Source organism: Pandoraea horticolens, assembly GCF_902459555.1.
Taxonomy (GTDB): domain Bacteria; phylum Pseudomonadota; class Gammaproteobacteria; order Burkholderiales; family Burkholderiaceae; genus Pandoraea; species Pandoraea horticolens.
In genome coordinates, this window is record NZ_CABPSM010000012.1 from 1 (window position 1) to 115,343 (window position 115,343).

Annotated in this window: 87 protein-coding genes and 1 pseudogene (1 of these 88 running past the window's edge); 44 read left to right on the forward strand and 44 right to left on the reverse strand. The window is 61.9% G+C overall.

All coding sequences use genetic code 11. From position 1 onward, the window contains the following. Positions 1–233: 233 nt before the first annotated feature. From PHO31112_RS18580 to PHO31112_RS18595, 4 genes are all read left to right on the forward strand, one after another. Positions 234–926: a tyrosine-type recombinase/integrase gene (locus PHO31112_RS18580; RefSeq protein ID WP_150621848.1), complete on the forward strand. Its 693-nt coding sequence runs from the start codon at positions 234–236 to the stop codon at positions 924–926. 98 nt (positions 927–1,024) lie between these two features. Continuing rightward, complete coding sequence (locus PHO31112_RS18585; RefSeq protein WP_047909273.1) at positions 1,025–1,270, forward strand: AbrB/MazE/SpoVT family DNA-binding domain-containing protein; 246 nt, start codon at positions 1,025–1,027, stop codon at positions 1,268–1,270. Further along, positions 1,267–1,665 (forward strand): type II toxin-antitoxin system VapC family toxin, encoded by a 399-nt coding sequence (locus PHO31112_RS18590; protein WP_150621849.1) that lies wholly within the window; start codon positions 1,267–1,269, stop codon positions 1,663–1,665. Before PHO31112_RS18585 ends, PHO31112_RS18590 begins: the two co-directional genes overlap by 4 nt. A gap of 24 nt (positions 1,666–1,689) precedes the next feature. Next, positions 1,690–2,310, forward strand: a complete 621-nt coding sequence (locus PHO31112_RS18595) for a DUF6988 family protein (RefSeq protein WP_150621850.1) — start codon at positions 1,690–1,692, stop codon at positions 2,308–2,310. A gap of 364 nt (positions 2,311–2,674) precedes the next feature. On the opposite strand, the gene PHO31112_RS18600 is transcribed toward PHO31112_RS18595, so the two are convergent. Beyond that, positions 2,675–3,418 carry a 2'-5' RNA ligase family protein gene (locus tag PHO31112_RS18600; protein ID WP_150621851.1) on the reverse strand — a complete coding sequence of 248 codons (744 nt, stop codon included), beginning with the start codon at positions 3,416–3,418 and terminating at the stop codon, positions 2,675–2,677. A 468-nt stretch (positions 3,419–3,886) separates the two neighbouring features. Here PHO31112_RS18600 and PHO31112_RS18605 point away from each other — a divergent pair, with 468 nt between their 5' ends. Beyond that, entirely contained in the window at positions 3,887–5,014 is a 1,128-nt protein-coding gene (locus PHO31112_RS18605; protein WP_150622082.1) for an aminotransferase class V-fold PLP-dependent enzyme, read from the forward strand. Between the two features lie 398 nt (positions 5,015–5,412). Next, positions 5,413–6,255, forward strand: a complete 843-nt coding sequence (locus PHO31112_RS18615) for a class I SAM-dependent methyltransferase (RefSeq protein ID WP_150621852.1) — start codon at positions 5,413–5,415, stop codon at positions 6,253–6,255. A 63-nt stretch (positions 6,256–6,318) separates the two neighbouring features. Here the strand turns inward: PHO31112_RS18615 and PHO31112_RS18620 are convergent, their stop codons facing one another. The 7 genes from PHO31112_RS18620 to PHO31112_RS18650 all read right to left on the reverse strand — a co-directional run bounded on the left by PHO31112_RS18620 (position 6,319) and on the right by PHO31112_RS18650 (position 20,994). Further along, positions 6,319–7,104, reverse strand: coding sequence for a GntR family transcriptional regulator (locus PHO31112_RS18620; RefSeq protein ID WP_246178365.1), 786 nt, complete (start codon positions 7,102–7,104; stop codon positions 6,319–6,321). Beyond that, entirely contained in the window at positions 7,101–10,721 is a 3,621-nt protein-coding gene (gene uca / locus PHO31112_RS18625) for an urea carboxylase (protein WP_150621853.1), read from the reverse strand. Before uca ends, PHO31112_RS18620 begins: the two co-directional genes overlap by 4 nt. Before the next feature lie 13 nt (positions 10,722–10,734). Beyond that, positions 10,735–12,561 (reverse strand): allophanate hydrolase, encoded by a 1,827-nt coding sequence (atzF, locus tag PHO31112_RS18630; protein WP_150621854.1) that lies wholly within the window; start codon positions 12,559–12,561, stop codon positions 10,735–10,737. Between the two features lie 235 nt (positions 12,562–12,796). Next, positions 12,797–12,949: an integrase core domain-containing protein gene (locus PHO31112_RS18635; protein WP_150621855.1), complete on the reverse strand. Its 153-nt coding sequence runs from the start codon at positions 12,947–12,949 to the stop codon at positions 12,797–12,799. Between the two features lie 237 nt (positions 12,950–13,186). After that, positions 13,187–14,197 carry a lectin MOA-related protein gene (locus PHO31112_RS18640; protein ID WP_150621856.1) on the reverse strand — a complete coding sequence of 337 codons (1,011 nt, stop codon included), beginning with the start codon at positions 14,195–14,197 and terminating at the stop codon, positions 13,187–13,189. 322 nt (positions 14,198–14,519) lie between these two features. Further along, on the reverse strand, positions 14,520–19,616 hold the full coding sequence (locus PHO31112_RS18645) for an RHS repeat-associated core domain-containing protein (protein WP_174995783.1): 5,097 nt from the start codon (positions 19,614–19,616) through the stop codon (positions 14,520–14,522). A gap of 139 nt (positions 19,617–19,755) precedes the next feature. Next, the gene (locus PHO31112_RS18650) at positions 19,756–20,994 is read right to left on the reverse strand and encodes a hypothetical protein (protein ID WP_150621858.1); all 1,239 of its coding nucleotides are present in this window, start codon (positions 20,992–20,994) and stop codon (positions 19,756–19,758) included. Positions 20,995–21,133: 139 nt separating this feature from the next. Between PHO31112_RS18650 and PHO31112_RS18655 the strand changes: the two are divergent. Both PHO31112_RS18655 and arsH read left to right on the forward strand, forming a co-directional pair. After that, positions 21,134–21,680 (forward strand): annotated as a pseudogene (locus PHO31112_RS18655) (transposase family protein); the annotation flags it as partial. Positions 21,681–21,880: 200 nt separating this feature from the next. Further along, positions 21,881–22,669: an arsenical resistance protein ArsH gene (gene arsH / locus PHO31112_RS18660; protein WP_281355108.1), complete on the forward strand. Its 789-nt coding sequence runs from the start codon at positions 21,881–21,883 to the stop codon at positions 22,667–22,669. On the opposite strand, the gene PHO31112_RS18665 is transcribed toward arsH, so the two are convergent. Continuing rightward, the gene (locus tag PHO31112_RS18665; protein WP_150621860.1) at positions 22,621–22,956 is read right to left on the reverse strand and encodes an ArsR/SmtB family transcription factor; all 336 of its coding nucleotides are present in this window, start codon (positions 22,954–22,956) and stop codon (positions 22,621–22,623) included. The genes arsH and PHO31112_RS18665 overlap by 49 nt on opposite strands. 63 nt (positions 22,957–23,019) lie before the next feature. On the opposite strand from PHO31112_RS18665, the gene PHO31112_RS18670 reads away from it, so the two are divergent. From PHO31112_RS18670 to PHO31112_RS18680, 3 genes are all read left to right on the forward strand, one after another. After that, entirely contained in the window at positions 23,020–23,541 is a 522-nt protein-coding gene (locus tag PHO31112_RS18670; RefSeq protein WP_150622086.1) for an arsenate reductase ArsC, read from the forward strand. Positions 23,542–23,600: 59 nt separating this feature from the next. Beyond that, positions 23,601–24,629 carry an ACR3 family arsenite efflux transporter gene (gene arsB, locus PHO31112_RS18675; RefSeq protein WP_246178367.1) on the forward strand — a complete coding sequence of 343 codons (1,029 nt, stop codon included), beginning with the start codon at positions 23,601–23,603 and terminating at the stop codon, positions 24,627–24,629. Positions 24,630–24,738: 109 nt separating this feature from the next. Beyond that, positions 24,739–25,665, forward strand: a complete 927-nt coding sequence (locus PHO31112_RS18680; protein WP_150621861.1) for a hypothetical protein — start codon at positions 24,739–24,741, stop codon at positions 25,663–25,665. Between the two features lie 52 nt (positions 25,666–25,717). Here PHO31112_RS18680 and PHO31112_RS18685 read toward each other — a convergent pair whose 3' ends face one another. Both PHO31112_RS18685 and PHO31112_RS18690 read right to left on the reverse strand, forming a co-directional pair. Continuing rightward, a complete protein-coding gene (locus PHO31112_RS18685) occupies positions 25,718–26,740 on the reverse strand; it encodes an alpha/beta fold hydrolase (protein WP_150621862.1) in 1,023 nt (340 codons plus the stop codon). 230 nt (positions 26,741–26,970) lie between these two features. After that, complete coding sequence (locus tag PHO31112_RS18690) at positions 26,971–27,744, reverse strand: alpha/beta fold hydrolase (RefSeq protein WP_150621863.1); 774 nt, start codon at positions 27,742–27,744, stop codon at positions 26,971–26,973. Between the two features lie 174 nt (positions 27,745–27,918). Between PHO31112_RS18690 and PHO31112_RS18695 the strand changes: the two genes are divergently transcribed. The 3 genes from PHO31112_RS18695 to PHO31112_RS18705 all read left to right on the forward strand — a co-directional run bounded on the left by PHO31112_RS18695 (position 27,919) and on the right by PHO31112_RS18705 (position 31,707). After that, a complete protein-coding gene (locus PHO31112_RS18695) occupies positions 27,919–29,373 on the forward strand; it encodes an HD domain-containing phosphohydrolase (RefSeq protein WP_150621864.1) in 1,455 nt (484 codons plus the stop codon). A 166-nt stretch (positions 29,374–29,539) separates the two neighbouring features. Then, a complete protein-coding gene (locus tag PHO31112_RS18700; protein WP_150621865.1) occupies positions 29,540–29,968 on the forward strand; it encodes a DUF2946 domain-containing protein in 429 nt (142 codons plus the stop codon). Positions 29,969–30,126: 158 nt separating this feature from the next. Next, positions 30,127–31,707, forward strand: a complete 1,581-nt coding sequence (locus PHO31112_RS18705; RefSeq protein WP_150621866.1) for a PepSY-associated TM helix domain-containing protein — start codon at positions 30,127–30,129, stop codon at positions 31,705–31,707. Between the two features lie 14 nt (positions 31,708–31,721). Here the strand turns inward: PHO31112_RS18705 and PHO31112_RS18710 are convergent, their stop codons facing one another. Beyond that, complete coding sequence (locus tag PHO31112_RS18710; RefSeq protein WP_150621867.1) at positions 31,722–32,933, reverse strand: citrate synthase family protein; 1,212 nt, start codon at positions 32,931–32,933, stop codon at positions 31,722–31,724. A gap of 231 nt (positions 32,934–33,164) precedes the next feature. Here PHO31112_RS18710 and PHO31112_RS18715 point away from each other — a divergent pair, with 231 nt between their 5' ends. Then, entirely contained in the window at positions 33,165–34,565 is a 1,401-nt protein-coding gene (locus PHO31112_RS18715) for a CoA transferase (RefSeq protein WP_150622091.1), read from the forward strand. A 7-nt stretch (positions 34,566–34,572) separates the two neighbouring features. On the opposite strand, the gene PHO31112_RS18720 is transcribed toward PHO31112_RS18715, so the two are convergent. Next, entirely contained in the window at positions 34,573–36,348 is a 1,776-nt protein-coding gene (locus PHO31112_RS18720; RefSeq protein ID WP_150621868.1) for a GGDEF domain-containing protein, read from the reverse strand. Between the two features lie 213 nt (positions 36,349–36,561). Continuing rightward, positions 36,562–38,583 (reverse strand): NADPH-dependent 2,4-dienoyl-CoA reductase, encoded by a 2,022-nt coding sequence (locus tag PHO31112_RS18725; protein WP_150621870.1) that lies wholly within the window; start codon positions 38,581–38,583, stop codon positions 36,562–36,564. Between the two features lie 188 nt (positions 38,584–38,771). On the opposite strand from PHO31112_RS18725, the gene PHO31112_RS18730 reads away from it, so the two are divergent. The 6 genes from PHO31112_RS18730 (at position 38,772) to PHO31112_RS18755 (ending at position 46,236) form a co-directional block, all read left to right on the forward strand. Further along, positions 38,772–39,341 (forward strand): PadR family transcriptional regulator, encoded by a 570-nt coding sequence (locus PHO31112_RS18730; RefSeq protein WP_150621872.1) that lies wholly within the window; start codon positions 38,772–38,774, stop codon positions 39,339–39,341. 135 nt (positions 39,342–39,476) lie between these two features. Further along, positions 39,477–40,508, forward strand: a complete 1,032-nt coding sequence (locus PHO31112_RS18735) for a YVTN family beta-propeller repeat protein (protein ID WP_150621874.1) — start codon at positions 39,477–39,479, stop codon at positions 40,506–40,508. A 12-nt stretch (positions 40,509–40,520) separates the two neighbouring features. Further along, complete coding sequence (locus PHO31112_RS18740) at positions 40,521–41,513, forward strand: sterol desaturase family protein (protein ID WP_150621876.1); 993 nt, start codon at positions 40,521–40,523, stop codon at positions 41,511–41,513. A gap of 409 nt (positions 41,514–41,922) precedes the next feature. Next, the gene (locus tag PHO31112_RS18745; RefSeq protein WP_150621878.1) at positions 41,923–42,996 is read left to right on the forward strand and encodes an Lnb N-terminal periplasmic domain-containing protein; all 1,074 of its coding nucleotides are present in this window, start codon (positions 41,923–41,925) and stop codon (positions 42,994–42,996) included. Continuing rightward, positions 42,993–45,188, forward strand: coding sequence for a lipase family alpha/beta hydrolase (locus tag PHO31112_RS18750; protein WP_246178371.1), 2,196 nt, complete (start codon positions 42,993–42,995; stop codon positions 45,186–45,188). Before PHO31112_RS18745 ends, PHO31112_RS18750 begins: the two co-directional genes overlap by 4 nt. A 178-nt stretch (positions 45,189–45,366) precedes the next feature. Continuing rightward, positions 45,367–46,236 carry a GNAT family N-acetyltransferase gene (locus PHO31112_RS18755; RefSeq protein WP_150621880.1) on the forward strand — a complete coding sequence of 290 codons (870 nt, stop codon included), beginning with the start codon at positions 45,367–45,369 and terminating at the stop codon, positions 46,234–46,236. A 40-nt stretch (positions 46,237–46,276) separates the two neighbouring features. On the opposite strand, the gene PHO31112_RS18760 is transcribed toward PHO31112_RS18755, so the two are convergent. Beyond that, on the reverse strand, positions 46,277–46,870 hold the full coding sequence (locus PHO31112_RS18760; protein WP_150621882.1) for a molybdopterin-dependent oxidoreductase: 594 nt from the start codon (positions 46,868–46,870) through the stop codon (positions 46,277–46,279). A 219-nt stretch (positions 46,871–47,089) separates the two neighbouring features. Between PHO31112_RS18760 and metE the strand changes: the two genes are divergently transcribed. The 4 genes from metE to PHO31112_RS18780 all read left to right on the forward strand — a co-directional run bounded on the left by metE (position 47,090) and on the right by PHO31112_RS18780 (position 53,546). Beyond that, a complete protein-coding gene (metE, locus tag PHO31112_RS18765) occupies positions 47,090–49,378 on the forward strand; it encodes a 5-methyltetrahydropteroyltriglutamate--homocysteine S-methyltransferase (RefSeq protein ID WP_150621886.1) in 2,289 nt (762 codons plus the stop codon). 368 nt (positions 49,379–49,746) lie between these two features. After that, positions 49,747–50,406, forward strand: coding sequence for a response regulator transcription factor (locus PHO31112_RS18770; RefSeq protein WP_010807889.1), 660 nt, complete (start codon positions 49,747–49,749; stop codon positions 50,404–50,406). Then, positions 50,403–51,764 (forward strand): sensor histidine kinase, encoded by a 1,362-nt coding sequence (locus tag PHO31112_RS18775; protein WP_150621889.1) that lies wholly within the window; start codon positions 50,403–50,405, stop codon positions 51,762–51,764. The genes PHO31112_RS18770 and PHO31112_RS18775 overlap by 4 nt, the downstream gene beginning before the upstream one ends. Before the next feature lie 66 nt (positions 51,765–51,830). Next, complete coding sequence (locus PHO31112_RS18780; protein ID WP_150621891.1) at positions 51,831–53,546, forward strand: glycosyltransferase family 39 protein; 1,716 nt, start codon at positions 51,831–51,833, stop codon at positions 53,544–53,546. An 83-nt stretch (positions 53,547–53,629) separates the two neighbouring features. Here the strand turns inward: PHO31112_RS18780 and PHO31112_RS18785 are convergent, their stop codons facing one another. Next, positions 53,630–54,460, reverse strand: coding sequence for a family 1 encapsulin nanocompartment shell protein (locus tag PHO31112_RS18785; RefSeq protein WP_150621893.1), 831 nt, complete (start codon positions 54,458–54,460; stop codon positions 53,630–53,632). After that, positions 54,457–55,575, reverse strand: coding sequence for a Dyp-type peroxidase (locus PHO31112_RS18790; protein ID WP_150621896.1), 1,119 nt, complete (start codon positions 55,573–55,575; stop codon positions 54,457–54,459). Before PHO31112_RS18790 ends, PHO31112_RS18785 begins: the two co-directional genes overlap by 4 nt. A 347-nt stretch (positions 55,576–55,922) precedes the next feature. Between PHO31112_RS18790 and PHO31112_RS18795 the strand changes: the two genes are divergently transcribed. From PHO31112_RS18795 to PHO31112_RS18820, 6 genes are all read left to right on the forward strand, one after another. Further along, positions 55,923–59,174 carry an efflux RND transporter permease subunit gene (locus tag PHO31112_RS18795; protein ID WP_246178373.1) on the forward strand — a complete coding sequence of 1,084 codons (3,252 nt, stop codon included), beginning with the start codon at positions 55,923–55,925 and terminating at the stop codon, positions 59,172–59,174. A 56-nt stretch (positions 59,175–59,230) separates the two neighbouring features. Continuing rightward, positions 59,231–60,478: an efflux RND transporter periplasmic adaptor subunit gene (locus PHO31112_RS18800; protein ID WP_150621900.1), complete on the forward strand. Its 1,248-nt coding sequence runs from the start codon at positions 59,231–59,233 to the stop codon at positions 60,476–60,478. Further along, positions 60,475–61,944: an efflux transporter outer membrane subunit gene (locus tag PHO31112_RS18805; RefSeq protein ID WP_174995784.1), complete on the forward strand. Its 1,470-nt coding sequence runs from the start codon at positions 60,475–60,477 to the stop codon at positions 61,942–61,944. Before PHO31112_RS18800 ends, PHO31112_RS18805 begins: the two co-directional genes overlap by 4 nt. A gap of 9 nt (positions 61,945–61,953) precedes the next feature. Next, a complete protein-coding gene (locus PHO31112_RS18810; RefSeq protein WP_039375692.1) occupies positions 61,954–62,628 on the forward strand; it encodes a heavy metal response regulator transcription factor in 675 nt (224 codons plus the stop codon). A gap of 21 nt (positions 62,629–62,649) precedes the next feature. Beyond that, the gene (locus PHO31112_RS18815; protein ID WP_150621902.1) at positions 62,650–64,113 is read left to right on the forward strand and encodes a heavy metal sensor histidine kinase; all 1,464 of its coding nucleotides are present in this window, start codon (positions 62,650–62,652) and stop codon (positions 64,111–64,113) included. 61 nt (positions 64,114–64,174) lie between these two features. Next, a complete protein-coding gene (locus tag PHO31112_RS18820) occupies positions 64,175–64,387 on the forward strand; it encodes a hypothetical protein (protein WP_150621904.1) in 213 nt (70 codons plus the stop codon). A 417-nt stretch (positions 64,388–64,804) separates the two neighbouring features. On the opposite strand, the gene PHO31112_RS18825 is transcribed toward PHO31112_RS18820, so the two are convergent. Next, positions 64,805–65,416, reverse strand: a complete 612-nt coding sequence (locus PHO31112_RS18825; protein ID WP_150621906.1) for a hypothetical protein — start codon at positions 65,414–65,416, stop codon at positions 64,805–64,807. Between the two features lie 530 nt (positions 65,417–65,946). Between PHO31112_RS18825 and arfB the strand changes: the two genes are divergently transcribed. From arfB to PHO31112_RS18850, 5 genes are all read left to right on the forward strand, one after another. Further along, complete coding sequence (arfB, locus tag PHO31112_RS18830) at positions 65,947–66,363, forward strand: alternative ribosome rescue aminoacyl-tRNA hydrolase ArfB (protein WP_150621908.1); 417 nt, start codon at positions 65,947–65,949, stop codon at positions 66,361–66,363. 113 nt (positions 66,364–66,476) lie between these two features. Then, positions 66,477–66,773 carry a helix-turn-helix transcriptional regulator gene (locus PHO31112_RS18835; RefSeq protein WP_150621910.1) on the forward strand — a complete coding sequence of 99 codons (297 nt, stop codon included), beginning with the start codon at positions 66,477–66,479 and terminating at the stop codon, positions 66,771–66,773. Positions 66,774–66,799: 26 nt separating this feature from the next. Continuing rightward, positions 66,800–68,095 carry a type II toxin-antitoxin system HipA family toxin gene (locus tag PHO31112_RS18840; RefSeq protein WP_425495217.1) on the forward strand — a complete coding sequence of 432 codons (1,296 nt, stop codon included), beginning with the start codon at positions 66,800–66,802 and terminating at the stop codon, positions 68,093–68,095. A 124-nt stretch (positions 68,096–68,219) separates the two neighbouring features. Next, positions 68,220–68,822: a DUF2239 family protein gene (locus PHO31112_RS18845; protein ID WP_150621914.1), complete on the forward strand. Its 603-nt coding sequence runs from the start codon at positions 68,220–68,222 to the stop codon at positions 68,820–68,822. 176 nt (positions 68,823–68,998) lie between these two features. After that, on the forward strand, positions 68,999–70,429 hold the full coding sequence (locus tag PHO31112_RS18850) for an MATE family efflux transporter (protein WP_217427047.1): 1,431 nt from the start codon (positions 68,999–69,001) through the stop codon (positions 70,427–70,429). On the opposite strand, the gene PHO31112_RS18855 is transcribed toward PHO31112_RS18850, so the two are convergent. The 10 genes from PHO31112_RS18855 to PHO31112_RS18905 form a co-directional block, all read right to left on the reverse strand. After that, positions 70,327–71,541, reverse strand: a complete 1,215-nt coding sequence (locus tag PHO31112_RS18855; protein ID WP_150621916.1) for an MFS transporter — start codon at positions 71,539–71,541, stop codon at positions 70,327–70,329. The two genes, PHO31112_RS18850 and PHO31112_RS18855, sit on opposite strands and share 103 nt — an antisense overlap. A 307-nt stretch (positions 71,542–71,848) precedes the next feature. Continuing rightward, positions 71,849–72,823 (reverse strand): DMT family transporter, encoded by a 975-nt coding sequence (locus PHO31112_RS18860; RefSeq protein WP_150621918.1) that lies wholly within the window; start codon positions 72,821–72,823, stop codon positions 71,849–71,851. A gap of 85 nt (positions 72,824–72,908) precedes the next feature. Continuing rightward, a complete protein-coding gene (locus PHO31112_RS18865) occupies positions 72,909–73,538 on the reverse strand; it encodes a TetR/AcrR family transcriptional regulator (RefSeq protein WP_150622097.1) in 630 nt (209 codons plus the stop codon). 88 nt (positions 73,539–73,626) lie between these two features. Further along, positions 73,627–73,869 carry a ChaB family protein gene (locus tag PHO31112_RS18870; RefSeq protein WP_150621920.1) on the reverse strand — a complete coding sequence of 81 codons (243 nt, stop codon included), beginning with the start codon at positions 73,867–73,869 and terminating at the stop codon, positions 73,627–73,629. Between the two features lie 101 nt (positions 73,870–73,970). After that, positions 73,971–74,126: a DUF3309 family protein gene (locus tag PHO31112_RS18875; protein ID WP_010807870.1), complete on the reverse strand. Its 156-nt coding sequence runs from the start codon at positions 74,124–74,126 to the stop codon at positions 73,971–73,973. A 300-nt stretch (positions 74,127–74,426) separates the two neighbouring features. Continuing rightward, the gene (locus PHO31112_RS18885; RefSeq protein WP_150621924.1) at positions 74,427–74,858 is read right to left on the reverse strand and encodes a PRC-barrel domain-containing protein; all 432 of its coding nucleotides are present in this window, start codon (positions 74,856–74,858) and stop codon (positions 74,427–74,429) included. 67 nt (positions 74,859–74,925) lie between these two features. Further along, complete coding sequence (locus tag PHO31112_RS18890; protein ID WP_150621926.1) at positions 74,926–75,285, reverse strand: BON domain-containing protein; 360 nt, start codon at positions 75,283–75,285, stop codon at positions 74,926–74,928. Positions 75,286–75,508: 223 nt separating this feature from the next. Beyond that, positions 75,509–76,249 carry a BON domain-containing protein gene (locus tag PHO31112_RS18895; RefSeq protein ID WP_174995785.1) on the reverse strand — a complete coding sequence of 247 codons (741 nt, stop codon included), beginning with the start codon at positions 76,247–76,249 and terminating at the stop codon, positions 75,509–75,511. Positions 76,250–76,651: 402 nt separating this feature from the next. Beyond that, a complete protein-coding gene (locus PHO31112_RS18900; protein ID WP_150621931.1) occupies positions 76,652–78,166 on the reverse strand; it encodes a DUF2252 domain-containing protein in 1,515 nt (504 codons plus the stop codon). Continuing rightward, positions 78,156–79,925, reverse strand: a complete 1,770-nt coding sequence (locus PHO31112_RS18905) for a mechanosensitive ion channel family protein (protein WP_150621933.1) — start codon at positions 79,923–79,925, stop codon at positions 78,156–78,158. Before PHO31112_RS18905 ends, PHO31112_RS18900 begins: the two co-directional genes overlap by 11 nt. 399 nt (positions 79,926–80,324) lie before the next feature. Between PHO31112_RS18905 and PHO31112_RS18910 the strand changes: the two genes are divergently transcribed. After that, positions 80,325–82,445, forward strand: coding sequence for a putative bifunctional diguanylate cyclase/phosphodiesterase (locus PHO31112_RS18910; protein WP_150621935.1), 2,121 nt, complete (start codon positions 80,325–80,327; stop codon positions 82,443–82,445). A gap of 22 nt (positions 82,446–82,467) precedes the next feature. Here PHO31112_RS18910 and PHO31112_RS18915 read toward each other — a convergent pair whose 3' ends face one another. Beyond that, positions 82,468–83,028 (reverse strand): winged helix-turn-helix transcriptional regulator, encoded by a 561-nt coding sequence (locus PHO31112_RS18915; protein ID WP_150621937.1) that lies wholly within the window; start codon positions 83,026–83,028, stop codon positions 82,468–82,470. 332 nt (positions 83,029–83,360) lie between these two features. Then, entirely contained in the window at positions 83,361–84,149 is a 789-nt protein-coding gene (locus PHO31112_RS18920) for an SDR family NAD(P)-dependent oxidoreductase (protein ID WP_217427048.1), read from the reverse strand. Between the two features lie 117 nt (positions 84,150–84,266). On the opposite strand from PHO31112_RS18920, the gene PHO31112_RS18925 reads away from it, so the two are divergent. Continuing rightward, positions 84,267–84,620, forward strand: coding sequence for an ArsR/SmtB family transcription factor (locus PHO31112_RS18925; RefSeq protein ID WP_150621939.1), 354 nt, complete (start codon positions 84,267–84,269; stop codon positions 84,618–84,620). 11 nt (positions 84,621–84,631) lie between these two features. On the opposite strand, the gene PHO31112_RS18930 is transcribed toward PHO31112_RS18925, so the two are convergent. After that, the gene (locus PHO31112_RS18930) at positions 84,632–85,681 is read right to left on the reverse strand and encodes a DNA-binding protein (RefSeq protein ID WP_246178376.1); all 1,050 of its coding nucleotides are present in this window, start codon (positions 85,679–85,681) and stop codon (positions 84,632–84,634) included. Positions 85,682–85,855: 174 nt separating this feature from the next. Between PHO31112_RS18930 and PHO31112_RS18935 the strand changes: the two genes are divergently transcribed. The 3 genes from PHO31112_RS18935 to PHO31112_RS18945 all read left to right on the forward strand — a co-directional run bounded on the left by PHO31112_RS18935 (position 85,856) and on the right by PHO31112_RS18945 (position 89,396). Then, entirely contained in the window at positions 85,856–86,968 is a 1,113-nt protein-coding gene (locus tag PHO31112_RS18935) for a site-specific integrase (RefSeq protein ID WP_246178378.1), read from the forward strand. Positions 86,969–87,141: 173 nt separating this feature from the next. Beyond that, entirely contained in the window at positions 87,142–88,275 is a 1,134-nt protein-coding gene (locus PHO31112_RS18940; protein ID WP_150621941.1) for an NAD(P)H-dependent flavin oxidoreductase, read from the forward strand. A gap of 14 nt (positions 88,276–88,289) precedes the next feature. Then, complete coding sequence (locus tag PHO31112_RS18945; RefSeq protein WP_150621943.1) at positions 88,290–89,396, forward strand: NAD(P)H-dependent flavin oxidoreductase; 1,107 nt, start codon at positions 88,290–88,292, stop codon at positions 89,394–89,396. A 128-nt stretch (positions 89,397–89,524) separates the two neighbouring features. On the opposite strand, the gene PHO31112_RS18950 is transcribed toward PHO31112_RS18945, so the two are convergent. The 8 genes from PHO31112_RS18950 to PHO31112_RS18985 all read right to left on the reverse strand — a co-directional run bounded on the left by PHO31112_RS18950 (position 89,525) and on the right by PHO31112_RS18985 (position 104,424). After that, positions 89,525–90,247 carry an ABC transporter ATP-binding protein gene (locus tag PHO31112_RS18950; protein WP_150621944.1) on the reverse strand — a complete coding sequence of 241 codons (723 nt, stop codon included), beginning with the start codon at positions 90,245–90,247 and terminating at the stop codon, positions 89,525–89,527. Between the two features lie 78 nt (positions 90,248–90,325). Beyond that, on the reverse strand, positions 90,326–92,206 hold the full coding sequence (locus PHO31112_RS18955) for a branched-chain amino acid ABC transporter ATP-binding protein/permease (protein ID WP_150622105.1): 1,881 nt from the start codon (positions 92,204–92,206) through the stop codon (positions 90,326–90,328). 110 nt (positions 92,207–92,316) lie between these two features. After that, complete coding sequence (locus tag PHO31112_RS18960; protein ID WP_042115865.1) at positions 92,317–93,195, reverse strand: branched-chain amino acid ABC transporter permease; 879 nt, start codon at positions 93,193–93,195, stop codon at positions 92,317–92,319. 231 nt (positions 93,196–93,426) lie between these two features. Beyond that, entirely contained in the window at positions 93,427–94,644 is a 1,218-nt protein-coding gene (locus PHO31112_RS18965; protein ID WP_150621946.1) for an ABC transporter substrate-binding protein, read from the reverse strand. Between the two features lie 391 nt (positions 94,645–95,035). Further along, positions 95,036–98,713 (reverse strand): DNA translocase FtsK, encoded by a 3,678-nt coding sequence (locus tag PHO31112_RS18970; protein WP_150621948.1) that lies wholly within the window; start codon positions 98,711–98,713, stop codon positions 95,036–95,038. 110 nt (positions 98,714–98,823) lie between these two features. Beyond that, positions 98,824–99,846 (reverse strand): hypothetical protein, encoded by a 1,023-nt coding sequence (locus tag PHO31112_RS18975; protein WP_150621949.1) that lies wholly within the window; start codon positions 99,844–99,846, stop codon positions 98,824–98,826. Positions 99,847–100,315: 469 nt separating this feature from the next. Continuing rightward, positions 100,316–103,333, reverse strand: coding sequence for a putative bifunctional diguanylate cyclase/phosphodiesterase (locus PHO31112_RS18980; protein ID WP_150621951.1), 3,018 nt, complete (start codon positions 103,331–103,333; stop codon positions 100,316–100,318). A 218-nt stretch (positions 103,334–103,551) separates the two neighbouring features. Beyond that, positions 103,552–104,424, reverse strand: coding sequence for an N-acyl amino acid synthase FeeM domain-containing protein (locus PHO31112_RS18985; protein WP_150621954.1), 873 nt, complete (start codon positions 104,422–104,424; stop codon positions 103,552–103,554). Between the two features lie 367 nt (positions 104,425–104,791). Here PHO31112_RS18985 and PHO31112_RS18990 point away from each other — a divergent pair, with 367 nt between their 5' ends. Beyond that, entirely contained in the window at positions 104,792–105,280 is a 489-nt protein-coding gene (locus PHO31112_RS18990; RefSeq protein ID WP_150621955.1) for a MarR family winged helix-turn-helix transcriptional regulator, read from the forward strand. Positions 105,281–105,362: 82 nt separating this feature from the next. Then, positions 105,363–106,907, forward strand: a complete 1,545-nt coding sequence (locus PHO31112_RS18995; RefSeq protein ID WP_150621957.1) for a DHA2 family efflux MFS transporter permease subunit — start codon at positions 105,363–105,365, stop codon at positions 106,905–106,907. Between the two features lie 13 nt (positions 106,908–106,920). Here the strand turns inward: PHO31112_RS18995 and PHO31112_RS19000 are convergent, their stop codons facing one another. Next, entirely contained in the window at positions 106,921–107,331 is a 411-nt protein-coding gene (locus PHO31112_RS19000) for a hypothetical protein (protein WP_150621959.1), read from the reverse strand. 1,196 nt (positions 107,332–108,527) lie between these two features. Here PHO31112_RS19000 and PHO31112_RS19005 point away from each other — a divergent pair. Continuing rightward, positions 108,528–109,316 carry a hypothetical protein gene (locus PHO31112_RS19005; RefSeq protein ID WP_150621961.1) on the forward strand — a complete coding sequence of 263 codons (789 nt, stop codon included), beginning with the start codon at positions 108,528–108,530 and terminating at the stop codon, positions 109,314–109,316. Between the two features lie 55 nt (positions 109,317–109,371). Here PHO31112_RS19005 and PHO31112_RS19010 read toward each other — a convergent pair whose 3' ends face one another. The 4 genes from PHO31112_RS19010 to PHO31112_RS19025 all read right to left on the reverse strand — a co-directional run. After that, positions 109,372–110,613: a GGDEF domain-containing protein gene (locus tag PHO31112_RS19010; protein ID WP_174995786.1), complete on the reverse strand. Its 1,242-nt coding sequence runs from the start codon at positions 110,611–110,613 to the stop codon at positions 109,372–109,374. 385 nt (positions 110,614–110,998) lie between these two features. Beyond that, complete coding sequence (locus PHO31112_RS19015) at positions 110,999–111,784, reverse strand: IclR family transcriptional regulator (protein WP_246178380.1); 786 nt, start codon at positions 111,782–111,784, stop codon at positions 110,999–111,001. 192 nt (positions 111,785–111,976) lie between these two features. Next, positions 111,977–113,620: an AMP-binding protein gene (locus PHO31112_RS19020; RefSeq protein WP_150621968.1), complete on the reverse strand. Its 1,644-nt coding sequence runs from the start codon at positions 113,618–113,620 to the stop codon at positions 111,977–111,979. 17 nt (positions 113,621–113,637) lie between these two features. After that, positions 113,638–115,343: the 3' portion of an ABC transporter permease subunit gene (locus tag PHO31112_RS19025; RefSeq protein WP_150621970.1), read on the reverse strand. It continues 40 nt past the right edge of the window; only the last 1,706 of its 1,746 coding nucleotides appear in the window; its start codon lies off the right edge, out of view; its stop codon occupies positions 113,638–113,640.

Below are 115,343 nucleotides of genomic sequence, written 5' to 3' on the forward strand. Positions count from 1 at the left end.
CTGGTGTTAGTCAAAAACACAGTCTTATGCCTACCCGTTATTGTAAGTGGGTGACTGTGTCCGGCGTTTCAGGGGGCCGCTCCAGTCTCCTTGACTCAGAGCTTTCGTGATTAGCCTGGCGCAGATTTTCCGAGGACGGCAGGAACCACGGGCGTTTATCATGAAAAGGAGCGCCCAGCGTTTCTCTCTCGTAACAGGCTCAATTTCGAGCGCATTACGAGGACCGAGAAACCATGCACGTCAAACGCGCCAAGACACTCAAACCCGCCCAGATCCGACACCTGCTCCGCGTAACCGAGGCCACAAGTCGGCACCCTGAGCGTGACGCACTCGTTCTGCTGCTGGGCTTTACCTGCGGGATGAGGATCTCCGAGATCGCCCGCATCGAAGTGGCCGACGTGCTCCAGCCGTCCGGACTGATTCGAGAAGAAGTGAGCCTGCGAGCGGCAATCACGAAAGGCTGCCGCCAGCGCTGCGTGTACCTAAGCCATCCGAAGGCGCTTGCCGCGCTCGAACACTACATCGAATGGAGGTGGGAGCAGGGCAAGGGCACTGCAATGGATCGCCAGAAGTGGAGGGGCTTAATGCCCCAGACGTCGCTGGTTCTTACGCATAAGGGGAGCCGTTACGAGTTGAGCGTCAAGCGCCGAACGAATGACACCGGAGAGCAGGTCGAATACCTGGCAGCGGACAGCTTGCAGAGCTATGTCACCGGCCTGTACCGCGCGGCAGGGCTTGGGAACGGTTACAGCAGCCACTCTGGCCGCCGCACCTTTGCCAGTCGCCTTTTGGCACAAGGTCATTCGATCGAAACCGTTCAGATACTGCTTGGCCACGCTCATCTTGACCACGTATCGCCGTATCTGGAAGTGACACCACGCGAGGCGAGTGAGGCCGTGGCAGCTTTGGGAGAAGGTTGGGACTGACAAGCGCACGATGACCAAGATCACGCGTGTCATCGTGCAGTTGGACCTTGCATTTTGATATTCCTTACATTAAAGTAAGGAATATCGGAGGTGCCACAATGACAGCAGCAACAATCACGTCGAAGGGCCAGGTCACGATCCCAGTGGACGTGCGGAACCAGTTGGGCCTGGAGTCCGGTGACCGGATCGAATTCAGCTTCAACGAAGCAACGGGTCGGTACGAGGTTTATCCGGCCACGCGTTCGCTCACCTCGCTGAAAGGCGTCGTCAAGAAGCCGACCAAACCTGTCTCGGTCGAAGACATGAATCTTGCCATCGCCCAGCAGGGGGCGTCCGCACGATGATCGGATTGGATACGAACGTTCTGGTCCGGTACTTCGCGCAGGACGACGTCGCACAGTCCAAGAAGGCGACGGCTTTGATGGAATCTCTCACGGCGGAACAACCGGGATATGTTTCTCAGGTGGCGTTGATCGAGGTCGTCTGGGTGCTCGGGCGCTGCTACGGTGTTGAACGGGAGCAGATGAAGGACATCATCGATTCGATGATAGCCACAAAGGAGTTGGTCGTCGAAAGTGCAGACACTGTGCGCAAAGCGTTGCGCGTTTTCGCGGCGTCTGCGAAGGCGGATTTCGCAGATTGCTTGATCGAACGTTCCGGTCACGCTGCCGAGTGTGAATACACCGTTACTTTTGACGGGACAGCGGCGAAAGTAGCCGGGATGCGTTTGCTTAAGTGAGCGAAAGAGCTACTGGAGTAGACGATGCCCAACGGCGACCTGAACGACGCGACACAACGCTCCCACGATTGGATGGTTTCGTGCGCGGAATTGCTGGAAGGGGTGACGTTCAACACGACGTCACGGGCACGCGTATCCGTTGCGCTCCAGCATCTATGCATCGAGCATCATCAGGGTGCGCACGTATTGGTCGACAACGGCGTGCGAGGTTCTGCCTTTGCTCTATACCGTCCGCAATTCGAAGCGTATACGCGCGCTCATTGGTATTTCTACTGCGCAACGGACGCTCAGTTGGGCGATTTTGTTCAGGGTAGGGAGCCGCCACGGATGAGTCAACTAGTAGGCGATCTCGAACAAGTAATGGGGCGACCTGGTGAAGTCATCCGACGAGTCAAAGACCAGACTTGGCGCGAAATGTGCGCTTTTACTCATGGTGGTGCGATTCAAGTCAAAGCGCGAGCTTTGCGGGACGAAATTCGACAGAGCTATACAGACGCTCACACGGGGCAACTGATCGACGCGATGGCGTGTCTTTCCTATCTTGGCGCTCTGGGAATTGCCGCAGTGGCAGATGATGAAGCGTTGGCTAACCGACTGTACTCGCGACATCAAGCTATCTACTCGGGGGTCTACAACCGCGTCTAAGTGAACGGAAAAACGCATTTCGGGAGCGCAGATGATTATCGCCAGTGCGAGAGTTCGAGCGATAACGGTTGCACATTTCTACCGAGGCATTTGGTGTTCCGTCATAATTTAACATAATGTACATTATGCGAATCAATGGTGCCTAACACGCGAGCTCAAGTTCCAGCAGATCTACGCCCGATGGCCCGAGTCCGAACGATTTCGATCAAGCCGCCGTCGAGGCGTCCACGCTTTTCCTCATACGGCCTTCGATAACTGCCATGCGCAGCGGCATCGCCAGATCATCCGCCGGTTCCTTGACCTCCAACGTCTGTCTGGCGGCTACCTTGTGCGCCCGTGCGAATTGACGCGAAGCGCTCCTTCGTTACTTGGTCAAGGTAAGCTGTTTGAGCTTTTTGGAAGCCGTTCCGAACTGACCCAGTTGGTAGACAGCCGCGCCGGCAGGTGCGAACGAAAACACATTGAAGGGTTCAGCCAACATCTTGTCAAGGTCCGCTTTGGGGGCAACACCGGTCGTAACGTGCGGAGTGAACTTCTCACCGGATGAGTTCGGCGCGAAGGTCGAAACATACGTAATCAAGACTGGATCAATGACAGGATCATCAGGTGTCGTGACGAACGCCGCCGAATCCCCAGTCTCAACCGTGTAAGGAGCCACAGCGGCAAGCAGGTTCGCTTGCAGTTTAAGCAGCGCCGGCGTCGGTTTGGCGAGAATGCCGGCCAAGCCGACCTCCCCAGTCGGAATGTAAAAATACTTGAACGCTTCAAGCCGCATAGCCTTCACGTCGGATTGAGCAAGCACCTTGTTGGCGGCCGCATACACTTTGTCGAGATCGGTAGTGCGGACGAAACGCTGGATGACCGTGATATGCGCCCTATGTGTTTCGTCGAGCGCAAAACCTGTTGGAAAAATCTTGCGCAAACGCGCGTTGGTCGCTTCCGCCTTTTTGAGCATTGTTGCATCCGGCTCAAGAAGAATATCAATCGCCGTTACGCTGTCAGAGCCAGCGGTCTCCCGACTGAACCCGATGCCCGACCACATAACCGTTGTCAGTCCAGCGGCGCACACTAAACTGAACAATCGGCGACGACGAAGCATGTTGCTCATCTTGAAACTCCTTGGCTGTTGAATTCTTCTATGAATTGACCCTGCATCGCCCTGCTCTCTCCGGAGACTGATTTGCTTGAGTCACGCGACGAAGCATGCTCCAGCGCATTGCCGGAGATAATAGGCTTCTGACTCGGTCAGCGAGATGTTGCCGATGGGGCACAGCAGGCGGTGATGGTGAAACAGTCTACCCGCTTGAACGTGGCATTCTCGACGGACGGCAGGCTCGGCCAGGAACCCCGGTGAATTACCTCGCTCTTGCAATGACCATTGATCATCTCGGCGAGCGCGTTATCGGTTTCGTGGAAGCGAAGTCGGATGCTCTCTCCTTCCCCCACACTACCGCAACTGGGTGAGCGCATGTTAGCAGACTCGCCGTGCAGCAATGGTGCGCTGCATCCATCGCAGAACTTACCACCGAGTAGAATCTGTTCTAGATATTTCACTCTTCCATTATCGGAGGCGGATGTGCCCGGACTACTTCCCGATGTCGACCACGAGGGACTCCTCGAATACTCGGTCGTGTACACCGATCGATCCATCAATCACATGTCGCAACGCTTTCAAGGCGTCATGCGCGATATTTCCGATGTCCTGAAAAAGGTCTACAGCGCAAAGTCGGTGGCCATCGTTCCGGGTAGCGGGACTTTCGGCATGGAAGCCGTTGCCCGGCAGTTCGCGACGAACAAGAAATGTCTGGTCATTCGTAATGGCTGGTTCAGCTTCCGCTGGTCGCAGATTTTCGACATGGGCAGCATTCCGTCCGAGTCGATCGTACTGAAAGCGCGTCCGGTCGAACCCGGAAGACAAGCGGCCTATGCACCGGCGCCGATCGAAGAGGTCGTCGCCGCGATCAGGGAACACAAGCCGGATCTGGTCTTTGCCCCGCACGTCGAAACCGCTTCCGGAATGATGTTGCCCGACGCCTATTTGCGCGCGGTGGCCGACGCGGTTCATAACGTCGGCGGCATGTTTGTCCTCGATTGCATCGCCTCCGGTACGGTCTGGGTCGACATGCAGGCCTGCGGCATCGATGTCCTGATTAGCGCACCGCAAAAAGGATGGAGTGCGTCACCCTGCTGTGCAATGGTCATGCTCAGCCCGTTCGCATGCGAGAGAATCGAGTCGACGACGAGTACCAGTTTCGCTTGCGATCTCCGTCAATGGCTTCAGATCATGGAGGCCTACGAGAAGGGAGGGTTCGCGTATCACGCCACGATGCCGACGGACAGTCTCACGACATTGCGCGACGTCATGAAGGAAACCGAGGCGTACGGCTTCGACAAAGTGCGGATGGAACAACTTGAACTCGGACAGCGCGTTCGCTCGCTGCTGGCTGGCAAGGGCTTCAAAGGCCTGGCGGCCGAAGGGTTCGAGGCCGCCGGTGTTGTGGTCTGCTACACCGATGACGACGGCATTCGCTCCGGAAAGAAATTCGCCGATGTGGGCTTGCAGATCGCGGCCGGCGTTCCGCTTCGCGTCGATGAGCCCGCCGATTTCAAAACCTTCCGCATTGGGTTGTTCGGCCTGGACAAACTGCATGACATCGAAGGCGCAGTGAACCGGCTCTCTAAGGCGCTGAACAGCATTTCATAATGCGCTTTCCCGGCAAATTGGGGGCACGGCGCGCCCCGGCGGAGCGTGGCGAAGGCATATTGCAGTCACCCTCACCACGCCCTCCCCCTTGAAAACCATGCGACTCGAGATAGGTGAAGCCAAGGCACTCGTTCGGCAAGCGGCTCTGGCTGCCGGCGCGAACGAGCAGACAGCCACGCCGCTGGCAAATGCCACCGTTCCTGCAGGCCAATAGTTTCACAGTAGGCGAGTTGGGCTATTACACGCGACGGTTGGCTGAGGCGGGTCTCGTCTGTCTGGCCATGTATCGAATGGCAAGGCAGACAGGGTTACCGGCAAATTTCAGGCCGGACCGGACCCTTTTCGGTAAACTGCCGGTATTCGGGACACATTGCCTCCCGCCGCTTACTTAGTCTCACATGTCGAATACCCACGAAATCCGTCCTGGCCAGTCCGTCGAACTGCTCAAGGAACTGCATATCCTGACGCGCGATGGCAAGATGAATCAGGACAGCCGCCGCAAGCTCAAGCAGGTCTATCACCTGTTCCAGTTCATTGAGCCCCTGCTGCAGGAAGTCAAGACCGAGAGCGGTCGCGTGACGCTGGCGGACCATGGTGCCGGCAAGTCGTATCTCGGCTTCATCCTCTACGATCTGTTCTTCAAGGCACTGGCCGACGACTCGCACATCTTCGGCATCGAAACCCGCGAAGAACTGGTCACGTCGTCTCAAGCGCTGGCCGCACGGTTGGGCTTTCCCGGCATGTCGTTCCTCAACCTGTCTGTCGCGGAATCGATCACGTCACCTGCGCTGCCCGAGACGATCGATGTCGTCACGGCACTGCATGCCTGCAATACCGCCACCGACGACGCCATCCGCTTCGCATTGGCCAAGAAGGCACGCCATATCGTGCTGGTGCCTTGCTGTCAGGCCGAAGTGGCGGGCGTACTGCGCAAGCACAAAGGCAAGCTGCTGGCAGGCAATCCGCTGACGGAAATCTGGCGCCATCCCCTGCATACCCGCGAGTTCGGCAGTCAGGTCACCAACGTGCTGCGCTGCCTGCAACTGGAAGCCCACGGCTACCACGTCACCGTCACCGAGCTGGTGGGCTGGGAGCACTCGATGAAGAACGAGCTGATTATCGCGCAGTACAAGAACCTGCCGCGCCGTCGCCCCGCCGAACGACTCGAAACGGTGATCGAATCCCTCGGACTGGAAGAGTTGCGCGAGCGCTTTTCCACCGCGCTGGCGCCGCCGGCGTAAGGCCGCGCGATGCTCCTGCATCGCCAGCACAGCACAAGAACCCGCCCGCTCGGGCGGCTTCTTTCATTTCAACGGTCCTGGAAAGTCGCCAGACACGAGATCGCGTCTGGCCAACGAGTCGAATCGCTCTCGTGCCGAGTGAAGCATATGCAACGTGATCTGCTTGACTTCGGCCTGACTCTGCTTGATATGCGCCTCGATTCTCGCTTGCGCCAGACCCACGTCGCGGGAGTGAATGGCGTCAAGAATCGCTGCGTGCTCTTCGTACGTCGCCACCACGCGAGGCGCCTTGGTGAAGTCCAGCCGCCGGATGATACGGATTCGCTCGGTGACATCGAAATGCATCCTGACCATCTCCAGATTCCCGATCGCCGCGATCAACCCCGCGTGAAATGCTTCGTCCAATGCCGCGACCTTCGCGGGCTCGGGCTCACGCTGCGCCGGGGCCACGCACCATATCTCGCGTAGCGGCATCAGCGCATCGACGGCCCCCTCCCTGACCAGACGAGCGATGGCCGCCGACTCCATCATGATGCGGATTTCATAAAGGTCTTCGAAGTACTTGAAGTCGAATTCCCGCACCTGCCAGCCGCTCTTGAAGTGGACTTCGACGTAGCCCTCGCGTTGCAGCCAGAACAACGCCTGTCGAACGGGCGTGCGGCTAACCTGCATTCGGGTCGCCACGTCGCCCTCGCTAAAGCGGTCTCCCGGCAGCAGACGAAAGTCAAAGATGTCGGCCTTGAGTCTGGCGTAAATCTGGGCAGCCAGCGAACCGGCGCTACTCGCCGGGCCAAGTTCCGGCGAATGCATGTCGGCCGGTTCGACAACGTCGATGGTGACAGTCTTCATACCAGCGACACCAGCGGATCTCCCGCACTGATCATCATGCCCGGACGGCAATGGAACGATCCGACCACGCCGTCATGAGGTGCTGCAATCTGAAACTCCATCTTCATCGCTTCCAGTATTAACAATGGATCCCCCGCACTGACCTTCTCGCCCTGTTGCGCAAGCAACTTCCAGACGCTCCCCGTGATATCCGCCGCTACGACGGTGCCCTGAATCTCGATCGGCGCGGTGGCCTCGCGGCCTTCGTGCGCCCCCTCCCCCGCCAACGCCTCGGCAGCCCAACGCTCGACCTCGGCATTGAAAGCCTGCTTCTGCGCCGCTTTGAACGTTGCCATCTCGCCCGAAATGCGGTCGAGAAACGCGTTGTACTCCCCCAGATCGAAGGTCTCCTCCTCGATCCGTATCGTCTGCCGCCCTTCTCGGAAGTCCAGCCGAAGGGTGTCGAGTTCCGCCTCGGTCACCGGATAGAACCGCACCTGATCGAAGAAGCGCAGCAACCACGGCTTGCCGTCTACGAACACTTCGTTCTTGAGGAATTTGTTCCAGATAGGCAACGTCCGGCCAATCAACTGATACCCGCCGGGCGAATCCATACCGTAGATGCACATGTACACACCACCGATCCCTACGGTGCCTTCTGCGGTATAGGTGCGCGCCGGGTTGTACTTCGACGTGAGCAACCGGTGTCGCGGATCGACCGGCACGGCACATGGCGCCCCGAGATACACATCACCCAGCCCCAGCACCATATAGCTCGCAGCGAAGACCGTGTCCTGCACCCTCTGCGCCGAATCCAGCCCGTTGATCCGCCGAATGAACTCCGTATTGCTCGGCAGCCACGGCGCCTTATCCCGCACCGACTGGCGATACCTTGCGACAGCGTCGAGCGTGGCCGAATCCTCATACGCCATTGGCAAATAGACCACCCGGCTCGGCACCCGCATTGTGAGAACGTCGCGCAATCCATCGTCCGTAGTCGCAATACGGTCGACCAGTGCGCGCTGCGATATGACGCGGCTATCAAAGCGCACCTGCAACGAACGAACGCCCGGCGAAAGCTCCAGGACACCGTCGATCGCCTGCGCATGCAACGCTCCCATTAGCGCGTGAATGCGGAAGCGCAAATTCAGATCCAGTACGTTCTCGCCGTACTCGACGAGCACATGCTTATCCCCTGCCTGCCGTACCACCGCCTTCGGTCGTTCGCCTTGCGCGCTCACCTGGTGAAGGATCGGCGTGGCGTCTGGCCACACATGAAGCCTATCGTCCGGACTATCCGGCACTTGTGCCAACGGCGCAGCATCCCAAGTCGCGAGGAAGGCATCCTGAGCACGTTCGAGTGCGAGGGCATCGTCAAACGATATCGGCCGGAAACGTATCCGGTCGCCGGGCTTGACCTGCCCGACCTTCCACAACTCCGCCTTCGCAATCGTGACCGGGCAGACGAACCCGCCAAGACTCGGGCCGTCGCGTGTGAGGATCACTGGCATGTCGCCCGTGAAATTGATACTACCGAGCGCGTATTCGCAATCGTGAATATTCGACGGATGCAGCCCGGCCTCGCCACCGTCGACACGGGTCCACTCGGGCTTAGGCCCGTTCAGCCGGACACCCAACCGGTTCGAGTTGTAATGCACTTCCCACTCGGCAGCAAAGAACTTGTCTATGGAGGCTTGCGTAAAGAAATCCGGTGCGCCGTGCGGCCCGTAAAGCACGCCGATGTCCCACGTCTTGCCGTATCTGGGCACCAGAATGGCGGGCAGTGCCTCGGGAGCATGCACCGGCGCGAGATCCCGCGTAGCGGGCAATGCCGCGTCGGCGATGGGCAGGATGTCCGACGCGCGCAACGTGCGGCCAGCGTGTCCCCCGAACGCTCCCAGCACAAACGTGGCACGGCTACCGAGATAGAGAGGGACATCGAACCCGTTGCGCACGGCGAGATAGGTCCGGCAACCCGCGTTGGCCTTGCCCATGCGAAGCGTCTGGCCGGCCTTGACATGAATCGGGGCCCAGAACGGCACCGGCGTCGCATCGAGTTCGGCGTCTGCGGGGGCGCCCGCCAACGCAATCACGGCGTCGGACCAGAAGCGCAACGTCGGCCCCATGACCGTCGCCTCGATACCCGCCGCATGCTGCGCGTTGCCGACGATGCGATTGGCCAGACGAAACGCCCAGTCGTCCATCGGGCCCGACGGCGGCACACCGACGTTCCAATAACCCACGCGGCCCGGATAATCCTGAATCGTCGTGTAAGTGCCAGGTTCGAGCACCTCGATAGACGCCGGCGCATACCGGAACGAATCCAGCGCCCGCGTCGAAACCTCCCCGGCAGCAAATGCCTGGTCGCCGGCAATGGCGCGCAGGTAGTCCAGATTGGTCGCAATGCCGCCAAGCCGCACTTGCGCCAACGCCCCCTGAAGTCTGGCAATGGCTTCCTTCCGATCGTCGCCGAAGACAATGATCTTGGCGATCATCGGGTCGTAATGTGCTGACACTTCTGTCCCCGTTTCCACCCACGTGTCGACGCGCACGTCATCCGGAAACGCGACCTGCGTGAGTACGCCCGGGCTGGGCGCGAAGTTGCGCAACGGATTCTCGGCGTAGACACGAACTTCGATGCTGGCGCCTCGGCCGCTCACGTCCTGATCGAGCACTGGTGGCTCGCCCGCAGCCGTGCGAATCATCCACTCGACGAGATCCACCCCCGTTACGGCTTCGGTGATCGCGTGCTCCACTTGCAAACGCGTATTGACTTCGAGGAAGTAGAACGCCTCCTTGGCCGCGTCGTAAATGAACTCGACCGTTCCTGCGGAACGGTAGCCGACCGACTGCCCGAGCCGCCGGGCGGCCGCAAGCAATCGTTTCCGCACTTGCGTCGGCAGGTTCGGCGCAGGTGTCTCCTCTACCACTTTCTGATTGCGGCGTTGCAGCGAGCAGTCGCGCTCACCCAAGGTAACGACGTTGCCCCGCCCGTCGCCAAAAATCTGGACTTCGACGTGCCGCGCATGATCGACGAAGCGCTCGACAAAGACACCCGCATTCGCGAAAAACGACTTGCCCAGCCTTTGTACCGACTCGAAAGCCGCGACGAGTTCAGTTTCATCGTTACAACGCGTCAGGCCGATGCCGCCGCCCCCCGCCGTGCTCTTGAGCATGACGGGATATCCGATGACGGCGGCCGCCGAGCGCGCGGCATCGACGTCGGCAAGCAAACCCGAGCCGGGCGTCAACGGCACTCCGGCGAGTTCGGCAAGCTCGCGTGCCGCGTGCTTGAGCCCGAACTGTTCCATCTGTTCGGGCGTCGGGCCCACGAAGACGATACCTTGGGCTTCGCATTCCGCCGCGAATCCGGCGTTCTCCGACAGGAAACCGTATCCAGGGACAATGGCTTGCGCACCGGTCGCTTTCGCGGCGGCGATGATGAGATCCGTACGCAGATAACTTTCAGCGGGCGCGTTGCCGCCCAGCGCCACCGCGACATCTGCCGCACCGACATGCAGGCTATTGCGGTCGGCGTCGGAATAGACCGCAACGCTGCGAATGTTCATGCGTCGCAATGTGCGCGCAATGCGACAGGCGATCTCGCCTCGGTTGGCGATCAGAACGGTATCGAACATGGAGGCTCCGGCGTTAGCGAACGATTGGGGGGCTTGCGCGCAGCGATTGCTGATAGGCGGCCCAACCGCCGAATTCCGTGACATCCCTGGCGTCGCGAATGGCGAACGGCTCGCAGATGAAGCCCTTTACCCATCGACCATCCGCCAGTTCGAGCGTGCCAATGCCAAGCGGCGCAGGTACGCCGGCCACGAAAGTGCCGAACGCACCGGCAGGAACGTCCCATAACTCCACATGGATAGCGGCGCCCTCGTCGCCGCGCACGAGTCCGGGCTTCGGAGGCGTGGTGTTCGCCAGCGCGTAGAGCCGGTACGTCGAGCGTGTAGTCGTTGCCTCGACGAAGCGCGCATGACGCGAGGTCAGCTCGTGATTCAGCGGCATGCCGCGCAGATGCGCGCCCACGACCGCCACGCGAATAACGTCGTCCTGTCGTCCCAGCACGCACTCGACAGACGGGGCGCTCTCGGGCAATGGCAAGCCAGTCGCGCCTCGCGGCAGCCCGGTGGCCTCGTGCCACTTCGCCGCGTAGACGGACAATGCCCGTTCACGCCACGCGTCGGCGATCAAGGTGATACCGAAAGGCAATCCGTCGCTTCTCAGGCTAGCCGGCACCGCTACTGCGCTCCAGTCCAGCAGGTTCACGAAATTGGTGTATTTGCCTTGATGACTGTTAAGCCGCACGGGGTCGTTCAGCAACGCGTCGATCCGGTAATGCGTGGGGGCCGTCGGTACAAGCAATGCGTCGAATCCGGCGAGCAGTGCATCGGCTTTGCGCTTGAGATCGGCAAGCCGGTAGGTGCCTTCGAACACGTCGGCGGCCGAGAATTGCTTTGCTTTGAACACGATATCGCGCACCACGGGGTGAATGTCCGCCTCATTCGTCTGTGCGAAGCCGCGAATGGCAGCATAGCGTTCAGCGACCCACGCACCGTCGTAGAGCAATGCCGTCACTTCGTCGAAAAAAGAGAAGTCGACCGGCACGCAGACGGCACCCCGTGCCGTTATCTTTGCGACGGCATCCGTAAACGCCTGCTCGGCGAGTTTGTCGCCGTAGAACTCAGGCGCCGCGGGAATCGCCAGACGGGGCGTATCGGGCATTCGCCATGCCAACGCGGATTCAGGCGCCTCGCGCGAGAGTCCGTCCTTCAGATCCAGCGCAGCAGCCACGTCGTAGACGCGTGTCGCGTCAGGCACCGTGGTGGCGAAAACGGAAACACAATCGAGCGTGCGGCATGCGGGAACCACACCGGTGTTGCTGAGCGCACCACGCGTGGGTTTGATCCCGACAATATTGTTCAAACCGGCAGGCACGCGGCCCGACCCGGCCGTATCGGTGCCAAGCGAGAACGGCACGAGACCTCGCGCGACGACGGATGCCGAGCCCGAACTCGAGCCACCGCTGATGTAGGCCGGATCGAACGCATTGGTAGGGATGCCATACGGTGAGCGTACGCCGACAAGGCCCGTGGCGAACTGATCCAGGTTGGTCTTGCCCATGACGATGGCTCCTGCCGCAACGAGGCGGGCAACGACAGTCGCGCTCTTGTCAGGGGCGTAAGCAAATGCGGGACAGCCTGCTGTCGTCTCGAAGCCTGCGACATCGATGTTGTCTTTCACCGCGAATGGCACACCGTACAGCGGGAACAGACCCAGGTCGCTCCCGGCCGCGGCCAGACGGTCGGCCAACCCGCTCAGTTGCGCCGCCAGCACTGCTTCGGAGACCACCGAAATCCAGGCGGCATCCGGTTCGTCTAGCGTCCGACGCCATTCGTCGAGCAGCGTGTGCGGTGTCGCGCCGTCTCTATAGGCTGTCAGCCAGTCGTCGATGGTCCATCCGCGCATTTGGTACTCCTTCTTGTGTACAAGCGTGCGTGGATTGATTCAAGTTTCGTGCCAACGCCCGTAGCCAAAGGCGTTACCTCCATATTGCGTCGAAAGCGTGCACGATTGGGCATCGAGCATGCCATCCCAATGGGGCACGTTTCGCACCAATGCAAGGCGTACGCACCATTCACAGGCACGGGCAGATGAAGGGGTTGACCTGACGGACTTTTTCGTACCACTGGTGTCTAGAGATTCACGGCCCCAGTGGTTGAACTACGTTCGCGAACTCGACGAAATTCTGCGGGTGTAGGTATTGCGAACTCGAATGCGGGCGCACCTCGTTGTAGTGTGTTCGCCAGTCTTCGATCACGATCTTCGCTTCGATTCGATTCCGAAACCACTCCATCGCCTAACGTTCATCACGGGATTTCGCGTTGAAGCTCTCGTTGGTGACGTTTGCGCCCGGACTCGCGCAAAAGACCTGCAACTCGGTCGGCGACGCGCGCCCTCATACCGAATCTGGCATCGAAGTCGCCCCCAAATGGCTCACCGTATAAACGCCCCTGGAAACCCGGCATTGCTGACTTCGTTCTGTAACAACATCCCCAATAACGCGCGACGCCAGCTTGGGGGGACGTCGGCGCTACAAGACCATGTATACCGGACTATATTTCCAATCAGAAGGATCGAGGATGCTCCCTGTCGTCGGGTCGAATATTTTTATATTTCCGGTGATATCCACGAAGAAGTTCATAGCGCTTCCTGGTCCGTTGGTTTGCCCGATTAATACGCCGATCGCGGGTCTGCCAATGCCGACGTTGGAGCTCTGGTCCTTGTAAAAAGCCAAAGATGCGTATGCTTTGTAAGCATACGAAAAATCATCACAAGCAAAAACACCGTTTGTGGCTTGCATGCCAGCCAAAGGAGAATTTTTATATATACCATTAATGGAATCATCATCCATCAGGCTATAAGTGTCATCCACTAGATTCGCGTGAGCATTTAATATTATTAGATTTGGCCACGTGGACAGCACCAGGGAGTATATGTCGTTTCCGGTAATGTTGTAGCTCAGAACTGAAAATTGAATTGGCGTGTTGTCTTTTGTGTTTCCCCAACCTACGTAGCCATCTCCATCTTCGCATAGGGAAAATGTCCCATCTGTAAACGTGGAATCATCTTTGGAAAAAAATCCCTTAAAAAAATTTGCAGATCCGACTTGGTCATTTTCCACGAACCAATCAAGCCAATTCCAATCCGGTAGTGAGGAGGGGACTGAGCCATAGATCGCCAGTCCGGTGACTTGCGCATCATTCGTATTCGTAATAGGGTAAAACCAGATACTTGAGGGTGTACTGGCGGTCGGTTGCTGGTCGAAGGCGATTGGAATTGCCATGTGATAATAATTAGATGGCAGCATTACCGCGCGCCCATTTACCCCACCATTGTCTGACCCGAGAACTCTGCCTTGTGAGTCAAACATAAAATACGGACCTCCCCGAACGATATCCTTCGGATCAATGGCCGCACTCAGTGTTGGTTTGATTCCGAGTCTTTGCACTAGCGAGGGCTCATCCGCTGCCGATGGATTCGAAAATTTTCGAGCTTTGGTTTGCTGCTCATTTTCCGGTTGCTCCGGCGGCGAGTTTTTCATGTGCGCTCTCCTTGGATATCCTGGCGTTGAACGACAATTCAGCCTGCGATTTCGCTTGACACTGTCCGAAGAAGGTCGCCCTGCATCGCACGACTCCCTCGGCAAGACGGGTTGTCTTACATTAGTCGTCTATGCGTTGCTCATGAACTATCAACCTCGATAGGTCAACGCCAATGGGATGTTCACGGGCGAGACGTACCTGCAAACCGAGCCAGCGATCGGTCACATGAAGGCCGATGACAAGCTCGATCGGAATTGACTCAAAGGATCTCTGGGCGATGCGATGCACGCTGTGCTGTACGTCGCTGGCTCACTTTTTATCTCACAAATGCCCGCCAATTTGCTTCACCACAACCAGTTTCTCCTTCTTGTGGATCTGCATGAATACTCGCTGACCTTGAGCTATATCCATCTCATGCGTCCAGCCTTTGGCCCTGAGTTTTTTATTTTCTCGAAGAGATCTAACTTCGTATTGTCGCCCAATAGACTTTCCCGCTGAAATCGGGTGTTCACCTGTTTGGTTAATGTGATCTCTCCACTCCTCATATTCGCGCCGCGCATCCGGCTGAATCTCTTGCTCACGGACCCCATTGTCTATCACACGCCACCCCCCGTGCTTTGGCACTTGTGAGGGCCCCGGCTTTTCAGTGTCCCTAGGAATCGAATCATTCGGACTATTTCTTCTCTTCTTGCCCAGTTGTGCCAGGTTCGCTTGGATTTGATCCCGGGACGTACCACCTTGCCTCACCGGGTCATTTCTGTCGAAGGGCGACGTGCCGGGCCAGTCTGATGAGCCGCCCGAGACGCGGCTGAGATCGGATCGTGATAAGGAAGCCGGGACAGTATCTGTTTCAGATGAAACGTCCGTCACCGAGATGCGCGGTATATTCGTACCCGCGTCGCTGGGCGCACTTCCACCCGCAGCCGCGAAAGTACGACCCGCAGCTAATCCTCTCCCGGTCGCCGAGGCTTCCGCAGCGCCTTCTCCCCAAATCAGTATCTCTGCGATGTCGGTCAATGCCATGAGACCGAAGACCGCGCCCGCAACTCCGGGGACAACCAGGGAGCCAATCATGAAGAATAATGTGCTCCAAAGAGAATGCCCGGTCGGGTCGGCGTAGTTGATAGGGTCGCCGGCGCAGTACGCATAGGAATTGAGCCCACCGGCACCGAACGGGCTATAGCCGTAGGCGTCCGGCGCGGCAAAACGACCAAGATCCGGTAGAAACAGGCGGTAGCCATTGCCAAGCACATAGCCGCCGAGAACGGGATCGCGCCACTCGTTGTTATACCCAAGGACCGATACGGGATCGCGGCCGCTGACCGCTTCTTGTCCATAGGGGCCGTAACGGCGCTCATCTCCCGCCTGGCCGCTGCTCGCACTCAAAACGGAACCCGTGCTGTCGGTTGCCAATAACCAAACCCCATCACCGTCACCGGGCGTCATGGAACTGGTCAATTGCGCGTGCACGCCAGCCACAGCGGGAAAGAGTCGCGTCCGACGCTGGCTCTGCTCCAGATTCACCAATTGACTACCGTCATAATAGGCTCTTGTCGTTTCCTGCTCGTTATCCGGCGTTCGCCTCACGGATAGCCGATCGAAGGCATCGTAACCGTAGGTGGTGCGGCGTCCCGTGTTCACATCAAGCGCGTGCCCAAGCCTGCCGAGCCAGTCATAATCGAGCTGAAGTCCCATGCCGTCGTCAACGATCCGCCCGCCCTGGTCGTATTTGATGTCCGCCACGGCGGGATAGCTGGAATGAGTGTTCGTGATCCGGGTGAGTTTGCAGGGATCAAGCGAATCGTCATAGGTGAAAGCCGCGCTATTCTGTGTACCGTCGGTAAACACGGTAACCGCGGAAGTTATATTGTTGAAGGGATCGAAGCCGAAGGACTGTGAGGCCATGACGTTGCCATAGCGATCGCAGGCGGCGCCATCGCCTGAGCAGGACCATAGCGTGAGCCGGTTGCGTACGTCGTAGCCAAAGGTTTCGTTCCGATAGAGGCTACCGTTGCGCAGGGTTTTGCGTGCTGTGATCTGGTCGAGCGCGTTCCATTGCTGCTGAATCTGCCAGGTCAGACCATCACGGCTGTCCTTGATCGTACGCTGCGTTTCCCGCATAAAATCATCGATCATATCGATGCTGGTCTGAACCGTATGCGTTCCCGTCAGGTCATACACCGTCCAGCCGCGCAAGCGGTCGAGACCGTCGTAGATCAAGTCATCGACTTTGACGGTTTCGTCCGCGACGGTTTTGATTCGACCGTTCGTATCTCGAATTATGTTGCGCCTGGCGCCGTCCACATGCACATAGGTTTGCAACGCGCCCGCGATGGAATAGGCGGCATAGCTCATTTTTCTGCTGGTGCCGTCAATGTCAAGCGCCTGTTCTTTTAATCGGCCCGAGGGATAAGGTGTGTAGTCTATTCGGGTGGCCTCGGTCATAGCAGCGGTCATCAAACCACTAGGCGGATCGTAGGCGAATCGCTGGAAAGGGACAGTATCCAGCGCACTTGTTTCGGCAGCCGGTGTTACCGACGAAAGAGCATCGTCGAGTTCGGCAACATAAGAGTAGAAGCGCTGAGAACCATCAGGCGCAGTCGTTTGAGACGGGTCGTCATCTGCATCAGTGGCATAGATATGCCGCCATTGACGTCCGCCGACCGTCGCTTCGGTCAAACGCCCCAACCCGTCGAACTGCCGTGTTCCGAGCAGCTTGTCATTGGCACGAACTTCAACGGCCCGGGTATCGGCAGATTCCTGACGATAGCGATATGAGACGGTCGTATTGTCGGGTAGCGTCACGTTGTTGAGCCGGTCCCAATCGTCATAGGCATATGTGGTGGTGCGCCCCAACTCGTCTGTGAGGCTGCGCAACCGGTTGAGCCCATCGTAAGCCATGGACCGAGCGCTGTATGGGCTAGTGGAATCCGCTGCGGCATAGCGCTCCTGTTTGACTGGCGCGCGTCCGAAGTTAAGACTCCGGGTTCCAGAGCCGGTCGTGGTGGCCCCTCCCATGAAATACGTCCTGCCCGTCAGGGTAATCGGATCAAAGCGCGTAACTTCGTGGGCGGGAACATCTCCATAAGTTTGCGTGGTATTCGACAGTTGCAGCCAGTTGTCATATTGGAAGGCTGACCTCAGCGAAGCGGCTTGCGTGCCATTGGTGTAGTCGAACTCGGCTGCCGAGACCACGCCGCCAAGTTCATTGTACGTTTGCGTGAGAGTGCGGAACCACGCGCCATCCCCAGTTTGATTATCAATATCGCTGACGTCGGTATAGAGAAGCCGGCCAAGGCCGTCGCGTCCCTGCCGTGCCTTGTTATTGCGGGCGTCTGTCGTCGTAATGAGAAAGGATTCGTCAAATCCGTCACGCAATTCATATTGGTAGGTAGTGATATTTTCATACTGACTACCTGGATTTTGGGTGACTGCGGTCACGCGACCCAACCCGTCATAATCATAGGTCGTCACCCGCCCCTTCGCGTCGATGTCTTTCCAAACACGGCCCGTGAAATACGACGAGTAGGAACAAGTCACGCGGTTGTGATTGTCATAGGTGGTGAACGTAACGGTCTTGATCAGATTGCCCGGATGATCGGGATCGTCACCGGTGTCGAATCTTTCCGTCTGGCTATAAGCGCCGGCGGCATCTTTATCGGAGTGATGAGTCAGGGTGCGGGAGGTCAAGCGGCCTGCGTCGCTTGCGCTTGAAGCGTAGGTAAAAGTTTGCTCCGCCAGAAGGCGGGTGTCGCCCGCGCTCGATGCGGATGCGGATGCGGATGCGGAGGGGCCGTAAATGTTGGAACTGGACGCCCATATCTTGCGGACAAACAGATGGATCCCATTCCCTGCCGGCGTGATCGGACCGTACCGATACAAGCGCTGCCGGGTCGGACTATCGGCGTAGTCCGATGAGGCGGGCGTCGTCGTGACAGATTTGACGAAACACTGCATCCCGGAAGGGGAAGCAGGACACCCGTCCTCGCCATTTTCGTCGTAATAGACCCACTCGCTGGCGCATCCTTCCTGGATGGTGCCGCCATCCATGATCATCCGGGTATCTTGATGAAGAAGATTACCCCAGTCATCCCACCGATAGCCGGTCTCTTGCTTCGTGATACGAAAATCATTACCCCAGCTAAGGCCATCACTCCAGGATGCCGTCGTTTTGATCGGCAACTGGAAATACGCCGGTTGCTTTTCAAAGGGTTGCCCGTCGATTACGCCGTATGCCGTCTGCGTGCCGGTTACAGTACGGTCGCATACGGTGCTTTGATCGGTCATCAAATGAAAAGAATTATAGGTTCGCCTCGTCTGGATGATTTTCCCGCCGCATCTATACGTTTCCATTGAACTATAGGAATAGTCAGCCAGAACACCGTAGAGATTGTCCTGATCGCTGCGCCAATCGAGCCCGGACCCATACCCCAGAAAATTATTGTCGGAATAATCGTAACGAAACTGCGTGGCCGGCGTTTCCCGCATCGGCCCCGCATTGCGCAGAAACTGATAGACGGAGGGAAGCACGGGTAGTTTCGCCGAATCCGGAAAATGGCTTCCCCGACCATCCTTGTAATAAAACGCCTCTTCCAGCATGCCCCCGGGAGACGTGATCTTCGTCAACCAGGAACCCCACAGGCTGGACACTTCGTCGTACTCCAGATCCCAGTCCAGAGGCGCGTCCTGGCCCAGGGCGAGATTCCTCACCTTCGTCAGTTGCACACCGGTAAACCATAGCTCAACATCGTAGGCTTCCTTGGACGCGTCCGGGAAGAAGTGAATAACGGCTTTTGTGTCCGAATAATCAATCTTAAGCAACGTATTGATATCGTCCTTGACGGCTTTAAGCTTGGGTGGATCAAATGAAAAATCCCAATCAAGGATCAATCCATGCCCGGCGGGCGTCAAGAGATTTGTGGGCACCTTTACCTTGGACGATTTCTGCGGTCCTGAGAGTATTTCTATTCTTCCGGATTTATGAATGACTTTATAACAATCACCATAGACCGGATCCGGGTTGGTTTGATCGTCGTATTTCTCGAAACGAAAATTCTTCAGCTTGTACTGATTGAGCTGCTGTACAACGGTTTCGGCCTTCCCTATCTTGATTTGCTCACCAGTTGACAGCGACAGCAAGCTGTTGCTGCCGTCGTCATAGGAAGTTAGACCGATATTCACACCTTTTCCAAATCCCTTATTCGCCACGTTGTCCGGCACCAGTAACCCGAGAAGCGGGCTGTAGCTCAATTGGATCGGCAGAGCCGGGCCCAAGTCCCTGTTGCCATTGAGCGTCCCGAGAGCGAGGTTGAAATTAAACAGCCCCGTGCGGGGATCAACCCCACCAGCCGCCGCGCTGACGAAGTTGTTCGCCTGAGTGAAAAAACTCGGTGCACTTTCCGATAGCGTGTTATCCATGGCTGTCTTCCTCATCGGCCCGGTTCGAACCGGCAGGTATCCATATTTACACCGGACAAGTTCTCTGCCCAGTGGCCACTGACTCGTGGTTTTCGCAATGACACTCTACTTTCAGGAAAATCCCCAGTGTATCGGGGCGCTATTTCGGCCATCCACCGGACCCACCGTCGTTGTATGCAGGATGATCTCCCGGCAAAATATCTATCGTATAGTCCTTGCCATTTCGCACCAAACTAAACAGCCCTTTGTTACCATACTGATCATATATGGTGAAATTCGACTTCGGCCAGTGAACAACAGGATCTCTCTCCAGCACGTGCAATGTTTCAACATAAAGGCAGGTTATATAAACCGTGTTTGATTCAAAATTCCCATTTAATGTAACTTTCTCAAATTGACTTCCGTCGGACCATGGAACACGCACCCCACTATATTCTTTAGGATAATCCAGCTTCCATAGATACGAGGTAAATGCACTTGGCCCGGAAAGCTCAAGCCAGCCAAATTGATATGTCCATGGAGATCTTTCCATGGCATAGTCCGTATCCATCTTGAATATGTAATTTTGCTCGCTCTTTATCTGGACTGTAATCGCGTATTGATCAATCCATCCCTCGTAATCAGGGGGATGCACGTCGCTGAGCCGTTGTGAGCGGATGAGGATTTGAGCGGCAGCGGACGGGCCGTCATAATGTATCGCCGGGATAGCGGTCATCTGTATCGGCATCGCGCCATGCGGTGCCTGGCGAGTATCGCTGGCCGTCTCCCCATTTGCCATGGTCAACTGCACGCCAGCCGAGAACGAGGCGATTGCCGCCGCGTCGGAACATGACAAATAGAGCGTGATGATGGCTGTATCATCATTCGCATTTCCCGTATCGGATGAGGCGTCCCCGACCTGTGGTGGAAGCTTGAAATCGTTCGACCGGGTACGAGTGAAACTCCACCCCTGAGGAAGTGCGCCTCCCGTTGTATAGTCGATCAATGCAGCGGTTTTCCCCGCCTTTCCAATCACCTCTGCGCTAAGCGGCACCGTGCCGCCAGCCGCATCTTTTCCCGTTGGATAAATTCGGATGCCTATCTGGTTGAGGGCGTTTCCATAAATTTTTCCCTCGCTGAGGTTGGCCTCCGTAACGGCCTTAAAACTGGTCTCTACCCAAGCGTGCTTCCAGCTATCGCCATCCCTCCCGAAATCAGGAAAGAGATGATCATTTGAAGATCCGTTGAATCCGGCTATGTAAAAATCCCCGATGGCAAGCGCCTCGCTGAGGTGCGGATAGTTTTTGTCCAACTGAAAAATATCACCCACCTTAGCCTCATCACCCCACGTTTTCGGATTTTGGTACGACGTTCCAGAACCAGAAGAAGATGTTTTCATGGCCGCCCTCATCTCATTGACAATTGTCGCTAATTCTTGCCTGAAACAGCCCACTTAACACCTATCCCATCATATAGGGCGGATGAGTGTGGGCGGCCTCTGGGGCCGACATCTCTGCCAATTTGAGTAGCGCGGCGATTTGGAGTCCAATCATGTAATCGGGAGATTGGACATGAAGAAGCGTTTCACCGAAGGCAAATTCGGGGGCATGAGCGTGCCCGACCCAAAGCGCCTAAAAGAGCTGAAAACTGCGAAGAACCGGCTCAAGAAACTGTTGGCCGAGTCGACGCTGGAGAACGAGGTCACGCGCGAGGCACTGTGAAAAAAACGGTGAGCGCACTATCACGCCGAGAATTGGTGCGCCATATGACCCAAGGTGGCTTGAGCGAGCGGCGAGCGCGCTTCAGGCAATCGGCATGAGCGCCAGCGCTTATCGGTATAGACCCGCACCTGATCGAAATCAGGCCCAGCGACATCGTCTCTATGACTCGGGGATGATCTACCTGAAACTGCGGCAGTCGGGCGTGCCGGTCAATCACATGCTGTAATTGCATCTCCAGCTAAGGACGGAGGCTGCCATGGATTTCGTATTCGACCGAACAGCCGAAGGTCGTGCGATCAAGAATCTGACGATAGTCGATGATGGCACGCATGAGGCAGTGGCCATCGTGCCAGAGCGAGCGATTCGCAACGGCAACGGCAACGAATTTTGCAATCGTGCAATGCTGAGCTGTGCGCACGGGTGGGGGGGGGGTGAAGTTGTTCCTGAAAACGGGGAGACACCGTGACTTGCGCATTATTCTAATATTCCATATTATTGGAAATATCAAAACCAATGCTTGGAACCCTCGTGCCTGCCGTCTCGCCGCACCCCGCCCTTCCGGCCGTGAAGCCCCGGTATTTCGACACCTGCATTGCGTCCCGGCTCGGCATGGCCGACGCGGCGCCCGCTCGCATCCTGCTTCTGTACGGCTCGCTGCGCGAGCGCTCTTACTCGCGTTTGCTGACTGAGGAAGCAGCCCGATTGTTGAAGCAGATGGGCGCCGAAGTGCGCATCTTCGACCCTCGTGGCCTGCCGATGCCTGATGAAATCGATGGCGACGCGCACCCAAAGGTCAAGGCGCTGCGCGAGTTGTCACTGTGGTCCGAGGGGCAGGTCTGGTGCAGTCCCGAGCGGCACGGAACGATTTCTGCCGTCATGAAGACGCAGATCGATCATCTTCCTCTCTCGATGGGCGGTATCCGGCCGACGCAAGGCCGCACGCTTGCCGTCATGCAAGTCAGCGGCGGCTCTCAATCCTTCAATTCGGTGAATCAGTTACGCCAGCTTGGCCGGTGGATGCGGATGTTCACGATACCGAACCAGTCATCGGTCGCGAAGGCCTTTCAGGAGTTCGACGAGGCCGGCCGGATGAAGCCGTCCGCCTATTACGACCGCGTCGTGGATGTGATGGAAGAGTTGGTCAAGTTCACATTATTGCTGCGCGCAAAGAGCGACTATCTGGTCGACCGCTACAGCGAACGCGCCGAGGCCGATACGCCGCTCGACGCTGCGACCGACGACTTGTCCGCCATTGCTATCGGCGCCGCGTCAGACGCGAAATCGCAGCAGACAAACCCGGCGACTCAGCACTTCCGAGACGACGCCGGCTTGCACAGTCCCGGCACGCCCTGACAGCAGTTTTCAGTGAGAAAGCCGATCAGCGCATTCATCTTGTCGATGGCCGCCGCGTAGTAGATGTACCGCCCTTCCTGTCTGGACGAGATCAAGCCCGCGTTGGCGAGTTCCTTCAGATGGAAAGACAGGGTGGCGTTAGCAAGCCCGAGCGTCTCGGCGATGTTGCCGACGCTAAGCCCTTCGGGGCCGGCGACAACCAGCAGCCGGAACACGGCGAGTCGATTGCCTTGTGCCAATGCGGCAAGGGCCTTGACGGCGTCGGTATCGTTCAGGGTGGTTTGCATGTCGTCGATTGCCCCGTGATCAACACGGGTTCTTTATTTCGATATTTCCGGAATCTTTGCGTCATGATACAAGCAGATATCGCCAAACGCCATGTGCTGTTCCTCTGCACGCACAACTCGGCCCGCTCTCTCCTCGCCGAAGCCATTCTCAACGACCTGGGCGCAAACCGGTTCGTCGCTTTCAGCGCCGGCAGCCAGCCGTCCGGTCTCCCCAACCCTTATGCACTCGAATTGCTGGCCTCGCGTGGAACGGACACGTCGGCGCTTCGCAGCAAGTCGTGGGACGAATTCGCGCAGCCTGGTGCGCCGCGTATCGATTTCATCTTCACCGTTTGCGACAATGCGGCCGGCGAGACCTGCCCCATCTGGCCCGGCCATCCGGCCAAAGCCCATTGGGGCGTGCCCGACCCATCGCAAACGCAGGGGACGCCCGACGACATTCGCAAAGCGTTTGTCCAGACCTATCTGCAACTTCGCGCGCGCATCGAATGGTTTCTGGATCTTCCCTTGGAAAAGCTCGACCCGGTTGCGGCACAGCAGCAACTTCAGGAGATCGGCAACCGGCTTCGCGCCAAGGAGGCATGATGACCGGCTCGCTTCCCGACGCCGATCCATCAACGGCGAGGTCCGAAAAGGCAGCGATCATGGGCACTTTCGAGCGATACCTATCGATCTGGGTGCTGCTCTGTATGGTCGCCGGGGTGCTCGTCGGGCACGTCGCGCCGGCCTACATCGGGCTTGTCTCACGGTTCGAAGTCGCCCGCGTCAATATCGTCGTCGCCATGTTGATATGGGCCATGATCGTCCCAATGCTCGTGAAGATCGATTTCGGCGCCCTGGGTCGTGTCGCCGAACATTGGCGAGGTGTTGGCGTGACCCTTGCGGTGAACTGGCTGGTCAAGCCATTCTCGATGGCATTGCTGGCATGGCTGTTCGTGCGCCATTGGTTTGCCGGATGGCTGCCCGCAGAGCAATTGGACAGCTACATTGCAGGCCTGATTCTGCTCGCCGCTGCACCGTGTACGGCGATGGTGTTCGTGTGGTCCCAATTGTGCAAAGGCGACGCATATTTCACGCTCTCGCAAGTCGCACTGAACGACGCCATCATGGTGGTCGCCTTCGCCCCCATCGTGGCGCTTTTGCTCGGCGTTTCTGCCATCAGCGTGCCGTGGGAAACGCTGCTTGTCTCGGTCGTCGTCTACATCCTCATTCCCGTCGCGATTGCACAAGGCCTGCGCCGCGGACTACTCGGGCGCGGCCGGAATGCGCTTGCCAAGGCGGCCGCAGTCGCTTCACCCTACTCCATGGGCGCCTTGCTTGCCACGCTGGTGTTGCTTTTCGCCTTTCAGGCAGACGTGATGATCGAACAGCCTCTCGTCATCGGACTGCTCGCCATTCCTATCGTCGTACAGGTGACGATCAACGCCGGGCTCGCGTATGCGTTGAATCGAAGACTCGGCGTTGCGCATTGTGTGGCCGGACCGTCGAGCCTGATTGCCGCGAGCAACTTCTTCGAGTTGGCGGTCGCCACGGCCATCAGCGTCTTCGGCCTGCGCTCGGGCGCCGCGCTCGCCACCGTTGTGGGGGTGCTGGTCGAAGTCCCATTAATGCTGGTCGTTGTTCGTGTCGTCAATCAAACGAAAGGATGGTACGAGTCCAGGGACGTTTCGTAATGACAGAGTCCACTTGTTACGCCAGAATTTCCCGGCCCACCCGATTTGGCCCGAAGGTTCGGCGGGCGGACACCCGATGGCACCGTCAACTCAGTTGAAGGCTCAAGAAATGTCACATCCCGTCTTCCTCGAGAGTCCACCTTGGCCACGCATGCCGGAGGGCCGTAAAGGCGAATTGAAGACGTACTTTTCCGCCGGTGGCCCCTCGTTGGAGGCGAACGCCCATATCCCGCTCTTCTGGCGCGCATTATTTGCTGCGGACGATATTCATTTCGCCTACGTCATCGACGATCTCGATCCCGACGACGCGGCGCTGGAGCGCGAAGCGTTTCCGGAAAACGCCGCACAAGCCGAAAAGGACGCGAAATATCCCTATCTGGTGACGACAAAAGCGCTCGCGCTCACGCGCACGACCCGGCGGCGCGATCACCTAATCGAACTCGTCGGCGAACGTTTCCGCCCGATCTATGACGCGTTCGTCGATTACATTGCGACAGCCTACGGCCCCTTCATTCTCGTTCGTACCAGCGGACTGCCCGATGTCACAGACGCCACCGAGTGGCTGGTGACGGAACTCGAGCAGATCACCGCACTGGATCACGGCACACGCGTGCATGCCGACCTGTCGGACGAAATCGAGAATCTGAAGCGAGCGGCCGACACCGATACCGTCTGGCGGACTACCGGCATGGGCGCCCCCCGTGCCGAAGTCAATCCGTGGCCCAGCCAATCCCTGGTGGACGCATTTCCCGCCTGTGCGCCACGTGCGCCACGTGCTCCACGTGCTCCACGGACTCCACGCAATCGATACGCTGCGGCCACGTCGCCCGACTCGCAACACCCAGCCGAGGCCCATCGCTCTCGCGTTTCGAACCGGCTCGACAAGGTGCTCGAATGGGTCGCGATTCTCGTGTTTGCGGGCACATTCGTCGGGACATGGGCCGCCACACGCTCCATCTGGCAGTCAATTCTCGCGACGGCCATTGCCACGGCGGCAATGGCCTGGCTGCTGGTTCGCGTGCGCCGCCTCGAGTAGCGTTCGAAGCGGCGAGCGTCGCATTGCATTCGAGCCGGCTGTTCAGCACCTATCAGAGCGTCGCGACTTCCAGAATGGCATCGGCGAACGCCTTCGGCGCCTCCTGCGGCAGGTTGTGACCGATGCCACCGCCGATGTCGCGATGCAGATACTTCCCGGTGAACTTCTTCGCGTATGCGGCCGGCGTGGGATGCGGCGCGCCATTCGCGTCACCTTCCATCGTGATCGTCGGTACGGAGATGGCCGGCGCGGTAGCCAGACGCTGCTCGAGTGCATCGAAGCGCGACTCGCCTTGCGCCAGCCCCAGACGCCAACGGTAGTTGTGAACCACGATAGCCACGTGATCAGGGTTGTGGAACGCCGCTGCCGAACGCGCATAAGTCGCATCGTCGAAATGCCATTGCGGCGAGGCGAGTTGCCAGATGAGCTTGTTGAACGCATCGGTGTTGGCCGCGTAGCCTTTCGCGCCACGCTCCGTCGCAAAGTAGTACTGATACCACCATTGCAACTCTGCCTGCGGCGGCAACGGTTGACGGTTCGCTTCCTGACTGCCGATGAGATAGCCGCTCACGGACACCAACGCCTTCACACGCTCCGGCCAGATCGCGGCCAGGATGTTCGCCGTGCGCGCCCCCCAGTCGTAGCCACCCAGAATTGCCTGATCGATCTTCAGTGCGTCCATGAGCGCGATGACGTCGGCGGCCACCACGGCCTGCTGACCGTTACGCGGCGTCGCGGCCGAGAGCAACCGGGTCGTGCCGTAACCGCGCAGATACGGAACGATCACGCGATAGCCGGCCGCAGCTAGTTGCGGCGCTACGTCAACATAGCTGTAGATGTCGTATGGCCAGCCGTGCAGCAGAATGACCACCTTGCCGTCCTTCGGCCCAGCTTCCGCATACCCGACGTTCAGGTCGCCCGCCTCGATCTGACGAAGGGTGTCGAACGACGTATGCCCGCCAACGGACGACGGTGCCGCATGCGCCAGTTGCGACAGTCCAAGTTCCGCGAGCGTGACGCCCGCGAGCGTAGTGCCAAGAAGGCGACGACGGCGAAGATTGACTGGTTCCGACATGACTGTTGTCCTCTGTGAGTGACGTACCGGCGGATGTGCCGGGACGTTGTGCCAACACGCCAGGGGCCAATTCAATGCCGGCCGGGCGCTTGCTCACCGTTATATCCGCACGAGCGCCGTCATTGATGTCCGAATGTATCTGTCCCGGGAAGTGACACATACGGATTCAAAAAAGCCTCCTCCCGAAGGACGGGCAGCCGCCTGCCCGCCCGTCCCCCCGCCAACACCCGTTACTTGACGCTGGCGACCGCGTCCAGAATGACCTTGGCGACGTCGGCCGGGCGAGATTGCTGCGGCACATGGCTCGTCGGCAACTCCGTCACCTTCGCGCCGATCTGCCGAGCCATGAAGCGCTGGGCGTCCGGCGCGATCATGCGGTCGTGCTGACTGATCACGAACCACGACGGCTTCTGGTGCCAGGCGGCAACGCTCACCGTCTCGCCGAATGCCGTCGCCTTGATGGGGCCTTGTGTCGCGGCCATCACACGGGCCTGTTTGGCGGGCACATCCTGGGCAAAATACTGGGCAACGTCCGCCGGTGGCAGGCTCAACCACCCGCTGGCGTCGGCCACGAGATGGTCGGTGCCCGGCGCCTTGGGCAGGTCTTTCGATAGCGTTTCGACCGACTGGCCGGCGTCCGGCGCGAAAGCTGCCACGTAGACGAGACTGGCCACCTTGTCGTCCTTGCCCGCTTCGGTGATGACCGCACCGCCCCACGAATGGCCGACGAGCACAACCTTGCCCGGCTGATTGTCGATGGCCCGCGTGGCGGCGGCGACGTCGCCGGCAAGCGAGTCGAGCGGGTTCTGCACCGCAGTGACCTTGACACCCTTTTCCTGAAGCAGCGCGACGACTTTGGCCCAGTCCGAGCCGTCGGCGAAAGCGCCGTGCACAATCACGACAGACGGCGCGGCGTCGGCCGAAGCGGCTGCGTGCGCCGTAGCGGCAGCACCGCCGAGAAGACCGGCGCTCAACATGAGGGCTGCGATAGAATGGCGTTTCATCGAAATCTCCTTTGATCTGGGAAAACGAGCCACGAAGTTGGCTCGAGTGGTTGCCAGTGTCGTCGTCCGTCCAGCGTCGCGGTATCGGACGATCGACCGATAAGCCACCGATAGCGGATGGGCGATCGATGCCTCCGCGCTCCCCCAACCCGTTCCCTTTCACCACGCGCCAACATGCCCCCGAGCACCGCCGGACTCACCGACGCGATTCTTGCGCTCGCCTTCATCGGCGACCTGAGCATGGGCCGCTCGACGGATCACTCTCGCCGCGCCGCCTGTCTGGCCGGGTGGCTCGCGCGCGAATGCGGGGCGGATCTCGCCGCGCAAAACCATGCACGGGCCACTGCGTTGCTTCGGTGGTCGGGCTGTACGGCCAATGCTAGCGGCTTTGCGGAACTGCTCGGCGACGACGTCGCGGCGCGCGAGGCCATGATGGCGCAGACGCTGCCACCGTTGTCCACGCAAACGCAATCGCTCATCGTCCCTTTGGCGCTGATTCACTGCGAGGTGTCCGGCGACATCGCGGCGACGATGGGGATGCCCGCACGCGTCGTCGACGCGTTGCGCAATGTCTTCGAACGCTTCGATGGGAAAGGCATGCCGGGCGGACACGAGGGCGATGCCATTCCCGAAACGGTCTTCTTCGTGAACGTGGCCAGCGATCTCGAAATCCTCTCGCACGCCCATGGCCGGGACACCGCTCGCGCGTTTGTGCGCAGTCAGTCCGACGCCAAATACCCGGCACGTCTTGTCGAGACCGCCTTGCGTCACGCGGATCACTGGTTCGACGAACTCGCATCCGGCGATCTCGATACACCCACTTGGCAACTCGCAGGGCACCATCGCCACGCCGATGTCCCGCTGTCCTTGCTGGCGGATGTCACCGAACTGAAGCTGCCCTGGTTGGCTGGCTTCTCGCGCCGCACAGCGGATCTCGCGTCGCGCACCGCGCAGTGTCTGGCGCTCGACACCGATACGCAGGCGCAGTTGCATGCGGCAGCCCTGCTGCATGGCATCGGCCGCGCCGCGCTACCGAACCGGCTGTGGGAAACGGACGGGAAGCTGTCCGCCGATCAATGGGAAAAGGTGCGACTTGTGCCCTATTGGAGCGCGCGTGCCGCCAAGCAGATCGACGGGCTGCGGCTTACGGCGGAACTCGCCTCTTACGCCTATGAGCGGCTCGACGGCAGCGGGTATTTCCGTGGCGTCGCTGGCCCAGCGTTGAGCACGCCGCAACGCATTCTTGCGGCCGCCGTGGCCTTCGAGGCGTTGCTGGCCGACCGGCCATGGCGACGCGCGCATTCGTTCGACGAAGCCGCCGGCGTGCTTTCGCGAGAAGCCGGCGATGGGAAATTCGACGCGGAGGTCGTGGCCGCCATCGTCGCCACCGCCCAAGGACAAACGCTGCGCCCACGCGCGGCCGCACCGGGCACAGGCTCGCTCCTGTCGCCGCGCGAGATCGACGTGCTGCGTCAGATCAGCACCGGTCTGAGTAACAAGGAGGCAGCGCGAGCGCTCGCGCTGAGTCCGAGCACCGTGCGCACGCACGTCGAGAGTATTTTCCGTAAGCTGGACTGCTCCACCCGCGCAGCGGCCACGCTCAAGGCGTTGACAGCCGGGTTGCTCTGAACACCGGCGGCAGCAGCCTGTCGCAGGTCGCGGCGATACCGGCATCGTGCAGATCCCATCGGCCCTACGCATCGCAGCAGCTTTCGTTATCCGAAATTCGTGATCTTCACCGCCGGGTCGCGTGATAGCATTCCGGCTTCTCTCGCGCGACAACCGCTCCCGACGCATGCCTTTCACCGCACGCAAACGCCTATTCGCATGGCTCGGCCTCGCCGCCATGTGGCTCGCGATTTGCATGCCCGCCGTCAGCCAGATGCTGGCCGCGCATCGCGCGGAACAAGCGCGAATGCTGAACGCCGCGTTCTGCACGGTCGATGGGATGGCGCCCGCGATGGCAATGGCCCCGACGGCACACGCGCACGACAGCGAAGGGATGCATGGCGCGTCCATGTCTCACGCGTCGCACGACAATCAGGGCGACGTGTGCGGCTACTGTTCGCTGCTCGCCAATCACCCGCCGCTCGCCGTGCCCGCGCTCACCGGCGCGGTGTCGTTCACATGGATTGCCCGAGCGGGAACGGCCGCCGACGCGCGCCCGACCAACGCTCAACTCGCCTTCACGCCGCCTGCGCGCGCGCCACCTGCCGTTTCCTGATCTCGCGTTCAGTCCGATGCCTCGCCGCTACCGGTGACAGCGTCGTTCATTACTCACGCCGCATGTCAGCCGCACGTCACGATGTCGGCCGGCGCGCGCCGCCGCTGCCGCGAGCCAACGCGCCCTGCAGCGGCGACACGAGACGGAATCGTTCCCCTATGCAGATCCCCTATTCCCAAACGCCCCAGACGCCCCAGACGCGCGAAGCGCAATCGGCGACCACCGCCGGGCAGTACCGAACCCTCTGGCGCTGGCATTTCTACGCGGGGTTGTTCGTCATGCCCTGGCTCATGGTGCTTGCAATCACCGGAACCCTCTACGTCTTTCAGCCCCAAATCGAGCCGTGGCTGTATCACGACCGGATGGTCGTGGCAGCATCCCCGTCCCCCCGGCTGAGCGAACAGGCATTGATGGATCGCGCGGCGGCATCGCTGCCCGCCGGATCGCAAGTCAGTTCCGTCGAAATCGATCGTGACCCGAAGCGCAGTGCCGAATTCATCTTTCGCCTGCCCAATGGCGAGCGGGAAAGTGTTTATGTGAACCCGTACACGGGCACGGTGCTTGGCACGCTGAGCGTCGAGCATCGGCTGATGAAGCAGGCTCGCGCGCTCCACCGCTCGCTCATGCTGGGCAAGCCGGGTGAATGGCTTATGGAACTGGCGGGTTGCTGGACGCTCGTCATGCTCGCGACCGGGCTCGCATTGTGGTGGCCACGCGCCGGCGCGACATGGGCGGCCGCACTGCGCCCGCGTCTGCAATTGCGTGGACGCGCGCTGCTGCGCAATCTGCACGGTGTGGCCGGCCTCTGGCTGGCGGCCGGCGGACTGGCTTTCGTGCTGACCGGGCTGCCGTGGTCCGGTTCGTGGGGCGCACAGTTCAAGGCGCTGGCGACGAAGGCCGGCATGGGTTCTCCGGCAGGCGCGTGGGGCGAAGCGCCGGTGCGCTCGCAACTCCCGGCCAAGCCGATGAAGATGGATGACCTGCCCATCGCGCAAATTCCGTGGGCGGTCGGCAATACGACGGTCCCCGTTTCCGCGCCACCGCCTGCGTCGAAAACCTCGTCGACGCCGGGGACGAACGACATGACGTCGATCACCGGAATGACGCACGGCGGCATATCGCGCACGATGCCCGCGATGCACGGCGATGCCAACGAGCACGCACGGCATGAAGGCCACGAAGGCATGGGCAGCATGGGCATGTCGCCCGCCAGCCTGTGTGCCCACGGGGCGCTGCCGGTCGACGACATCATGGCCATTGCGGCACGTCATGGCGTTCAGAGCCGCTACAGCCTTGTCGTGCCGTCGCGCCCGGACGGCGTCTACACCGTGTCCTACTTCCCGGCAGACCCGCGCGACGAACGGACGTTGCACATCGATCAGTACAGCGGCAAGGTCTTGCGGGACATCGACTACAACGTCTACGGCGCCGTTGCGCAAGCGATCTCGTATGGAACCTCGCTGCATATGGGCAAGTACTTCGGCGTCGCCAATCAATGGCTGTGTGCGTTGATTTCGATGGGATTGTTCGCGATGGCGGCCTCCGGCGCCGTCATGTGGTGGATGCGCCGCCCCGCCCGTTCGCTCGGCGCACCGTCTCGCCCGCAAGCACGACCGCCCATGCGCGGATGGACGATCGGCATGTTCGCGCTCGGCGGCCTCTTCCCGCTGATGGGGGCGACGATGGCGCTCGTCTGGGCCGGCGACCGCCTTGTCTTCGGACGCCGCGCTCGCGGATAACCTGTGCCGCGTCTTCAGACGTTCATGCCGGCGAATGCCGCCGGCCGCGGCCCGACATACGCCGCACGCGGTCGAATCAGTTGCGTACTCTCGCGCTGCTCCATCGCATGCGCGATCCAGCCGACGGTGCGGCCCAGTGCAAACAAACCGAACGCCGCACCTGCCGGCAGATTGAGGTGGCGTCGCACCGCCACGAGCGCAAAGTCGAGTGACGGACGTTGCCCGATGAGCGCATCGGCAGCGTCGATCATCGTCTGCCAGGCGGGATGCGCGGGCAACACTCGATCAAGCATCGCACTCGCGCGAACATCGCCCGCCGGATACAGGTGGTGCCCGAAGCCCGGCAGCTTTTCGCCGCGAGCGAGCCGCTCGCGCATGCGTGCGGCCACGTCCGTTTCACCGACTTCGTCCCACATCGCTTCATTGCGAGCAGTCGTGCCGCCATGACGGCCACCCGTCAGCGCCGACAACCCCGCGATGACCGCCGCACGCAAACTCGCGCCGGTCGACGCGACGCAACGTGCCGTGAAACTCGAAGCGTTCAACTCATGGTCGGCACACAGCACCAGCGCCATGCGAATGAGGTCGGCCCCCTCGGCATCTCGCACCTCCCACACCTGGGCACATTGTTCGTGAATGGGGGCATCGCTGGGCAACGTGCCCAGCAGACAGGCGGTCATCAGACGCAACAGGGCGGCATTTCCCTGTGCGACACGTACCGGATCACGCTGCCAGACGGCGGTCGACGCGTCATCGCTCGCCACCGTAAACGCGGGCAACAACGCCTCCTCCGCGCGCCGGGCGCGATAGCGCTCCAGTAACAGCACCGGCCAATCGCCGAATTGACGTCGGCGATCGTCGTCCGCCACGAAGGCCGACGTCTCGTCGCATTGCCACAGCCACGCCGCCGTCGCCTCGACCGACGCCGTTTCGGCCATCGTCAGGGCGTCGCGCCCCCGATAGTAGCAGCGGCCGTCTTCGATCAGCGTGATCGAAGACTCCAATACCGGCATCCCCCAATCCAGTGCCGCCTTGGCCACCTCTTTCGGTTTGCGTCCTCGCGTGCGCTGCGCGGCCAGCCGCTCGACGTCGGCGACCCGATAACGGCGCTCGCGATGCGTATTCCCCCGTTCCGCGTGCAGCAATCCGCGGCTCACATATGCGTAGAGCGTTTGCAGCGACACGCCGAGACGCTCGGCGGCCTGCGTGGCAGTGAAGTAATTCATGGCGTTCGGCACGTGTGTCCAAGGGGAATGAACCAACAGCTTGATTAAGTTAATCAATATTGACAATAAAATCCATCGGCATAAGCTTCAACGCGCCGGCAGTCTCGCATCGCGACTCAGTGCGATGTCACGTATCGAATCGTTCAAGGACTTCCTATGCACGCCACTGTTTCCGGGCGCACCGTGTCGCTCGCCGACGCCTCCCATTTCGTTACGTCCTATCTGGACGCCATGCGTCTGGCGATCGCCGCACACGCCGCCACGCCCCCCACCGCCCCCGACAACCTGACGATCAGCGGCAGTGGCGCGTTACCGTGCGCCTTTCCGTATACCGATTTCGCCACGGCAGCCATCGCCAGTGCGACGCTCACCGTCGCCGGCCTCACGACCGGTGCGGCGGGCGATTACGGACTCGCGGCTCACGCGGCGAAGCCGGCGGTCAACGTCGACCGGCGGCTGGCGTCGTTCTGGTTTCAAACGTCGCTGCGCGCGCAGGGATGGTCGTCGCCACCGATGTGGGACCCGATTGCGGGCGACTACCGCACGTCCGATGGCTGGATTCGTCTGCATACCAATGCACCTCATCACCGCGCCGCCGCCCTCGCGGCGCTTGGGGTAGCCGCAGATCGCGACACGGTGGCACGCGAAGTGGCCGGCTGGCAGGCCGATGCCCTGGAGACCGCCGTTGTGGCGCAAGGAGGATGTGCCGCTGCCATGCGTACGATCGCGCAGTGGGACGCCCATCCCCAAGGCGAAGCCGTGGCCCGTGAACCCTTGTTGCATTGGCAGACGTTCGACGCTGGATTGGCGGCTGGCGCGCAACGCGACATCGCCGGATGGAAGCCGATGGCTGAGCGTCCGCTCAGCGGAATTCGCGTACTCGATCTCACGCGCATTCTCGCGGGGCCGACGGCAACGCGCTTTCTCGCCGGGTTCGGCGCGCAAGTATTGCGCATCGATCCGCCCGGCTGGGATGAGCCCGGCACGGTGCCGGAAGTGGTACTCGGTAAGCGCTGCGCGCGTCTCGACCTGAAACAGACCGACGGCCGCGCGGTGCTCGAAACCCTGCTACGTGAGGCGGACATCGTCGTTCACGGCTATCGCCCCGATGCGCTCGACTCTCTCGGCCTCAGCGCCGCGCGGCGGCGCGAACTCAATCCGATGCTGATCGATGTCTCGCTCGATGCCTATGGTTGGCAAGGCCCCTGGCAGGCGAGGCGCGGTTTCGACAGTCTGGTGCAGATGAGCGCCGGGATTGCCGACGCAGGGATGCGGGCCACAGGCGTGCCGCAGCCGGTACCGTTGCCGGGGCAAGGCATCGACTACGCCACGGGATATCTCATGGCGGCAGCGGCAGTTCATGCATTGGCGCTTCGCCAGACGCAACTCGTCGGCAGCACCGTGCGTGCCTCGCTGGCCCGGACCGCGCGTTTGCTCGTGACGCATCGAACGCCCGACCCCATGCCCTCGCCGCTCGCTGCGGAAACGCCGGACGATCTGTCCGCCCGGATCGAAGATACGTCATGGGGACCCGTGCGGCGCGTGGCCACGCCAATGTCGATCGCGGGCACGCCCGTCGATTGGGCCCTACCGGCGATGGCGCTGGGCACGGCCACGCCGCGGTGGCCTTGATCGCGGATTACTCGATGACGTGACGCCGCGCTTGCCGCGCGGCGTCGAGCTGACGCTCCGCCTGACTCAGGAGGGCCGAGACGTTGACTGGCTCGCCGGTCGGCACGCCATTCGCATCGAATGTCATCGCATTGTCTATTGCAATACCGAAGCTCGCCGTCAACGGCAGGACTTCGCCATTCGGCAAGGTCAATGCCGTGGCTTCGATGCGCCCGCGCAGCAGTTCGGCGAATTGCTGCGCGCGCGAGCCGTCGAGCACACGGGCGAGGATCACGAATGCATCTGCGCCCAATCGCCCGACTACGTCACCGGGCTGGGAGGTATTCAGGCAGATAGCGCCGACGCGGCACAGCACTTCGTCGCCCACGGCATGCCCCCAGGTCGCGTTGATCTGCGAAAAGTTGTCGACATCGAACTTGATCAACGCCACCCGCCCCGGCGACGGCAACGCACACAGTGCCCGTGCCTGACGTTCGAACGCCCGCCAGTTCATCAGCCGCGTCAGCGGATCGGTGTCGGTGCACATCTCCAGTTCGCCCGCCAGGCGCGTATGCTCGCGACGCAACTGCACCAACTCGATGGTGTTCTGCTTCAAGACGCGCAACGCATCGAACACGGCGCGCACCTGCGGGTGGCGCATCGGCATGCCTTCGCCAGGCAAAGACGCCTTGAGATCGCCTTGGGCAAGTGCATCGACAAAGCGTGTCGCCGCCTCGAACGGTTGCACCACGCCGCGACGGAAATCGCGTAACGCAAAGTAAATCAGAAGCACCAGCGTGACCTCGGCCAGCGCAATGAAGATGAGCCACCTGAGCGCACTTGAGCGGCGCGCCTCGACTTGCTGCGCGGCTAACTTCAGCATGCTGTCGCGAAAATCGGTGATCGCATGCATCGTCGGCACATAGTTGTGCGCAAACTCGGCCGTCGTAATCGAGGGCGGCCGAGGCTGACTGGTCAGCGTGCGCACGAGCGCCACATAATGCAACCCCGCCGCAAAATACTGCGCGTTCAGCCCTTTGAGCGTCTCGGGGCCGAGTTCCGGGGGCGTGACCATCCGCGAGACGATCATTTCGCGCAGTTGGTCGATGCGACCGAGCGTTCTCTCGATGGTGCGCTGATCCGCTTCGGTGAGGCTCTCGCCGGTGGTCAGCGTAGCGGTGAAGTCCGAGCCCAGTTGGCCGGCATATTCACGCAAATCCGCTGCCAGACGAGCAAGGATGATGTAGTTCAGTGCACCGGGCGCGCCTCGCGAAATCACGTCGATACGCGACGATGCCACGGGGCTGAAGTCCGCGATGACTCGCATCATGCGGTCGACGGCGTCGCGCACGGCCGCGTCGCTGCGCATTTCGCGCGGGCGCTGTACCAACAGATCGACGTTGGCACTGGCTGCGGCGAGATCAAGGCGGGCGCGCTCGACGGCGTGCAAACCGCCGGCACATCGATCGCACGCGTCAACGGAGAGCGCGGAAAGCAACTCTTGCAGACGCGCGTTGGTCGCCTCGCGCGCATTGCGCAGCGCGATGACGGATTCGTTCGGCAACGGAAGATCGGCGCCCAGCACGGCATTGGCCGGGCCGCGCTCGGCAGACGCTTTCTCCATCGCCTGCAACGTGGCACGCAGCGCATCAAGCGCGACTGAGGCATCAGCGGCGCTCCGGTAACTTCCCCAGGCCCAGATGAGCAGGCTACTGCATAGAATGACGACGACCGAGACGACGGAGAGGTTCTGCAACTGCAGGCGGCCGTTGAGCGAGATGGCCAAAAGTAACTTGTGCTTCATTGACAATGGCACCGTCGGCCACACGGTACAGGCTCCTACTGCGACCGCGACGGATGCCACCGTAATGGCAGCACACCGCAGCGCACCACGGACACGTTGTGCCTGGCACAAGGCACACACGCTTTGGCTTCGCTTTGGCACGGACAGACCGTCCGGGCCAAAGCGAAGCCATTGTCGCACACCGGCTTCCCCTCCCGGACGTCGCCCACGGGCTCACAGGTCGATCGCCAATTCCGTGCCCTGCTTGATCGCGCGTTTGGCGTCGAGTTCGGCTGCCACATCTGCCCCGCCGATGACATGCACGCGTGCCCCCGCCGCCTGAAGCCCCTCTGCCAATTCCCGCAACGGCTCCTGCCCGGTGCACAAAACAATGTTGTCAACCGGCAACACCCGCGGCTTATCGTCGAGGGTGACATGCAGGCCGTCGTCGTCGATCCGGCGATACGTCACGCCGGGAATCATTTCCACGCCGCGATGCTTGAGCGATGTCCGGTGAATCCAGCCTGTGGTTTTGCCCAGCCCGTCGCCGACCTTGGAGGTCTTGCGCTGCATCAGGTACACCTTGCGCGGCGAAATTTCGGACACCGGTGCGCGCAGGCCACCCGCATGGGCGTACGCCTGATCGATACCCCATTCGGCGTAGAACTTCTCGGGCACCAGCGTGGCGCTCTCGCCCGCTTGCGTGAGGAATTCGGCTACATCGAAGCCGATCCCGCCCGCACCGATCACGGCCACGTTTTTTCCCACTGACACACCACCGCGCAACACATCGATATAGCTGAGCACCTTCGGGTGATCGATGCCGTCGATGGCCGGCGTGCGCGGCACCACACCGGTGGCCAGCACGATATCGTCGTACGCGCCCTCGATCAGCGATGCCACCGAGGCACGCGTATTCAGTCGCACCTTCACCCCCGTCGCTTCCAGTTCATGACGGAAGTAGCGCAGGGTCTCGACGAACTCTTCCTTGCCCGGAACGCGTTTGGCCATGTTGAACTGACCACCGATCTCGGTATCGGCCTCGATGAGCGTGACGTCATGCCCCCGGCGCGCCGCCACGGTTGCCGCCGCAAGACCGGCCGGGCCCGCGCCGACAACGGCCACGCGACGCACGCGTCCCGCCGCCTCGATACGCAGTTCCGTCTCATGACACGCACGCGGATTGACCAGACAGGACGTGATCTTGCCGCTGAACGTATGGTCGAGGCACGCCTGATTGCAGCCGATGCACGTGTTGATGGCCTCGGCGTGCCCGGCGGCGGCCTTGTTCACGAATTCAGGGTCGGCAAGCAGCGGACGGGCCATCGACACCATGTCGGCCTCGCCGCCGGCAAGAATTCGTTCGGCGACGTCAGGCATGTTGATGCGGTTCGTCGTGATGAGCGGGATGCCGACATGCCCTTTGAGCTTGCCGGTGACCCAGGCGAATGCCGCGCGCGGCACGCTGGTCGCAATCGTCGGAATGCGGGCTTCGTGCCAGCCGATGCCGGTATTGATGAGCGTTGCGCCAGCGGCCTCGATGGCGCGAGCCAGTTGCGCCACTTCGTCGAAGGTGGAGCCGCCCTCGACCAGATCGAGCATCGAGAGCCGGTAGATGATGATGAACTCGCGCCCCACGCGCTGACGCACACGGCGCACGATCTCCACCGGGAAACGCATGCGGTTCTCGTAGCTGCCGCCCCAGGCGTCGGTACGATGGTTGGTTCGGGCCGCGACGAACTCGTTGATGAGATAGCCCTCGGAGCCCATGATCTCGACGCCGTCATAACCGGCATGCTGCGCCAGCACGGCACAGTTCACGAAGTCGTCGATGGTTGCCTCGACCTCGTCGCTCGTCAACTCGCGCGGCTTGGCAGGCGTAATGGGCGCCTGCAATGCGCTTGGGGCCACCAGATCGGGATGGTAGGCGTAGCGTCCGAAGTGCAGGATCTGCATGGCGATCTTGCCGCCGGCGGCATGCACGGCCTGCGTCACCACGCGGTGCTTGTCAGCCTCCTCCTCGGTGCTGAGCTTCGCCCCTCCGGCATAAGGCCGGCCAGCGTCGTTCGGCGCAATGCCGCCTGTCACCATCAGCGCTACACCGCCGCGCGCACGCTCCGCATAAAACGCCGCCATGCGGGCAAAGCCATTGCGCGCCTCTTCAAGCCCAACGTGCATCGAGCCCATCAGCACACGGTTGCGCAACGTCGTAAAGCCCAGATTCAGGGGCTGCATCAGGTGGGGATAGCCGCTCATCGTTGTCTCTCTCATCGTTCGGCGCAGGCCGTAGGGTTTCGGGGGACGTTCCGGCAAAGCACAGGACACATCGTATGTATGTCTTCGGGTTATGCAACCGGTTGCATAGTTTTTTGGCGATTCTATGCGGGCACTACGAACTATGCAACGGGTTGCATAGTGGAATTAGAGTCCCTAGACTACCGGTCATGCCGCTCGCCCATGCTTTGATGACCTCGCTGCTGGAGAAAGCCTCCTCGGGGTATGACCTTGCCCGCCGCTTCGACAAATCGATCGGCTTCTTCTGGCACGCCACGCATCAACAGATCTACCGTGAGCTGGCGCGTATGGAGGCGGCCGGCTGGATCGACTCCATGGCTGCCCCCGATGGAGGTCGCACCCGCAAACGTGTTTATCGCGTGCTCGATGCCGGCCGCGACGAACTGCTCGCCTGGGCGGCCACCCCAACGGCCCCCTCCGATCTTCGCGACGACCTCATGGTCCGGCTGCGCGCAGACGCCGCCATTGGGCCACTCGGCCTGCAACCCGAATTGCGGCGCCGGGTAGCGCTTCACGCGCAAAAGCTCGCGGCCTACCGGGCCATCGAGGCCCGCGACTTTCCGCAGAGCGAAACGCCCACGCGCGACGCTGCGCTGCAACGGCACATCCTCCTGCTGGGTGTGCGCTATGAACAGGGGTGGCTGGACTGGACAAGAGACGCACTGGCCCTGCTGGAACACTGGGACGGCACAGCTGCCGGAGACAGCATCCCGGCCTGAAACGCCGTCTGACGGCCCGACGATCATTTCGTCCCATTTTTTGTCAACGGACGAGGCATGTGGCGCGTTTAACGAAAGAATCGGCGTACGGCTTACCGGCATGCGTCACCGTTTTTCGCCCCACCCTAGGCATTCATGGTGTTTTCTTCCAAGCTCTCCCGGCTTTCCTGGCTGACCGGCCGTGTTCGCACCCTTGCAACGCTGTCCGCTCTGGTCGCCGGTGTCCTGCCGTTTTCCACCGCCCATGCGAGCACTGTGATCGTGCTCGATTCCGGCGCCGCCCAGCTTTCGCTCATCGACCAGGCAACGCATAAGGTCGTTGGCACGATGCCGACGGGCAAAGAGCCGCATCACCTGATGATTACGCCCGACAAGCGCTCGCTGATCGTGGCGAATTCGGTGTCGAACAGTCTGATGCTCCTCGATCCGAACACCGGCAAGCTGCAACGCCAGATCGCCGACATTGAGGACCCCTACCAACTCGGCTTCTCGCCCGATCGCAAATGGTTCGTGACGGCGGCGCTGCGTCTGGACCGGGTCGACGTCTATCGTTACGATGGTGAAAACGTTGTGGTCGCCAAGCGTATTCCGCTGGCCAAAACACCCAGCCACATGACGTTCTCGTCCGACAGCAAGACAGTATTCGTCACGCTTCAGGATTCAGGCGAACTGGCGGCCATCGACCTCGCAACGCAAACGATCAAATGGCGCATGCCGGTCGGCAAAACCCCCGCAGGTCTGTGGATGACGCCGGGCGACAAGTACCTGCTGGTTGGCATGACCGGCGAAGACGACGTTGCCGTGGTCGACTGGCGCGCGCAGAAGGTCATCAAGCGTATCCAGACGGGCCGCGGCGCACACAATTTCCGTTCGCTCTCCGATGGCCGTCACATTGCGGTGAGCAACCGTGTCGAGAGCACGATCAGCATTCTGGATTACGAGTCGCTCACGAAGGTTGCCGACATCACTGGTCTGATGCCGGGGCCGGATGACATGGAATTGTCTGCCGACAAGCGCTATCTTTGGGTGACGTTCCGGTTTGCACGCCACGTTGGCGTGATCGACCTGACGACGCGTCAACTGGTCGACCGCATCGCCGTCAACCGGTCGCCGCACGGCATCTTCTTTGCCGACCGTGCCCCCGTACTCTCGCCGAATCCGGACTGACAAGGCAGCCAGATGATTCAGGAAGCCCTCAACTTCGTCGACAGCGGTATCTCCGCCGTACAAACGCTCATCTACGTGGATGTGGTGCAGCCGCTGCTGTTCCATTTCAATCTGATGGGTTATGACGACGACATCTATGACGCCCTGTACTGGGTGCTCATCGGTGTCGTGCAGATTAGCGTGACGTACGCGCTGCTGCGCCCGCTCGAGGCGCTGCGCCCAATCGAACGGTGGCAGGACCGCCGTCAGGTTCGCGCCGACGTGATCTACACCTGGATCGCCAAGCTTGGCATCCTGAATCTGCTGTTCTTCGTGGTATTGCAACCGGTCTTCAATACGTTGCAGAGTCAGATGGTGATTCACGGTCTGCCGAGCATCGATCTCGACGGGCTGTACCCGGGCGTGACGGATCAGCCGCTGGTGTCGTTCCTGATGTATTTGATCGTGCTCGACTTCGCCGGCTACTGGTATCACCGCTGGCAGCACCGCTTCGGCGTGTGGTGGGAATTGCACGCGGTGCATCACAGCCAGCAGCAGATGTCGCTGTGGTGCGATGACCGCAACCACTTCCTCGACAACATCATGCAGGCCGGGTTCTTCGCCGCAATTGCGCTCTTCATCGGCGTACAGCCCGCGCAGTATGTCGTGCTCGTGGCAGTGAGCAACTTCCTGCAAAGCGTGCAGCACGTCAACGCCCGCTTGCCGTTCGGCCCGGTGCTCGAACGCCTGATCGTGAGCCCGAACTTCCACCGTCGCCATCACGCGATCGGCTACGGACACGAAGGCACCCGTTACGGCTGCAACTTCGGTGTGCTGGTCCCATGGTGGGACATCCTGTTCCGCACTGCGTCGTGGGAACGTGCCGTGGAGCCGACCGGCATTCGCGACCAGCTCCCAGCGCCGCAAGGCAGTTCGCGCCGGTATGGCCAGGGCATCGTCGCACAACAGGTGCGCGCATTCGGGCGCATCGCCCGCCGTCTCGCGCCTCGACGTCCGGCGATTTGACCCCGGCCGAACCGTGCCGCTCGGCCCTATCCTGCACGCTCGGGCCACACAATGTAACAGGGGGGACGTCCGTCGCCCCCTCTACCCGCCTAGCCCCTTCCAGTCAGTACCTTCTCCTTCGGTTTTCCGTGTCGCGGCAAGCCTCTACGTGCGTCTGCTCCACGTCTACACGCCCAAAAACAGGCAGCACGCCATAGCTTCCCGCCCCGCCTATACAACGCACGTTTGGCTACGCACCATTGAACTCGCCCGAGTGGCGAGAATGATTCGAAGTCCTGGGGGCCGGTCTGCTGGTATTCTTCGGCGCTGAACTTGAAAAAAATCGGGGGTCGGCCGAGGCAGCATGGACGATGCCCCTTCGCCCTTCGCCCTGCGCATGGCAACGCACGGCGTCTGAATTCTGCGGATCATGGAGCAACTGCAATCTCACGCCGGCGACGCGCTCGCCGGCCCTCACTTCGCGTGGTACGTCTATGCGCTGCGCGCGCTTCTCGCCGTCGTCGTGCTGGGAGCGTGCGCCTGGGGGGCCATGGCCCTCGCCTACCGCTGCCCTGGCCCGGCGCTTGTCCGGTATCTCGTCATCGCCCTGTGGGCCGTACTCGGCGTCGCGGCGATCGTCGCCTTGCTGCGTGTGCATGCGGGCGTCCCGCTCAGGGGGTGGCCGCTTGGTTTTCTTATCGCGATGATCCTGCTGCTCGGCTGGTGGCAGTCGATCAAGCCGTCCAACGAACGCGACTGGGCGGCCGACGTCGCCCAACTACTCGACGCACAGCAGGACGGCTCGCGCATCACGCTGCACAACGTGCGCAATTTCGAATGGCGCACCGAGACCGACTTCACCCCCCGCTGGGAGGCGCGCGAATACGATCTCGACAAGCTCGTGAGTGCCGATCTCGTGTTGTCCTACTGGATGGGCCCCGCGATCGCCCACACGCTGGTGTCGTTCGGTTTTTCGGACGGCAAGCGCGTTGTGTTCTCCATCGAGATTCGCAAGAAGCGAGGCCAGAAGTTCTCGGCGGTTGGCGGCTTCTTCAAGGATTTCGAGGCCACACTGGTCGCCGCCGACGAGCGCGACATTCTGCGTGTGCGTAGCAACGTGCGCGGCGAAACGGTCTATCTGTATCGCCTGAATATCCCGGCCAAACAGTTGCGCGAGGTATTTCTCGGTTATCTGAAACGGGCGCGCGAGCTGCGCCGCGAACCGGCCTGGTACAACACGCTCACGAGCAATTGCACGACCATCGTGTTCGAACTGGCACGCATCATCTCGCCGGGGCTGCCCCTCGACTACCGCCTGCTGCTGTCCGGCTATTTCGCCGAATACGCCTACGATCAGGGCGGCCTCACGCCGGGCTTCACCTATGCGCAACTGTATGAACGTGGCAATTTCGTCGCCCGTGCGCTGGCCGCCGGCGACTCGCCCGACTTCTCGACATTGATCCGCCAAGGCGTGCCCGGCGACGATCCGAAGGTGACGCCATGACCCGCCCGGCAATGTGTGTGTTTGCGCAAGGCTCGTGGCAACGCCGAATCCGGCAAGCGGTAATGCTCGCCGCCGCCGCATGCCTGACGGGCCTGTCGGGCTGTGCGATGGTCGAAGTCCGTTCGCTTGGCCCGGAACAGTACATCGCCATGAAGCGCGGCGATATTCTGTCCACGGGCAAGCTCAGCACATCGACCGACGATGTGATTCGTGTCGCGGGCCTCGATGAAACGATCTGCGCCAAACCGTCGCTCGACTGTATCGACGCGCTGGGCCATGCCAAGGAAATCGACGTCGACCGGCGTCTGGCAGCCATGGCCGAGATGTCGATGCAACTCGCCATTGCGCAAACGCCCACCGGCGAAAAACAGTGGAACGACGCCCAGTTCGATCTCTGGCTGCGCACGGCCCGCTACGCGTATGCCTACCTCTTTTATGGGGACCAGCCGTCGAGCGAGCGAGCCTTCGAGGACCGTCAGACGCAGGTACGCGACTACTACAACTACGCGGTACAGACGTTCTCCGTCGCCCTCTTCCGCCGCGTGCAGCAAACGGGCAGGGATCAAGTCGCCGGATGGACACTGCCGGTCGACGTCAGCAGCGTGCGCTTCGCCAACGAGCGAATCCGGCCTCGCGAGGTCTTGCCTGCATCCACCCTTTCGTTCGCGGGCCTGCGTAGCCCGTATCGGCGTGACGGCTTCGGTGCAGAACTGGTCGCGGTGCTCGACGACAAATCGGCCGCGGACGCCCTGTCTTCCGTCGGCCGCACCCCGGCACCGCGTGGCGACGCGTCGACCGGCCACGATAACGACAACGTCTATTCGCCTTCCGACGAGCAAAGCAGCGGCGCCCGCAACCAGCGCGAAAGCCGCGCATCGCATAACTTTCGCCGTGCCATCGATCCCAATGCGGGGCCGGTGTTCAGTGAAATGCCCTCGCCGTCGCTCACGCTGCTGCTGCGCTTCGACGGCACCTCGCTCGACGAAGTCCTGACCACGCATATCGCCACGCTCGTCGTCTATGACCCATACCGGCAGTCGTCTGTCGAGTTGAACGCTCAGACGGTGCCACTCGCGGGCAACTTCACCGCTGGGTATGGGCTGTGGCTGGCGCGCTCCGGATTTGCAAAGCAATCGTTACTCACGTTGTTCGGCCGCGAGCGGGGGATTGTGCGTCCGCATATCTACCTGATGCAGCCGTTCGATCCGGGACGCCGTGTCATTCTGATGCTGCACGGGCTTGCAAGCAGTCCGGAGGCCTGGGTGAATCTGGCTAACGAGATTCAGGGTGATGCCACGCTGCGCGAGCACTTTCAGATCTGGCAGGTGTACTACCCGACGAACTCGCCGATTCTCGTGAATGCGATGGCAATCCGTAACGCCTTCCAAGCCACGCTGAAGCACTTCGACCCGGACGGCCAGTCTGCCGCGTCGCACGATGCCGTGGTCATTGGTCACAGCATGGGCGGCGTGATCGCCCGGTTGATGGTGTCGAGCGCCGACGACGAGCTGTGGTCGACCTTCCAGAGCGATTACCACCTCGACGAAGATCAGATCGAACGCGCCCGAAACCGGCTCGATCCGCTGTTCCAGTTCAAACCCGTGCCGCAATTCGAGCGCGCCATTTTCATCGCCGCGCCGCATCGTGGCACGCCCTTCGCGCGCAACCGGCTGGGCCGCTGGATTTCCAACCTCATCAAGCTGCCTGTCACGCTGCTCTCGGGCCTCGACGACGTGCTGCACTTCGCGACCGGTTCCGAGGACAGCCCGTCCGAGGGCAAAACACGTTATGTGCCGAATAGCGTCGATCAGTTGCGGGATAACGATCCGTATGTGGTCGCGGCTGCCGGGCTGAAGATATCGCCGTCAGTGCAATATCACTCGATCATTGCGCGACGTAACCCCAAAGGGCCGCTGGACGAATCGAGCGACGGCGTGGTGCCCTATACGAGCGCCCATCTGGCCGGCGCGCAATCGGAACGCGTGATCGTCTCGGGCCATAGCGTGCAGGAAACGCCGCAAGCGATTCTCGAGATCCGGCGCATCCTGCATGAGGACATCGACGAACTTTATCCGATCAAACTGCCTGGCCGTGCGGGACCGTTTCAGGCCATTGCCCCGTCACCCCTGGCTATTCCGGCCAAACCGGGGACACCGCAAAAGCCCACGGCCGGGCGCTCGACACCGCGCTGACTGCTCTCTCCTCGCTCAGTGCTCAGCCGAAAAAAGCAACCGACGAACGAGCATTGCGAGACTGAGCGTTAACGCGCAAGCTGCTGCGGACGATTGACTACCGTACCGTGCCCCGTGACCGCGACGGCTCCATTAATGATAGATTTCAAGACTTCGAAATATCTCCGATGTAGCTCCCATGATGCTGACCGGCCCCGAATTCGCGCTCGTGCTGGAAAGTGCCGAGGCCCGGCATTTGGCACGGCAAGTGGCAACTTACCGAAGCCTCACGAACCATGAAGATGTTCGTTCGTTCGAGATTTGCGGGGGTATTGCCGCGTTCACTGAGAACGTCTTTGGAAGAAAGCTCAATCACGTCACAGGGCTCGGAATGGGTGCCGCCGTGAGCGCAGAGGCCATTGAACAGCTTGAGGCGGCTTACACCGCGCGAGCACTGGACGTCGAGATCGATCTTTGCCCGCACGCAGATGCCACCGCCCTCGCCGTTTTGTCGGAGCGGGGATATGCAGTCAATGCGTTCAGCAACACCTACGCGCGGACGCTCCTGGATGAAGACCTGGAAACACCTCCCCCTGATGGCATTGAAATCGTGACCGATCGATGCACCGTCGAAGACCTGTTCGTATCACATTCCATGGCAGGGTTCGAAGTGCAGGCAGTACGTCGAGCACCAGTTCTGCTCGAAGCGCTGGCGAAAATCGCCGTTGCGCGAGCCGACACGATGCTCTTCGCAGCAAAGCTGGGTGGGCGTGTCGCGGGTACGGCGGGCATGAGCCTCATTGAAAGTCCTGCGGGGAAAATCGCGCACCTCTACATTGCCAGCACGCACCCATCCTCTCGCGGTCGGGGTGTTCAGCTCGCACTGATCCGCTCGAGATTGGCTGCGGCACAAAAGGCGGGCTGCACCATCGCGAGCATCACCGCTCGGCCTCGGAACGTTAGCGGCCGTAACACCGAGCGGGCCGGGTTTAGCCTTGCATATACAAAGGCAACGTTTGTCAAACGGTGCCCCCCGCCGTCCGCGATACGTAACGCCGATGCAAGATGATTCGTTACGCTGGGCATGACGTTCAACGACGACCGCCGGTTCAGGACACGGCGTTGATCTGAATGTGATAGACGCCCCACGGGCAAAGGGTGAACTGCTCCTTGAGCGCCTTGCCCGCGAGCGCCGGAATCTGCCCCGGATCATAGACCGCCCACAGTGGCCCAAGGCCGCCGAGCGGGAGCGGCTTGTCGTCAAGGTGCGTCGCAAGCAAGAACCGGTACTCTCGAACCTGCCCGAGTGTCGTGGCGACGACATACCCATCGATGGCGCGCAACAGCACCTGCGTCAGCGGATTGCCGGGCGCTCCCGCCTGTGTGAGCACATCGATCAGACGCGGTCCGCGCAGCGTGTGCGGCCGTGCATCGTATTCCAGCGTGGGACGAATCGTCTGTGCAGGCATGCGCGTCAGCATGCCGTAATCGAACGCATACGCGGCGTCGAACTGCACCAATTGCTTATGGAAAAGCTGATCGAGCGCCGGATCGACGGGACCGCGATTGTGCTGCTGGATAGCACCACTGATCGTGACGAGCGGCGTGGTGGCGAGCGATCCCGCAGCGCTTGCTGTCTTGGCGAGCACCGGCACCGACGCGCCGAGTGCAGCCGCACCGGCAAGGAATTCTCTTTTCTTCATGGATATTGACGAGAGTGATTGGGCTGGCGGACACATGCACCGCAGCGTCGCACGAGCGTATCACGAAGGTCGCGTGGTCCATTACCTGTCCGCCGGCTACGCATTTGCATGAATTAAATTAACGTCAATCACAAATAAGACCATTTTCATTCATGAATCGAAGTCTCTATGATCGTTGTCACGGTTTCATTCATCTGGCGGCGAGCGTCATTAGAGAACATGGCAAAGACACATAACCTGGGATTCCCGCGCGTCGGCGCGAAGCGTGAGTTGAAGTTCGGTCAGGAAGCGTACTGGAAGGGACAAACGTCGCGTGACGTGTTGAAGGCGCTCGGCGCCTCGCTGCGTCTGCGTCACTGGCAGGATCAGGCAGCACTGGATCTGGTCCCGGCCGGCGATTTCGCCTACTACGATCAAGTCCTCGACATGAGCTTCACGCTGGGCAACCTGCCCGAGCGCGTGCAGGGTTTCCATGGCGACGTGCTGGACAACTACTTCCGCGTGGCCCGTGGCCGTTCGGCGCAAGACACTGAAGCGCACGCCGACTGCTGCGGCGGTGTGGCCGCCGGTGAGATGACCAAGTGGTTCGATACCAACTACCACTACATCGTCCCGGAGTTCTCGGCGGCAACGACCTTTTCGCTCGACGCTTCGCGTCTGGTCGAGCAACTCGCCGAAGCCCGCGCTGCCGGCGTGAAAGCCAAACCGGTCATCATCGGCCCACTCACATATCTGTGGCTCGGCAAGGCCAAGGACGACAGCGACAAGCTCGCCCTCCTGCCGCGTCTGCTGCCGGTCTACGTGAAGCTGCTTGAAACCCTCGCCGCACAGGGCGTGGAATGGGTACAGCTCGACGAGCCGATCCTCGTCACCGAACTCAGCGCTGAATGGCAAGAAGCCTTCGAGACGGCCTACGCCGCCCTCGCCACCGTGCCGGTCAAGCGTCTGCTCGCCACGTACTTCGGCGAACTGCAAGACAACCTGCCGCTGGCCTGCCGTCTGCCGGTCGACGGTCTGCATCTGGATGCCGTGAACGCCCAGGGCGAAGTCGCGAAGGCCATCGCCGCGCTGCCGGCCGGCCGCGTTCTGTCGCTGGGCGTGGTCAACGGCCGCAACATCTGGAAGGCGGATCTGGCCGCTGTGCTCGACTGGCTCGAACCGATCGCCAGGACGCTGGGCGATCGCCTGTGGATCGCGCCGTCGTGCTCGCTGCTGCACGTACCGGTCGATCTGGACAGCGAGCAAAAGCTCGACGCCGAAATCAAGTCTTGGCTGGCCTTCGCCAAGCAAAAGCTGGCAGAGGTGAACGTGGTGGCCCGTGCCATCAACGAAGGACGTGAGGCGGTCGGCACCGAGTTGGCGGCCAACGCCGCCGCCATCGCCAGCCGCCGTGCGTCGCCGCGCGTGCACAACCCGGCCATCAAGGCTGCGGTGGCGAAAATCGAAGCCTCGCTGGGCCGCCGCCAGGCCCCGTACGCCGCGCGCGCCGAGAAGCAAGCCGCTGCGCTGAACCTGCCGCTCTACCCGACCACGACCATCGGCTCGTTCCCGCAAACCTCCGAAATCCGCACCGCCCGCAGCCAGTTCAAGGCCGGCGAGCTGGATCAGGCCGGTTACGTCGCCGCCATGCAGGCCGAAATCGCTCGCAGCGTGCGCGAACAGGAAGCGTTGGGGCTGGACGTGCTCGTGCACGGCGAAGCCGAGCGCAACGACATGGTCGAATACTTCGGCGAGCAGTTCGAAGGCTACGCCTTCAGCCAGTTCGGCTGGGTGCAGTCGTATGGTTCGCGTTGCGTGAAGCCGCCGATCATGTTCGGCGACATCAGCCGCCCGAAGGCCATGACCGTCGAGTGGATCAAGTACGCGCAGTCGCTGACTCACAAACCGATGAAAGGCATGCTGACCGGCCCGGTCACGATCCTGAACTGGTCGTTCGTGCGCGACGATCAACCCCGCTCGGTGTCGTGCTTCCAACTGGCGTTGGCGATTCGCGAAGAAGTGCTGGATCTGGAACGTGCCGGTGTGCGTGTCATTCAGATCGACGAAGCGGCCTTGCGCGAAGGGCTGCCGCTGCGCCGCGCCCAATGGCAGACGTATCTGGACTGGGCTGTCGAGTCGTTTCGTATCACCGCGAACGGTGTGCAGGACGACACGCAGATCCACACGCACATGTGCTATTCGGAGTTCAACGACATCATCGCGGCCATCGCCGACATGGATGCCGACGTGATCACCATCGAGACCTCGCGCTCGGATATGGAACTGCTCGATGCGTTCGACTCGTTCCAGTACCCGAACGAGATCGGACCGGGTGTGTATGACATTCACTCGCCGAACATTCCGACGCAAGCGCACATCGTGTCGCTCATGCAGAAGGCCGCCGAACGCATTCCGGCCAAGCGTCTGTGGGTCAACCCGGACTGCGGCCTGAAGACGCGTCAGTGGGCCGAAGTCATCCCGGCGCTGCAGAATATGGTCGCCGCCGCGAAAACGCTGCGCGCCCAATAAGTCTGCGCCCGGTGCGCGGTTCCGACAGGTCCGCCGCCACGTAATCGTGCAAGTCGATGGGCCGGCAATTGCCGGCCCATTTGCATTGCGTCGCCTCATTGGCGCCACATCCCACGCTCAGGCACCGCCACTGGTGTCAGCCAGCGCCCAAATGGCATCAGGCAGCCCTTTTCAGCGTCACATGAAAAAACACTGCTAAGTCATTGATTCACATTTGCTTTTCATGGCATAGTCGCGCGGACACACATCGTCGCAAACTAAGTTTCTCCTAAGTTTCGCGCGCTATCGTGCGCCCGTGCCATCCTCTGTGACTGGCAGGGTATTGGGCTGGCGCCTTTGCGGCCACGCCGGAGAACGTTTGGAAAACCATGCGGATATTGCTCGTAGAAGACGACACCATGATTGGCGAGGCCATGATGCAGGCGCTCAAGGACGCCTCGTATGCAGCCGACTGGTGCCGTGACGGCGACGCCGCACTGGCGGCACTCGCCGCTCACGCCTACGATCTCATGCTGCTCGACCTCGGCCTGCCGGGACGTGACGGCTGGGAGGTGCTGCGTGCCCACCGCGGTGCTGGCGGGCGCACGCCGATCATCGTCGTGACGGCCCGCGACGGGGCCGAAGACATTATTCAGGGTCTCGATCTCGGGGCCGACGACTTCGTCGTCAAGCCTTTTGAAGTCGGTGAACTGCTTGCACGCATGCGCGCGGTGATCCGCAGACAGGCGGGCGTGGCGGTACCGGTGCTGACCAATGGCGCGCTCTCGCTCGACCCCGCCACCCATCAGGCGACCTACGGTGAGAACAGTTGCGTGCTCTCGGCGCGCGAATACGCCCTGCTGCACGCGCTGATGCTGCGTCCCGGCACGATCCTCTCGCGCGATGCGCTGGAACATCGTCTGTACGGCTGGGGCGAAGAGATCGAGAGCAATATGATCGATTTCCTGATCCACTCGATTCGCAAGAAGCTCGGCGCGGACGTCATCCGCAATATCCGTGGCGCAGGCTGGCTGGTGCCCAAGGCATGATGCGCTCCCTGCAGTCCCGGCTGGTGGTCACGCTCTCGGCCTGCGCGCTGGGATTGGCCATCGTCGCGGGCTTCGTTTCCTATTGGGCGGCCTTTCGCGAGGCCTACCGCTTTCAGGACGACCAACTGCTACAACTCGCGGCACTCGTGGATACGCGCAATCTGGCCGCCGCCGACAGCGCTATGCACGGCCTGCCGATTCAGGATCACGACTACCGCCTCACGGTTCAGCGCCTGGGTGGCACCTTTCCGGTCACACTGGCCGACGGCTTTCACACACTCAGCACCGGCGAGCACACATGGCGCGCGTTCGTGCGCACCATCGCTCCGGAACTTCGCATCGTCGTTGCCCAGCCGACGGAAGGCCGCAACGAGATCGCCCGTAACAGCGGCCTGCGCACCGCACTGCCCTTCGTCGGCTTCGTGCCGCTGTTGATCGGCGCCATCGTCGTGACAGTGCGTCGGGCGTGGCGGCCGGTGCAGCGGCTTGCCGACGAGATCGACACCCGGCGCGATACCGATTTGCATGCCCTAGATACCCAAGGAGCGCCCACGGAAATCGAACCGTTCATCATATCGATCAACCGCTTGCTGGCCCGGCTGGCCAAGGCGCTCGACGAGCAGCGCCGGTTCGTCGCCGATGCCGCCCACGAATTGCGCTCGCCCGTGACAGCATTGGTGATTCAGTCCGAGAACCTCGATCGGGCGCTCGCTCCGGCAGACCTGGATACCGAAACACGGAATCGCTTTACCAAGCTCAAGAGCGGCTTGCAACGCACGCGCACGCTGATCGAGCAATTGCTGACCCTCGCCAGAGCGCAGAGCGCGCCGACAGTGGCAGCGACGCCGCTCGCACTGCTGCCCGCGGTGCATGAAGCCCTCGAAGATGTGTTCGTACTGGCCGATCGCAAACAGATCGTGCTCGATCTGGTCGATGCGTCCTCGAGCGTGCCCGGTCGCTCCGGCTTGCGCGTGACAGGGTCGAAACGCGATATCGTCACGCTGTTGAGTAACCTTGTCGGCAACGCCGTGCGTTATACGCCTGCGGGCGGCGCCGTGTCGGTACGCGTGTCGGCCACCGGCACCGATGTGGCTATCGATGTGATCGACTCAGGCCCGGGGATCGACGCCGACAAGCGCGAGCGAGTCTTCGACGCGTTTTACCGGGCGAGCGAGCAACGCGAATCCCGGGAGCATGGCGGCGAAGGCACCGGACTAGGACTGGCCATCGTCCGGGCAATCGTCGACCGTCTCGGCGGCCAGGTGACCCTGAAGGATGCTAGCCTGACACCACCACGCGGCCTTCACGTCCGCGTCACGCTGCCCAACCCCGACGCCAAACCTGGCACAAGCGTCTGATCGTCATTCGCCAGATTCAGCACTCTTACTCTTACCCTATTCATCAAGACCGGAAGCCTCGCATTCATGTCCACACGCCCTCAACGTGACGCCGAGTTGGAACCCTGGCCGATCTCTCCCGCCGCCCTGCTGTGGCTGCTTGCCGCGTTCGCCCTGGTTTGGTTTGGCGTATTGAACCTGCGCCATCTGATCCCAAGCGACGAAGGCCGCTACGCCGAGATGGCGCGCGAAATGCTGGCCACCGGCGACTGGGTCACGCCGCGCTATAACGGCTATTTGTACTTCGAGAAACCCCCGCTCCAGACGTGGATGAACGCGTTGACGTTCATGATCTTCGGTCTCGGCGACTGGCAGGCACGCCTGTGGACAGCGCTGACTGGTTTCGGCGGCGTGCTGCTCATCGGCTACACCGGGCGGCGCGTGTTCGGCGCGCGCGTGGGCTTCTTCGCCGCGTTGACGCTGGCAAGCGCCCCGCTGTGGAGCTTGCTCGGTCATTTCAACGTGCTCGACATGGGCCTGTCGTTCATGATGACGCTCGTGCTGTGCTCGCTGCTGCTCGCGCAGCGCCCCGGCCTGACCGACACGCAAACCCGCAACTGGATGTGGCTGTGCTGGGCAGCAATGGGCCTGTCGATTCTGAGCAAAGGGCTGATCGGCGTGGTGTTGCCCGGTGCGGTGCTCGTGATCTACACGCTGATCTCGCGCGACTGGGCGTTGTGGAAGCGCCTGCACATCGTGAGCGGGCTGATCGTGCTGCTCGCCGTGACGGTGCCATGGTTCGCTGCCGTGATGGCACGTAACCCGTCGTTCTTCGACTTCTTCTTCATCAACGAACACTTCAACCGCTTCCTGAAGCCGGATCACCATCGCCCCGGCGCACTCTGGTATTTCGTGCCCGTGTTGATTGTCGGTTTCCTGCCGTGGCTGTCGATGATCCCGCGCGCCTTTTCTGCCGTGCGTGCCGTTCCCCGTCAGGCCAACGGCTTCCGGCCGGTGCTGATGACCACGGTCTGGGCCGTCTTCATCTTCTGCTTCTTCTCCCTGTCGCACTCGAAGCTCATTTCGTACGTGCTGCCGATCGTGCCTGCCATCGCGCTGCTCATCGGGCTGGGCATCGCGGGCATCTCGCGCGAGTCGCTGCGCAAGCATCTGATCGTGTCCGCCGTATTGTTCGCCGCGACGATCGTTACCTGTCTGGTCTTCCTGTCGCATCACTCGGATAGCCGTAATCCGGTAGAAGCCTACCGCGCATTCTCGTACTACCTGTACGCGGCGAGCTTCGTCGGGCTGATCGGCATCGGTATCACCCGCTGGCTGAGCAAGCGCAGTACGAAGCAGGCGCTCGTCGCGTTTGCGGGCACGTGGCTGGCCTTCACGATGATCGGCGGCACGGGACACGAAGCCTTCGGACGCGCGAGTTCAGGGATCGATCTGGTGCCGGCGGTACGTGCGGAAATGGATCGCCTCGGACCGGACACGCCGTTCTACTCGGTCGGCACGCTCGATCACACGATGCCCTACTATCTGCGTCAGCCCATGACGATGGTGGCGGTGCAGGACGAACTGGAGTTCGGCATCTCGCAAGCGCCCGATAGCTGGATCCCGACGCTAGATAAGTTCGCCGAAGTCTGGGTTGCCGCACCCAAGGCGCTCGCGCTGGTCGATCCGGAAAAGTTCACGGTGCTCGAAACGCTCGGCCTGCCGATGAAGGTCGTCGCCCGCGACAACCGTCGCGTCATCATCGAGAAGCCGACGGCCGAACCGTCTCCCGCTGCCAACTGACGCGGCAGCACTCATGAAAAAACGGCTGGGGGCAATGTCTTGCCCTCAGCCGTTTTTCTTTTCCCGTCAGGGACTTGAGCGACTTACTTCGACTTCTTCTTGCCGTCTGCCGGCTTGGCCGGGCCGACCGAAACACCCGCTTCGGCAGTCAGCATCAGGAAGGTGAAGGTCTCTTCAAGGTAGAGACGAACCGTGCTCGCCGTGTGGTCGAGGTAGCCGATCGAGACGTCCTGACCGATGTGCATCTCGTAGTCGCCGCCGCGTGTGGAGAGGATGCAGCCACCGTCGATGGCGGGCGCCCAGATGATCTCGCCGCTCACGATGTGCCCGATGTGCTCGAGAATCGGATAGCCCTGGTCGTTCGCCTCGGTTACCGCCGTGTAGGCGTCGGCGCCCAGCAGCACGCTGTACGGACCGTCGACCCCCTCAAGACGCAATTGCTCCAGCGCCTTGGCAATGACGGTCGGGTAGTCGGCGATGTTGGCGGGCAGCGGCAGCACCGGATTCGAGGTGCCTTCGCGCACGCCCGTGATGTGCGCCGCCTTGTAGCCATCGAAAATCGCGCGATCTTCTGCGTAGGCCAGCTTGATGGCGGCATCCTTGGCGGGTTGCCAGTCGGAGTCGTTGGCGCCGCGCTCGACATCGTCGATCGCCTCACGCGACAGCTCGAACGGCACGCGCAGCGCCACGAGCGGCATCACTTCACGCTGGCGAGCCCCCACGCCGTCGAACGGCGCGTCGATTGCCTTCTGATGACCGGTGCCAACACCGGCGAGCGCCAGACCGCCCGGCCCCTTGACGTCGACCACACGCCGGCCGGCGACCGTACGCTTGAACGTGCGGGCCACCTCTTCTTCGATTTGCGCCCAGGCGGCGCTCGAAATGGGGGCCAGTTCGCGATGCAGGTTATTCATGCCTGAGAAACTCCTTTAAGCGATCCGATTTGCAGCGAGCCCTCTGCGGGGGCCACGCTGGGTGAGGTGAGAGACGATACCGTGGCATCGACAACCGGCGTGGCCGTCGACGTCGCATCGATCAGAGTCTTGATCGCCGCCGACCCGGCGGCGGCCACCGGCGCCTCGCGCTCCGCGAGCGCTTCGAGCAGCGGTGCCGACGGCACGAAGAACAGTCCGCCGGTCACGGCGTTGCTGAAGTCGAGCAAACGATCGTAGTTACCGGGCGGCCGACCCACGAACATGTTCTCGAGCATTTGCTCGATCGGTGCCGGGGAGCGGGCATAGCCGATGAAGTAGGTGCCGAACTCGGCCGAACCGGGGCGGCCGAACGGCATGTTGTCACGCAGAATCTTGATTTCCTTGCCGTCTTCCTCGAGCGTGGTCAGCGCGCTGTGTGACCAACTGGGCTTCACGCCCTCGTCGAGTTCGACGTCTGAGAGCTTGGTGCGACCGATGATGCGCTCCTGCGCCTCGACCGGCAGCGCGTTCCAGCCTGTCATGTCATGCAGATACTTCTGCACGAGCACGTAGCTGCCGCCTGCGAATTCGGGGTCTTCGTCGCCCATCACGGTGAACTCGAGCGCCTCGTCGCCCTCCGGGTTCTCAGTGCCGTCGACGAAGCCCACCATGCTGCGCATGTCGAAATAGCGGAAGCCATGGACCTCGTCGACGACGCTTACGGCGTCGCCCAGCTTACCCAGCATGAGCGTCGCGAGATCGAAGCACAGGTCCATCTGCTCGGCGCGGATGTGCAACAGCAGATCGCCGGGCGTGGCCGGGGCATGTCGCTTGCCAGAGCCGAACTCACGGAACGGATGCAGTTCGGCCGGACGCGGGTCGCCGAACAGGCGATCCCAGGCGTTGTCGCTGATGCCAACCACACACGACAAATTGCCGGATGGCACGCGCTTGCCGACCGAGCGGACATAGGCGGCAGCGTCGGCACACCAGGCGCGCACGCGCGCGTGAGCTGCTTCGTCATCCCGCACGGTAGCAACGAGAAAAATGGCGCTTCGGGTAACGATGCCCGAGACGGGCTGAGGTTCTGGAGGAGACGTCGGACGTTCGGTCATTGCTTTCCTGCGTAGGACTGGAGTTCTCGACGCCAATGACCTCAACCTCGGCGGGAACGGGAGGCCATAGGCTATCGGGCGGCGACTTTTGGTGTGTCAACTTTATAACGCAACACGCCGTAATATGCCACTCCCGTCGTCGGGCGGACGAGCAATGCCTTATACGGCGTGGCTTTGCGGCGTGTTTTGCCAATTATGTCAATTCCGCCATTTTGGCGTCATTTTGGCGTTGGGGGCGCGCCCCTACCATGGCGGCGTTCCTTCCGGTACCGGCACGGCGCGGTGGTGCGCGTACCGGACGGCCCCTTCTCCGTACGCCTGCGACTGCGCCCGAGCGCGTCTGAACCATGTGGATTGTCAACGTTGCGCTCAAGCGGCCATACACGTTCATCGTGATGGCCATTCTGATCCTGCTCGCCACGCCGCTCGCGCTCATGCGCACTCCGGTCGACGTGCTGCCCGAAATCAATATCCCGGTGATCAGCGTCATCTGGACTTATAACGGTCTGTCCGCACAGGACATCGCCGACCGGATGATCTCCGGTAACGAACGCGGGCTGACGACGACCGTCAACAACATCGAACACATCGAGTCGCAATCGTTGCCAGGCATCGGCATCATCAAGATCTTCCTGCAGCCCACGGCCAACATCCAGACCGCCATCGCTCAGGTCGTCGCGGTCGAGCAGGCGCAGGTCAAGCAGATGCCGCCGGGGGCGACGCCGCCGCTCGTCATCAGCTACTCGGCCTCGTCGATCCCGGTGATGCAGCTCGGTCTGTCGAGCCCCAGCCTGTCGGAGCCGGCACTCAACGATACGGCGCTCAACTTCCTGCGCCCGCAACTGGTCACGATCCCCGGTGCTGCCGTGCCCTATCCGTATGGCGGCAAGACGCGGCTGATTTCGGTGGATATCGACACGCGCGCCCTGCTCGCCAAGGGGTTGACGGCGCAGGACGTAGTCGCCGCCGTCAACGCCCAGAACCTGATTCTGCCGACCGGTACGGCGAAGATCGGCCCGCGCGAGTACACGGTCGACATGAACGGCTCGCCCCCGACGGTCGAGGGGCTGAACAATATCCCGGTGCGCACTGTCGGCGGCGCCACCACCTATTTGCGTGAAGTCGCACACGTGCGCACAGGCTTCTCGCCGCAGACCAACATCGTGCGTCAGAACGGCCAGCGCGGCGTGCTGATGTCGATCATGAAGACGGGCGACGCCTCCACGCTGTCTGTGGTCGACTCGCTCAAAGCGCTGCTGCCCGAGGCACGTGCCGCGCTGCCACCGGATCTGCATATCTCGGCGCTGTTCGATCAGTCGGTCTTCGTGAAGGCCGCCGTGCAAGGCGTGATTCACGAGGCGCTGATCGCCGCCGCGCTCACGGCGGCCATGATTCTGCTGTTCCTGGGCAACTGGCGCAGCACCTGCATCATCGCCATCTCGATTCCGCTCTCGATCCTCTCGTCGCTGCTCGCGCTGCACGCGCTGGGCCAGACGATCAACATCATGACGCTCGGCGGGCTGGCGCTCGCGGTGGGTATTCTGGTCGACGACGCGACCGTGACCATCGAGAACATCGAGCGCCATCTGCACATGGGAACCCCGTTGCACGAGGCGATTCTCGATGGCGCAGGCGAAATCGCCGTCCCCGCGCTCGTCTCGACGCTGTGTATCTGTATCGTGTTCGTGCCGATGTTCTTCCTGACGGGCGTGGCGCGTTACCTGTTCGTGCCGCTCGCCGAGGCAGTGGTGTTCGCAATGCTGGCGTCGTATATCCTTTCGCGCACGCTGGTGCCCACGCTCGCCATGCTGCTCATGGGCCGTGCCCATCAGGCCGACCCGAATGCGAAGCCCGGTGCGTTGCGTCGCATCTACCTGCGCTTCGACGCCGGCTTCGAGCGCATGCGCGCCGCCTACATCGTCGTGCTCTCGATGTTGCTCGTGCGCCGGCGCGTCTTCGCCACCGGCTTCCTGGCCTTCTGCATGCTGTCGATGGGGCTGGTGTTCGCACTGGGCGCAGACTTCTTCCCGACGGTGGACGCAGGCGACATCCGCATGCACATGCGCGCGCCCACCGGAACGCGCATTGAGGAAACGGCGCGTCTGGCCGATGAAGTTGAGAAGGTCGTGCGCGAGGTCGTGCCCGCCCACGAACTCGAGACGATACTCGACAACCTCGGCCTGCCTTACAGCGGCATCAACCTGTCGTACAGCAACGCCGGCACCATCGGCACACTCGACGGCGAGATTCAGATCGCGCTGAGCCCGGATCATCATCCCAGCGCGAGTTACGTCGACAAGCTGCGCGCCCTGCTGCCGCAGCGCTTCCCCGGCGTGGAGTTCTTCTTCCAGCCCGCAGACATCGTCACGCAGATTCTCAACTTCGGCCTGCCTGCCGCCATCGACATCCAGATCAGCGGCAACCAGCAACTGGCGAACTTCGACGTCGCCACGAAGCTGCTCAAACAGGTGCGGCAGGTGCCAGGCACCGTCGACACGCACATCCAGCAACGGGTCAACGCCCCGACGCTGCGCCTGAACATGGATCGCACGCGTTTGCAGCAATTGAATCTGAACGCCAATGCGGTCGCCCAGAACGTGCTGATCTCGCTTTCGGGCAGTTCGCAGACGTCGCCGGGCTTCTGGTTCAACAACCAGAACGGCGTGGAGTACAGCCTGTCGGTGCAATCGCCGCAGTACCGCATCAGTTCCATCGACGACCTGCTGCGCCTGCCCGTGGCAGGCACCGCCAACAACGGTCAACCGCAACTGCTCGCCAACTTCGTGAAGGTCGAGCCGAAGCAACAGTTCGCCGTGGTCAGTCACTACAACATCCGCCCGGTGATCGACATCTTCGTGAGCGTGGAAGGCCGGGATCTGGGCAGCGTGGCAGGCGACATCGACAAGCTCGTCGCGCAAGCCCGCAACGATTTGCCGCGTGGCAGCCAGATCACCGTGCGCGGTCAGGTCAGCACGATGCAAAGCTCCTACCTCGGGCTGGGCGTGGGCGTGGCGATGGCCATCGTGCTGGTCTATCTGCTGATCGTCGTGAACTTCCAATCGTGGGTCGACCCGCTCATCATCGTGAGCGCCCTGCCCGCCGCACTCGCGGGCATCGTCTGGATGCTCTTCCTCTCCGGCACACGGCTCTCGGTGCCTGCGCTCACGGGGGCCATCATGACGATGGGCGTGGCAACGGCCAACAGCATTCTCGTGGTGGCGTTTGCACGGCAACGCATGGAAGCCGGCATGGCGCCGCTCAAGGCCGCGCTCGAAGCGGGCGCGAGCCGGATTCGTCCGGTGTTGATGACCGCGCTCGCGATGATTATCGGCATGGTGCCGATGGCACTCGGATTGGGCGAAGGCGCCGAGCAGAATGCGCCGCTGGGCCGTGCGGTCATCGGTGGACTGCTGTTCGCCACGGTCTCGACGCTGTTCTTCGTGCCCCTGGTTTTCGCCGGCATCCACACGCGGCTCGTGCAGAGACAGGCGCACAGGGCCGAACAGGACGCCACCCGGCGTGAGCGCTCGGCAGGCCATTCGCCGACACCCCCCATTCCGAAGGGCAACGATGGCGACGGCGGCAATGGCAACGCATGACACGCCGCAACCGGCTTCCCCCACACCAGATACCAAGTCTTGACGGGTTGAACGACATGACCGAGAAACATCACGCCGAACTGGCCATTCCAGAGCACGATCCCGCCAGCGGCCGGCAGTTACCGCCGCGCCGCGGTGAATTCCGGCGCGCAAAGCTCATGCTGATCGTGGTGGCCGTACTGCTGGTCGCGGGTGCGGCGCGTACGACCCTTTCCAACGCGCTCCAACGCCGTGAAGTCGCTAGTGCTACGGCCGAGAACGCCCGGCAGTACGTGAGTGTTGTCACGCCGCAAGCCACCGAGGCGAGTGAAACGCTGTTACCCGCCACGTTGCGCGGCGCGGTCGAGTCGCCCATCTACGCACGGGCGACCGGCTATCTGCTGCACCGCTATGTGGACATCGGTGCCCGCGTGAAGCAAGGTCAGTTACTGGCCGATCTCGATACGCCGGAAATCGATCAGGAACTCGCACAGGCCGTTGCGCAGCGCAATCAGATCAGCGCAAGTCTGGGGCTCGCCAAATCGTCGCTCGAACGTTGGCAGCAACTACGTCAGCGCGACGCCGTCTCTCAGCAAGAACTCGACGAGCGTCAGAGCACCTACACGCAGGGCGTCGCCAATCTGGCGGCGGCCGACGCCAACGTCAAACGGCTTCAGCAACTCGAGTCGTTCAAGCGGATCGTCGCGCCCTTCGACGGCGTGATCACGCAGCGCAATGTCGACGTCGGCGATCTGATCGATGCGGGCAGCGGCAACAGCCGTGCGCTGTTCTCGCTGGCGCAGACGGACCCGCTGCGCGTATACGTTCAGGTGCCGCAGGCTTACGCACAAGGCGTGAGCGTGGGGCAGTCCGTCGTGGTGACACAGGCCGAACTGCCTGGGGAGCACTTCCGGGGCAAGATCACGCACGTATCCGGCGCAATCGACGTGGCAACCCGCTCGCTGCAAATCGAGGCCGCCCTGCCAAATGCCGACGGCAAGCTGCGCCCGGGCGCCTACGTGCAACTGGCGCTGCCCAGCGCCGTACAGGCGCATCTGAGCGTGCCGTCCAACGCACTGCTGTTCCGCGCAGAAGGCCCGCGCGTGGCGGTCGTGGACGATCAGGGCGTCGTTCATCTTCACAAGATCGTCATCGCGCAGGACCTCGGACAGGCGCTGGAACTCGCCGATGGGGTGTCGGCGACCGACCGCGTCATCGTCAACCCGAGCGATTCCATCGACGATGGCGACCATGTGCAGGCCAAGGCGCTCGAAAGCAAGGGCGGCGCCAAGGCGGGTGGCAAGCCACAAGGAGCCCAATCGTGAACGCGCCTGCGCGCAACGCGCGTCTCGGCGCAACGCTGCTCGCCGTCACGGCACTGCTCGGAGCCTGCGCCGTCGGCCCGGACTATCACCGCCCCGAAGTCTCGACCCCGCCCGACTGGAAGACCGACGGATACTGGCGGCTCGCGCAACCATCGCACGCGCCGTTGCAGCCCGATTGGTGGAAAGGGTTCCGGGAGCCCGCGCTCGACGCGCTCGAGACGCAGGCGCTTGCACAGAACCAGACACTTGCCGCTGCCGTCGCGCACTACGATCAAGCGCAGGCGACGCTGTCCGGCATTTCAGCCCAACGGCTTCCGGAAGTCGATGCGTCGTTCGGTCTGGCCCGCCAGCGCATCTCGTCAAACCGGCCGGTCACGAGCTACTCGTCGTCCAGCATGTCCACCGTGCAAAACAACGTGCAGGCCGGCCTCGGCGTGAGCTACGACACCGACCTGTTCGGCCGCATCCGCCGTCAGGTCGAAGGCGCGCGCGCCTCTGCCGAACAGGCTGCCGACGATCTGACCAACGCTCGTCTGGTGCTCACAACTCAACTCGCCACCGCCTATTTCCAGTTGCGCGCCCTCGACGCCGAAATCCAGGTGCTCGATGAATCCGTCACGCTGCAACAGAAGGCGCTCGACTACGTGAGCGCACAGCACGATCTCGGCGCCGTTTCGGGTCTGAATGTTCTCCAGCAACAATCGGAACTCGACACCACCCGAGTACAGGCGCGCCTGCTGCATCAACAACGCGACCAATACGAGCATGCGATTGCCGCGCTCGTCGGGGTGCCCGCCCCCGCGTTCTCGGTGCCGGCCGGCACATTACCGGGCACCCTACCGCCGATTCCGCTCGGCGTGCCGAGCGATATCCTGCAACGCCGTCCGGATGTGGCGTCGGCCGAGCGCGGCATGGCGGCCGCGAATGCGCAGATCGGAGTGGCCAAGGCCGCATTCTTCCCGAGCCTGACGCTCAACCCCGGCATTGGCTGGCAAAGCACGGAATTCGCTAACTTGCTGTCTGCCCCGAGTCTGCTGTGGACCGTGGGCACGCTCGCAACGCAGGCGATCTTCGATGGCGGACGGCGTCAGGCCGGGGTCGACTTCGCGAGTGCGGGATACCGTGCCGTGGAAGCGAACTACCGGCAGACGGTGCTCACCGCGTTCCAGCAGGTGCAAGACGGCGTGGCCGGTTTGTCGGTGCTCGACGCCGCCGCGCGCGAATCGCATGCGGCCGTCGTCGACGCCCAGCGGCTCCTGAGTCTGGCCAACGACCGCTATTCGGGGGGACTCACGGCATATCTGACTGTCATCACGGCGCAGCAAGGGCTGCTGGCGAGCGAGCGGCAGGACGTTCAGATTCGCGGCCAGCAACTCGTCTTGTCGGTCGCGCTGGTGAAGGCACTGGGCGGCGGCTGGCTACCGCCATCGGACACATCCTCTGACTCGTATAATGCGCAAAGATGAGGTGGCGACATGAAAGTACTGATCGTTGAAGACGAACACAAGGTAGTGGACTATCTGCGCTCCGGGCTGACCGAGCAAGGCTGGGTGGTCGACGTAGCGCTCGACGGCGAGGAAGGCACGCATCTGGCGCTGGAGTTCGACTACGATGTGATCGTGCTCGACGTCATGCTGCCCAAGCGTGACGGTTTCGCCGTGCTCGGCTCGCTACGCGAGCGTAAGTCGACGCCGGTCATCATGCTCACGGCCCGCGATCATGTGAACGATCGCGTGCGCGGCCTGCGCGAAGGCGCAGACGACTATCTGACCAAGCCCTTTTCGTTCATTGAACTGGTGGAGCGTCTGCACGCCCTCGCCCGCCGCACGCGCGTGCAGGAATCGACGCTGATTTCGGTCGGCGACCTGTACGTCGACCTGATCGGCCGCCGGGCCACGCGCGACGGCCAACGGCTCGACCTCACCGCCAAGGAGTTCCAGTTGCTCTCGGTGCTTGCTCGCCGACAGGGCGACATCCTGTCCAAGACCGCCATCACCGAACTGGTCTGGGACGTCAATTTCGACAGCCACACGAACGTTGTGGAGACCGCCATCAAGCGGCTGCGCGCCAAGCTCGACGGGCCGTTCCACACCAAGCTGCTGCACACGGTACGCGGCATGGGCTATGTGCTTGAGGTGCGCGAGGCCTGAGCGCCGCGCGTGAGCGTCGTCATGAAACACTCGATCTCCCGCCGCCTCGCCGCCATGTTCGCCGTTGTGGCGCTGTCGGTGTTCGCGCTGGTGGGCACCGCCCTTTACCTGATGCTGCGCGTGCAACTGGAGCGGCACCTGCGCGAATCGCTCGACGACCGCGCACAGATCGCCCACATCATCGTCTATCACGGCGGCACACCGGGAAAGTGGCAGATCGCTCGCGAAAAACTCAGCGACATGACACCGCGCGACGGCACCACGACCTACGCCGTGACGAGCGACGACCCGAACTACACGTTCGGCACGCCGGTGAGCGGCATGTTCGTCAAACGCCTGTCCAACGGCTACGTGCGGTTAAAGCCCGACAACGGCGGCGACGACATGCTGACCACACGCGAAATCCTGCCGCCCTATGGCTCGCGACCAGCCGTCGCCCTGCAGGTTGCCGCCAGCTATTCGCCGAACGAGCGCACGCTGCGCGCCTTCGGCCTCGGCCTCGCGGCACTCTCCGCCCTTGGCAGTCTTGGCGTGCTGCTGCTCAGCTATTCCGTGACACGTCTGGGCCTGGCGCCACTCACGCGGCTCACACGAGAAGCCTCCGAAATCAGCCCCGACAACCGCTCGCAGCGGCTCGATACGCGGTCGTTGCCCGTCGAACTCGACGATCTGACGCACTCGTTCAATGGTGCGCTGGCCCGGCTCGACAGCGCGTATGAGCGGCTGGAGTCGTTCAATGCCGACGTGGCGCACGAGTTGCGCACACCGGTAACCATCCTGATCGGGCAAACGGAGGTGGCGCTCACGCGCGAGCGACCCGTTGAGGATTTGCGCGCGTTACTGCAATCGAATCTGGAAGAGTTGGGCCGCATGCGCACGATCATCAACGACATGCTGTTCCTCTCGCGCGCCGATCAGGGTGAGCGCGCGACAGGGCTCACGGCCGTGTCGCTCTCTAGTGAAGCGGTGCACACGCTGGAGTTTCTGGAGATTCCACTGGAAGAAGCCCATGCGACGGCCCGTCTGCATGGCAGCGCCATTGCGCACGTGAACAAAGCACTGTTCGGGCGCGCACTGGCCAATCTGGTGATGAACGCCGTCGAGCATTGTGCGTCAGGCGCCAATATCGACGTCCGGATCTCGTCCAAAGTGGATGACGCCCGTCAGGTGAGCATCGAAGTCACCAACCCCGGCGAGCCAATTCCGCCCGACGTGCTGCGGCACTTGTTCGATCGCTTCTACCGGGCAGAGCCGTCGCGCACGAACAGCCGAGAGAATCACGGGTTGGGGCTGGCCATCGTCAAGGCGATTGCCGAAATGCACGGCGGCACCGTCTGGGCCCGCAGCAAAGGCGGACTCAACACATTCGGCTTCTCGGTGTCCACCGGCCGGAAAACCGGCACACCACCCCTCGATGACGAACCGTCTCAAAGCCACGACGGCGCAACAGCGCCGTCGTCTTCCCTCGCGCATCAGACGCCCTGACGCGCCTGAACACCGACGACTTACTGAAAATGGCCTGGGGCGCGAAAATCGTCAGGGCCTCGTGCGCATACGCCGCCGCGACCGTCATCTGCACAAGACGTGCACGCAGCTCGAGATTCTCACGCTCAAGATCCCGCACTCGCCGCTGGGCGTCTGCCGCATCGATCGCGGCATCGGTAGCCGGGTTGTGAGCCCCCGGTATCGTGTGGAACAACGTCAAGGCATTCGCCTGATTCTGTTCGAGCTTCTGCGCCCAGGCGGACTGGCCGCCTGACAGCGGTGATCCCGGTGGTGGGACGGCCGGCACTTCGTACACCGCACGGGCACGTGCGATGGCTTTCTGCACCGTACCGGCACTAGGGCGACGTGTCACACCGGCCTGCGCAATGAAGCGCAGGTACGTCTGCGCGCCATAAATGCGGTGCGTGACTTTCCATGCCTTCAGGAAAAATGCATCGAGAAAGGCGGGATTATCGTGAGGATGAGCCGCGTCGGCATCGCGTGCAGCCGCGAGCAAGGCAGCATAGGTTGCATCGTCGAACTTCAAGGCGGAACGTGCCATCGCGGTCTCTGGTTGCTTGCCGTATCCGGCGGGCGGTGCGCGCCGACGCGCCATGACTGGCGACGTCGGCAACGCTGCGGTCAAGGCGACAACGGACGCGTCGTGCGTCAGACAATCCCTTTATTCAACTCAGGGCTTCGGCGCCGGCGCAGGAACCGGCGGCACCCACTTGCGCTTGGCGGACGGGTCCTGCGTGACGGCGATCGCAACTGCCTCGGTGTAGTTCACCGTGACGGAATCGCCGACCTTCACGCCTTCGAGCAACTTCGGATCGCCGACAGCAATGTCGACCGTGCGCGACGGTCCACGCAGTGTCACGACATTCGAATTACGGTCGATACGCTGGACGGTAGCGACGACTTTCAGATTTCGTGCGGCGTCGGCCGCCGGACGCTGTCCCGGTGCGGCACGATCGGCCGCTTCCGTGACTACCCGGCTGCGAATGCCATCGCCCGGTGCGACGGAAATGGCCACGGAACGCTCATACGCCACAACCACCTTGTCGCCCTTGCGCATCTGATCAAAGTTCCGCACCTCCGGCCCGACCACCAAAGTCACGGGCTTACCGTGGTCGTCGGCCACTTGAATGGTACGGTCCTTGGCATTGACGCCGAGCAGCGTCGTACCGAATTCGACTATGCCCCCCTTTACGATCGGCGCCGGTCGCGTCGCATCCTGCGCATGCGCCACCGTACCAAGCGACAACAGTCCGGCAAGAATCATGGCTTGCGTAAGCTTCATGGTGAATCCCTTTGTTATCGACGAATGCGATTCCCGCATCAGGATCGCAATTAGTTAATTATCCGAAGAAACATGGCGGGTTCGGCCTGACTTGGTAAAAACCCGAATGTTTCGGGTGGATAGTAACAAAATATTTCAAGGCGCAATGTAATTCTGAGTTACATGGCAGATATCGGCGTCGTCATATGATATTCAAATGTCCCTGAGAATTCCCTCGCGACACCTCCGATTGCCCTATCCATGGGGAAGAAAAGTATCGCATCTTGAGGTAGATCAACCATTTTTCCAGCCCGACGCGGAAATAGAATCACCTTCGTCATCAAAATACACCACAAATTGTTATGAAATTACTCAGGACATTCAAGTAATTCATAATCCTTTCGGATGAAGCGTATACCCCTTGACGATTTGCATTCCGAATCACTATTCGGCTATCGATGGGACGCGAATCTGATGGCGTCTGACGCGCCTTCCGGCCCTTAGGTCGGGCGCGCTTGTAGGCCGGACGGCGAGAACGTTATCCTTGTCGCATGAACCGTCGCATTCTTATCGCTCCCGAAGACGTCGAACTCACCGCCATGCGCGCTCAGGGCGCCGGTGGGCAGAACGTCAACAAAGTCTCCAGCGCCATCCATCTCCGCTTCGATGTGATGCGCTCGTCGCTGCCTGACGATGTCAAATTCCGCCTGCTCTCCCGGCTGGATCACCGCATCACTCAGGACGGCATCGTCGTCATCAAGGCACAGCAACATCGGTCGCAGGAACTTAACCGGGCCGATGCGCTTGCGCGCCTGCAAGCGCTGGTCGATGCTGCCGCCGTCCCGCCCCGCCGCCGCGTTCCGACCCGCCCCACCCTCGGCAGCCAAGTGCGCCGCCGGGATGCCAAGCAGGGCCGCTCTCGCGTCAAGGCGTCACGAGGCAAGGTCTTCTCCAGCCATGACGATTAATGATAATTAAAATTATCTTTTTCCATAAAAAGATAATTTATGTTATCTTTTCTGGAAAAATGCTTGGCAAAATGCTAAGATAAAGCATCATTCCACAATAAAAGCACATCATTATGAGCTTCATGGAATCGCTGGTGGCGGCACGCAAGGATGCCGCCATGACGCAAGCGGAGCTGGCCGATCGCGCCGGGCTGTCTCGCATGACCGTACAAAAGATGGAGTCCGGCGCACTCGACCCGCGCATGTCGACCGTGCTGGAAACGGCGCGCGCCCTCGGACTCGAACCGATGCTCGTGCCGGCCAGTTTGCGGCAGGAAGTCGAGTCTTTTCTTCGCTCCGGCGGTAAATACCTCGCACAACCCAGCGGTGTTTCCGCCCCGCCTTCCATCGTCGAGACGCTCGCCCGCTAACCCGTCCAGGCCCCGGATCTCTGCCCATGAACATCAAATATCTGCGCGCCTATCTGCACATGCCCGACGGGACGCGTCGCGCCATCGGCTATCTCTCGCAATACGGTGACATTCTGCGCATGTCGTTCGACGAGGATTACATCGCCGATGCCCGGCGCCCGGTGCTCTCGCTGGCCTATCGCGGTGCCAACGAGGCCGCGACACGGGAGATTCTCGCGTCGCCGCAAGATGCTCGTCTGGTGCGCACCGACGGTCGCTGGCCGGTCTATTTCGAGAATCTGCTGCCGGAAGGCCATAACCGCGAACGCCTCGCCGCCGAGCGACGTTGCAGCCCGGACGACGAGTTCGAGCTGCTCGCCGCAGCCGGTCACGATTTGATGGGCGCGCTCGAAGTCGAACCCGTGCCGGCACGGGAAGGCGTTCCAGACGTTGTCCACCGCTGGCACACGGCCCTTGGTCTCGAAATGGTGGAGCCGGGTTTCGTCGACACGCCGGTGGAAGACGCGGCCTCGCTGCCCGGCGTGGTCACCAAGTTCTCCGCCATTCGCGATGGCCGGCGCTATATCGTCAAACGTCAGGGACGCGCTGGCTCCGTCATCCTCAAGCTGCCGACCACGCGGCACCCGGATCTGGTCGAAAACGAATTCACGGGCTATCGGTTGTGCGAAGCCCTCGATCTGGATTGCGCGAAGGCAGAGATCGTCTCGCGACGCGATGCCGACTTGCCTGAGCAGGTGCCGTTCGAACATATCCTCGCCGTACCCCGCTTCGACCGTCTGCCCGACGGACGCCGCGTGCACATGGAGGAATTCGCGCAAGTGCTGCAATACCCACCGCGCAGCAAGTACGGGCGCGGGCTCGATACCGACTACACGACGATGCTGCGAGTGCTCGACCAACTGTCCGGCGAGCCGGTGCGCGACGTGCGCGAGTTCCTGCGCCGCCTGATCGCCTTCATCCTGCTCGGCAATACCGACGCCCACCTCAAGAATTGGGCGTTGACCTACCCCGATGCCCATACGCCGCAATTGGCGCCGGTGTACGACCCGGTGTGCGTCGCCGCCTTCTTCCTCGATGTCCCCGAATCGCACTACGGTGTGAACCGGGCCATCGACAGAACATTGCGAGCCTTCGACTGGAACGCCCTGGAAGGTTTGCTCCGGAGCGCCGGGCTCCTTCGTGTCAGCCGGTTGACGACCATCGCACGGGAGACCGTCCGCGAGGCACAGGCCAAGTGGCCTGCGCTGCTCGGCGAAGCACCGAAAGCCGTGCGCGCCACCGTGCTTGAGCGCCTGAATGGCGGCGTCGCCCTCACAGCTTGAATGCTGTCTGCATCTGACGTGCCTCCCCGCAGGAAAAATATTATCCGGGTAATATTGAAATTCAAATAACACCCGGGTAATATTCGCCGGTACCCATATATTCCTATTGCTACCGGAGTCTGCTGTGCCTGCCAATTCCCTTGGATATACCGTCTTTCGCGACATGCGTCGTATCGCGTCGGGCTCGCTCGCCGACGCGGCCATCGCCTATCAGCAGGCAATGATTGCCGATCCGCACGCCTCGGTGCTGATTTTCGACAACCTGACCGGAAATACGCGCGACGTCGACGTGCGCGGCTCGGCCGCCGACATACGGGCGCGATACCCCGCATCGGCCACAATCGTCGCTGCATCCGATGCGCCCGCCGTCAAAGGACGAGGCCGCCCCAAGCTCGGCGTCGTGGCGCGTGAAGTCACCTTGTTGCCGCGTCATTGGGATTGGCTGGCCGAGCAGCCAGGCGGTGCATCCGTTGTCTTGCGCAAGCTGGTGGACGAAGCACGCCGCAAGCATGCCGGACGAGACCTGCTGCGCCGCGCGCAGGAGCGGGCCTATCACTTCATGTCGACTATCGCGGGTGATCTGCCCGACTTCGAAGAAGCGTCGCGTGCCCTCTTTGCGCAGGATCTCGACGCGCTTGGCGCACGAATTGCCGGTTGGCCCGAAGATGTACGCACGCATTTGCTGCGACTCGCATCCACGGACGATCTGGCCGACGACGCCGCATAAGGCAGCGACGAGACCGCTTAAGGCCTTCTAAGCAAGGGGCGCGCGTAGCGCCCCCGACTCCCAGATTTCAATCCTCACCGGGCGGACCGCCGCACCGGACGGGCACCGCTTTGCCTATTGCTTTTGCCACCGCTTCGCATATGCCCCGTTCACGACCCGGCCAAGAACTTCACACCATGACGCAACCCACTTCCGTTCTCCCTGCGCCGCCCCGCCCGCTCTGGCGCACGTGGCTCATGATTGCCGTACCGATGATGCTGACCAACGCGCTTCAGTCTATTGCGGGCACGGTCGACGGCATTTATCTCGGTCATCTGATCGGCACCGACGCTATCGCTGCGGTCTCGGCATTCTTTCCTGTTTTCTTCTTTCTGCTCGCCATCGTGATCGGGCTGTCTGCTGGCGCGACGGTAATGATCGGGCAGGCATGGGGCGCGCGGGATCTGATCCGGGCACGAAACATCGCAGGCACGGCCCTCATGATGATGTTCGTGGCAGGTGTCGTCATCAGCGTGCTCGGCGGTCTGTTCGCCGCGCCGCTCATGCGCGGACTCGGTACACCCGCGAGCGTGTTCAACGCCGCGACCCTTTACGCGCGCTGGATGCTCGTCGGCATGCCGATCGTGTTTCTGCTTTGGCTGACGACATCCATGAGCCGTGGCACGGGCGACGCCGTCTCACCGCTCTTCACCTTGCTGATTGCCACGTTGCTTTCGCTCGGTTTCACTCCGGCGTTCATCTTCGGCTGGGGACCATTTCCCCGGCTCGGCGTAGCCAGCGCCGCCGCCTCGACACTGCTCTCATTCAGCATTGCGCTGTTGTGGATGGCGGCCTGCTGGCGTCATAAAGGACACCCGCTCGCGCCCGATCAAGCGTTGTGGCGCGCCGTTCGCTGGAACCCGGCGCTGGGGCGTGGCATTCTGCGCATCGGTGTCCCGGCTGCCCTGCAGATGCTCACGATGGCCATCGCCGAGATGGCATTGCTCGGCATGGTCAACCGTCACGGCGCGAATGCCACGGCAGCCTACGGGGCTGTCACGCAAGTGATGAGCTGGTTGCAGCTTCCCGTGATGACGCTTGGCGTCACCGCATCGATTCTATGTGCGCACGCCATCGGCGCGGGCCGCAGCGAACGCATCGGCGCCATCGTGCGTACCGGCTTTCTCTGCAATCTGGGATTGACGGGGAGTCTGATCGTCCTGGTGTGTCTGGCAGCCCCGACGATCATGCGCGGGTTTCTGACCGACCCGGACGTGCTGGCACTTGCCACCCATCTGCTCTATATCGTGGCCTGGAGCGTACTGCTCATGGGGATGACAGCAATCATGGTCGGCGCCATGCGCGCGAGCGGAAAAGTGTGGATACCCATGCTTCTGGGCGTTGCCGGACTACTGGGCATCGAAGTGCCCGCCGCATGGGGCTTCGAGCGAATCGCCGGGCTCACTGGAATCTGGTGGGCATATCCGCTCGCGTTCGTCGTCATGTGGGCAATGCAGGGTCTGTGTTACCGGGCCTTCCGGCGGGCGTCGTACCGCGCCCAGAGGAACATCGCCATACCCGCGCAGGACAGCAAAACACCGACCCAACCAGTCGACGTCCAGCCGTAGCCTGCGGAAATCGCCACGCCGCCAAGCCAAGCGCCGGCGGCGTTGGCCATATTGAACGCCGAATGGTTGAGCGCCGCCGCCAGTGTCTGTGCGTCCCCTGCGACGTCCATCAGTCGAATCTGCAAAGCCGGGCCGATGATGATGATGGTGCCGATGGCAAGCACGTTAATGCCGGCCAGCCACGGATTCGACGATGTGAACGTGAACGCTCCGAGCAGGAACGCCGACCAGATCAGCGTGCCGCCGATGGCCCGCATGAGCGAGGCAGCAGCCACCAGACGCGGCCCCACGATGGTGCCCGCCACCATACCGACGCCAAACAGCGCGAGGTAGAACGGCACCCAGGTTTCGGGAACACCGGCGACTTGCATGAGCGTCGGCTTGATGTAGCTGAACACCGCGAACATGCCGCCGAAGCCGATCGCACCGATACCTAGCGTGAGCCACACCTGCGCGTTGCGTAGCGCATTCAATTCGCGCAACGGGCTCGCACCATGAGGTGCCGGGGCATTCGGCACCCAGCGCCAGACCATCACGGCCGTGATCGCACCAATGATGCCGACGAGCACAAACGCCGCACGCCAGCCAAGCCACTGACCAAGACCTGCGGCCAACGGCACGCCGAAGAGCGTGGCGAGCGTCAGACCCAGCATGACCTGCCCCACGGCATGCACACGCCGATGTGGCGGTACGAGCGACGCCCCGACCAGCGCGGCGACACCGAAATAGGTGCCGTGCGGCAAACCGCTCAGGAAACGCAGCACGATCAGCGCGATGTAGCTCGGGGCAAGCGCGCTCGCCAGATTGCCGATAGCAAACATCGCCATGAGCGCAATCAGAAAGGCGCGACGTGGCAGACGCACGCCGAGCACGGCGAGCAACGGCGCACCGATCACGACACCCAGCGCATAGGTGCTGATCGCATGGCCAGCTTGCGGAATCGTGATGTTCAGACCATGGGCAACATCGGGCAGCAAACCCATAATGACGAACTCGCCCGTTCCGATACCGAAGCCGCCCATGGCAAGCGCCACGAACGAGAGCCAGACGGGAATGGACGACTGAGGCAGTGCTTCGGCAGCCTCAGCGAGCAGGACTTGGGGGGCACTCATCGGAATTCGGAATGACAGCCGATGCGGGGACTGAAGGTGTTCGCAACGACCAACGAAAAAGGAAAACGGCATCGGGCGCTGCATAGTCTGGCGATGTCGATCCGCCGACGCAGCCCCGTTCAAGGAGGGCGATTTTACGCCAACCCGGTAACTTCTGCAGCGCGCGTGGGATCAATACCGTGGTATCGACCACCTCGCCGTAAGTCTGCACATGCAGCGCGGCATTCGGATGTACCGACGCCAGCCATCGGCGCGAGTGCGTTGGGACAGGTCATGCCAGATTGATTCATGGTGAGTTCCGCCGAAATCATGCCGTAGTGGATGTCGTCGCCCGAACAGCTCTTTGACGTAAATACACGTTATTCAAAAGCAGTGCCGCCGCTGTTAGCGATGCACCCACTACCTGAGCGCTATTGGGAACGACACCGATCAATGCGGAGGCAACAAACGCAGTGATCGGAACAACATCCATGAACAGCACACCATTCATCGGCCCCAGGATTCGATTGCCAGAAATCCAGAAGAGAATGGCCAGAAAACCTGCTATCGGCCCCATATAGGCCAGGTGCGGCACAATTTCCCGCAGCGTTGAAATAGTTGGCGCGGGAATGGCGTGTGCGGCAATAAGCATCACGTTCACACCGAAAATCGTGGTTAATCCGAGCCACGTTGTCATCGTCGTGTACTTGAGTGCGGACCAACGAGTGAAGTATGCGGAGCTAAAAGTATAGATGACCCAGCACAATGCCCCGATCACGATAAGAGCACTTGCTGCGTAGTGCTGAGGCTCGTGTAACGCTGTCAATATGTCTCCGCGTGTAATAACCAGCGACACTCCTAAGAACGAAATTACGACGAAAACAAGTGAAAATAACGGCGGAGCCGTCCGTCGCACCAGAGCATTGACAAGTAATCCCATCATCGGCTGAGTCGCCATCATGATGGACGCATTGAGCGCACCCTCCGGGCCTGCCAGTTGCTGTCCCAGAAATACAAACGAGCCGAAACCACAGAAGCCGATTGACCCCATGAGCCACGCAAGCCACAGCGACTGGCCATCCGCTCGAAACGCGCTGGCGCCTTCCCGATGTCGCAACAACATGGCGAATGCAATGCCGGCAATCAGGTAGCGCAGTGAGGTGAAGGTGAACGGATCAACATGGGTCAATGCATCGGTCATGACGGGAAACATCACCCCCATCAGCATGGTTGCGACAAAACATAACACGACGCCATTCCAATAGCTGGTTGACAGTGAGGACGAAGCCGATTTTAAATTCATGACCAATCATTCTCAAAATAGACAAAAAATCGGCAACTGCCGACGCCAACAGAATCAAGTCCACCCGATGGAGGATTTCCCAGTTTCAGACTAACGTACGCATGGTCATATCCACGATTGATATAAGCGCCGCCTCATCCATATCAACCTTGCCGAGTACGCGCATTCCCTGCACCATGCAGAGCAGATAGCGCCCGACTTCTTCCGCATCCAGGCTCCGATCGAATTGGTCGACTTGCTGACCGCGTGCGACCGCTAAGCTAAACTGCATGGCGATGCGCTGTAGCGTCGATTCGATATGCGGCCGCAAGATTTCGTCACTAGGCAAGAGTTCGATCACGGTATTTGTAATGAAGCAGCCGTGTCGGTCGAGCAGATTTACACTCACTCTCGTATAGTGCAAAAGGGCTTCTCGCAACGCCTGCCGTGGAGGTAGGTCGCTCGACAGCCGTTCTTTCAAGCGCGCAATCGCACCTTCCGCATACTGATCGAACGCGGCGGTCAGCAAACCATGCTTGTCACCGAATGTTCGATATAAGCTTCCCTTAAAAACACCTGTTGCCTCGCACAGCGCATCCACCGGCGTGGCGTGATAACCCTGCTCCCAGAAGACACGGGCAACGGCCTGGATTGCCTGGTCGGCATCGAATTCCCGTGGCCGCCCCCTTTCGGAAGTCCCCCGAATACGAGGGCGAGATGATGAGGATCTGTTCATGGCGTGGATAATAGAACTGATTGGTCTCAAAATCAACACCCTCACACCGAGGTATGACGCTAAAGCGTGCGGTTCCCCGAATTGTCGATCAGTGGTGCGACTTCTTCGCGTGCCATTGACCGGACTTTTCATCCTTTTCGTAGGTCTTCTTCACGGCGGCCCAGGCAACTTTGTGTGCGGTCTCTTCGCGCGATTCATGACCACGACGTTCGCCGGGATCGCGGTACTCATCCCAGGCGGAATTGAACGCCTCGAGGTAAATCTCCTGTGCATGCGCCGGCAAGTGATCCTTGACGCTTGCCGGCAGATCGTGAGTCTGACGATAAGGCATGGTGATGTCTCCTTGCACACGGCCCGCCCGATGTCAGGTGGGGACCGTTGGTAAAACTTCGGTTATACCGGCGGATTGCACCAGGCACAGCGCCGCCGGCGTCAGATACGCCCCAAGAGCAAAAGTACCAGCACGATTATCACCACCAGTCCGATGCCACCGGACGGATAGTAGCCCCATCCGCGACTATGCGGCCACGCGGGTATCGCGCCGATCAACAACAGAATCAAAACAATCAACAAGATGGTGCCAAGCATGACTCTCCTCCCTTGCCGATCCGGCCGCTAATCGTGCGAGCACGGCTGAACGGTCATGATCCGCACATTGCCACTTACAGCGGTAACGTAAGCGGCAGTTCTTCCACTGGAGGATCCAGTGGTTCGTCAGGCGGGGGGACCGGCGTCGGTTCGTCCTCATCGGGAGGCGGCGACTTCGGCGGCGGTATCCCAGGCGGCTTGCCTGGGTCGTAAGGCTCAGGCAGGTGCGCATACAGGCGAGGAGCCTGCGTCAGCCGGCGGATTTCAATTGGGCTCAGCATGAACGAGGTCTCTCGCGGCTCAAAGCCAGTACGGGTCGACGGTGTAATACGCATGTACCTGCTCGGCCCAATGCAGGTCGGCCATACTCGGCCAGCAATCTTTGTCGAAGCCCGGCGCCTTCCTGAGCGCTTCCTTGTCAATGCCCAAAATGAAGCGCTTGTTTCCAACGTCGAGCTGCAGCGCATGCCACGGAATGGCGAACAGTTTGTCACCCATGCCCAGAAAACCGCCGAACGACAATACGGCGTACGCGATGGTGCCGTGCTGCACATCGAGCATGATGTGCTTGATCTTGCCAAGGTTTTCGCCAGCAGGGTTCACCACATCTTCGGCATCGAGCGTGTCGGCAGCCATTACCGACGGCCCAGGGCCATCATGCAGCTTTCGGGGAGCACCCACGATGCGTGCGCCTGGTTGGGCCGTCGGATCCCGACCGGTTTGCATGGTCATGATTTTCTCCTTCGTCCAGTGGTGTCGAGGCGCGAGAACACTCGCCCTCGACATGACGAAATCTGAGTTACTTCATTACCTTGATGTCGTCCTTGACGTCGACCACACCGTCAACGCCCTTGACCGTATCCACAACGAGGGTCCGTTGCGCCGGCTGTGGTACCGAGCCGGTCAGATGCACCACGCCATGACGCGTGGTCACGTGGATCTTGGTCGACGGCACGTCCTTCTTGGCGAATAGCTCGGCCTTGATCTTGGCGGTAAGCGCCGAATCGTCGATCTTGCGGCCGGCATCGCTCATGACGCCGCTGGCGCTTGCGTTATCGGCAATCTTGATGATCCCGCCCTGATCGAGGGCGTGTGCGGCAAGGCCCGTCGTTGCGAGTGCACCGGCCATGACAAGTTTGAGCAGATTCGATTGTTTCATTGTTGATCTCCCGAGAATTAGCCGTCACATCGGCAACATTGTTGCTTTGGGCATCACTTCCTGCACGCCTCACGTGCGGCGCCCCTGCGACGACCGGGTCATTGGCGATACATCTCCTCGCTGGGAGATGCCCGATCCTGCCTTTTTGCCAGCCCCCCCGAAGCATGCGTCTTTCGACAACATGGGCCGGGTGGCCGGATGTCCTGTACTGCGGTGTTCCCTCTCAGATCTTGTGACCTTCCTGACTTTCGCCCGGACGGCTCATCGCCTTATCGCGACGCTCGTGCAACCGGTTGTCCACGCCGCTCACGCCGGGGACTTTCGAGACGACCGTCTGCACCACATGCTTCATCCAGCGTTCTGGGACATAGCCCGTAAGCAACACCAGTCCCGAAGCCACCGTGACGTCGACATGCGATACCTCGAGGTCGCGTGCTTCGGACAACGCCTTGCGGACGTCGTCACGTATCGTGACGTCGGCGGACGACGGGCCACGCGAGTTGGCATGGACGGTGGCGTTTGCCGTCTCTTGCGGCCCGCCCCGCATACCCGCATTCATGTGACCTTGCCCATCTCCATCACGGCCCTGACTCCCTGTGGCCCACTCGGCCTCGCCTAACATCGTTTTGCCTTCGGTGTCACGGGGGGGCGGTGTCACCTCAACCCCTTTCGTGCCTTCCGGCCAATCGACCCGCAGCGACTGAGACAGACGCACCGGGTCAGAGGCACCAAGCCATGCTGGGTCGCTCTGCTTCTGCGCATGCACCGTCTGTGCTCCACGGGCGGCCGGCTGCCCGGTCGCATGTGTTTGTGTATCCGCATCGCTTTCCAACGCGGACGGCTGCGCGCCAATCGTCTCGGCATCACCGTCCTCGTGCGTCAGTGCGTGCTGCTCGTATTGCGTCCCTTCGTCCGTCCCCCTGTCCTGAGACGACTTCCGTGTTGGGGGGATGCGTTTCGCCATGACAACCTCCTTGACTGCCATCCGTGCTGTTGCAACTGGCAGCAGACTTGTTGAAATCGATTGTAGATAGCCGGTTTCATCCGGCGAATCGGCGAAATCTGAAAGATGTGTAGGCGGACGCTGGCAAACGGCACAACGTCGATTTGATGTCGATTTTCACGTTAAAAATTCAAATGAAAATCAATGGTTTAACGCGAATTATGAAAGTAATTCGGGATGATGGAACGTGGCATCTGCACGAGGATTACGTATATATGCCACCTGCAACATCGGACAATTCCTATGAATTACCCGTTTGGCACCGTGACGTCCGCCAGTGCGGCGCGCACTCGCCACGAGGAATCGGCATACGCCAAAGCGCTCCCCTCAGCCCTCCGGAATGCATTGGCGGGATTCCCCCCCTCATGCCATGAAGTCGGCGGCCATGTCGGCATCGGTGCGGGCTTCGAGCCGTCCGTCGCGGCACGCCTTGCGAAACACCTCGTAATCGCGCTCGACCTGATCGGCATAATCTGTCGCGTAATGGCTCAACGCCTCACCCAGACGGACGCCCTTGCCCACGTAACCGACCAGTTCTGCGGCGCATCCGCCGGCTTTGGCGTGGGCACGCGCCAGCACCCACCCGCAAAGGCTCGCATATTCCCTGAAGCCGTCGGCCCTGAACAGCTCGAACTGCGCTGAGATCTTCATGTCGCGCAGCTGGCGTCCGTAGATGCATCGGCCGAACGGGCCGGAACCCCAGCCGAGAAAGGCGTCGGACGCCGCCTGCATGAGACGTTGACCTTCGACCACGCGGCGTCCGTCGTGCTTGGGCGTGACGTTCCTGAAGAAACGCGAGACGACCGACCTGGACGCCTCCTTGAATTGCAGAAAGAGCGGTTGCTCGTGGGTATCCATCATGAGCAACACCAAACACCGCGTGCCGACGCTGCCAACGCCCACGACCTTGAACGCCAGATCCTCCTGCGTATAGTTCGCCAGCATGCGGGCGCGATCGGGTGACAGCGAACTCACATAGCTCTTGTACACGGGAGCGAACAGCTTGCGCCAGTCGCCCAGCCCGAGCCAGTCGTCCTCCGGGCCGAACAGCGTCGTCGCCCCGTGGACGTGGAAGACCGTGGGCGGCGAGTCGCGAATCTGCCAGTGATCGCCGACATGCTGGGCGAACTTGGGCAGCACGTTTTCATGCGTGCGTCCGGTCGCTCGTGCAATGCCGCGTTTGACACCCTCGCGCACACGCTCGGTCTGGGCGAGGCCGAGCATGCGCTCGAACGTGACTTGCTCATGCCATAGCGCGATGGTCGGCATGTGAGCGTACTCGTCCAGACGCCGCGCATAGGCGTCCACGGCAGCACGCACCATCTCGACACCCAGGGTATCGCCAAAGCCGAACTGCCGGGCGGCGAGCATCAGGCTCGCGCACAGACGCTTCAGGTCCCACTCCCAGGGGCCGGGTGCGGTTTCGTCGAAATCGTTCAGATCGAAGATCAACGTGCGCTCCGGCGTGGCGAACCCGCCGAAGTTGGCCAGATGGCAGTCTCCGCAAATCTGCATGGTCAGACCGGTATTCGGGGTGCCAGCAAGATCGTGCGCCTGCACGATGGCGCTGCCCCGGTAGAATGCGAAGGGTGAGGCCAGCATGCGCCCATAGCGCAATGGAACAAGCGCGCCAACGCGCCCATCGCTGCTCGTGCGCAGCAGTTCGATGATGTCCCGGTCGGTATTCCCGAGGTGGGCATGACTGCCGCGAGGCGTTTTCTCTCGCAGCTTTCGCCCAACGGCGACACGGGTTTCGAACGGCACTACCGGCGCTACCGGCACGGGTGGTGTATCGGTATCGACAGGCGGCGTGGGAGCAGAGGACGCGGTGGCCCTCGCTTTGGACGACGCAGACGCAGGCAACGATTTAGCGGGCACGACCAGCTCCTTGTTCTTGCGATGCAGCAGGCGACACAGACGCCGGCGGACGCTCGCCCGCCGGAGCGCTAGCAGGCGCCGGATACCAGTGTTCCGGAGGGATGACGAGTGACGAATCCGGTTGCCTTTGGAAGTGCGGCGACATGATCTGAACGCCGTAACGATTGAAGACGTCCTGAATGTTCTCGTGCAACGCCGAGAGCGCGGCAAAGTGTGTTGACGGGTCTCGCAACGTGGCGAAGATTTCATACTCGGCGTAGAAGTCCGACAAGGCGCGTTGCAGGACATACGGCGCCGGCCGGGCGGCGACCTGGGGCGTTTGTCCTGCGGCTTCGATCAGCATGGCATGAACCTGCCGCCACGGGGTGTCGTAGCCGATGGTGAGCGTCGTGCTGATGGCGACACCTCGCTCGCGGTCCTGCGTCGACAAATTACGCACCGTCGACGCGACAACCACCGCGTTCGGAATGGTCAGCGACTGCTGCGCCAGATTGACGATCTTCACCGAGAGCGCATTGACGCTTACGACCACACCCGTCGCATCGCCGATCGAAACAAGATCACCTTTTTTCAGCGCACGGCTGTATATCACGACCATCCCGCTCATCAACTGGTTGACGATACCGCTCGAGCCCAATGTCACCATCAGGCCCAGCAACACGGACAGTCCCTTGAATACGTCGCTCTGCGCACCCGGCATGTAGGGATAGGCAAAGGTGATCGCCAATCCCCACAACACCACGGAGACCACACGCCGCGTGGCCCCGGCCGTCTCGGGATGCATGCCGGGAATGATCAGACGCCCGCTCTGCACCGCATCGAACACGTTGTTGATGAGGCTTTGCAGCGCCCGTGTCAGCAGAAAGATGACGATGACCGTCATGACTCCCGGGATGGAAGCGGCAACCCCGATCCCGAAACGGTCGACCAGCGTCCACAGAAAGGCCGATAACCGCTCTGCCATCGGCTGACTGACCGGGAACTGCATGAGCACGAAAATCAGGTACAGATAACCGAAGGTCAGTGCCAGACACACGGCGCCGATCTGCACGATCTGATGGACGAGGTGGACCGCCGAGCCGGCCCAGTCGAAGGTGCGCGCGGTGCGCTGCAAAATGCGCTTCTCGAAGGCGCTTTGCAGGCGCGCCTCCAGTCGTGTACGCATACGGCCGACGCTGATCAGGAGCATCGCAAGCACGACCAGGGCGAGCGCGCTGAGGGCAACACCGCGCAGAATGGTCGGCCAATGCAGTTGTTCGCGGCGGGCAGCGAAGGCCACTTGCAGACGTGTTTTAGCGTCCTCGGCGGCAGCGTCGAGCGTGCGCGGGTCGCCCGGCGCGAGGTCGTCGGCCGTCAGCGCAAAAAGAATCCGGTCCTGAACGCGAAAGGCGACGCCTGAGACGCTGCCCAACGAGGCCCGCAGCACATCGACCGGAGCATTGAAGGCGCTGGTCGGCAGGCTCTCGAGCACCGACTGCGCCCGCGCCGCACGCACGGCCGGCGTGGCGCCGCCGATTACGCCGCGAAACGTCACGACGGGACGGTCCATGAAGCGCAGCTCAACGCCATCCTGACTATCGGTGGCCGCTTCTGCCTCGTCCTGGGAGACAGCCCCGGACGCGCCGCTGCTCCTGCTTACCGTGTCTGCCCCCCCGGACAAGGCAGAAGCGGCAGACGTTGCCGCCATCGCCGGAAGCCCCGGCGCCATCGTCATTCCACATACCACCAACACTTGCAACAGCCACATGCGAATGCGCATAGCATAGCTCCAGCAGGCAAATTGGCTACCAAGATTGAAGCAGTACGAGGAATTCTGACGGAAATCAGGCAAAATCGAGGGCTGCCGTACTCTGCCCTCGCCTGCTCCCTGGTTCGTGCCCTCGATTTCGTGGTCCGAAGGGTCGCCACCGACCGTTGCACGCGAAACGCCACGAGGGCGCTCATCGCCGAGAACGTACGCCGGAGCGGGTAATGGATGGATTATTCACCATGGCATCGGCACTGTCGAGTATTGGCGCGATGCGCGCGGACATCGGCCGATTCCCTGCTCCCGTCGCGTTGGACGCAGTGCGATGTCGGAAAAATTCCGACACAACCCTCAACTATTGGCCACCCATGCCGATAACCAGTTAAGCGGGACTTTTCGGTTGGTTTTCATATGTCCAGTTCGTACAGTGGTTGGCTTGTTGCGTTATCGCTTGCCGTTGCAGTGCTCGCGTCGTTCACGGCGCTCGACCTTTCGGGTCGCATCTACCTCCTGACTCACCGTGGCATGCGTCACGCGTGGCTTGCCGTGGGCGCTGCCGCCATGGGCATCGGCATTTGGTCCATGCACTTCATCGGCATGCTCGCCCTGTCGCTGTCGCCCTCGTGGTCGCCCCTGACATCGACAACCACCATCCCGCTGGGCTATGACCCCGGCATCACGGCAGGCTCGCTCGGCATTGCCATCGCCATTTCCTGGGCGGCGCTCTGGCTAATTGCCGATGAACGCTTTTCGAAATGGCGGCTGGGCTGTGCCGGCATCACGCTCGGTCTCGGCATCGCTGCCATGCACTACAGCGGCATGGCGGCGATGAAGATGAATCCGGAGATCGAATATGATCCGGGACTCTTCGCGATGTCGATTCTGATCGCGATTGCCGCAGCCACTGCCGCTCTGTGGATCGCCCGGACGCTGCGCGACGGCAGCCTGCGCTATGTCATGGCCAAGCGGGTCGGTGCCGCCGTCGTCATGGGGGCGGCCATCACGGCGATGCACTTCACTGGCATGGCGGCCGCCAACTTTGCGCCGAGCGCCATTTGCGGCGCAGCCGGTGGCGTCAGTTCGCCATGGCTGGTGACGACCATCAGCCTGTTCACCTTCCTGATTCTCGTCACCACGTTGCTCGTCTCGCGCCTCGACGCCCGCACCAGCTTCCTTGCCAACTCCGTGCTGCAACTGAACACGCAGATCGCCCGCATGGCGACTTACGATGCGTTGACCGATCTGCCCAACCGCCGCGCCCTGCACGACGCCGCAGCCCGCATGCTCATCAACTCGCGTCGCGACCAGCGTCGTTTCGCGGTGCTGTTCATGGATCTGGACGGCTTCAAGACCATCAACGATTCGCTCGGCCACAACGTGGGCGACGACGTCCTTCGCGCGTTCGCCAAGCGCCTTCGCAAGAACGTGAACGGCGACGACCTGGTCGCCCGGCTGGGCGGCGACGAGTTCGTCGTGCTGCTGGGGTCTTTGTCGTCACCGGAGGTTGCAGGGCGCGTAGCGCAACGTCTGCTCGACGATATGCGCGACGGATTGCGTGTTGGCGACCAGTCGCTGCACGTCGTGCCCAGCATTGGCGTGGCTCTCTTCCCGGAAGATGGCGACAGCATCGACATGCTGCTCAAGCATGCCGACACCGCCATGTACGAAGCCAAGCGCGCCGGACGCGGCATCTACCGTTACTTCGAGCCGCGCATGAACGCTGCCGCCCAACGCACCTGGGAAATCCAGCAGGCACTGCACGACGCGGAGAACGAAAAGTATTTCTCACTGCATTTCCAGCCGAAATACCGGGGCGACACCGAAGCGCTGGCTGGCGCCGAAGCGCTGCTGCGCCTGGCGCATCCAACCTTCGGAGAGCTACAACCGGTCGACTTCATCCCGGTGGCGGAACGCACTGGTCAGATCGTCCAGATCGGCTATTGGGTCGTGCGCACCACCTGCCAGCACATCAGGGAATGGGACGCCGCCGGACTTCCCCCGGTCAAGGTCGCGATCAACCTCTCACCGCGCCAGATGGCGCAGTCGTCGCTGGTGGAGAACATTGTTCAGATCGTGAACGAGGCGGGAATCGTACACAACCGGCTTATGTTCGAAATCACCGAGACGGTGGCAATGTTCGACGCCCAACACACCATCGACGTGATCCGCGCGTTTCAGGACCACGGCTTCGAAGTGGCGATTGACGATTTCGGCACGGGATATTCGAGCCTCGCGTATTTGCAGCGCTTCCGCGTCAAGCAGTTGAAGATGGACCGATTCTTCACGAACGGGCTCGACACCTGCGGCCGCGAAGGCAGCGCCGTCGTCTCCGCGATCATCGCACTGGCGCACTCGCTCGATATGGATGTGGTGGCCGAAGGGGTCGAGACGGCATCACAGCGCGAGGCGCTCAAGACACTCGATTGCGACGAACTGCAAGGCTTCCTGCTTGGCAAGCCGCTGACTGGCGACGCCTTTGCCCGGCTGCTTGCGTCTCTGCCACACATCCCCGGCACACCGGCAATGGCCTGAGCGGACGCCCGCCACCGCTCGATCAACGACCGGCAGTCTCGGCAGTGGCACCGATGTCAGCGCCTGATACGCTCTGAGCCACCCCCTCGCCGATCGCGAAGGCAGCCGCCAGGGCTAGCCGGTTACGCGTGCCCTCACTGGCCGTCGGCCCTGCGCTCGGAATATGGCGCTTCGGGTCCAGGCGCACCCCCGTCACCGCATCGATCACCACCGGTTCGACGACCTGCCCCGTCTCCCGGTCAATCAGTTGGGCAGAGATGCCTTCCGGCGCAAAGTGCCGGTTTCCCCATGCGAGCAGCGCCCAAAGCACCGGCCGGAAATCTCTGCCGGCATCGGTAAGTAAGTATTCGAAGCGCGGCGGCCGGTCGCAATACTGCCGGCGCACCAGCAAACCTTCATCGACCAGTGCATTCAACCGCCGCGTGAGCATGTTCGGCGCAATGTCGAGACGTCGCTGGAAGTCGTCGAAGCGGGTCGTGCCATAGCCCGCTTCGCGCAGGATCAGAATGCTCCACCATTCGCCCACGCGCTCGAGGCTACGGGCGATGGGGCACTGCATATCGCGGAATGTCTTTCGTTGCATATGGACTCCTCGCGCCCGGAGCGGAACACCGCAGCCTATTACCATGCAAGCGAGCATAAGCGCGACGACACCGGCGGGCAAGCTGGCCGGTGTCGCAGCCATTTCAGCCTTCACACATAATGCAAACACTCAATTATCAAGTTGCATGAAATCAATAGCTTATCGATCAGTTGCAACGCAAATTATCTGAAGTGAATTCTAATGCCAATGACGCAATGTGCGTCTGCACATTGCGCCTTGGGCAGTGCAATCCGGCCCCCGAGGGGGCATTGTCAACGCGACACCAAGGAAGATCAGCCCCTACCCGCCACAAAGCCGGAAGTAATGGCCTCTTACGCCGTCTTGATGGCCCCACCGTTAATGGCATAGTCAGCGCCGTGGATTGCCGCTGCAAGCGGCGAGGCCAGATAGGCTACGAGCGATGCAACGTGCGCCGGGTCGGCAAACTGGCCCGTTGTCGCCCCCAACTCGGCAGGGACATCGCGGAGCAACTGTTCCAACGAGATGCCCCGAGCGGCAGCCAGCTTGGCACCAAACCCATCCGGCCCCGACCATTGTTCGGTGAGAACCGCTCCGGGAGAGATCGTATTCACGCGCACGCCCTGCGGCCCCAATTCCTCAGCAAGGCCTTTGCTGAACGTATTGATCGCGCCCTTCGACGCAGCGTAGGGCAGCGGACCAGTGTGAGGAATTCGAGCACACATCGAGGAAAAATTGATGATGCCGCCACGACGCGCCATCAGATCGGGTAATGCCGCACGGGTTACGCGCACGGTGCTGAAGAAGTTCAGCTCGAACATCTCCATCCATTGCGCATCCGTGGATTCCAAGAATGTCGTCGGGTGCTCCTTATCCCCTCCACCGCCGAGATTGTTGACGAGGAGGTCAAGACCGCCGTACTTGGCCTGCGTTTGCTCAATGAGCCTGCGCGGTCCATCTGCCGCAGTCAGGTCGACAGACACTGGGGTCGCACCCGATTTTTTCAGATCGTCAGTCAAGGTGCGCGCAGCGCCCACGACTTGCATACCTTGAGCGACAAGCTCCCGGACAATCGCGAGACCAATGCCCCGGCTGGCCCCAGTAACGATTGCGGTCTTTCCAGTTAGCTGCAGATTCATCATGTTCGTTTCCGTGAAGTTGGGATATATAAAACGTCCGAATGTACGACGTTTTTAGTACAATAGCCCCATCACTCCATTCACGATTCGATTGTACGAATTATTGCGTACATTCCTAAGATGAGCACCTATCACCCAACGCCGAACCAGATGTTGCTCGAAGAGGTTCTGGCCGCCCTGGGTCATCCCATACGGATGTCCATTGTGTGCGAGATGGCGGCCTCCCCAGGAGCACGCACGTGCGGCAGCTTCCCCGTTTCCGTCACCAAAGCGACAACCACTCATCATTGGCGGGTGCTCCGAGAGTCGGGCATCACGCGAGAGCGCCGAGATGGCCGCACCAAGCTCATCGAACTGCGGCGCGAAGAACTTGAGGCGCGCTTTCCCGGCCTGCTTACCGCCGTGCTGAACGCGAAATCGCTTGAAGGAGCGCCCCAATCAACGGCAACTCAGCCCTCAACCAGCTCGGTGTAGTCGCCCTGGGTTCAGACACGCCGTGAGCGTCGCAAGATTGACGTGGCGGGCGCGGCGATCTTGCTGGCACGGCGCGACCGAACACTTCGACCCGGCAAAGCGCTTCGCGCATCGAGCGCTGCCGCTGCACCGCCAGCCTGCGCGGCAGCCAGCATCGCCTGATAGGTCGCAGTAAGTGACTCCTGCGCACTGACCTGCTCTCGAAGCCGCGCAACCACGGCGTCCTGCAACGCTTTGGCCGCACGCATCCCGTGCTGTGCCTCGCTCATCGCCGCCATACCAGCCTCTGCCTCCTGCAACTCGCGCTGCGATTGCTTGCGCTCCTGCTGTAGCGATTTAATGGACTCGCGCGCGCCGTCCAGTTCGAGCATCAAACGCCGCTCGTTCGCGTCGGCGCGCTCTCCGAGTCTGGTGCGTTCCGCATCCCAGTTGGCGCGGTGCGCAGCGTGCTCGTCCTGAAGCGCTTGCGCGGCCTCTCGCGCGGAAGCAAGAGCCTGCCGAGATGTGACGGCATCCGCCTGCGCGTCGATCAGCAACGCCTCGGCGCGGCGTGCCTGTGCCTGTGCCTCGTCCCTCGCCTGACGCGCATCCGCTGCCGCCGTCTCTGCCGACGCAATCCGCTCGTGGAGCACGGCACGCGACTGCTCCAATGCCTCACGATCCGCCGCCAACTCAGCCTCATGTGCGTCGAGTGCGGCGCGCCGATTTGCCTCCTCCTCGGCCAGCGCAGCACGCCCCTCCTGTAACGCGAGTCCCCACAGATCGAGCGCAGCGCGCGCCACCGACTCCGGCATCGTCACGCCCTCCGGCAATCCGGCAACCGCATTCGCACCACCCTGCAAGCGCCCGCCCAATCCAGCAAACCACGCATCGAGATACGGGCTCACGGTATTGGGCGAACCCCTGCCCAATTGCTGGCGAATGCGCTCGATGGTCGGACGCTGCCCGGCCATCAGCAGCGTATCGGCCGCCATCCACACGTCTTGCTCGGAAATACCGCGCCCACCTTGCCGGAGCAACGGTGCAGGCATGACAGATTTCGGGGTTTGGGACGTAGTCATCGCGATGTACTCCTGGATTTCGACGGCATTGCCAAATAACTCACGATAATGAAAGATTATCGTGAGTTATTTATTGGATTCATTATATTTTATACATATTACATATGAAATCATATGTCAGACAGAAAAAATACGCTTAAACGCGCGCCGTCACCCGATTTGACGTTTAGCGCCGTGACACAAAATCGCCCCGCCTCCACGTTGCCGGCATCTCTGGATCCGGGAGCGCTAGACGCCGATGCGCGTAAAGCCGCGCAAGCGCTCGCGCGGGAAGGCGATTCAGCCAATACGCGTCAAAGTTATCAATCGGCCATGCGCTACTGGATGGGCTGGTATCGGCTGCGTTATGGGCAGGCGCTCGTTACGCCCTTGCCGCCGGCTGTCGTCGTGCAGTTCGTCGTCGATCACGCCCAGCACCAAGGCAAAGATGGCCTCAGAACCGAGATGCCGGACGCCGTCGATGCCGCGCTGGTCACACAAGGTCTCAAAGCTCGCCGGGGGCCGCCCGCGCTCGCCACACTGCTCCATCGACTGAGTGTCATCGCCAAGTTGCATACGTCGCGGGAATTGCCGAATCCGTGTGGCGATCCGGCAGTACGCGAACTGCTGGCGAAAACGCGTCGCGCCTATGCGAAACGCGGCGTCCGGACCGCGAAAAAAGAGGCGCTGACACGCGAGCCGTTGCGTGCGCTGCTGGCGACCTGCGACGACTCGTTGCGTGGCAAACGCGATCGGGCGCTGTTGCTGTTTGCCTGGGCAAGCGGAGGCCGCCGACGCTCCGAAGTCGTACGCGCGACGTGCGAGAACGTCCGGCGCACCGGCCCGGAACATTACGTCTACACACTCAGTTGGTCGAAAACGAACCAGCAAGGCGTCGACCTCCCCGAAAATGAAAAACCGGTCGTGGGCGCTGCGGCGGTGGCGTTGACGGATTGGCTAACGTCGGCGGGCATCACAAACGGTCCGATCTTCCGTCGAGTGCGACGAGGCGGACACGTCGGCGAGCCTCTCTCCGAGGCCGCAGTGCGCGATATCGTGCGCGAGCGCTGCGCACTCGCCGACCTTGAGGGCGACTTCTCCGCTCACTCGTTACGCGCCGGTTTCGTGACCGAAGCGGCGCTTCAACAGGTGCCGTTGGCCGAGACCATGACAATGACGGGACACACGAGCGTGGCGACCGTCATCGGCTACTTCCGGCGGGCGGATATGCTGCGCTCGCGCGCCGCCGATCTGATGGGGGACAACGAGACTCGCACGACCGACGACAGTCCCGGCGAGCCGGTCTGACGCCGCACACCTGAAACGCCTGGCGAGATGCCCCTGTCAAATTTAGCTGCCGCCGACATAAAGATGCATTTAAGTGGTATCTTTTTCGCCATTCAGCGTATGCCATAGTGAACATACTGCTTGCTGTGACCTTCGCTCTCCTTCCCACCGCCCCCTCTAAGGTGCAGATCGTCATGTCTAGCTCTACTGCTTCCCGATTTCGTAATCGCGCACTTATCGAACGACTCGGCTTGCTGACGCCGATTGTTCAGGCGCCAATGGCCGGCACATCCACGCCGGCGCTCGCCGCTGCGGTCTCCAATGCCGGCGGCCTCGGCTCGATCGGCGTTGCCGCGATGAACGCCGAGGCGGCACGCAAGTCGATCCACGACACGCGCGCCGTGACCCGCAAACCGTTCAACGTCAACGTGTTCTGTCACGCGCCCGCCAAGCGCGACACTGTGCGCGACGCCGCCTGGCTCGCCTACCTCGCGCCGGAGTTTGCCCGCTTCAATGCCACGCCACCCGCCGCGTTGAGCGAGATCTATGCGAGCTTCGTCGCCGACGAAGCCATGTTCGCCATGCTGCTCGAAGAGCGCCCGGCGGTCGTCAGCTTCCATTTCGGGCTGCCGTCGCAGGAAAAGATCGACGCGTTGCACGCGGCCGGGATCACGCTGTTCGCTTCGGCGACGAACCTCGCGGAAGCCCGTGCTATCGAGGCGGCCGGTGTCGACGCCATCGTGGCGCAGGGTTACGAGGCCGGCGGCCACCGTGGCCGCTTCGAAGATCTGGGCGACCGCGTGCCGACCGACGACGAGCAACTGGGCACGCTGGCGCTCGTGCGCCTGATCGTCACCCACACGTCGGTGCCGGTCATCGCCGCAGGCGGCATCATGGACGGCGCTGGCATTGCGGCAGTCCTTGCTCTGGGCGCGCAAGCCGCGCAACTTGGCACGGCCTTTGTCGCCTGCCCGGAATCCTCGGCCGATGCGGCGTATCGAGAGCGGCTGACCGGCGCGAATCCGCCGCGCACCGCGCTGATTCGCGCAATCTCAGGACGTCCGGCACGCGGTTTCGTGAACCGCCTGTATGCGCTTGAGCAAACGGCCGAGCGCCCCGACCTGCCCGCCTATCCCGTGACGTATGACGCGGGCAAGGCCATCAACGCTGCCGCCAAGACGAAGGGCAACAGCGAATACGCCGCGCAATGGGCCGGTCAGGCCGCGCCGCTTGCTCGCGCCATGCCTGCCGCCGAACTCGTGGGCGTGCTGCGTGCAGAACTGCACGAGACGCTCGACGCACTGCGCGATCTGGCCGCTACGTTCTGATCGAGGCCCCATCCATGACATCAACTGCACGCATCACCCGGCGCCTCGGTATGTCCACGCCGATTATTCAGGCGCCGATGGCTGTGGCATCAACACCCGCACTGGTCGCGGCGGTATCCAACGCAGGTGGCCTCGGTTCACTCGCCGTCGGCAATATGGATGCCAATGCGGCGCGCGAAGTCATCCGCCAGACGCGCGCGCTGACAGACCGGCCCTTCAACGTGAACGTCTTCACCCACGTACCGCCGCAGGCCGATGCCGCCCGCGAAGCGGCGTGGCTCGAGTACCTCGCGCCGACGTTCGCTCGCTTCGACGCCAAGCCACCTGCCTCGTTGCGCGAAATCTATCTGAGCTTCGTCGAAGATGTGGCGATGTACGAGATGTTTCTCGAAACGCGCCCGGCCGTCGTCAGTTTTCATTTCGGGCTGCCGTCGCAAGCATGGATAGAGGCACTGAAGGCCGTCGGCATCGTGCTGTTCGCCTCCGCGACCAACGAGGAAGAAGCCGCTGCCATCGAGGCGGCCGGCATCGACGCGATCGTGGCGCAGGGCTGGGAAGCCGGCGGACATCGCGGGCGCTTCAACGACGAAGGCGACCGCCAACCGAGCGAGGATGAACAACTGGGCACCTTCGCGCTGGTGCGGCGGGTGGTCGCCCGCACGTCGCTGCCAGTCATCGCGGCGGGCGGCATCATGGACGGTGCCGGTATCGCCGCAGCGCTGGCGCTCGGGGCGCAGGCCGCCCAAATGGGCACCGCCTTCGTGCCATGCCCAGAGTCTGGCGCCGACGCTGCCTACCGCGAAGCGTTGCTGAGCGGACAACCGCCGCGCACCGCGCTCATCCGCGCGATTTCCGGACGTCCGGCACGCGGTCTGGCAAATCACTTCTGGGCATTGGAGCAAGTGCCCGGCCGGCCGGCCATCCCCGACTATCCGATGACGTACGACGCCGGCAAGTCGCTCAACGCCGCCGCGAAGGCGCACAAGGAAAGTGGCTATGCGGCGCAATGGGCCGGTCAGGCGGCACCTCTTGCCCGCAGCCTCCCCGCAGCGCAATTGATCGACGTCCTCACACGAGAGACCCGTGAGGCCATCGCCGCCGCAACTGCCTTCGCGCAGTGACCGCGCTGCAACACGGACGAGCGAGGTGGTCAACATGAATCGCAGGCCTCGCCCGAGATAGCCCTCTCGAAAAACACAACGGGCAGCCACGCAGGCTGCCCGTTGCCGTTAATGCGCCTGACGCGAGGTCAGTGACTGCCGCCCAGATAGGCGGCGCGCACCTTGTCATCGTTGCGCAGGCTACCTGCCGGGCCGTGCACAGAAATGTTGCCGTTCTCCAGCACGTAACCGTAATCGGCGACTGCCAGCGCGGCCGCGGCAAACTGCTCCACGAGCAGCATCGTCACGCCTTCCGATTTCAGATTGCCGATGATGCGGAAGACTTCGTCGACCAGAATCGGCGCCAGCCCCATCGATGGCTCGTCGAGCAGCACGATGTCCGGGCGCAGCATGATCGCACGCGCCATCGCGAGCATTTGCTGTTCGCCGCCCGAGAGCGTGCCCGCCAACTGATTGCGCCGCTCCTTGAGGCGCGGGAAGAGATCCATCGCGCGCTCCAGATCGGCGGCCACATCGCCGCGCGGGCGGCTACCCGTCAGGCGAGGGAAAGCGCCGAGCCGAAGGTTGTCCGTGACCGACATGGTGGCGAACACGCGACGGCCTTCGGGGGAATGCGCCAGCCCCAGCTTGGCGATGCGGTGCGAGTCGAGCCCGTCGATACGCTTCTCGCCCAGCGTGATTTCACCGGAAGTCGGCTTTATCATGCCCGACACCGCACGCATGGTCGTCGTCTTGCCTGCGCCGTTCGATCCGATGAGCGTGACGACCTGGCCGCTCGGCACATCGATGTCGATGCCGTGCAGCACCTGCACTTTGCCGTAACCGGCTTGCAGATTACGAATGGAAAGCATAGTGGTTCCGTTTATCCGTCGTGGCCGCGGTACGCACGCCGGGCCTTCCCCCGCCGTGCACCGCATGCGCGAATGTCGTCAGTGCGTCGTCGTGGCGCCGCCCAGATACGCCTCGATCACCTTCGGATCGGCCTGAATCTGCGCTGGTAGCCCCTCGGCGATCTTCTGTCCGAAGTCGAGCACCGATACCGTCTGGCATGTGCTCATCACCACGTCCATGTGGTGTTCGATCAGAATGACCGTGATGCCGTGATCCCGAATCTTGCGAATGATCGCGAGCAATTCACGAATGTCGGGGGCGGTGAGACCCGCGGCCGGTTCGTCGAGCAACAGCAAACGCGGGTCGAGCGCCAACGCTCGGGCAATTTCCAGCAAACGCTGTTTGCCGTACGGCAGGTTGCGCGCCTCTTCGTCGGCGAGCGACGACAGACCTACGAAGTCGAGCAGACGCATCGCACGCGCACGCGCTCCGTCTTCTTCCCGCCGATAACGCGGCAGACGCAGCGAGACATCGACCAGCGTCGAGCCGAACGTGTGATGCAGACCCACCAGCACGTTTTCGAGCGCCGTCATCTCCCCGAAAAGCTGCACGTTCTGGAACGTGCGCGCCACGCCGGAAAGCGCAATGTCCGACGACGTCCGGCCGGCCAGCGACTGCCCGGCAAACTCGATGCTGCCGGCCGTCGGCACATAGATGCCCGTCAGCACGTTCATCATCGTGCTCTTGCCCGAGCCGTTCGGGCCGATCAGCCCATGAATCGTGCCGCGCTTGACGGTCAGATCCACTTGATTGAGCGCCTTCAGGCCATCGAACTGCATGAGCAACTGCCGCACCTTGAGCAACTCGTCCGGGCCGCTGCCTGCGGCCGCCAACACCGGATCGGTATCGCTTGCGGCGGTCTCGTCGACCTGCGTGGCCGAGACGGTCAGCGTGCGGCGGCGATGCAGAACGCGCGAGCGCAAGAAGCCGACGATGCCGTCCGGCAGGTAGTACACGACGAACAGAATCATCAGACCGAAGATCGTCAGACGCCAGTCCGTGATGCTGTCGCGCCACCAGGTCACGCCTGCGAGCGCAATCGTGCCGACGATCGGTACGGCCGCCTTGGCAAGCGAGGTGCGTCCGCGTGCAATGGCGGTCACGGCCACAACCGTGGTCACCGCTGCGATGATCGTGGCGACGATGCGGAAGATGCTGATGTCGTCGAGCAACTGCGGCAGCAACACAATGATCGCCGCGCCCAGCAGCGAACCGCTGCGCGTCTTGCGTCCGCCCATGATGACGGCCAGCAGGAACAGAATCGTCAGCTCGAAGTTGTACGTGTTCGGCGAGATGTACTGCTCGGAATACGCGTAAAGACTGCCCGCCAGACCGGCAAAACCGGCGCTGATCACGAACGCATACACCTTGTAGCGGTACACCGAAACGCCCATACAGTCCGACGCCACCGGCGAATCGCGCAGCGCTTCGAAGGCGCGTCCGAGGTGCGACTTCAGAATCCGGTGCGCCACGAGCATGCTCAACAGCAGCAACACGGCGACGAGCCAGTAGTACTCGACCTCGTCGATCGGATGACCGCCGATGACCGGCTTCGTGAGCTTGATGCCGAGTGGCCCAGCCGTGAGGAAGTCCATCTCGTTGATGAGAATCTGGATGATGGTGCCGAAAGCCAGCGTCACCATGGCCAGATACGGACCGATCACGCGCAGCGCGGGTAACGCGAGAACTGCGCCGAACGCCGCCGTGACGAGAATCGCGGCGGGAAGCGCCAGCCAGAGCGATAGTCCCAGCTTGGCGAAGAACACCCCCGCCACATAGGCGCCGATGCCGAACAGGCCTGCGTGACCGAGCGACACCTGCCCGGTGTAACCCACGACGATGTCCAGCCCGAAGAGCAGAATCGCGTAGATCATGATCGTCTCGATCATGTGAATGTAATACGGATTGCCGACGGCCATCGGGAAACCGAACAGCGCGGCAATGCCCACGATTGCCGCCAGCTTCGCGGTCACGCCCAGGCCGCCGAGATCGCCGGCCCTGCGGGCGGTAGAGGTCTGTGCGGTCATGGTTACACCTTCTTGATGGCGGTCTTGCCGAACAGGCCCGCCGGCTTCACGGCAAGCACAAGCAGCAGCAGCACGAGACCCGGCACGTCTTTGTAGCCGGTCGAAATGTAGAACGCGGTCGTCGTCTCGGCCACGCCCAGGATCACACCGCCCACGAGCACGCCCATGCCGCTCGATAACCCGCCGATGATCGCCACGGCGAAGGCTTTGAGCCCGAGCACCGCGCCCATCGTTGCGCCGGTAAGCGTCAACGGCGCGACGAGCACGCCCGCAAAGGCCGCCGCCATGGACGACAACGCATACGAGAAGGTAATCACCAGGCTGGTGTTGATGCCCATGAGCCCAGCGGCATCGCGGTCGTTTGCCGTGGCCACGACGGCTTTGCCGTAAATCGAGCGGCGGTTGAAGAATTCGACGGCGGCCATCATGAGCAGCGCGCCCACCACGACAAGCAGTTCCATCGGCAGCACGTTTGCCCCCATCAGGCTGATGGGCGACTCAGGCAGCGGCGACGGGAATTTCAGGTCGTCGCGTCCCCAAACGTTTTCCGCGACGTTACGGAAGATAATGCCCAACGCAATGGTGGACATGATCCAGCCGAACTCCGATTTGATCCGCAAGGCGGGCTTCACGCCGATACGTTCGACGAAGGCGCCCTGCACGAGACCGAACAGGCACACGATGGGGATCATCAGCCAATAGTTCAGACCGAGGGTGTCGACCAGGGTAAGGCCGACCAGTGCGCCAAGCATCAGCGCTTCGCCCTGGCCGAAGTTCAGGGTGCCGGACGTCGCAAACGTCAGTTGGTAACCGAAGGCGATCACGGCGTAGATCATCCCCAGCGCGATACCGCTGTAGATGAGTTGAATCAGGATGGTCATGCGGTCCTCTCTCGCGAGTGCGAGCCTACGAGCGATGCACGGGAGGCATTCGATGCGGGTTGCCTCGCGCCGGTCCCGAGTGCCGGCGTCTGGCCCAGGTGCGGCGACGGCGCGCGTGCTGTGCCCGGACACCCCGTTGCCGGGGGCCGGGGCACCAGCGACGCACGCCGTCGTTCACCTGTCATGGCTGCAAAACGCAACCGGAATGCTGCGTTGGGAGGAAAGTGCGGCTTACTTCGCAGGCGCCTTTTCGCGCACCTTGCTGCCGGCCTTCAGATCCGCGTCGTAGCCATACACGACACGGCCGCCCTTCACTTCGCCGATCACAGGGATGTTGGCGGTGATGGCGTCGTGATCGTCATGCGTGAACGGGTGCTCGTAAGTCGTGACCACACCTTCCACCGGCGTCTTCAGGTCTTCGAGTGCTGCACGCACCTTCGGGCCGTCCGTGCTGCCGGCCTGCTTGATGGCCGCAGCCAGCAGGTAAATCGAATCGTAGCCCTGCGCTGCCGAGACCGCAGAGTCGATACGATTGTTCTTCGGCTTGAACATGGCCAGATAGGCGTCGATGAACGCCTTGCGCTTGGGTGTATTCGGTTCCTGAATGAACGTCTGCGGCATACGGGCGCCTTCGCCGTTGGCGCCCGAGTTGTCGATGTAGTTCGCCATCGCGAGCGTCCAGCTACCGACGATCGGCAGCTTCCAGCCGAGCTTGCCCATGCCGTTGGCAATCTGCGCCAGTTCCGGGCCGATACCGTACGTGAGGATCACGTCTGCGCCAGCTTGCTTGGCCTTGAGCAACTGGGCCGTCATGTCGACGTCCTTGATGTTGAACTTCTCGACAGCAACCGGCGTAATGCCCTTCGCCTTGAGTGCCTTCTCCAAGTCCTCGCGGCCGAGCTGACCATAGTTCGTCGAGTCCGCGAGAATCGCAGGCTTCTTGAAACCGCGACGCGTGATGGCTTCTTCCACGATCATCGGCGCCTGAATACTATCCTTGGCCGAGTTGCGGAAGACATAGTTGTCGGGGTACTGGGGCGGCTTGAACTGTTCGGTAATGACCGTGCCCGTGGCCACGTTATTGAACACCGGAATCTTGGCGTCCTGGTAGAAACGCTGCGAAGCGAGTGCCACGCCGGTGTTGATGTAGCCGACGGTGGCAACCACCTTTTCCTTATTGATGAGTTCCTGCGCCACTTGCACGCCGCGTTCGTTCTTGGCTTCTTCGTCGCGCTCGACCAGCAAGATCTGACGGCCCAGCACACCGCCCGACTTGTTGATTTCCGACGCCGCGAGACGCACGCCATCACGCATGGAAACGCCCATCGACGACGAGCCGCCGGTGAACGGGCCAGACACGCCAATCTTGATCGGATCGGCCGCAATGGCCATCGAGGCGGACAAGGCGAACGCGACAGCGCCAGCCATGAGATTGAATCGGAATTGCATAAGGGTCTCCTTCGGTGCGATGCGTTTCGATATGACGCTTTTGTGCTGCGATTTCCTGATGCCGCAGGCCCTGCCGTGGAATGCGCGAATCACGAGTTGTCTCTCTCCCGCCGCACCGCCCCGGTCTTGTAATTCGTGTCAGGGCGATACCGTAAAGCACGCTTCGAACGACCAACCTAGCGCGCCGATTATGTGATCGCTGAGTTTCGCCCGCAAAGGCGGGAATACCCCTACGGGGGCGCGGGTTTGCGCCCCGTTATCGCCGTTTGACGCGGGTTTTCAAGGGGTTTTGCAGCGCGCGCCATGTATGGCGCGTGTCGGGACATCGGCACGGAGTGCCAAAGAGTTCGACTCGGAAGACAGGTCGTAAGGCAGATGTAAGCGATGGCGATTAGTCGCCCGGCGCAACCACTTCGCGCGTGCCGTTCCGCCCCATCGGGCTGACCAGCCCGGCTGCCTCCATCTGCTCGATGAGGCGTGCTGCGCGGTTGTAGCCGATGCGCAATTGCCGCTGAACCGCCGAGATCGACGCACGGCGCGAGTTCAGCACGAATGCCGCCGCCTCGTCGTAGAGCGGGTCGGCTTCGGCATCGCCAGCCGACTCGCCGAACAGGTCGGCCGAGGCAGCGTCGCCCGGGTCGCCCGCGAGAATCGTGTCGTCATACTCAGGCTCGCCGTACTGCTGCCAGTGCTGGACGACGCGGTGTACCTCGTCGTCGGCGACGAACGCACCGTGCACGCGCTGCGGATAACCCGTGCCCGGCGGCAGAAACAGCATATCGCCCTGCCCCAACAACGATTCCGCGCCCATCTGGTCGAGAATCGTGCGCGAATCGATCTTCGACGACACCTGAAACGCGACACGCGTCGGAATGTTCGCTTTGATGAGGCCGGTAATGACGTCAACCGAAGGCCGCTGGGTGGCGAGAATCAGATGAATTCCCGCCGCACGCGCCTTTTGCGCAAGCCGGGCGATCAGCTCTTCGATCTTCTTGCCCGCGACCATCATGAGATCCGCCAACTCGTCGATGACCACCACGACGAACGGCAGACGGTCCAGCGGCTCCGGTGCGTCGGGGGTTAGCGAGAATGGATTGCTGACTTTCGTGCCCGCCGCTTGGGCGGCGTCGATTTTCTCGTTATAGCCGGCCAGATTGCGCACACCGAGTGCGGACATCAGACGGTAGCGCTTTTCCATCTCGCCCACGCACCAATTCAGGGCATGCGCAGCCTGTTTCATGTCAGTGACGACCGGTGCGAGCAAGTGCGGAATGCCGCCATAGACGGACAGTTCCAGCATCTTCGGGTCGATCATGATGAGCCGTACGTCGTCTGGCGTCGCCTTGTAGAGCAGCGACAGAATCATCGCGTTGACGGCCACCGATTTACCCGAGCCGGTCGTGCCCGCCACCAGCAGGTGCGGGGCGCGTGCCAGATCGGCCACGACAGGCTCACCCGTGATGTCCTTGCCCATGGCAAGCGCAAGGTACGAGCGATGCGTGTCGAACACCGAGGCTGTCAGAATCTCCGACAGACGAATCATTTGCCGCCGCGCGTTCGGCAGTTCCAGCCCCATGCAGGTCTTGCCCGGAATCGTTTCGACCACACGGATCGAACTCACGCCCAGCGCACGCGCCAGATCCTTCATGAGACCAACGACCTGCGCGCCGCGCACACCCACCGCCGGTTCGACTTCGAAGCGCGTGATGACCGGCCCCGCCGATGCACCGACGACCGTCACCGGCACCTTGAACTCGGCCAGACGCTGCTCGATCAACTGCCCCACTGCGGCGAGTGCCTCGTCGGAGACGACGTTGGCGACGTCCTGCGCAGTCGCAGGCGATAAGAGATCGAGCGATGGCAGATCGTAATCGATGGCAATGCGCGGTGGCGGCAACACATACGGCGTATCGGCCGAGAAGCTGGCGGCTTGCGGCTCAGTCGGACGCGTCACGGCGAAGGGTGCCGATGCTGCGAACGTCGGGATGGCAGGCATGGCGACCGCAGGCGATACGGATGCCGTCGGTGCGAGAGGTGCCGCATCGTCGTGCGCTTGTAACGCCTCGTCAGTGCGCGCCCAAGTGCCATCGGCACGCAAGACGTAATGTGGCTTCGACGACGGTTCCAGCGACTGCGCAGCAGCCGGCACGTCGACGGGCACAGAGGCTTCCGCCCGATCAGCCGACACCTCGGACGGCTCGGCGAGCGGCACACTGAGCGGTGCATGGATCGGCGCATCGGGCGCATCGGGCACGCCGACACTCTCTGCAAAAACGAACGGACGCGGTGATGTGGCGACCACCGGGGCAGGCATCGAGATCGGCCCGACGGGTGCGGCAACGGTCGTGTCGGCGAGCCTTGCCGCCGGTTGCAGTTCGTCCACGATATCCCGTGCGGGCTGTGTTTCGGCGATGGCGACTGGGGCCTCGCCATGTGCGCTGTCGTCCATCGCTTCGTCCGCGACGCGCTCATCGCTCACGAACGCACCTTCCTGACGATCGGCGGCGGGCGCGGGCATCACCAGCGCCGACGTGGAGGCATTCATCGCATCGAGCGAATCGGAAGCGGACCACTGACGCAAATCGCGCAGCAAGGCTTGCGCCTCGTCGCGCAATGCCGCGAGGGCCGCGATGCGCGCCTGCTCAGCAGCGCGCGCCGCCTCTTGCTGCGCGAGCAGCTCCGGCGTCGGGCCGCCCGGCAACACTTCCTCGGGCGTGATGTCGGCGTCTTTTGCCGACAGATCGACGGGCGAGAACTCAGAGAATCCGGCGGACAGCGGTGTCGCCGCATCGCTCGCAGACCACAGCGCGGCGCCACGGATCATCGGCGCGGCGGGACGTGCAGCGTCGGCCGGCGGCACGACGGGCGGTACCGGCGACGTGGGTGCCGCGGGCGGGCTTATCGGTGCGGTGGCGTCGGCAGAGGTGCGATTGACGGCGGATGCGTTGGCGCCATTCGAGGCTGGCACGACAGGTGGGGCGCCACGCGGTGGAATATCTTCGAGCCCGAGCTGCGGCTTGCGGAAGGGGCTATGCACAATCGTGCCGCGCAAATGCGCCGGAGCCATGCCCACGGGACGGCGATAGCCTGTCGCACCGGGAATCGACGTCGAGTGCAGCGGATCGAGGGGTGCAGCCGACGATGCGGATGTCACCGGCGCCCTGGACGGCATCGGTGCGGGGCGCGGACTCGCCGGCGATGCCCCGCGCGTCTCACGGGACGGCAGACCCGGTTCGGCGCGTATGAACTCGGTCATGCGCAGCGTATCGCCACGGCTGGGACCTGACGCATAGGCGCCGCGCGGCAAGACAGGGCGTACCCCAGCCGCCACGCTCCCTGCCGCAGTGACGGCCACCGTCGCGGCGGTACCCGCACCTGCACGTCCCGCCGAGGTGCCCTTGCCTGCCGGACGACTTCCCGCGCTGCTCGCAAACGAGGGCTCCGTGCGCGGTGCACCGCGTGCCGTCAACGGCGGCGGTTGCATCGCATCGAGACGTGCACGTTCCTCGTCCGAGAGCTTCCAGCGCGGTTGCGCCGCGAGGCCACGGCGACGCGGCACCGGCTCTTCCGTCAGGCTGCCGACGTTGTGATGCCCTTGACCAAGCGTGGGCGTGAAGCGCTCGCCGCGTTCGCTCGTGTCGAGCGACATCTGTGACAGCCCCCTCGCCGGCTCACGTCCGCCGCCGTCGAAGCGCGATTCGTAGGTGGGCTCGTCAGCATCGTCATCGGCAGGTTTGCCGCGCGAGAACATTCCCCACCAAGTGGTTCCGAAAACCAGCGGAAGAGAAAAGAGGAGAACGACGCCTGCGACGGCCATCGCGAGCGTGCCGCCCAGCGCGACGTGCAGCGCGTGAGAGAGGGACTGGCCGACGCTGCCGCCGGCAGTGGTGTTGTCGCCCGTCAGCGCGGCAAGCGTGGCGCTCGACACCATCGCGAGCGGCACGCCAAGCAGCATACGGAGTGTACCGGGGCCGAAGATTCGTATCTCACCGCCAAGCAGACCCCGTACGCCAGGCCAGCACAATGCCAGCAACCAAAACGTCGACAGTCCGAACCAGCCAAACCCCATAATCGCTCATGCTTCAGGAAAACCCGGAGTGCGATTGTAGCAGGTAGGCCACCGTGTGGCGGGCCTGTCCGCAGGGTCTTTCGCCCCCCGGCGAACATCGGGGCAGCGAATCAGGCGTGACCGTGCGTGCCCGTAGGACGTGGCGCCAACGACGCCTCGATAGCAAGACTCCCCGCAGACGGCGCCTGCCCCGCGGCGTCCGGCACGACGAGGTTCAGGTTCCGGCGGCGAAGCGAACGCCAGTCGACCTTCTCGAAGATATCGTCGCCCAGCGCGCTGACACGCGACAGGTTCTCGACACGCACGCCACGTGCTCGCAAGACCTCGGCCGCATGACGGAACGACGGCTCGATCAGGCTGGCAAACTCGACATCCAGCCGCGTCGGCGCGCGGGTCTGCATCGTCTCGTAGAAGCGCGGTGTCTGCGAAGCGTCGCGCAAATCCACTCCATGAAGGTACATCTGGGAAAAACCCAGCCAGGCCGCGACCTGAAGCGCAAAATACGCCACCGTGCCGCCATGGAAAAAACCGTTATCGATATCGAAGCTGAATCCCATCCGGCCATTCGCGCCCAGAAATGCAGCACTGGCGGCAACTCGCGGGTTCGCTCGCAATGCCTCGGGGGTGCTGGCGGCTTCCATTGCCCGCTTGAAGATGTCGTCCACGAGGTAGAACCGGCAGCCGAACGCCGACGTCGGGAACATCTCCAGCAAACGCGCGAGCACCACCGGCGTGACGAACAACACCAGATCGCGCGCCACGATACGACGCGCCAGATCCGGGCGCTGGCGCACGAAACCGGCGTCGAGAATGCAATAGAAGCTGAATTTGACCGGCGCGTCGTCGGCCAGCGCAACGGCGCCGTTCACGCCCATGACGTGATGCATCGGCAGCGCGTCGTAATCGATGTCCGCGACCGAAGGCCCGCTGGCGACGATGTGGCAAGGCAACCGGCGCAGGCGCTGCAATTCGGTGCGCCGGGCAAGCGGCACATGACGTCCGCGCCAGGTAAAGCGCTCGATGACGCCCATGGCGTCGCGCTCGATACGCGCATGCGGCCACAACCGTTCGTTATGCCGCCACTTCGCCGTATGGCTGTGGCGGTACACGAGTTTGAGAAGCGTCGAGATCATCTTCGTTGTTCTGGTTAGGCTACCTGATTGCGCCGTGCGCATCTTGTGGATACGTGCGGTCCTAACCCCGTTCATGTCGCGTGTCTGTCTTTACCGAGCGCCGGCAAGCGATATCGAACTCCGCGATTTCCCCAAGACGCGGAAGCGACCCGCCGGTGAATGGAGGCATGGCCCCATCACGTCGACAAGTAAATTCTGCCACCTCGGCTTCGCCAAGGACAACATTTATTCCAATTGGAATTCTTACGTCGAGTTACGTCCCGATGACGCAAGAAAAGAAAGTGCTTGACGTCAAAACGCCCTATTCACAAGGCTTTCGAGCGCATCATGCACAGTGGGACAGGGGGTGAAAGGAAATCCGGCGAGAAATGGAGCATTGTGGCAAATGCAGACAATGCACAGCCCTGATCGTCGATTGATGTGGTTTTTGCCGGGTCGTTGGCATGCCGCCGTGGGCCCGGCCGGCGGTTCAGTGCAGTACCGAACGACCGCTTGGGGGCGAGTAAAAGGCCTGCCCCAAGTCGACCAGCAGCGACGCCAATTGAGGATCGCGAACAAAACTTGCAGCGGAGTCGGCGGCGAGAATCGCTTCAGGGGTCTGCGGGCGGGCAATCAGGAAACCCTGCACATAATCGACGCCGAGTTCGGACAGCGCTTCGAGCGTCGCGGCATCCTCCACCCACTCTGCCACGCTGCGAATTCCCAGATTCTTCGCCAGCGCCACAATCGCTTCGACGATCGCCAGATTGGCCGGGTGCGCCGCCATGCTCTTGACGAAGGCCCCATCAATCTTGATCGCGTCGACGGCGAGATCCTTCAGATAGGAAAACGAACTGAACCCTGCGCCGAAATCGTCGAGCGCGATGCGCCCGCCCAATTGATGAATCCGGTCGACAAAGCGACGCGTATTGTCGAGATCGTGAAGCGCCACGGTTTCCGTGATTTCGATACACAGCAAGCCGACGGCGCGCTCGTGGGCCGCCAGCGTCGCAAAGATATCCCGCACGAAATGCTCGTCGTTGAGCGATGCCCCCGAGAGATTCACACACACGAACCGTGTCTTCGAGAGCTGCTCGCGATGCAGATCGATCCAGGTAAGCGTGTTTGTGAGCACCCATTTGTCGATCATGCCGATGCTGCCGTTCTCCTCGGCCGCACTGATGATGCGCGAGGCCGGCACGATATTGCCGTCCGAATCCCGCATGCGCAGCAGCACCTCGAAGTTGAGCGACTCGCCGGGCGACGCCATCTCCATGATCGGTTGCATTTCGAGGAACAGCGTGTTGGGCGTGAGTCCGGCATCGAGCGCGTCGATGAGCCGCAATTCGGCCAGCCGCTCGCGGAATGCCGCAGCGCCGCGCTCATAGACAACCAGTTCGCGGCGGCTCTTCTTCGCTTCGCGGCAGGCGCGGTCGGCAGACGAAATCGCGTCCGGCACCCGCATATCGGCCGTCAGCTCGATCACCCCGGCCGACGCGCGCACTTGAAATGCGCGATCCCCGATCTGGTAAGGCTCACCGGCAATCGCGTCGACCAGCCGGCGCGACACTGCTGCGGCTTCCTTGATCGTCGCGTCGCGAAAGACCACGATGAACTCGTCGCCGCCGGTGCGTCCCACGCTCTGATCCGTCGACAGCCGAGCACGCATACGATCGCATGCCTGACGCAGCACCTCATCCCCCGCCGCGTGGCCGAAAAGGTCATTGACGAGCTTGAAGCGGTCGAGATCCAGATACGCCAGCGCGGCCGGCCGCGCATCGGACAACGTCCGGATCGCCTCGGAAAGCGACTTCTCGATACCGCGCCGGTTCGATACTCCCGTGAGCGGGTCGTTCTCCGCCAGATAGCGCAGTTGCTCCATCGTGCGAGCCCGCTCGGTGATGTCCTGAAGCGAGCCTTCGATTCGTCCGTCGGCGAAAATCGCCTTCACGAGGTAGCGGCTCGTGCGGCCATCGTCGCGTGGCAACGAGAGGATTTCGAGTTCCGATTCTTCGCTGTGCTGGGCGACGTCGAGCAGCATGCGCCACGTGTTCTGGCCAAAGAACTGATCCCAGCGGAACGGCCGCCCCTCGGTGTTGGGAATGCCCAGCATGGTGTGCAACGCGGCATTCCCCCGAACGAAAACGCCCTGATCGTTGAGCGTGAACAGGCCGACAGGCGTCACGTCGTAGGCATTGCGAAGTTCGGCCTGCGCTTCGAGTTTGCCCTGATGCTCCACCCGCATCTGCTCGGCAATCGCCAGCGCCGCCATGAGGCTCGAAAACAGCGCCGCCGTCACACTGTTCAGCGCGGACGACAATGCCCGCGCATTGAACGCGGCGGCGATCACTTCGGAAAACGTGGCAAACAGAACGATGGCCAGCGACGCGCTATACCAGATGGCGACGCGCGAGCGCGTCAGCACGAGAATGCGAGCGAGCAGTATCAGGACGATTCCGATGCCCAGCGCGGCGACCGTCCAGAGCACCGGGATGAAGTGCGCGTACGGCAACGCAATCGCTGCACAACACAACACCACGCCGGCCCATTGCAACGCCATCACCATCCATCGGAAGCCGATAAGACGCAGTTCCCGCTTGAATAGCTGGGTGAAAAGCGAATAGGTGAGCACGTAGTAAATGGCGAAGGTCGCTTTGCGCACCAGGGCGTCCCACTCGGTCGGAATGGCGCGTTCCAGCCACTGTGTGTCTGCGCCGAGCGAGTTCGCCGCGAGCCGCAGATTGCCGATCAGCCATGCTGCGAAGAGCACGTAAAGCCATTCCCTATTGATGATGGCGGTGACCAGCACGAATGCCGAGAGCGTGAGCAAGCCGCCTTCGAGCAGGCCATTGCTGCGGTGGAACTCCCTTTCGGAGATGCGCAATTGAGGCGCCGGCCAGGCAACCAGCGAAAGATGAGCCGGCCCCGAGAACGTGCCCTCGCAAAGGAGCGTCACGGGCGCGACGAGATGTCCGAGGTCGATGGCAAAGCCCGCCTTCGACATGCGGATCGCTCCGCTGACCCCGCTGCGATCCGCGCGGCCGATGGCCGCTGCGTCGGGATCGCGCCAACAGGCAAGCGTTTGCGCGTGGCGCGAAGGGAATTCGATGACGGTGTTCTGCTCGTCGCCCACCGCCGGTACGGTCACACGAAACCAGACCGGCGCCTCGGACAGATGCGTGCTGAATTGCTGAACGACCGGTGCACGTTCTAGCGAGCCCTGCACCAGCGGCGGACTGAACGTTGCGGGAACATCGCCCTGCGCCTGGAAGCTCAACGGCATGGCGCCGCGCACGGCATACTGACTCTCCTGGAACATCAGCACGATGCCCGAGAGCAACATGATTGCCGCAGGAACGGCGTACAGGGAAATACTGCGAAAAAGTTCGTCGACTCGCGCCGTAATGCGCCAACGGCGCCGCGTGCCAGTGAGTTCGGCCAATTCGTCGGCGAAATCGTTCGTAGTGCGGCCGTGATCTTCACGCTCGTTGCCGAGTTCCCCCGCCATATGACTCTTGTGCCCTTATCTCGTTGGTCGCCCCCGCCTTGACTTCCGGACAAGGCGTGCCTCTCGGCTCACCTTGCCGCCCGGGCCGGCCCTGTCCCGTGCGGCCGGTGTTCCGGCCTGCACGGTCAGGTGTCTCTCGCCCGTCCTGCGCGTTACCGCCGTCGCCGCAAAAAACGCTGCCTGCGCACGACGGGATAACGTTAGTTCGAATAACGGCATTACACCGCCAGACTAAAGCCTGATGCTACGCATCGTACCTCGTCGGCACCAAAAGATAAATCCCGCAGATGCGCGTCAATACTGGCTTCACCCGACAGTGCACCCCGCCCATCCTCCTCATCGCCCGGCCCCCCCAGTCGCAAGTCCGGGTGATGTGTCAGGCACATATAGGCAAACAGCGGATGCCCCGCCGCCTGCCAGCGCGTGCGGGCCTGCGCCACGTCCAACGCAAGCACACGATGCCCGATGCCGCCCACGTGCGCCATCGGAATCAGACCCTGCGACGGGAACACGTCGACGAACATCAGTGCTTCGTACTGCCGATGCAATGGCGGCCGCGCCGTAATCACCATCCAGTCGATGCTGGAGAGCACGCAATACTGATAGAACGCCTTGAACAGCGCCGTCTTGACAACGCGCCCTACCGGCCCGGCCGCCACACCAAGACGTGTCGCCTCAGCCAGCGCCACGTTGCCCAGCCACGATGGCAATGGCGCCGAATCCTCCAGATGCAACGACTGATAACGGTTGGTCTGAATACGCATCGTTCCGAGCACGGCGCCGTCGAGCCTTGCGCGGGCCACGAGCACAATGGCGCCCGGCTCGCGATCGCTGGCCTCCGGCTCGCTCAATGTGGCAGCGAGTTCGGGGAGATGGCGTCCGTAGGCGGCCTGACGCATGGCCGCTGCGTCGCGTAATGTCGCTTCATCCCCCGCGATGGTGACGATGAAGGGCAATCGCTCTTCACGCATCGCATTGAGATCGGAAACCGGCGAGCGCGCCGCAGCCGGCGGTGTCGAACGAACGTTACCGGCCGGCCGGTCGGTTTCGGTGACGGAAAGGACATCCGAAGCTTGTGAAAGGTCAAACATGATTGACACTCCTTAAGGTCAAAAGAGGGCGGGTGCCACGCTCGGTCAACCGCCCCGATGCATCGCACCATTCCTTTCTTGATCCGCTGAGGCGAAGTGTCAAGTGCTTATTTCTCTTGGTATTTTTGCGGTTTCCTAAGCGTCTCACGCCCGCCCGGCCTCCCGTTGCGCCAACCACCCGGGAACCCCCGTCGCACCGTGTAAAACCGCCCCTCCCCCGTTTGACCCGCCAGTTGCTACGGCATGGGTGTCACCTATTTGCGACAGTTGCCGTACGAAGAGAGACTCTGGCAAAATACTAAACGTGTTTACTATCTGATACCGCCGGGGCCGCTCAATCGCTGCGCCGGCTTTTTTTGCCCACGACATGTCGAAGATCGATTGGTCGTCCCGTTTCGGCACGCTGGTGCATGACGTCGCGCGCGTTCACTCGCGCCTGTTCGACCGGCGTGCTCGCGGAAACTTCGATCTCACCCGGGCGCAATGCCGCGTGCTGGTGATGCTGCATCGCTACGGCGTGCAGACGCAGGCAGAACTGGCCGAACGCATGGAGTTGACGCCGATGGCACTCGTCAGACTGCTGGACCGGTTGAGGGAGAAGGGTCTCGTACGTCGCGAACGCGACCCGAACGACAAACGCGCGCACCTGCTTTACCTGACAGAGGCTTCGGAGGCGAAGATCGACACGATCGTCGCGTTCGCCAATGTGGCAGAGCGCGAGGCGCTGGCCGACCTCACACCGGCCGAGCGTGCCGAGTTGTCGCGATTGCTGGGCAAGGTGCTGACGAACCTCACGCGTGCCGAAGCCGAATGTCCGGCCCCGGCGCGCCCTTCCGAGGAGGCCGCGCCGGAGTAAGCCGCAGGTGCAGGAGGCCACGCGTGCGAAGACAGACCCCTTCGCATCGTCATAACGACAAGAATAACGATCGACCAGAGGAATTACCGTGTCATCCCCGCAAAAGGCTGACGATCCGGGCAAGCACCGCGCGTTCGTCAGCGTGTCCGTCATGCTCGCGACGGTCCTGCAGACCCTCGACAGCACCATCGCCAACGTGGCCCTGCCCCATATGCAGGGTAGTCTTTCCGCCTCGCAGGACTCGATTACCTGGGTACTGACGTCCTATATCGTGGCGGCCGCCATTGCGACGCCGCTCACCGGCACGCTTTGCGCCCGCTTCGGACGCCGGCGTGTCTTCCTGTGGTCTGTCGCGGGCTTCACGATTGCTTCGGCCCTGTGCGGCATGGCGCAATCGCTCACGGAGATCGTGGCGGCGCGTCTGTTCCAGGGGATTTGTGGCGCGGCGCTTGTGCCACTTTCACAGGCGACCATGCTCGACATCAACCCGCCGCACAAGCACGGCTCGGCGATGGCAATCTTCGGCATGGGCGTGATGGTGGGGCCGATTCTCGGGCCGTCGCTCGGCGGCTGGCTCACCGACAGTTACAACTGGCGCTGGGTGTTTTACATCAACCTGCCCATCGGCCTGATCGCCTTCCTTGGCATTGCCGCCTATCTGAGAGAGCCGCCGGAGCAGAAAGCCGGCAAGTTCGATGTGCTGGGCTTCGTCACCCTGAGTCTGGCCATCGGTCTGTTGCAGTTGCTGCTTGACCGGGGTGAGCAACAGGATTGGCTGAACTCCACGGAAATCTGGCTGGAAATGCTTGGCGCCATCGTCTGCTTCGCATACTTCATCGTCCACACATGGACGGCCGGCGAGCATTCGTTCTTCGACCGGGCATTGCTGCGCGACCGGAACTTCAACACGGGCGTCGTCTATATCTTCGTGGTCGGCATCATCCTTTACGCCACGCGCGCTTTGCTCCCGCCGATGCTGCAAAGCCTGTTCGGCTACCCCGCGATTCTGACCGGGCTGGTCACCGCGCCCTCCGGAGCAGGCACCATGGCCGCCATGCTCATCGTCGGACGGATGATCGGCAAGGTCGACGTTCGCTATCTACTCGGCTTCGGCTTCGCGCTGACCGCCTATTCGCTGTATCTGATGGCCGGGTACTCGCTCACGCTGCGTCCGTCGGATATCGTCTGGCCGGGGGTTATTCAGGGTTTCGGTCTTGGCTTCGTCTTCGTGCCGCTTACCACGGTCACGTTCGCCACACTGCCCGGCACGCTGCGTGCCGACGGCGCGGCCATTTACAGCCTCTCGCGCAATATCGGCAGCAGCATCGGCATCTCCGTCGTACAGACGCTGCTCACGCAGAACACACAGGTCAATCACGCCTCGCTCTCCGAGTACATCACGCCGTTCACACAAGGCGTGGAGACTTATGTGCAGACGTACGGGGCGGCGGCGATGGCCTCGCTCAATGCCGAAGTCACCCGGCAAGCGGCGATGATCGCCTATCTGAACGATTTCAGGCTCATGATGGCGCTCACGCTCGTCGTCATGCCATTGCTGTTCTTCATTCGCGTGAAGAAGAAGGCGCCCGGCGAAGTGGACGAGATGGTGCACGTGGCGGCCGACTAACCCTCCACGGCTTCTACGGCTTGACGCGGCGCACCGGCGCCGCTTGCTTGCCCGGTTGGCGTGGCTTACGAGGCTTGCGTGGCTTCGGCTCCACCCCGATACGCGGGTCCCCGGCAAGGACGTGCGCCGTCAGGCGCCGCGCGACGGATTCGAACTCAGTCTCGCTTTGCGGCAAATACAGCCACTTCCCCAACACCGGGTGCGGGCGCAACACCGGCATCTCGGCCATCAGCGACGCGTGGTGCTCGCGCGACGTGCAAACGAGCAGCCCATCCCACGGGGCGTCACGATCAATGACAGCCAGACATTGCACACCGTGCACATAGGCGACATCGGCACCGAACATTTTACGGGGAATAAAAGTCTCTTCGTTCTCGAAGGGTTCAAAAATCCAAAGCAGTGAATTACTGATAGTCGATGGCACAGTGTTGAATTCTCAATAAATACGATCAGCAAACGCTTCGCGAAAATCATCCTGTTCGCGAAATACATGGCGAATCCGCATTGCCTGCCGGATGCCGTCACCCATTGGACATATCGTTGTTCGAATTCTTAGAGATTCACGAAAAACGTCTAACCATGTGCGTCATGGCATTCAGGCATCATTACGTTTCAAAAAAACAACACAAAAAATAATATAGCAATGCTCTCAATTGTGTTTTTTGAAGAGGCAATCTAATTTGGCGCGACAGGGGATTACCGATCGTTACGGGAGTGTGCCATGCACGCCTCACCGCTCAAGATTGGGTCTCGCCCAGTTCCGATTCATCGCTGCCCACTTCCTTTGCGGCCGCTGATTCTAGCTGTCTCGCTTTGCGTGCCTGGACTCGCTAAAGCGGTTTGCGACAACACGGCACCCGCCAGTGGTACGACCGTCACTTGCACCGGCAACGGCACGAGCGTTACCGCACAAACGGGCAGCACCAACGTGAGTGTGAACGTGACCGGCGGCAGCAACCCGAGAGCGGCCTGACCCGCGACGTGAATGGCAAGGGCCTACCCGCCTCGCTCGAGACCGGATCCCCCATTCCCCTCACCTCGACGCTAGCGTAACCAGTGCAAACAGCACCTCGGCACAGTTCGGCGTCGGCGTGGCAGGACGCTTCAACAAGTTCACCAGCGTGTATGCGACGCTCGGGCTGCGCTGGACCTGGTAAGCGTCAGCCCGCCTGGCGCTTACCGTGCTCGCCCCACGATGCCGTTGAAAATGTCTTCAATCGATACCGCCGTATTCGAAGCGCTTCAATTCAAGGAAATTCAAATCACACGCAAAACGCCATCGGCTTTTGCGCTCATCTATCAATCGAAAACCGTCAGATTTCAAACAATGAAACATCGTATTTGACGGACTATCGAATTTCAATTTTCGCCCCTCGACGTTCGCATCCGTGCGTGATGCGGCAAAGAGACGCTTCAGATATGGCGGCCGCGGCAGAATCCGCGGGCTGACATGACATCTGAGCGCAGCGCGAAGCCTTACCGGACGAAGCAGGTCAGGGCGAGATCGCCTCGCGATCTTTTGCGACCTGATATCGCCCCTTCAATTGCCTTCCTCGTCCTGCACCTTTACACCAACATCCGATAACTCGCGGAGCCACAATGACGATGTGTAATACCTCAATGAAGCAATCACTTCTGTGTCTCGCGGCCGGGGGGCTGCTGGCCTGTATGTCGACAGCGCATGCGCAAACGACAGCCGAAGAAGCGAACAAGAGCAACAATCCGCTCAATCTTGCGCCGGCGTTCAGCATGCAGAACTTCTACGCGCCGTCGATCTTCGGGACCAATACACATACCAATGACTTTCTTTTGCGCCCGACGATACCGTTCGGACCGAACCGCTTCGTGCCTGTGCCGCAGATCTTTCGCGCGACGGTGCCGATCAGTACGCGCCCCGATCCGGCGGGCGGCTACCAGACCGGACTGGGTGACATCAACCTGTTCGACATCTTCCTGCTGGACGCAGGAGGCGGGACGCAATTCGGCGTCGGCCCGTTGCTGACGATACCAACGGCGACAGACAAATCCTTGGGGACGGGGAAATGGCAGGCAGGTCTTGCCGCCGTAGGCGTGCATTCGAACAAGTCTGGCGTGTTTGGCGCGCTGGTCCAGTGGCAGCATTCGTTTGCCGGTCAGGAAGATCGTCCGACGGTGGAGTCGTTTACGGCCCAGCCCTTCATCATCTACAACCTGTCGGACGGCTGGTATCTGCGCTCCACCGCGACCTGGTCCTTCGATCTGCAACACGGCAACTACTACATTCCCCTGGGGCTGGGTGCCGGCAAGACGTGGAAGATCGGTACCACGATCGTCAACGCGTTCATCGAACCGCAATACTCGATGGTGCACTCAGGCAGCGTGCCCAGATGGCAGATCCTAGGAGGTGTGAGCTTCACGTTCGGCCACTGACGGCATGTGGGCCTGCGCCGCCAACGCAAACGCCGGCCCAACGGTTGAAAGTGCGTCACCCGCCTGCCGCAGCACGCAACGTCTGCACTTCGGTGCGAGAATCTGCGGCCGGCATGGCCGTCTCCGGCGTGTATCGCACGCAGCGATTCCGGCCAGCCGCTTTGGCTTGATAGAGCGCGCGGTCCGCCCGCTGCACCAGCGACGACAATTCCCCACGCGAACGCTCGTCACAGGCGATCCCGATACTCACGGTTGCGGCTACCGTTTCCCCCTGCACCATACGGGCGGCTCGCTCGAACGCTTCGCGCACGCGTTCGGCGATCGTCTGTGCCTCGGGCGCGCCCACGCCGGGCAGGAATAGCGCAAACTCCTCGCCGCCGTAGCGTCCGAAAATATCGTCCGAGCGCAGTTGCTGCGAAGCCGTGCGGGCGAACAGCAACAGCACCGTGTCGCCAAACGGATGCCCGTACGTATCGTTGATACGCTTGAAGTGGTCCAGATCAAGCAGCAGCAAGGCTACCGGCGCGCGTGCCGCGCTATGCCGGCGCATCTGCTCGCGCGCAAGACGCGTGAACTCAAGGCGATTGAACGCCTGCGTCAGGCCATCGCGCGTGGCGGCGCGGTGCAGTGCGATTTCCGAGCGCTCCTTGCCCAGCGAGACCATCAGGAAGCTCGCCACCACGATCAACACCAGCATTTCCGTCGTCGACACCTGCGGGCCGAACCACGTCAGAAACTGTGGATCGCCCGGACCGAGCCACACCAGCGCCACCGCACGCACCGCATAGAACGATCCGTGCAACACGGCAACCACCGCCAACACGATGCTGCTCGGCAGCCGTGATCCCGAGGCCTGCCAGAACTCCTTCGCCGCCATCAGGCTGTAGAACGCCAGCAGGGAGAAGAACAGCACACCGCCGCTCCAGGCATCCAGCGGCCGGGCGAACAACCATGTCCCCCACAACAGCACCGCCGGACCGCCGAACACCGCAACCCATTGCACGCTGCGCGCATAGAAACGTCGCGCACCGCTCCACACCATCGCGAAGGCAAGCGTCGCCACGGCATTGCCCAGCGGATAGAGCACTGCGAGCCGGGAGCTTCGCGCAGCAAGCAGATAAAGAATGGGCGAGAATGTCGCGAGCAGGAAAGCCAGACTCCACCAGCGCGGAGACTCGGCCTCGTCGCGGCGCAACGCGTCGAGCATGAACAGGATGCCTGTCGCAATGCTCAACAGGAAAGTCACAAACTGTAGTGTCGGCAGATCCAGCGTCGGCAATGACAAACCAAGAGCCATGGCTCCGTCCCCCGTACGCGCCACCAATCCTCGGACATGACCGCCCGGAACGCGATGCGCAGTTTGAAGTACGGGGGAATGAAACCGGTCTGAGAGATCAGCGGTTCGATATTCGGGATGGAAAATCTGGCAGCGGCTTGCGCACCGTATGCGGCGCACCGTCTGGCCGCCCCGGTTCGGCCATCGGTTTCTCAGAGACATATCCGGCACGTCGTGCCTGACCACGCGTCGTCCCTACGGCACTTTGGGTTGCGTGCCGCTACGCGTGATGCCGGAATTCGCGGAATTCAGCCTTGCTCCATACCCATGGGGCGGGATTCTAGCACGCCATTTTGAGAGGGCAACCGGCCGTCTGGCCGACCACCTACCGGCGCACCCACGTCTCTTACATTTCCTGTCGACGCCGCGCCGACAACGCGCCCGCCGTCTGAATCACGAGATCGGCAAAGCGTCGCTCGTCGCGCTCGGCATTCCAGCGCACGCGCGGCACCGCAATGTTGATCGCTCCGATGGCCCTGCCGTCCTGATTCACCACGGCGGCCGCCGTCGAAATGTCGCCCATGAAGAACTCGTCTTCCGTATGCGAATACCCCTGCTTGCGAATGCGCGCGAGCCGCTCCTTGATCTTGCGCGGCTGCGTCACGGTGACGGGGGTGAACTGTACGAGATTGGTGCGCGCCAGAATGTCGTCGATCTCGGCGTCGTCGAGCGTGGCGAGCATCGCCAGCCCCGGCGCCGTGCAATACGCAGGCAGACGCGAGCCGACAATGACGTTCGCGTTGAATACGCTGCGGCTCACGATACGCAGAACGAACACGATGTCCGTATCCAGACGCACCGTCAGGTTCGTGGCCTCTTCCGTCTCCGCCGCCAATTGCTGAAGATAGGGTGCCGCGCGGCTCACCAGTTCGTTCGAGACAAGATAGTGATACGTGAAGTCCAGCAGCTTCGGCGAGAGTTCGTACTTCTTGCTCTGCGGGTCTTTGAGCAGATAGCCAAGCGCCGACAGCGTAAAGGTGAAGCGCTGCGCCGCGCTGATGTCCAAGCCCGTCGCCACGGCGATTTCGGAGAGCGAAAGATGGCGCTTCGAGCCGTCGAACGCGGTCAGCACCTTCATCGCCTTTTCGACGGACTGAACGTAGAGTGTGGAGTCGGCTGACGGCGTGCTCACGGCAGCCGGCGTTTCGGAGGCGGCGGCCGCTTTAGCGCGGGTGCGAGGAGTTTTGGTGGTGGCCACGATCGTTGTGAAATGGGGCAGGCAGAGGGCGATTATCTCATAAAAATAACTTTATATCTTATGCCGATAACCGATGAATCATCGTCATTGCCTCGTCGACGACACCGCTGCCCTGCCCCGCCCACATCACTTTGTCGCCGTCATTTCCCATGCATCGCGGGTATCGCGTGAGAGCAGATGCTTGCGAATTCGCTCCGACGGCGTGGTTTCGAAGTGCGCGGTCTCGCGATAGTAGCGTGGCCGCTGGTAGCTGGCGAGCTTATCGGCGGCCCACTGCGAAAGCACCGTCCAGTCGACGGCCTGAGCGTCGCGGAACTGTACGTACAGCATGACATCCTGCTCGCCGATGTCGCTCGCGATACCGATGGCGGCACATGCGGCCACCGCCGGGTGCCGCGCGAACACACGCTCGATCTCCCAGGCAGACACGTTCTCGCCGCGTACCCGCATGCTGTCCGTGCGACGGCCTATGAAGACCAGGCTGCCGTCGGCGCCGCGCCGTGCGCTGTCTCCCGTGAAGAGCTTGCCGTCGCGCAATACCTTCGACGTGGCGTCGGGATTGTCGAGATAGCCCGGCAAAAATACCCCTTCCACCTCACTCGACAGGACGATCTCGCCCGGTTCGCCGTCGGCCACCGGCCGTCCCTCGTCGTCGAGCAGTTCCAGCGTCAGCCACGGCAAGGCATGGCCGATGGAGCCCGGCATGTCCGCGTCGTTGAGCGTGGCGAAGCTCGAACACTCCGTCATGCCGTAGCACTCGCGCAATGTGCATTGCAGACGCGCTTGCGTCGCCTGCCATGCGCTTGCAGACACGCCCGCGCCCCATGCCACGCGCAGGGAATTCTGCGCCGGTTGTGCTTCGCGCGGCAGTTGCATGAGGATGTCGAGGATGCCGCCGAGGTAATGCAGATGCGTTGCCTGCGCGGCCGCACATTGCTGCCAGAAGCGGCTTGCGGAGAATCGCTCTACGACATGCATCTCGACATCGGCGAGAAACGGCAGCAACAGCATTTGTGCGCCGCCGATGTGGCACAACGGCTCCCACAGGAACAGCCGGTCGCCATCGCGAACATCTGCGACGCGCAGCGCAGCCTCGCTGGCAATGCGCATCATGCGGTGCGTGAACAACACGCCCTTGGGTGCGCCCGTCGTGCCCGACGTGTAGATGATGCACAGCACCGACGCAGGTGTGACGTGCGCAGCCACCGGTCTGGCGCCGGCATAGGCGGCGGCTTGTGCCGTCACCTCGGCCAGCAGGCGGCGCACGACGCGCGTCCCGTGATGATCCGGCTGCTGTACGGCAAGCGCCACACCGGCGTTCAGCACCTCGGCGAAGGCCGGTTCCGCGATGAGCAGCTTCGGCTTGGCATGGCCGAGCAGATATTCGATCCCATCGCCCTTCAGACGCGTGTTGACCGGCACCCACACCAGCCCGGACAGCATGAGGGCGTAGATCAGCGCCACCTGCGCCGCGCTGTTGCCCAGCATGACGGCAACCCGGTCGCCCGGCACGAGGCCCTGCGCCGCGAACCACGCCTGAAAGGCACCGACGCGCACCGCCATCTGCGCACGGCCGATGGTTTCGCCCTCGAACACGACGACGGGTTTGGCCGACGCCCCCTGAAGGCCCGCCATCAGCAGCGGCACGACATCGAGCCGGTCGCCCTCGGCGCGCTGGGGAAAGTACTGCGTATAAGGATGTGGCGACGAAGGATGTGAAGACGACTGCGCATTCACCGGCGCAACTCGGGCAACGTTGGACATGGACATACGGAAATCCGCAGATATCAATAGCTCTTGCGTTTGAAGATCGAAGACAGCCAGACGATGAACACCATCAGGAACACCAGCGAGGTCGCGACAGCCGCCAGTGTCGGCGTGACGGCCAACTGGATGTCGTCCCACATCTGCTTGGGCAGCGTGGTGTTGATACCGCCGGAGACGAAGATGGCAATCGTCAGGTCGTCGAACGACACGATGAAAGCGAACAGGAAGGCCGAGCCCAGACTTGCAGCCATCAGAGGCAGCAGTACGGTGCGCACGCGCGTGAAGGCCGAGGCGCCGAGCATCTTGGCGGCATCGTCGAGTCGCCAGTCGAAGCGCTTGAAGCTCGCCGACAGCGTGACCACGACATACGGGATCGCAAGCACGGTATGGCCGATGACCAGGCCAGCGTTGGTACCCGCCAGTTCCCAGCGCGCAAACAGATACAGCAGACCGACGGCTACCACGATGCGCGGCACGATCAGCGGCGCGATAAACACGGCGAACAATGGCTTGCGCCAGCGCGACGGCAACCGCACGAGCGCCAGACTTGCACCGAAACCGAGAACCAGTGCCAGCGCCGCAGTGGCAAAGCCCACCCCGAGCGAGCGCAACAGCGCTGCCTGCCACACACTCGATTCGAGGAACGCCACGAACCATTTCATCGTGAAAAGCTCAGGCGGAAATGCCACGAACGACTGCTTGGTGAAGGCCAGCGGCACCACGAAGGCAATCGGCAGCACCAGGGCAAGCACGACCGCCCATGTATAGGTCTTCAGGCCAAAGCCGCCCTCTGCGCGCTCGCGCCCCCACGACAGCTTGCCCGTGAGGCGTCCGATGGCGATGAGCGCGGGCAGCATGCGCCCGCCCGACCCGGCACGGCGCTCCGGCGCCTCGCCGGCCAGCGACGACAACCCGACGACCCGGTCGTACACGTAGAACACGACAATCGAGCACAACAGCAGCACGCTCGAGAGCGCACCGGCGAAGCGCAGGTCGAATAGCTCCAGCACCGACGAGATGACGAGTTGAGCGACCATCGACTCACGCGGCGAACCCAGCAACGCAGGCACGATGAAGAAGCCCAGGCTCGAGATGAAGACCAGCAATCCGGCCGCAGCGGCCCCTGCCCCCGACAGCGGCAGAAAAACGGTGAAAAAGCCCGTCGCGCGGTCGGCCCCGAGGGTCTGCGCCGCCTGCACGAGTTGCATATTGATGCCGCGCATGATCGGCAGCATGGTCATGACCGCGAGCGGCAGCATGGCGTGCACCATGCCGATTAGCACACCGGTGAGCGACGGCGCCAGCGTGCTCGTGCTATCGATCAGACCGAGATGCGTCGCCACGACCGTCAGCAAACCTGTCTTGGAGAGCAGCAACATCCACGCATACGTCTTGACGAGATAACTCGTCCAGAACGGCAGCACGATCCACAGCAACCAGCGCTCGCGCGAGCGCGCCGGCAGACGCGCCAACAGGTACGCAACCGGATAGCCGAGCAAGACGGAGAGCGCTGCGGTGAGAAAGGCAATCCAGAATGTCGAGGCCAGCACTTTGACGTACACGGCCGAATGCGTCATGCGGGCGAACTGCGCGACCGAGAGCACGCCGTCGCCATCGTAAAGGCCACCTTGCAGAATCTCGACGACCGGCACGATGAAGAACACTGCGAGGAACAACAACGCGGGCAAGGCCGGCAGCCACCGGGCCAGATGTTGCGGCCAGGTAA

Coding starts and splice junctions, on each gene's coding strand:
- PHO31112_RS18580 (WP_150621848.1), top strand. CDS start 234: ATGCACGTCAAACGCGCCAAGACACTCAAACCCGCCCAGATCCGACAC.
- PHO31112_RS18585 (WP_047909273.1), top strand. CDS start 1,025: ATGACAGCAGCAACAATCACGTCGAAGGGCCAGGTCACGATCCCAGTG.
- PHO31112_RS18590 (WP_150621849.1), top strand. CDS start 1,267: ATGATCGGATTGGATACGAACGTTCTGGTCCGGTACTTCGCGCAGGAC.
- PHO31112_RS18595 (WP_150621850.1), top strand. CDS start 1,690: ATGCCCAACGGCGACCTGAACGACGCGACACAACGCTCCCACGATTGG.
- PHO31112_RS18600 (WP_150621851.1), bottom strand. CDS start 3,418: ATGAGCAACATGCTTCGTCGTCGCCGATTGTTCAGTTTAGTGTGCGCC.
- PHO31112_RS18615 (WP_150621852.1), top strand. CDS start 5,413: ATGTCGAATACCCACGAAATCCGTCCTGGCCAGTCCGTCGAACTGCTC.
- PHO31112_RS18620 (WP_246178365.1), bottom strand. CDS start 7,104: ATGAAGACTGTCACCATCGACGTTGTCGAACCGGCCGACATGCATTCG.
- uca (WP_150621853.1), bottom strand. CDS start 10,721: ATGTTCGATACCGTTCTGATCGCCAACCGAGGCGAGATCGCCTGTCGC.
- atzF (WP_150621854.1), bottom strand. CDS start 12,561: ATGCGCGGATGGACCATCGACGACTGGCTGACAGCCTATAGAGACGGC.
- PHO31112_RS18635 (WP_150621855.1), bottom strand. CDS start 12,949: ATGGAGTGGTTTCGGAATCGAATCGAAGCGAAGATCGTGATCGAAGAC.
- PHO31112_RS18640 (WP_150621856.1), bottom strand. CDS start 14,197: ATGAAAAACTCGCCGCCGGAGCAACCGGAAAATGAGCAGCAAACCAAA.
- PHO31112_RS18645 (WP_174995783.1), bottom strand. CDS start 19,616: ATGGATAACACGCTATCGGAAAGTGCACCGAGTTTTTTCACTCAGGCG.
- PHO31112_RS18650 (WP_150621858.1), bottom strand. CDS start 20,994: ATGAAAACATCTTCTTCTGGTTCTGGAACGTCGTACCAAAATCCGAAA.
- PHO31112_RS18665 (WP_150621860.1), bottom strand. CDS start 22,956: ATGCAAACCACCCTGAACGATACCGACGCCGTCAAGGCCCTTGCCGCA.
- PHO31112_RS18670 (WP_150622086.1), top strand. CDS start 23,020: ATGATACAAGCAGATATCGCCAAACGCCATGTGCTGTTCCTCTGCACG.
- arsB (WP_246178367.1), top strand. CDS start 23,601: ATGGGCACTTTCGAGCGATACCTATCGATCTGGGTGCTGCTCTGTATG.
- PHO31112_RS18680 (WP_150621861.1), top strand. CDS start 24,739: ATGTCACATCCCGTCTTCCTCGAGAGTCCACCTTGGCCACGCATGCCG.
- PHO31112_RS18685 (WP_150621862.1), bottom strand. CDS start 26,740: ATGTCGGAACCAGTCAATCTTCGCCGTCGTCGCCTTCTTGGCACTACG.
- PHO31112_RS18690 (WP_150621863.1), bottom strand. CDS start 27,744: ATGAAACGCCATTCTATCGCAGCCCTCATGTTGAGCGCCGGTCTTCTC.
- PHO31112_RS18695 (WP_150621864.1), top strand. CDS start 27,919: ATGCCCCCGAGCACCGCCGGACTCACCGACGCGATTCTTGCGCTCGCC.
- PHO31112_RS18700 (WP_150621865.1), top strand. CDS start 29,540: ATGCCTTTCACCGCACGCAAACGCCTATTCGCATGGCTCGGCCTCGCC.
- PHO31112_RS18705 (WP_150621866.1), top strand. CDS start 30,127: ATGCAGATCCCCTATTCCCAAACGCCCCAGACGCCCCAGACGCGCGAA.
- PHO31112_RS18710 (WP_150621867.1), bottom strand. CDS start 32,933: ATGAATTACTTCACTGCCACGCAGGCCGCCGAGCGTCTCGGCGTGTCG.
- PHO31112_RS18715 (WP_150622091.1), top strand. CDS start 33,165: ATGCGTCTGGCGATCGCCGCACACGCCGCCACGCCCCCCACCGCCCCC.
- PHO31112_RS18720 (WP_150621868.1), bottom strand. CDS start 36,348: ATGAAGCACAAGTTACTTTTGGCCATCTCGCTCAACGGCCGCCTGCAG.
- PHO31112_RS18725 (WP_150621870.1), bottom strand. CDS start 38,583: ATGAGCGGCTATCCCCACCTGATGCAGCCCCTGAATCTGGGCTTTACG.
- PHO31112_RS18730 (WP_150621872.1), top strand. CDS start 38,772: ATGCCGCTCGCCCATGCTTTGATGACCTCGCTGCTGGAGAAAGCCTCC.
- PHO31112_RS18735 (WP_150621874.1), top strand. CDS start 39,477: ATGGTGTTTTCTTCCAAGCTCTCCCGGCTTTCCTGGCTGACCGGCCGT.
- PHO31112_RS18740 (WP_150621876.1), top strand. CDS start 40,521: ATGATTCAGGAAGCCCTCAACTTCGTCGACAGCGGTATCTCCGCCGTA.
- PHO31112_RS18745 (WP_150621878.1), top strand. CDS start 41,923: ATGGAGCAACTGCAATCTCACGCCGGCGACGCGCTCGCCGGCCCTCAC.
- PHO31112_RS18750 (WP_246178371.1), top strand. CDS start 42,993: ATGACCCGCCCGGCAATGTGTGTGTTTGCGCAAGGCTCGTGGCAACGC.
- PHO31112_RS18755 (WP_150621880.1), top strand. CDS start 45,367: ATGATGCTGACCGGCCCCGAATTCGCGCTCGTGCTGGAAAGTGCCGAG.
- PHO31112_RS18760 (WP_150621882.1), bottom strand. CDS start 46,870: ATGAAGAAAAGAGAATTCCTTGCCGGTGCGGCTGCACTCGGCGCGTCG.
- metE (WP_150621886.1), top strand. CDS start 47,090: ATGGCAAAGACACATAACCTGGGATTCCCGCGCGTCGGCGCGAAGCGT.
- PHO31112_RS18770 (WP_010807889.1), top strand. CDS start 49,747: ATGCGGATATTGCTCGTAGAAGACGACACCATGATTGGCGAGGCCATG.
- PHO31112_RS18775 (WP_150621889.1), top strand. CDS start 50,403: ATGATGCGCTCCCTGCAGTCCCGGCTGGTGGTCACGCTCTCGGCCTGC.
- PHO31112_RS18780 (WP_150621891.1), top strand. CDS start 51,831: ATGTCCACACGCCCTCAACGTGACGCCGAGTTGGAACCCTGGCCGATC.
- PHO31112_RS18785 (WP_150621893.1), bottom strand. CDS start 54,460: ATGAATAACCTGCATCGCGAACTGGCCCCCATTTCGAGCGCCGCCTGG.
- PHO31112_RS18790 (WP_150621896.1), bottom strand. CDS start 55,575: ATGACCGAACGTCCGACGTCTCCTCCAGAACCTCAGCCCGTCTCGGGC.
- PHO31112_RS18795 (WP_246178373.1), top strand. CDS start 55,923: ATGTGGATTGTCAACGTTGCGCTCAAGCGGCCATACACGTTCATCGTG.
- PHO31112_RS18800 (WP_150621900.1), top strand. CDS start 59,231: ATGACCGAGAAACATCACGCCGAACTGGCCATTCCAGAGCACGATCCC.
- PHO31112_RS18810 (WP_039375692.1), top strand. CDS start 61,954: ATGAAAGTACTGATCGTTGAAGACGAACACAAGGTAGTGGACTATCTG.
- PHO31112_RS18815 (WP_150621902.1), top strand. CDS start 62,650: ATGAAACACTCGATCTCCCGCCGCCTCGCCGCCATGTTCGCCGTTGTG.
- PHO31112_RS18825 (WP_150621906.1), bottom strand. CDS start 65,416: ATGAAGCTTACGCAAGCCATGATTCTTGCCGGACTGTTGTCGCTTGGT.
- arfB (WP_150621908.1), top strand. CDS start 65,947: ATGAACCGTCGCATTCTTATCGCTCCCGAAGACGTCGAACTCACCGCC.
- PHO31112_RS18835 (WP_150621910.1), top strand. CDS start 66,477: ATGAGCTTCATGGAATCGCTGGTGGCGGCACGCAAGGATGCCGCCATG.
- PHO31112_RS18840 (WP_425495217.1), top strand. CDS start 66,800: ATGAACATCAAATATCTGCGCGCCTATCTGCACATGCCCGACGGGACG.
- PHO31112_RS18850 (WP_217427047.1), top strand. CDS start 68,999: ATGACGCAACCCACTTCCGTTCTCCCTGCGCCGCCCCGCCCGCTCTGG.
- PHO31112_RS18855 (WP_150621916.1), bottom strand. CDS start 71,541: ATGAGTGCCCCCCAAGTCCTGCTCGCTGAGGCTGCCGAAGCACTGCCT.
- PHO31112_RS18860 (WP_150621918.1), bottom strand. CDS start 72,823: ATGAATTTAAAATCGGCTTCGTCCTCACTGTCAACCAGCTATTGGAAT.
- PHO31112_RS18865 (WP_150622097.1), bottom strand. CDS start 73,538: ATGAACAGATCCTCATCATCTCGCCCTCGTATTCGGGGGACTTCCGAA.
- PHO31112_RS18870 (WP_150621920.1), bottom strand. CDS start 73,869: ATGCCTTATCGTCAGACTCACGATCTGCCGGCAAGCGTCAAGGATCAC.
- PHO31112_RS18875 (WP_010807870.1), bottom strand. CDS start 74,126: ATGCTTGGCACCATCTTGTTGATTGTTTTGATTCTGTTGTTGATCGGC.
- PHO31112_RS18885 (WP_150621924.1), bottom strand. CDS start 74,858: ATGACCATGCAAACCGGTCGGGATCCGACGGCCCAACCAGGCGCACGC.
- PHO31112_RS18890 (WP_150621926.1), bottom strand. CDS start 75,285: ATGAAACAATCGAATCTGCTCAAACTTGTCATGGCCGGTGCACTCGCA.
- PHO31112_RS18895 (WP_174995785.1), bottom strand. CDS start 76,249: ATGGCGAAACGCATCCCCCCAACACGGAAGTCGTCTCAGGACAGGGGG.
- PHO31112_RS18905 (WP_150621933.1), bottom strand. CDS start 79,925: ATGCGCATTCGCATGTGGCTGTTGCAAGTGTTGGTGGTATGTGGAATG.
- PHO31112_RS18910 (WP_150621935.1), top strand. CDS start 80,325: ATGTCCAGTTCGTACAGTGGTTGGCTTGTTGCGTTATCGCTTGCCGTT.
- PHO31112_RS18915 (WP_150621937.1), bottom strand. CDS start 83,028: ATGCAACGAAAGACATTCCGCGATATGCAGTGCCCCATCGCCCGTAGC.
- PHO31112_RS18920 (WP_217427048.1), bottom strand. CDS start 84,149: ATGATGAATCTGCAGCTAACTGGAAAGACCGCAATCGTTACTGGGGCC.
- PHO31112_RS18925 (WP_150621939.1), top strand. CDS start 84,267: ATGAGCACCTATCACCCAACGCCGAACCAGATGTTGCTCGAAGAGGTT.
- PHO31112_RS18930 (WP_246178376.1), bottom strand. CDS start 85,681: ATGACTACGTCCCAAACCCCGAAATCTGTCATGCCTGCACCGTTGCTC.
- PHO31112_RS18940 (WP_150621941.1), top strand. CDS start 87,142: ATGTCTAGCTCTACTGCTTCCCGATTTCGTAATCGCGCACTTATCGAA.
- PHO31112_RS18945 (WP_150621943.1), top strand. CDS start 88,290: ATGACATCAACTGCACGCATCACCCGGCGCCTCGGTATGTCCACGCCG.
- PHO31112_RS18950 (WP_150621944.1), bottom strand. CDS start 90,247: ATGCTTTCCATTCGTAATCTGCAAGCCGGTTACGGCAAAGTGCAGGTG.
- PHO31112_RS18955 (WP_150622105.1), bottom strand. CDS start 92,206: ATGGCCGTCGGCAATCCGTATTACATTCACATGATCGAGACGATCATG.
- PHO31112_RS18960 (WP_042115865.1), bottom strand. CDS start 93,195: ATGACCATCCTGATTCAACTCATCTACAGCGGTATCGCGCTGGGGATG.
- PHO31112_RS18965 (WP_150621946.1), bottom strand. CDS start 94,644: ATGCAATTCCGATTCAATCTCATGGCTGGCGCTGTCGCGTTCGCCTTG.
- PHO31112_RS18970 (WP_150621948.1), bottom strand. CDS start 98,713: ATGGGGTTTGGCTGGTTCGGACTGTCGACGTTTTGGTTGCTGGCATTG.
- PHO31112_RS18975 (WP_150621949.1), bottom strand. CDS start 99,846: ATGATCTCGACGCTTCTCAAACTCGTGTACCGCCACAGCCATACGGCG.
- PHO31112_RS18980 (WP_150621951.1), bottom strand. CDS start 103,333: ATGGCGGGGGAACTCGGCAACGAGCGTGAAGATCACGGCCGCACTACG.
- PHO31112_RS18985 (WP_150621954.1), bottom strand. CDS start 104,424: ATGTTTGACCTTTCACAAGCTTCGGATGTCCTTTCCGTCACCGAAACC.
- PHO31112_RS18990 (WP_150621955.1), top strand. CDS start 104,792: ATGTCGAAGATCGATTGGTCGTCCCGTTTCGGCACGCTGGTGCATGAC.
- PHO31112_RS19005 (WP_150621961.1), top strand. CDS start 108,528: ATGAAGCAATCACTTCTGTGTCTCGCGGCCGGGGGGCTGCTGGCCTGT.
- PHO31112_RS19010 (WP_174995786.1), bottom strand. CDS start 110,613: ATGGCTCTTGGTTTGTCATTGCCGACGCTGGATCTGCCGACACTACAG.
- PHO31112_RS19020 (WP_150621968.1), bottom strand. CDS start 113,620: ATGTCCATGTCCAACGTTGCCCGAGTTGCGCCGGTGAATGCGCAGTCG.